General features: G+C 42.8%; 95 protein-coding genes, 2 tRNA genes and 3 pseudogenes (2 of these 100 running past the window's edge). 80 read left to right on the top strand and 20 right to left on the bottom strand.

Features of this window, described 5'->3' with window-relative positions; genetic code table 11:
- Together fusA and tuf are read left to right on the top strand one after the other, a co-directional pair.
- Positions 1-766 carry the 3' end of an elongation factor G gene (gene fusA, locus NQ541_RS10725; protein WP_023920805.1) on the top strand. It extends 1,352 nt beyond the left edge of the window, so the window shows 766 of its 2,118 coding nt (coding positions 1,353-2,118); the start codon falls outside the window, past its left edge; its stop codon occupies positions 764-766.
- Between the two features lie 123 nt (positions 767-889).
- Positions 890-2,083: an elongation factor Tu gene (gene tuf, locus NQ541_RS10720; RefSeq protein WP_005608983.1), complete on the top strand. Its 1,194-nt coding sequence runs from the start codon at positions 890-892 to the stop codon at positions 2,081-2,083.
- A 215-nt stretch (positions 2,084-2,298) separates the two neighbouring features.
- Here tuf and NQ541_RS10715 read toward each other — a convergent pair whose 3' ends face one another.
- Both NQ541_RS10715 and NQ541_RS10710 read right to left on the bottom strand, forming a co-directional pair.
- The gene (locus NQ541_RS10715) at positions 2,299-2,664 is read right to left on the bottom strand and encodes a hypothetical protein (RefSeq protein ID WP_044939974.1); all 366 of its coding nucleotides are present in this window, start codon (positions 2,662-2,664) and stop codon (positions 2,299-2,301) included.
- Between the two features lie 28 nt (positions 2,665-2,692).
- On the bottom strand, positions 2,693-3,004 hold the full coding sequence (locus NQ541_RS10710; protein ID WP_233417817.1) for a hypothetical protein: 312 nt from the start codon (positions 3,002-3,004) through the stop codon (positions 2,693-2,695).
- A 323-nt stretch (positions 3,005-3,327) separates the two neighbouring features.
- On the opposite strand from NQ541_RS10710, the gene NQ541_RS10705 reads away from it, so the two are divergent.
- The 4 genes and pseudogenes from NQ541_RS10705 (at position 3,328) to NQ541_RS10690 (ending at position 4,932) form a co-directional block, all read left to right on the top strand.
- The gene (locus NQ541_RS10705) at positions 3,328-3,519 is read left to right on the top strand and encodes a helix-turn-helix domain-containing protein (RefSeq protein WP_009243123.1); all 192 of its coding nucleotides are present in this window, start codon (positions 3,328-3,330) and stop codon (positions 3,517-3,519) included.
- A gap of 14 nt (positions 3,520-3,533) precedes the next feature.
- On the top strand, positions 3,534-3,674 hold the full coding sequence (locus tag NQ541_RS10700; RefSeq protein WP_005608976.1) for an Arm DNA-binding domain-containing protein: 141 nt from the start codon (positions 3,534-3,536) through the stop codon (positions 3,672-3,674).
- A 42-nt stretch (positions 3,675-3,716) separates the two neighbouring features.
- Positions 3,717-4,092 (top strand): annotated as a pseudogene (locus NQ541_RS10695) (TnpV protein).
- 111 nt (positions 4,093-4,203) lie between these two features.
- Positions 4,204-4,932 carry a TRM11 family SAM-dependent methyltransferase gene (locus tag NQ541_RS10690; RefSeq protein ID WP_233417818.1) on the top strand — a complete coding sequence of 243 codons (729 nt, stop codon included), beginning with the start codon at positions 4,204-4,206 and terminating at the stop codon, positions 4,930-4,932.
- 58 nt (positions 4,933-4,990) lie between these two features.
- Here the strand turns inward: NQ541_RS10690 and NQ541_RS10685 are convergent, their stop codons facing one another.
- Entirely contained in the window at positions 4,991-5,854 is an 864-nt protein-coding gene (locus NQ541_RS10685; protein WP_005608971.1) for a DNA adenine methylase, read from the bottom strand.
- Positions 5,855-5,939: 85 nt separating this feature from the next.
- On the opposite strand from NQ541_RS10685, the gene NQ541_RS10680 reads away from it, so the two are divergent.
- The 12 genes from NQ541_RS10680 to NQ541_RS10630 all read left to right on the top strand — a co-directional run bounded on the left by NQ541_RS10680 (position 5,940) and on the right by NQ541_RS10630 (position 19,151).
- A complete protein-coding gene (locus NQ541_RS10680) occupies positions 5,940-6,173 on the top strand; it encodes a helix-turn-helix domain-containing protein (RefSeq protein WP_005608970.1) in 234 nt (77 codons plus the stop codon).
- Positions 6,160-6,963, top strand: a complete 804-nt coding sequence (locus NQ541_RS10675) for a DUF7687 domain-containing protein (protein WP_005608967.1) — start codon at positions 6,160-6,162, stop codon at positions 6,961-6,963. Before NQ541_RS10680 ends, NQ541_RS10675 begins: the two co-directional genes overlap by 14 nt.
- 14 nt (positions 6,964-6,977) lie before the next feature.
- Positions 6,978-7,340 carry an NgoBV family restriction endonuclease gene (locus NQ541_RS10670; RefSeq protein ID WP_233417816.1) on the top strand — a complete coding sequence of 121 codons (363 nt, stop codon included), beginning with the start codon at positions 6,978-6,980 and terminating at the stop codon, positions 7,338-7,340.
- A gap of 146 nt (positions 7,341-7,486) precedes the next feature.
- On the top strand, positions 7,487-9,040 hold the full coding sequence (locus NQ541_RS10665; protein ID WP_005608963.1) for an ATP-binding protein: 1,554 nt from the start codon (positions 7,487-7,489) through the stop codon (positions 9,038-9,040).
- A 206-nt stretch (positions 9,041-9,246) separates the two neighbouring features.
- On the top strand, positions 9,247-9,471 hold the full coding sequence (locus NQ541_RS13350) for a PF20097 family protein (protein WP_044939966.1): 225 nt from the start codon (positions 9,247-9,249) through the stop codon (positions 9,469-9,471).
- A 391-nt stretch (positions 9,472-9,862) separates the two neighbouring features.
- Complete coding sequence (locus tag NQ541_RS10660; RefSeq protein WP_005608959.1) at positions 9,863-10,468, top strand: HDIG domain-containing metalloprotein; 606 nt, start codon at positions 9,863-9,865, stop codon at positions 10,466-10,468.
- 299 nt (positions 10,469-10,767) lie between these two features.
- Entirely contained in the window at positions 10,768-12,237 is a 1,470-nt protein-coding gene (locus NQ541_RS10655) for an ISLre2 family transposase (RefSeq protein WP_005608328.1), read from the top strand.
- A 105-nt stretch (positions 12,238-12,342) separates the two neighbouring features.
- Positions 12,343-12,591 (top strand): hypothetical protein, encoded by a 249-nt coding sequence (locus NQ541_RS10650; protein WP_259936220.1) that lies wholly within the window; start codon positions 12,343-12,345, stop codon positions 12,589-12,591.
- Positions 12,592-12,648: 57 nt separating this feature from the next.
- On the top strand, positions 12,649-13,128 hold the full coding sequence (locus NQ541_RS10645; RefSeq protein ID WP_044940439.1) for a hypothetical protein: 480 nt from the start codon (positions 12,649-12,651) through the stop codon (positions 13,126-13,128).
- 70 nt (positions 13,129-13,198) lie between these two features.
- On the top strand, positions 13,199-13,546 hold the full coding sequence (locus tag NQ541_RS10640; protein ID WP_005609354.1) for a transposase: 348 nt from the start codon (positions 13,199-13,201) through the stop codon (positions 13,544-13,546).
- The gene (locus tag NQ541_RS10635) at positions 13,536-14,354 is read left to right on the top strand and encodes an IS3 family transposase (RefSeq protein WP_005609355.1); all 819 of its coding nucleotides are present in this window, start codon (positions 13,536-13,538) and stop codon (positions 14,352-14,354) included. Before NQ541_RS10640 ends, NQ541_RS10635 begins: the two co-directional genes overlap by 11 nt.
- Positions 14,355-14,543: 189 nt before the next feature.
- Positions 14,544-19,151, top strand: coding sequence for an endo-alpha-N-acetylgalactosaminidase family protein (locus NQ541_RS10630; RefSeq protein WP_005610271.1), 4,608 nt, complete (start codon positions 14,544-14,546; stop codon positions 19,149-19,151).
- Positions 19,152-19,240: 89 nt separating this feature from the next.
- Here NQ541_RS10630 and NQ541_RS10625 read toward each other — a convergent pair whose 3' ends face one another.
- Positions 19,241-20,320 carry a DnaJ C-terminal domain-containing protein gene (locus NQ541_RS10625; RefSeq protein WP_005610273.1) on the bottom strand — a complete coding sequence of 360 codons (1,080 nt, stop codon included), beginning with the start codon at positions 20,318-20,320 and terminating at the stop codon, positions 19,241-19,243.
- A 297-nt stretch (positions 20,321-20,617) separates the two neighbouring features.
- On the opposite strand from NQ541_RS10625, the gene NQ541_RS10620 reads away from it, so the two are divergent.
- The 3 genes from NQ541_RS10620 to NQ541_RS10610 all read left to right on the top strand — a co-directional run bounded on the left by NQ541_RS10620 (position 20,618) and on the right by NQ541_RS10610 (position 30,503).
- On the top strand, positions 20,618-21,364 hold the full coding sequence (locus NQ541_RS10620; RefSeq protein ID WP_147644470.1) for a hypothetical protein: 747 nt from the start codon (positions 20,618-20,620) through the stop codon (positions 21,362-21,364).
- A gap of 16 nt (positions 21,365-21,380) precedes the next feature.
- Complete coding sequence (locus NQ541_RS10615) at positions 21,381-25,286, top strand: fibronectin type III domain-containing protein (RefSeq protein WP_005610277.1); 3,906 nt, start codon at positions 21,381-21,383, stop codon at positions 25,284-25,286.
- Between the two features lie 105 nt (positions 25,287-25,391).
- Positions 25,392-30,503: an alpha-L-fucosidase gene (locus NQ541_RS10610; RefSeq protein ID WP_005610279.1), complete on the top strand. Its 5,112-nt coding sequence runs from the start codon at positions 25,392-25,394 to the stop codon at positions 30,501-30,503.
- 86 nt (positions 30,504-30,589) lie between these two features.
- Here NQ541_RS10610 and NQ541_RS10605 read toward each other — a convergent pair whose 3' ends face one another.
- On the bottom strand, positions 30,590-31,519 hold the full coding sequence (locus NQ541_RS10605; RefSeq protein WP_005610281.1) for a helix-turn-helix transcriptional regulator: 930 nt from the start codon (positions 31,517-31,519) through the stop codon (positions 30,590-30,592).
- Positions 31,520-31,815: 296 nt separating this feature from the next.
- Here NQ541_RS10605 and NQ541_RS10600 point away from each other — a divergent pair, with 296 nt between their 5' ends.
- On the top strand, positions 31,816-33,078 hold the full coding sequence (locus tag NQ541_RS10600; protein ID WP_005608582.1) for an IS630 family transposase: 1,263 nt from the start codon (positions 31,816-31,818) through the stop codon (positions 33,076-33,078).
- Between the two features lie 157 nt (positions 33,079-33,235).
- Positions 33,236-39,118: a glycosyl hydrolase family 95 catalytic domain-containing protein gene (locus NQ541_RS10595; RefSeq protein WP_005611723.1), complete on the top strand. Its 5,883-nt coding sequence runs from the start codon at positions 33,236-33,238 to the stop codon at positions 39,116-39,118.
- Between the two features lie 109 nt (positions 39,119-39,227).
- Here the strand turns inward: NQ541_RS10595 and NQ541_RS10590 are convergent, their stop codons facing one another.
- Complete coding sequence (locus NQ541_RS10590) at positions 39,228-40,061, bottom strand: AraC family transcriptional regulator (RefSeq protein ID WP_005611722.1); 834 nt, start codon at positions 40,059-40,061, stop codon at positions 39,228-39,230.
- 332 nt (positions 40,062-40,393) lie between these two features.
- Between NQ541_RS10590 and NQ541_RS10585 the strand changes: the two genes are divergently transcribed.
- The 8 genes from NQ541_RS10585 to NQ541_RS10550 all read left to right on the top strand — a co-directional run bounded on the left by NQ541_RS10585 (position 40,394) and on the right by NQ541_RS10550 (position 48,493).
- Positions 40,394-41,728, top strand: a complete 1,335-nt coding sequence (locus NQ541_RS10585) for a carbohydrate ABC transporter substrate-binding protein (RefSeq protein WP_005611720.1) — start codon at positions 40,394-40,396, stop codon at positions 41,726-41,728.
- A gap of 187 nt (positions 41,729-41,915) precedes the next feature.
- Complete coding sequence (locus NQ541_RS10580) at positions 41,916-42,806, top strand: carbohydrate ABC transporter permease (RefSeq protein WP_044940844.1); 891 nt, start codon at positions 41,916-41,918, stop codon at positions 42,804-42,806.
- A 16-nt stretch (positions 42,807-42,822) separates the two neighbouring features.
- The gene (locus NQ541_RS10575; protein ID WP_005611718.1) at positions 42,823-43,707 is read left to right on the top strand and encodes a carbohydrate ABC transporter permease; all 885 of its coding nucleotides are present in this window, start codon (positions 42,823-42,825) and stop codon (positions 43,705-43,707) included.
- Positions 43,708-43,720: 13 nt separating this feature from the next.
- Positions 43,721-43,900 (top strand): DUF6903 family protein, encoded by a 180-nt coding sequence (locus tag NQ541_RS10570; protein WP_005611717.1) that lies wholly within the window; start codon positions 43,721-43,723, stop codon positions 43,898-43,900.
- A 118-nt stretch (positions 43,901-44,018) separates the two neighbouring features.
- On the top strand, positions 44,019-46,175 hold the full coding sequence (gene gnpA, locus NQ541_RS10565) for a 1,3-beta-galactosyl-N-acetylhexosamine phosphorylase (protein WP_005611715.1): 2,157 nt from the start codon (positions 44,019-44,021) through the stop codon (positions 46,173-46,175).
- A gap of 240 nt (positions 46,176-46,415) precedes the next feature.
- Entirely contained in the window at positions 46,416-46,862 is a 447-nt protein-coding gene (gene rpiB, locus NQ541_RS10560) for a ribose 5-phosphate isomerase B (protein WP_005611713.1), read from the top strand.
- Between the two features lie 9 nt (positions 46,863-46,871).
- Positions 46,872-47,834 carry a putative ABC transporter permease gene (locus tag NQ541_RS10555; RefSeq protein WP_023920845.1) on the top strand — a complete coding sequence of 321 codons (963 nt, stop codon included), beginning with the start codon at positions 46,872-46,874 and terminating at the stop codon, positions 47,832-47,834.
- 20 nt (positions 47,835-47,854) lie between these two features.
- Positions 47,855-48,493 carry an endonuclease III domain-containing protein gene (locus tag NQ541_RS10550; RefSeq protein ID WP_005611708.1) on the top strand — a complete coding sequence of 213 codons (639 nt, stop codon included), beginning with the start codon at positions 47,855-47,857 and terminating at the stop codon, positions 48,491-48,493.
- Positions 48,494-48,675: 182 nt separating this feature from the next.
- Here the strand turns inward: NQ541_RS10550 and NQ541_RS10545 are convergent, their stop codons facing one another.
- Positions 48,676-49,011, bottom strand: a complete 336-nt coding sequence (locus tag NQ541_RS10545) for a DUF6465 family protein (protein ID WP_044940842.1) — start codon at positions 49,009-49,011, stop codon at positions 48,676-48,678.
- 146 nt (positions 49,012-49,157) lie between these two features.
- On the bottom strand, positions 49,158-49,397 hold the full coding sequence (locus NQ541_RS10540; protein ID WP_044940836.1) for a hypothetical protein: 240 nt from the start codon (positions 49,395-49,397) through the stop codon (positions 49,158-49,160).
- Between the two features lie 163 nt (positions 49,398-49,560).
- On the opposite strand from NQ541_RS10540, the gene NQ541_RS10535 reads away from it, so the two are divergent.
- The 7 genes and pseudogenes from NQ541_RS10535 (at position 49,561) to NQ541_RS10505 (ending at position 55,624) form a co-directional block, all read left to right on the top strand.
- A tRNA-Gly gene (locus NQ541_RS10535) sits at positions 49,561-49,631 on the top strand.
- Between the two features lie 146 nt (positions 49,632-49,777).
- Positions 49,778-50,422 (top strand): YesL family protein, encoded by a 645-nt coding sequence (locus NQ541_RS10530; RefSeq protein WP_005611696.1) that lies wholly within the window; start codon positions 49,778-49,780, stop codon positions 50,420-50,422.
- Complete coding sequence (locus tag NQ541_RS10525; RefSeq protein ID WP_005611693.1) at positions 50,419-51,018, top strand: xanthine phosphoribosyltransferase; 600 nt, start codon at positions 50,419-50,421, stop codon at positions 51,016-51,018. The genes NQ541_RS10530 and NQ541_RS10525 overlap by 4 nt, the downstream gene beginning before the upstream one ends.
- A 124-nt stretch (positions 51,019-51,142) precedes the next feature.
- A complete protein-coding gene (locus tag NQ541_RS10520) occupies positions 51,143-51,841 on the top strand; it encodes a response regulator transcription factor (protein WP_023920850.1) in 699 nt (232 codons plus the stop codon).
- Entirely contained in the window at positions 51,813-53,987 is a 2,175-nt protein-coding gene (locus NQ541_RS10515; RefSeq protein WP_005611688.1) for a sensor histidine kinase, read from the top strand. Before NQ541_RS10520 ends, NQ541_RS10515 begins: the two co-directional genes overlap by 29 nt.
- 207 nt (positions 53,988-54,194) lie before the next feature.
- Positions 54,195-54,877: pseudogene (locus tag NQ541_RS10510) on the top strand (TIGR00266 family protein).
- A gap of 12 nt (positions 54,878-54,889) precedes the next feature.
- Entirely contained in the window at positions 54,890-55,624 is a 735-nt protein-coding gene (locus NQ541_RS10505; protein ID WP_005611680.1) for a YdcF family protein, read from the top strand.
- Between the two features lie 309 nt (positions 55,625-55,933).
- On the opposite strand, the gene hydG is transcribed toward NQ541_RS10505, so the two are convergent.
- Together hydG and hydE are read right to left on the bottom strand one after the other, a co-directional pair.
- Complete coding sequence (hydG, locus tag NQ541_RS10500; protein ID WP_005611678.1) at positions 55,934-57,355, bottom strand: [FeFe] hydrogenase H-cluster radical SAM maturase HydG; 1,422 nt, start codon at positions 57,353-57,355, stop codon at positions 55,934-55,936.
- Positions 57,356-57,379: 24 nt separating this feature from the next.
- Positions 57,380-58,435, bottom strand: a complete 1,056-nt coding sequence (gene hydE, locus NQ541_RS10495; protein ID WP_005611676.1) for a [FeFe] hydrogenase H-cluster radical SAM maturase HydE — start codon at positions 58,433-58,435, stop codon at positions 57,380-57,382.
- 235 nt (positions 58,436-58,670) lie between these two features.
- On the opposite strand from hydE, the gene NQ541_RS10490 reads away from it, so the two are divergent.
- Complete coding sequence (locus NQ541_RS10490; protein ID WP_005611673.1) at positions 58,671-59,054, top strand: hypothetical protein; 384 nt, start codon at positions 58,671-58,673, stop codon at positions 59,052-59,054.
- 508 nt (positions 59,055-59,562) lie between these two features.
- On the opposite strand, the gene NQ541_RS10485 is transcribed toward NQ541_RS10490, so the two are convergent.
- Positions 59,563-60,903, bottom strand: coding sequence for an ATP-binding protein (locus tag NQ541_RS10485; RefSeq protein WP_005611667.1), 1,341 nt, complete (start codon positions 60,901-60,903; stop codon positions 59,563-59,565).
- A 331-nt stretch (positions 60,904-61,234) separates the two neighbouring features.
- On the opposite strand from NQ541_RS10485, the gene NQ541_RS10480 reads away from it, so the two are divergent.
- From NQ541_RS10480 to NQ541_RS10455, 5 genes are all read left to right on the top strand, one after another.
- Positions 61,235-61,504, top strand: coding sequence for an acylphosphatase (locus NQ541_RS10480; protein ID WP_005611663.1), 270 nt, complete (start codon positions 61,235-61,237; stop codon positions 61,502-61,504).
- Positions 61,505-61,605: 101 nt separating this feature from the next.
- The gene (gene proC / locus NQ541_RS10475; protein ID WP_005611660.1) at positions 61,606-62,400 is read left to right on the top strand and encodes a pyrroline-5-carboxylate reductase; all 795 of its coding nucleotides are present in this window, start codon (positions 61,606-61,608) and stop codon (positions 62,398-62,400) included.
- 65 nt (positions 62,401-62,465) lie between these two features.
- Positions 62,466-63,371 carry a thioredoxin-disulfide reductase gene (gene trxB / locus NQ541_RS10470; protein WP_044904937.1) on the top strand — a complete coding sequence of 302 codons (906 nt, stop codon included), beginning with the start codon at positions 62,466-62,468 and terminating at the stop codon, positions 63,369-63,371.
- 393 nt (positions 63,372-63,764) lie between these two features.
- On the top strand, positions 63,765-64,184 hold the full coding sequence (locus tag NQ541_RS10460; RefSeq protein ID WP_005609819.1) for a YbjN domain-containing protein: 420 nt from the start codon (positions 63,765-63,767) through the stop codon (positions 64,182-64,184).
- A 154-nt stretch (positions 64,185-64,338) separates the two neighbouring features.
- Entirely contained in the window at positions 64,339-67,848 is a 3,510-nt protein-coding gene (locus NQ541_RS10455; RefSeq protein WP_005609821.1) for an AAA family ATPase, read from the top strand.
- Positions 67,849-68,119: 271 nt separating this feature from the next.
- On the opposite strand, the gene NQ541_RS10450 is transcribed toward NQ541_RS10455, so the two are convergent.
- The 3 genes from NQ541_RS10450 to NQ541_RS10440 form a co-directional block, all read right to left on the bottom strand.
- Positions 68,120-68,620 carry a hypothetical protein gene (locus NQ541_RS10450; RefSeq protein ID WP_005609823.1) on the bottom strand — a complete coding sequence of 167 codons (501 nt, stop codon included), beginning with the start codon at positions 68,618-68,620 and terminating at the stop codon, positions 68,120-68,122.
- 2 nt (positions 68,621-68,622) lie between these two features.
- Positions 68,623-69,528, bottom strand: a complete 906-nt coding sequence (locus tag NQ541_RS10445; RefSeq protein ID WP_005609824.1) for a PucR family transcriptional regulator — start codon at positions 69,526-69,528, stop codon at positions 68,623-68,625.
- A gap of 134 nt (positions 69,529-69,662) precedes the next feature.
- Positions 69,663-70,775 carry an ABC transporter ATP-binding protein gene (locus NQ541_RS10440; protein WP_005609825.1) on the bottom strand — a complete coding sequence of 371 codons (1,113 nt, stop codon included), beginning with the start codon at positions 70,773-70,775 and terminating at the stop codon, positions 69,663-69,665.
- A gap of 349 nt (positions 70,776-71,124) precedes the next feature.
- On the opposite strand from NQ541_RS10440, the gene thiW reads away from it, so the two are divergent.
- From thiW to htpG, 6 genes and pseudogenes are all read left to right on the top strand, one after another.
- On the top strand, positions 71,125-71,643 hold the full coding sequence (thiW, locus tag NQ541_RS10435) for an energy coupling factor transporter S component ThiW (protein ID WP_005609826.1): 519 nt from the start codon (positions 71,125-71,127) through the stop codon (positions 71,641-71,643).
- A gap of 3 nt (positions 71,644-71,646) precedes the next feature.
- Positions 71,647-73,086, top strand: a pseudogene (gene thiE / locus NQ541_RS13380) (thiamine phosphate synthase); the annotation flags it as partial.
- 78 nt (positions 73,087-73,164) lie between these two features.
- Entirely contained in the window at positions 73,165-73,956 is a 792-nt protein-coding gene (thiD, locus tag NQ541_RS13375) for a bifunctional hydroxymethylpyrimidine kinase/phosphomethylpyrimidine kinase (RefSeq protein WP_044940278.1), read from the top strand.
- A gap of 51 nt (positions 73,957-74,007) precedes the next feature.
- Entirely contained in the window at positions 74,008-75,318 is a 1,311-nt protein-coding gene (gene thiC / locus NQ541_RS10420; RefSeq protein WP_005609829.1) for a phosphomethylpyrimidine synthase ThiC, read from the top strand.
- A gap of 139 nt (positions 75,319-75,457) precedes the next feature.
- Positions 75,458-75,976, top strand: a complete 519-nt coding sequence (locus NQ541_RS10415) for a peptidylprolyl isomerase (RefSeq protein ID WP_005609831.1) — start codon at positions 75,458-75,460, stop codon at positions 75,974-75,976.
- Positions 75,977-76,246: 270 nt separating this feature from the next.
- A complete protein-coding gene (htpG, locus tag NQ541_RS10410) occupies positions 76,247-78,337 on the top strand; it encodes a molecular chaperone HtpG (RefSeq protein WP_044940267.1) in 2,091 nt (696 codons plus the stop codon).
- A gap of 895 nt (positions 78,338-79,232) precedes the next feature.
- Here the strand turns inward: htpG and NQ541_RS10405 are convergent.
- Complete coding sequence (locus NQ541_RS10405) at positions 79,233-79,745, bottom strand: DUF5721 family protein (protein WP_005609833.1); 513 nt, start codon at positions 79,743-79,745, stop codon at positions 79,233-79,235.
- 63 nt (positions 79,746-79,808) lie between these two features.
- Positions 79,809-81,215: a uracil-xanthine permease family protein gene (locus tag NQ541_RS10400; protein WP_005609834.1), complete on the bottom strand. Its 1,407-nt coding sequence runs from the start codon at positions 81,213-81,215 to the stop codon at positions 79,809-79,811.
- Between the two features lie 135 nt (positions 81,216-81,350).
- Here NQ541_RS10400 and NQ541_RS10395 point away from each other — a divergent pair, with 135 nt between their 5' ends.
- From NQ541_RS10395 to NQ541_RS10355, 9 genes are all read left to right on the top strand, one after another.
- The gene (locus NQ541_RS10395) at positions 81,351-82,106 is read left to right on the top strand and encodes a GDSL-type esterase/lipase family protein (RefSeq protein ID WP_005609837.1); all 756 of its coding nucleotides are present in this window, start codon (positions 81,351-81,353) and stop codon (positions 82,104-82,106) included.
- Entirely contained in the window at positions 82,103-82,588 is a 486-nt protein-coding gene (locus tag NQ541_RS10390; protein ID WP_005609839.1) for a DUF4358 domain-containing protein, read from the top strand. The genes NQ541_RS10395 and NQ541_RS10390 overlap by 4 nt, the downstream gene beginning before the upstream one ends.
- Before the next feature lie 13 nt (positions 82,589-82,601).
- A complete protein-coding gene (locus NQ541_RS10385; RefSeq protein WP_005609842.1) occupies positions 82,602-84,011 on the top strand; it encodes an MBOAT family O-acyltransferase in 1,410 nt (469 codons plus the stop codon).
- A 69-nt stretch (positions 84,012-84,080) separates the two neighbouring features.
- Positions 84,081-85,235 (top strand): DHHW family protein, encoded by a 1,155-nt coding sequence (locus tag NQ541_RS10380; RefSeq protein ID WP_005609844.1) that lies wholly within the window; start codon positions 84,081-84,083, stop codon positions 85,233-85,235.
- Positions 85,228-86,028 carry a 23S rRNA pseudouridine(2604) synthase RluF gene (gene rluF, locus NQ541_RS10375; RefSeq protein WP_005609846.1) on the top strand — a complete coding sequence of 267 codons (801 nt, stop codon included), beginning with the start codon at positions 85,228-85,230 and terminating at the stop codon, positions 86,026-86,028. The genes NQ541_RS10380 and rluF overlap by 8 nt, the downstream gene beginning before the upstream one ends.
- The gene (gene ligA / locus NQ541_RS10370; protein ID WP_005609848.1) at positions 86,009-87,997 is read left to right on the top strand and encodes an NAD-dependent DNA ligase LigA; all 1,989 of its coding nucleotides are present in this window, start codon (positions 86,009-86,011) and stop codon (positions 87,995-87,997) included. Before rluF ends, ligA begins: the two co-directional genes overlap by 20 nt.
- Positions 87,998-88,200: 203 nt before the next feature.
- Positions 88,201-89,673, top strand: a complete 1,473-nt coding sequence (gene clpX / locus NQ541_RS10365) for an ATP-dependent Clp protease ATP-binding subunit ClpX (RefSeq protein WP_005609852.1) — start codon at positions 88,201-88,203, stop codon at positions 89,671-89,673.
- On the top strand, positions 89,666-89,809 hold the full coding sequence (locus NQ541_RS10360; RefSeq protein ID WP_005609853.1) for a hypothetical protein: 144 nt from the start codon (positions 89,666-89,668) through the stop codon (positions 89,807-89,809). The genes clpX and NQ541_RS10360 overlap by 8 nt, the downstream gene beginning before the upstream one ends.
- Positions 89,773-91,032: a cation:proton antiporter gene (locus tag NQ541_RS10355; RefSeq protein WP_023920881.1), complete on the top strand. Its 1,260-nt coding sequence runs from the start codon at positions 89,773-89,775 to the stop codon at positions 91,030-91,032. Before NQ541_RS10360 ends, NQ541_RS10355 begins: the two co-directional genes overlap by 37 nt.
- A gap of 53 nt (positions 91,033-91,085) precedes the next feature.
- Here the strand turns inward: NQ541_RS10355 and NQ541_RS10350 are convergent, their stop codons facing one another.
- Positions 91,086-92,792: a S8 family peptidase gene (locus tag NQ541_RS10350; RefSeq protein WP_023920882.1), complete on the bottom strand. Its 1,707-nt coding sequence runs from the start codon at positions 92,790-92,792 to the stop codon at positions 91,086-91,088.
- 273 nt (positions 92,793-93,065) lie between these two features.
- Between NQ541_RS10350 and NQ541_RS10345 the strand changes: the two genes are divergently transcribed.
- Both NQ541_RS10345 and nudC read left to right on the top strand, forming a co-directional pair.
- Complete coding sequence (locus tag NQ541_RS10345; protein ID WP_023920883.1) at positions 93,066-93,569, top strand: zinc ribbon domain-containing protein; 504 nt, start codon at positions 93,066-93,068, stop codon at positions 93,567-93,569.
- Positions 93,566-94,402 carry an NAD(+) diphosphatase gene (nudC, locus tag NQ541_RS10340; protein ID WP_005609861.1) on the top strand — a complete coding sequence of 279 codons (837 nt, stop codon included), beginning with the start codon at positions 93,566-93,568 and terminating at the stop codon, positions 94,400-94,402. Before NQ541_RS10345 ends, nudC begins: the two co-directional genes overlap by 4 nt.
- A gap of 136 nt (positions 94,403-94,538) precedes the next feature.
- Here nudC and NQ541_RS10335 read toward each other — a convergent pair whose 3' ends face one another.
- Complete coding sequence (locus NQ541_RS10335; RefSeq protein WP_023920884.1) at positions 94,539-95,867, bottom strand: alpha-amylase family glycosyl hydrolase; 1,329 nt, start codon at positions 95,865-95,867, stop codon at positions 94,539-94,541.
- A gap of 322 nt (positions 95,868-96,189) precedes the next feature.
- Between NQ541_RS10335 and rplM the strand changes: the two genes are divergently transcribed.
- The 3 genes from rplM (at position 96,190) to NQ541_RS10320 (ending at position 98,173) form a co-directional block, all read left to right on the top strand.
- Positions 96,190-96,618: a 50S ribosomal protein L13 gene (gene rplM, locus NQ541_RS10330; RefSeq protein WP_005609864.1), complete on the top strand. Its 429-nt coding sequence runs from the start codon at positions 96,190-96,192 to the stop codon at positions 96,616-96,618.
- Positions 96,619-96,644: 26 nt separating this feature from the next.
- Positions 96,645-97,037 carry a 30S ribosomal protein S9 gene (gene rpsI / locus NQ541_RS10325; RefSeq protein ID WP_005609865.1) on the top strand — a complete coding sequence of 131 codons (393 nt, stop codon included), beginning with the start codon at positions 96,645-96,647 and terminating at the stop codon, positions 97,035-97,037.
- 194 nt (positions 97,038-97,231) lie between these two features.
- Entirely contained in the window at positions 97,232-98,173 is a 942-nt protein-coding gene (locus NQ541_RS10320; RefSeq protein WP_005609866.1) for a calcium/sodium antiporter, read from the top strand.
- 334 nt (positions 98,174-98,507) lie between these two features.
- Here the strand turns inward: NQ541_RS10320 and NQ541_RS10315 are convergent.
- Positions 98,508-98,592: transfer RNA gene (locus tag NQ541_RS10315), tRNA-Leu, on the bottom strand.
- A gap of 356 nt (positions 98,593-98,948) precedes the next feature.
- Here NQ541_RS10315 and NQ541_RS10310 point away from each other — a divergent pair.
- The 6 genes from NQ541_RS10310 (at position 98,949) to NQ541_RS10285 (ending at position 105,602) form a co-directional block, all read left to right on the top strand.
- Positions 98,949-99,602 carry an IS607 family transposase gene (locus NQ541_RS10310; RefSeq protein WP_167528445.1) on the top strand — a complete coding sequence of 218 codons (654 nt, stop codon included), beginning with the start codon at positions 98,949-98,951 and terminating at the stop codon, positions 99,600-99,602.
- Positions 99,535-100,695 (top strand): RNA-guided endonuclease InsQ/TnpB family protein, encoded by a 1,161-nt coding sequence (locus NQ541_RS10305; protein WP_005609868.1) that lies wholly within the window; start codon positions 99,535-99,537, stop codon positions 100,693-100,695. The genes NQ541_RS10310 and NQ541_RS10305 overlap by 68 nt, the downstream gene beginning before the upstream one ends.
- A 197-nt stretch (positions 100,696-100,892) precedes the next feature.
- The gene (mgrA, locus tag NQ541_RS10300) at positions 100,893-101,882 is read left to right on the top strand and encodes an L-glyceraldehyde 3-phosphate reductase (RefSeq protein ID WP_005609869.1); all 990 of its coding nucleotides are present in this window, start codon (positions 100,893-100,895) and stop codon (positions 101,880-101,882) included.
- A 61-nt stretch (positions 101,883-101,943) separates the two neighbouring features.
- Positions 101,944-102,411 carry an S-ribosylhomocysteine lyase gene (locus NQ541_RS10295; RefSeq protein ID WP_005609870.1) on the top strand — a complete coding sequence of 156 codons (468 nt, stop codon included), beginning with the start codon at positions 101,944-101,946 and terminating at the stop codon, positions 102,409-102,411.
- A gap of 261 nt (positions 102,412-102,672) precedes the next feature.
- Positions 102,673-102,984, top strand: a complete 312-nt coding sequence (locus tag NQ541_RS10290) for a metal-sensing transcriptional repressor (protein ID WP_005609873.1) — start codon at positions 102,673-102,675, stop codon at positions 102,982-102,984.
- An 83-nt stretch (positions 102,985-103,067) separates the two neighbouring features.
- Positions 103,068-105,602, top strand: coding sequence for a heavy metal translocating P-type ATPase (locus tag NQ541_RS10285; protein WP_044940272.1), 2,535 nt, complete (start codon positions 103,068-103,070; stop codon positions 105,600-105,602).
- Positions 105,603-105,699: 97 nt separating this feature from the next.
- Here NQ541_RS10285 and NQ541_RS10280 read toward each other — a convergent pair whose 3' ends face one another.
- On the bottom strand, positions 105,700-106,434 hold the full coding sequence (locus NQ541_RS10280; RefSeq protein ID WP_005609875.1) for a lysophospholipid acyltransferase family protein: 735 nt from the start codon (positions 106,432-106,434) through the stop codon (positions 105,700-105,702).
- A 222-nt stretch (positions 106,435-106,656) separates the two neighbouring features.
- Here NQ541_RS10280 and NQ541_RS10275 point away from each other — a divergent pair, with 222 nt between their 5' ends.
- The 10 genes from NQ541_RS10275 to NQ541_RS10230 all read left to right on the top strand — a co-directional run.
- On the top strand, positions 106,657-107,085 hold the full coding sequence (locus tag NQ541_RS10275; RefSeq protein ID WP_005609878.1) for a protease complex subunit PrcB family protein: 429 nt from the start codon (positions 106,657-106,659) through the stop codon (positions 107,083-107,085).
- A gap of 11 nt (positions 107,086-107,096) precedes the next feature.
- The gene (locus NQ541_RS10270; protein WP_005609880.1) at positions 107,097-108,656 is read left to right on the top strand and encodes a DUF3794 and LysM peptidoglycan-binding domain-containing protein; all 1,560 of its coding nucleotides are present in this window, start codon (positions 107,097-107,099) and stop codon (positions 108,654-108,656) included.
- A gap of 57 nt (positions 108,657-108,713) precedes the next feature.
- Entirely contained in the window at positions 108,714-109,589 is an 876-nt protein-coding gene (ispE, locus tag NQ541_RS10265; protein ID WP_005609881.1) for a 4-(cytidine 5'-diphospho)-2-C-methyl-D-erythritol kinase, read from the top strand.
- 1 nt (position 109,590) lies between these two features.
- Positions 109,591-110,274: a GntR family transcriptional regulator gene (locus NQ541_RS10260; protein WP_005609882.1), complete on the top strand. Its 684-nt coding sequence runs from the start codon at positions 109,591-109,593 to the stop codon at positions 110,272-110,274.
- Positions 110,275-110,459: 185 nt separating this feature from the next.
- Positions 110,460-111,137 (top strand): stage II sporulation protein R, encoded by a 678-nt coding sequence (gene spoIIR / locus NQ541_RS10255; protein WP_044940274.1) that lies wholly within the window; start codon positions 110,460-110,462, stop codon positions 111,135-111,137.
- Between the two features lie 2 nt (positions 111,138-111,139).
- A complete protein-coding gene (locus NQ541_RS10250) occupies positions 111,140-112,324 on the top strand; it encodes a cation diffusion facilitator family transporter (protein WP_005609884.1) in 1,185 nt (394 codons plus the stop codon).
- Positions 112,325-112,329: 5 nt separating this feature from the next.
- The gene (locus NQ541_RS10245; protein WP_005609885.1) at positions 112,330-113,031 is read left to right on the top strand and encodes an acyl-[acyl-carrier-protein] thioesterase; all 702 of its coding nucleotides are present in this window, start codon (positions 112,330-112,332) and stop codon (positions 113,029-113,031) included.
- Positions 113,032-113,178: 147 nt separating this feature from the next.
- On the top strand, positions 113,179-114,183 hold the full coding sequence (locus NQ541_RS10240; RefSeq protein WP_044940285.1) for an ABC transporter ATP-binding protein: 1,005 nt from the start codon (positions 113,179-113,181) through the stop codon (positions 114,181-114,183).
- Positions 114,167-115,033: an ABC transporter permease subunit gene (locus NQ541_RS10235; RefSeq protein ID WP_005609887.1), complete on the top strand. Its 867-nt coding sequence runs from the start codon at positions 114,167-114,169 to the stop codon at positions 115,031-115,033. Before NQ541_RS10240 ends, NQ541_RS10235 begins: the two co-directional genes overlap by 17 nt.
- Before the next feature lie 12 nt (positions 115,034-115,045).
- Positions 115,046-115,343, top strand: partial view of a GldG family protein gene (locus NQ541_RS10230; protein ID WP_005609888.1) — the 5' end (the start) only. 1,133 nt of this gene lie beyond the right edge of the window; 298 of the gene's 1,431 nt are visible here — the first part of the coding sequence; it begins with the start codon at positions 115,046-115,048; the stop codon falls past the right edge of the window.

Here is a 115,343-nt window from a genome sequence, read left to right as displayed (position 1 = left end):
TACAAACCAGGAAACTGGACAGACAATCATCGCTGGTATGGGTGAGCTTCACCTTGAGATCATCGTTGACAGACTTCTTCGTGAGTTCAAAGTTGAGGCTAACGTAGGTGCACCTCAGGTTGCTTACAAAGAGTCCATCACAAAACCGGTTGATGTTGACAGCAAGTATGCGAAACAGTCAGGTGGACGTGGACAGTACGGACACTGTAAAGTTAAATTCGAGCCAATGGATGTCAACGGTGAGGAGACATACAAGTTCGAGTCTACTGTAGTCGGAGGAGCTATTCCGAAGGAATACATCCCGGCAGTAGGTGAAGGTATTGAGGAAGCTATGAAATCTGGTATCCTTGGAGGATTCCCGGTAGTTGGTGTTCATGCTAACGTATACGACGGATCTTACCATGAAGTCGATTCCAGTGAGATGGCATTCCACATCGCTGGTTCTCTTGCATTCAAGGATGCAATGAAGCAGGGATCACCTGTACTTCTTGAGCCTATCATGAAGGTAGAGGTTACAATGCCTGAAGAATATATGGGAGATATCATCGGAGACCTGAACTCACGTCGTGGACGTATCGAAGGTATGGATGATCTCGGTGGTGGAAAGATCGTACGTGCGTATGTTCCGCTGTCAGAAATGTTCGGATACTCTACAGACCTTCGTTCCAGAACTCAGGGACGTGGTAACTACTCAATGTTCTTCGAGAAATACGAGCCAGTACCGAAGTCTGTACAGGAGAAGGTATTATCCAATAAAAATGCCTAAAATATTATAAAAGGCTTGAAAATCGGCTAAGTTTGAAATATAATCAAACTTAGCCAGGTTTAAAATCGAAACCAAAACTAGGTTGCCCCATATCGGGCTATATTTTTAAGGAGGATATTCAAAATGGCAAAGGCTAAATTTGAAAGAAACAAACCGCATTGTAATATCGGTACTATCGGTCACGTTGACCACGGTAAGACAACTCTTACAGCTGCTATCACAAAAGTACTTTCTCACAGAGTAGAAGGTAACGCATCTGTAGATTTCGAGAACATTGATAAAGCTCCGGAAGAGAGAGAGCGTGGTATCACAATTTCTACAGCTCACGTTGAGTATGAGACAGCTAACCGTCACTACGCACACGTTGACTGCCCAGGACATGCTGACTACGTTAAGAACATGATCACAGGAGCTGCTCAGATGGACGGAGCTATCCTTGTTGTAGCTGCTACTGACGGAGTTATGGCTCAGACTAAAGAGCATATCCTTCTGTCCCGTCAGGTTAACGTACCATACATCGTTGTATTCATGAACAAATGTGATATGGTTGATGACGAAGAGCTTCTTGAACTCGTAGAGATGGAGATCCGTGAAGTACTTAGCGAGTATGACTTCCCAGGCGATGACACACCGATCATCCAGGGATCAGCTCTTAAAGCTCTTGAAGATCCAGACGGAGAGTGGGGAGACAAGATCATGGAACTCATGGACGCTGTTGACACATGGATCCCAACACCAGAGCGTGCTACAGACAAACCGTTCCTGATGCCAGTAGAGGACGTATTCTCTATCACAGGACGTGGAACAGTTGCAACTGGTAGAGTAGAGCGTGGTACACTTCACGTATCTGACGAAGTTGAAATCATCGGTATCCACGATGACGTTAAGAAAACTGTTGTAACAGGTATCGAGATGTTCCGTAAGCTTCTTGACGAGGCTCAGGCTGGAGATAACATCGGAGCACTTCTTCGTGGTATCCAGAGAACAGAGATCGAAAGAGGACAGGTTCTTATTAAACCAGGTACAGTAAACTGCCATAAGAAATTCACATGCCAGGTTTACGTACTGACAAAAGACGAGGGTGGACGTCATACTCCATTCTTCAACAACTACCGTCCACAGTTCTACTTCAGAACAACAGACGTAACAGGTGTTTGCGATCTTCCGGAAGGCGTAGAGATGTGTATGCCTGGAGATAACGTAGAGATGACAGTTGAACTGATTCATCCAGTAGCTATGGAGGAAGGTCTTCGTTTCGCTATCCGTGAGGGTGGACGTACAGTAGGATCAGGAACTGTAGCTTCTATCATCGAGTAATTAATATCCAGATAGATTTGTTATCGCAAGATAACGCTGTGTCCAAACGTAAGATACCCGTAGAACTTTGGTTCTACGGGTTTTTCTGTTGTGTGGAAATATATAAAAGAGTGGAAAAGAGAATAACGAACAGTATAGAAAAACGGTTGCCGGGAGAGTATCCTGACAACCGTTTGTGATAACAGAATGATAACAAAATATATAATTTTCGCTTTTTAATACCAGGCAGACATTCCTTCTTTTAAAATTTCCCTAGAATTGTAGCCTTCTATGATTTTGCTGATTGCATGATCTGCAAAAAAAGTTTTTGTAAATTCAGTTGTTGCTGAAGGCCATTCTTCTTCCGTTAAAAGTGGAAGCTCTTCTTCTCTTCTCATGTCATTAACAGAATCTCTGAGTTCATTTTGTTCGGCTACAGTAACAATATGAGAAAAATCATTATGTGCCATTTTCTGGATTTCTACAGTTTCATTTAATTTGTCAATTAGTATAATTCCATGCATCTCATCTTCATCACCATTTGGAAAATACCAATAAATAAGATATTGATCAGTTTCTTCCATTAATCTAAAAGTAACCATTTCGTCACACTTTCTATAAATGCAAAAATTAAGTTAGATCATAAACCCTGACAGTATTGTCCTCAGTGCCTTTTTTGACGATAGTATGACAACCTATCGTAGTTCCCATAGCACGCAGCTTCCATTCTTCCTGGGGAGCGTTGAGCTTATCCAGTTCTTCCTGTCTTTTATCTTCCTCTTTAATAGCTAATATTTCAGCTTTTCCCTTTTCATAGACATTTTTAAATTGACACCATTTCCTGAAAAAGTCCTGCATTGTAGGATTATCGAACGTCAGTGAAATCTTCTGCTCAGGCATCTCAGCAAGTGAGAGGTTCACTGAATCATCAATAGAAAACAACAGAGAGAGTACGTCTCCGACTGTTTCAATATTAAAATCCAGAAAAACACTAACATTTAATCCCAGTGCAGTTGCTATCTTTTCTAACTGATCCGGTTTTGGATTCCGGATTCCAAGTTTATATTTTCTGATTGTACCTACATTAATGCCGGACAGCTCGGCTAACTGTATCTAACTGTATCTCTAAATTCCCGGAATGCCCGGATTTTTTACCTACCATAATGTGCTGCCTCCTTGATAATATTTGTGATTCTATTCTAGCACAAATATTATTATAAGAAAACAGCGAAAGAGTCACAAAAGTGACTGGAAAGGAGGAAACTATGAGAACTAATTATATGATGACTGTTGATGATGTCATGGAAGAATTAGGAGTGAAACGCAGTAAAGCATATTCTATTCTAAAGCAACTCAACGATGAACTGGCAAAAGAAGGATATGTGGCAGTTCGTGGAAAGATTCCACGTCCCTACTGGGAAACAAAATTTTATGGATGCTCTCAGAGAGCAGTATGAAGGAGATTTTTTAGATGTCAGCTTACAAAGACAAAACACAGGGAATCTGGTATGTGAGCTTCCGTTATATTGACTGGACAGGAAAGAAAACGCAGAAGCTGAAAAGAGGGTTCAATGGGCAAGAGAACGAAGTGAAGAACACAATGCACAGATAAATAAGAACAAAGCAAAGTACAGAGGAATGGAGTTGTAAGAATATGGAGAAAAATATTTTTGATGAAAAAAAACGGACTCAGTTACACATTGCATGGAGATTATTATCTGCCGGATTTAGAAATCAATGAGGAAGAACCTACGTATGGGAAATATGGAATAATGCGAAAACAATTTTTGATAGAGCACCGGAGTGCGAAGTATCAATATCTGGTACTGACCGGGAAACTGACGGAGCATCTGAATCAGGCTGATAAAGAGGTAAAGGAAAAAGTTGAAATGCTGATTGAGCAGATGGCTGAACAGTGGGGAGTGACAGAAGAACTGAAGATGCAAGATCAGATGGAATGGGTGAGGAGGATGAATAATATCAAAGCAAATGCTGAAGAAGTAGTATTGAAAGAAAACATATACTTGTAATGCATAAGAAATCTCTATTCAAATGTTTATTGATATTTAATATTTGAAGGGGGATTTTTTATGGACAAGTAAATACCATAGAAGTATAATGAGTAGAAAAAGAAAGGGGAGATTCTTATAAGAGAAGCACCAGAAAAATTTAAATTAGAAGATACGACAATATGGTCTTTTCCTGAAAGAGGAAATTGGGCTACGCATTCAGGAAAATACAGAGGAAACTGGTCTCCGTATATTCCTAGAAATATTATTTTACGATACTCAAAGAAAAAAGATTGGATACTAGATCAATTCTTAGGCAGTGGTACAACATTGATTGAAGCCAAGTTATTGGGAAGAAATGCAATCGGTGTTGATATAAATTCTGAAGCTGTCAAATTATCTAACACAAATCTAAATTTTACTTGTCAAGAAAAATCAAAAATATTCACCAAACAAGGAAACGCAAACAATTTATCATTTATAAAAGATGAAAGTATAGATCTTATCTGTACACATCCACCATATGCAGACATTATACGGTATAGTAAAGAAATACCAGGAGATATTTCTCATTTAAAATATGAGGATTTTTTGAAGGAACTGGAAAAGGTTGCAAAAGAATCATATAGAGTACTGAAAAAACAAGGAATATGTACATTTATGATTGGAGATATACGGAAGAAAGGCTATGTGCTGCCACTGGGAATGAACTCTATGCAAAAATTTGTTGATGCAGGATTTAAACTTAAAGAAATTATTATAAAAGAACAGCATAATTGCAAGACCACAGAATATTGGGATAATATAGAAAAAACATTTTTAATGTTGGCACATGAATACATATTCGTGTTGGAAAAATAGCAATATTGTAAAAGGAGATACGGGACCAGTGTCGAGTATCTCCTTTGTGAAAAATTATTTACCAAGTAAGAAGCAGTTTATCATGAACAACTTCGTTTTGCATGGTTTGACCAGCATTTTGCAATCGATCAATCATAGAGGTACCACAATTAACAAAAATTTCTCTTTCAAATAAACCTATAGGTGGTGTGATAGAAATATCTTTTTTGTTGGATTCACGTGTACCATTGATTGATAACATTACATAAACACCTCTAGCCTTGCATTCAGCTATTTTATTGAATAATGTTTCTATATTGAAAGTTTGAGCACCATAAATAATGCTTTGGCTATGAGTATATGGTGGATCACAATAAACTACGTCACCAGGTTGTGCTTTATCCATACATTCTTCAAATGACATAGTTGAAAAAGTCGAGTTTTTTATAAGATCATGCCATAAATCTACTCTTTTTGAAAAGGTTTCTGGCTTGATAGGGTTATGTGGACCTTTGGGAGTGGACATATACCCATCTGCTTTTCGAAAACGAATTATTCCGGAGTAGCATGTACGTGATAGAAGACAGAAATCAAGGGCATTATGATTGCTATTAAATCTATCTCTAATTTCATTGTATTTGTTACTAGGATCTTTATAATAATCTTCAATTTCCTTTGAATAATAATTTTTTATTTGCTGCGGATCATATTTGATGATATTAAAAATATCAATTAAAAATGGTAAGATATCGCTGGCATATGAATGAGTAAACATAGGGGTGCTGGTTGTACTGTTTTGGTATAGTAATTGTGCCATTACAGCACCGCTCCCCAAAAATGGTTCATAGTAGTTATTAAATTGTTCAGGCATATATGAAATAATGGTTTCGGCAAAGCGTTGCTTATTTCCGATCCACTTTAATAATGCTGGTACTTTGGACATTGCTCAAACCTCACATGTAACTTATAGTCTGTAGACTCAAAGTCTACAGTGCTATTATAATTTAACTAATTGGAGGTGTCAAGCAATGCAGGAAGAAATACGTGTCGCTTATGGAAAAGCAGTAAGAGCAATACGACAAGATAAGAAAATATCACAAGAAGAGCTAGGTGATTTATGCGGATTGCATAGGACATATATAAGTGACATAGAACTTGGTAAACGTAATGTTTCTCTGGAAAATATAGACAAAATTGCGCATGCATTGCAAATGAAGAAGTCGGAATTATTTATTGAGGTGGAGCAATATGAAGGCATTTAAGGAATTTAGAAGAGAAGATAAATCGTTTTGGTTTTTTATACGATTTATTAGCGAAAAATTGGGGTATTCTAGAAATGGAATCGTTTTAACTTATACAGTAGAGCAAATAGAAAAATTGTGTGAAAAAGAGAATATTGAAGTTTCCCCAGATAGAATTAATAAAGCTGTTTTATATTGTAATATGAGAGCGGATTTGTTAAATAATACAATTGAGAAAAATTTGATGGATGTTGATGAGGCTAAACAGATATTTGAAGAAATGAGAAATAGCGGAAAATATAAATGTAAGCTGATTATGAACAAACAACGTAAAGAGATCAAAAAAGTAAATTATTTTACCGCAATTATTACTATGATAGCAGAAGAAATGCTTGGTGGAGATGAGGAATTTAATCCAGATCCAAGAGGGCTTGTGTATCTGTTGAATAATAGAAAGATTATTGGAGCATCTTCAAGAAGATTTGATGGAGCATATCCTTCGATTTATAATCCGAAGATAGTGTGGGAAATAAAAGAGTATTATTATTCAAAGTCATTTGGGAGTAGAGTTGCAGATGCTGTATATGAAGCAGAACTTGATGGATATGAATTTAACGAAATATACGATAGAACCGGACAGCAAGTATATCATGTGATGTTTATTGACAGCCATTATACTTTCTGGGGACAAGGGAAATCCTATTTGTGCAGATTTATTGATACACTTAATATGGGGCTTATAGATGAACTTATTGTCGGAAAAGAAGTTCTGACAAGATGGAGAGAAGTTCTTGCAGAGTTTGCAAAATAGGATTGGTTACAATATTGAAGAAGACACATAATAACGCTGGAACTTGGAAATCTGCTTTTTTGAGAAGTTATAAACAGGAAACGGGGATTGATCTTAGTATTCCGAGATGGTCTGAGATAAAAGATAAATATGATTTAAAATCTGTTAGGAAGTTAGAAAAAGCAAAAAGTGATTTGGCAAAGGCAACAGATCAGTATGAGAAAATTAAAGAGAGAATACAACTGTATCATCAAAAATTGCATGCAGAGCAAGAAAAAAATAATGTGGGTAAAGTTGGTAAAATACAGGATGATATAGAAAAGCAAAAAAAGAATGCGGAAAAGGCTAAAGAAAAAATAAATAAAGCACAAGCTAAAATTGATGAATTGGAAGGGTAAGATAGAAAGAATGGACAGTCTAAGATGGATTGTCCATTTTTTAGAATTGACAAGAATATACGAACAGTTTATAATAAATTAAAATAGCACTCGCTGAATAGGAGTGCTAACAATTGGCGGAAAAATATAGAAATGGAGGAGATTAGGTGAAAATAGATTCTATAAAAATCAAGAATTTTCGAGGATACAAAGACGAAACAAAAATAGAATTAAATGATTTAACAGTCTTTGTTGGAAAGAATGATATTGGAAAATCTACGATTTTAGAAGCCTTAGATATATTTTTTAATGATGGAAAAGGTGTAATAAAATTAGATAAAACGGATGTTAATGTGAGGGGCAAAAAGGAAGAAGATTTAGATATAGAAATTTCTGTATGTTTCTCGGAGTTACCAGAAAAGATAATTATAGATTCGACAGTTGAAACTTCGTTGCAAGATGAATTTATGCTTAATGCTGATGGACAGTTGGAAGTCATAAAGAGATATAAAAATGGTGGAGCAGCCAAGGTATTTATTAAAGCTAAGCATCCAACGAATGGTAAATGTGCAGAATTATTATTAAAAAAGAATAGTGATTTAAAAAAGATAATAAAAAGTGAAAATATTGAATGTGAAAATCAAACTGTAAATGCTGAAATGAGGAAAGCAATTTGGAATAAATTTTCCGATGATTTGCAACAGGATGTCATAGAGATTGATGCATCAAAAGAAGATGCGAAGAAGATCTGGGAAAAATTATCGAATTATTTACCGACATATTCATTATTTCAATCAGATAGAAAAAATAGCGATGGAGATGACGAAATACAAGATCCATTGAAAACAGCTGTAAAACAAATTTTGAGTGATACAGAATTACAGGCAACATTGGCAGAGGTTGCAACTGAGGTTGAAAACAAATTAAAAGAAGTAGCAGATAGAACATTAACTAAACTTCGAGAAATGGATCCAGCAATTGCAGCAAGTTTGAATCCGATAATCCCATCAGCAGACAGTCTTAAGTGGCAGGATGTCTTTAAAAATGTATCAATATCAGGCGATGAAGATATTCCAATTAATAAACGAGGAAGCGGAGTAAAAAGACTTGTATTGTTAAATTTTTTCAGGGCTGAGGCGGAGAGGCACTGCCAAGAACAAGGTAATACGGGTGTAATATATGCGATAGAAGAGCCAGAAACTTCACAACATTCAGATAATCAGCGGATATTAATAGAAGCCTTTAAGACATTAGCTTCAGTCGCAAATACGCAGGTTATATTGACAACACATAGTTCTTACATTGTTAAGCAATTACAGTTTACAGATTTACGCCTTATTAAAGAAAATGAAGAAGGAAATAAAGAAATATTAGGTGTTCTTCCGGGACAACTTCAATATCCGTCATTAAATGAAGTAAATTATATAGCATTTAATGAAGTTACAGAGGAATATCATGATGAATTATATTCATTTATAGAATTTCAGGGATGGAAAAACTCGTATATTCAAGGAAAGCCAACGAGATTATACAAACGCATAGGTAGGAATAATTCTATTATAGATGAACAGAAAGTTTTGACAGAATATATACGACATCAGATACATCATCCGGAAAATAAAAATAATCCAAGGTATACAAGAGAAGAATTAAAGCAATCCATAGACTTAATGCGAACGTTTATCGAACAGCAGAGTGCAGCCGGAATTGTTGAGCCATAATCATGATAACACCATGATAACAAAATTCTCAAAAATCATACGGGCAAAACGGAAAATCCGGATTTCCCCACACAAAGCACATGGAAAATCACCATTTGCACACCGCAATACACCGGTCTGATATCGTGAAGATGGACGTACTGCAGGATCAGGAATTTTGAAAGGAATAATATACCAAAAGTAGATTTACAAAGGGAGGGAGAATAATGAGATGTCCATATTGTAACGAGGAAATGATATGTGGCGCGGTTCAGAGTCAACGCGAAATTTTCTTCACAACGAGAGCTGACAGAACTTGGCTTATACCGGCACTGGCAAAAAAAGATGAAATAGTATTAAGTTCTCATAATTGGTCGAAACCAACCTGTATTGCGTATCATTGCCCTGTCTGCAGGAAAGTTATCATTGATTATTCAGTTAAAAGCGAATAGAAACTGACTGTTCGGAAAAAAATATATACTGAATAAAAAGATATAGTTTAGATATGCCACCGCTTTTGGACGTGGATGGGGTAGCGAAGAAATGTGATAGGATAGTGCTGCAGGGAACGCAAGAAGTATTGAAAGTGAGGCATGATGAAAATGAAGTCACGTTTACCTCAAATAATCTACATACTGACGGCAATCTTCACAGCCGGCACAGCTGTAACTACAATTTTATACAGTCAACATCGAAAGAAATCGCATAGACTATGTGCCAGTCAGAAGTTACTTGCGGCAAAAAAGTAAAAATGCTTCCCGCCTTGACAAGCAGTAAAGATCAAAGTAAAATATAACCTATCTGAATAGTAGGAAAGACTGCGGATAAAAGGGAGGAAGCAACATGGAACATATTGCTAGAAAAGATGCTTTTGAGTTACTTAAAAAATATAATAAAGATCCGTTTCACATTCAGCATGCTCTGACTGTAGAGACTGTTATGAAGTGGTATGCAAATGAACTGGGATACGCAGAAGATGCAGAATACTGGGGCATCGCAGGACTGCTTCATGATATTGATTTTGAATTGTACCCGGAAGAGCATTGTTTGAAAGCACCGGAGCTTTTAAGAGAAGCTGGAATTACAGAAGATCTGATCCATGCAGTATGTTCTCATGGATACGGAATCACAGTAGGATGTGGAAAGATGATTGATGTAGAACCCGTTCATGAGATGGAAAAAGTACTATTTGCGGCAGACGAACTGACAGGTCTGATCTGGGCGGCTGCGTTGATGCGTCCGTCAAAAAGTACAAAAGATATGGAATTAAAATCTCTGAAGAAAAAATATAAAAGCAAAGGATTTGCTGCGGGATGTTCAAGAGAAGTCATTGAAAGAGGTGCAAAGCAACTGGGCTGGGAACTTGAAAAGCTTCTTACCATGACCCTGCAGGCAATGGCAGCATCTGAAGATACGATCCGGGCTGAGATGGAAGAAGAACAGGAATAGGGAAGCACATAGGAATTGAACAGAATTCCACCTGATAAAGAAAATGATTGGAGAGGTAAAGAAGGCTGCAAAAGCATTTGAAAGAAATGTTTTTGCAGCCTTCTTATATAAAAAGCAAGGGGAACAAGCAAAGTGATGGAACAAGCACGATAAAATTGTATAAAATAACAAAAATAAATAAAAAGAAACGCTAGCGTAAAATTTTTCTCGGATAATGGAAAATAGATAAAAAGAGAACACCACTTTGTGATAAAGTATTAAGCACGACCAAAATACTAAAGCAAAGAAAGGTGTTCTCTATGTACAACAGTATAAAATATTTTGAAGAAGAATGCATTAAAAGATTTGAAAAACTTGAGGATGATTTCATAAAAAATCCGAAAAAGCTTGCTGAGTACGTTCTGGGGCTCACAGAAGAATTGCATAACCTCGGACTGAAAATGATACAGGAATCCCTGGAAGAAATGAATCAGATGCTCAGAAAGAGCCCAAAACGTTTGCAACACTGGGTGGTTGAATCTCATGATACCAAGCAGCTGATTACATCACTGGGGGCAGTTACATTTGAAAAAACGTTATTCACGAATAAGGAAACAGGTGAAAGCGAGTATCTTCTTGATCGAATAATGGGGTTAGAGAAACATGAACGTATCACAGAAGACGCGCTAGCCAGAATGCTTAAGGAGTCTGTTCAGACCTCGTACAGACGTGGCGGAGAAGAAACAAGCCTGACAACAGATGTGAAAAAACAGACTGTAAAAAATAAGATCCATGCGCTTGAATTTCCTAAAAACAAGGAGAAGCCAGAAAAGAAAAAAGAGGTGGAATACCTCTATATCGAGGCGGATGAGGATCATGCGTCACTTCAGTTCAGAGAGAAAAAAGGTGATTTGATTGAAAACGAGAATCACCGGAAGAACAACTGTCTGATCACAAAGCTTGTCTATGTTCACGAAGGAATTGAAAACGAAGCACCTCAGAGCAAAAGACATAAACTCGTGAATCCGTATTACTTCTGTGGAACTAGTTATGGTGAAGAAAATGCGGAATTCTGGGATGAAGTTTATGAATATATCAACAACCATTATGACCTGGATAAAGTCAAAAAAGTATATCTGAGTTCAGATGGTGGAAGCTGGATTAAATCTGGAATGAAACGGATAGCAGGAATCACATATGTACTAGATGAATTTCATCTTGAGAAGTATCTGATCAAGTTGACCAGTCACATGAAGGACAGCAAGGAAGATGCACTAGATGAACTTCGTGCAGCGATTAGAAGTAAAACAAAACAGGACTTTGAGGAAATCGTTGATCGATTGGAAGATTGTCTGGTTGATGAAACAGGATTAAAACGAATTGCTACTGGCAGGGAATATATTCTGTCGAACTGGACAGCTGCTAAGCTACGTTTGAGACATCAGAACAGGGTAAAAGGAAGCAGCACCGAAGGGCATGTGAGTCATGTATTATCCAACAGAATGAGTTCAAGACCAATGGGCTGGAGTATTACAGGCGCAACAAAAATGGCAAAACTTAGAGCATATGAGCTCAATGGAGGAGATATGCTAGAACTGGTAAGATATCAAAAAAGAGATTTACAGAAAGCTGCAGGAGCCGAATATGATGTTCTGAGCAGCGCTCAGATGATCCAGTCAGAAAAAAACAGACATGGAGAACTTGGGAAATATACAGAGTACATTAGTCATAGCATGTCGCTACAAAATAAAAAGATCGTGAACTTTAATGCACATATATGGGGATTATAGACAGTGCACATGGAATGTAATCAAGAGGTTTGTTCCTCTTGATTACAAAGAAGACCAGATACTTTCATCTGTCAAGGACGAAGCCACAAGTGGTGCAGGGCATCCTTGACAGATGAAAGTATCTGGTCAAAAGCACAGCCAAGAGGAATAAGCCGGAGTCTGCCCAGAAGAAAAACTGGGCTTGCTTCGAATACAAAAAAGAGTTATATTAAATCCAAAAGTCATTGCCTGATATTTTATCAGAGCATCGTGGGTGGACTCTACACCATTATTTCCGAAGGTAAATTTACGCAATCAAAAGAAACGCCGATATTGAAAAAAAAGAAGAAAAAAGATATAATATATGCAAAATGAAAATGGCACAGAGATAAAAAATAGGCAAAATATCTAATGGCATGGAGGGGCGAGTTTATGAAAAACAAATTAAAGCGAGTTACCATTGCAACTTTATCTGCTTGTATGATTGCAAATGCGGTACCGATACCGGGGAATGTAGCAAAGGCAGCGGTGACGCAGGAGATGATCGATTTTACCGACGAGAACAGTCAGGGCGGCTGGGTAAAAGATGGGGCAAATGGAACGATCACTTTCCAAAATGGTGAGGGTGATGATGGATTTATGGTACTTGAGTCTGCAGGAGAGTCCTTTTTCAAATATGGAAATTCCAAAACCCGTCAGGATGGAATTCTTGAAATGGATCTTACCCTGACGAAAGGACCGAATGGGGCGAGAATGTTGATTTTGTTCCGTTACAATTCTTCCTCTGACTGGGAAGGAATTGGAGTAGACGGTACTCACTGGTTCTGGCAGAAAGGTTCTTCTAACTGGGGAGATCTTAATTCCACAAAGACGACGTTTGATGCATCAGATTATAATGGTCTCATAAATTAAGACACTTTTTCGGACAAATATTAATGAATCTGATATACTAAAATCAGTATGAAAGTGAGGATTCATCATTATGTCCAGACAAAGAAGAAACTTTAGTGCCAAATTTAAATCAGACCTGGTAATCGAGCTGCTTAAGGGCGAGAAAGATCTCAACACCCTTGCAACCGAGAATAACATCCAACCAAATCTGCTCCGCAATTGGAAGAAAGAATTCCTTAACAATGCCTCTGCAGTATTCGATGACAAGCGTCAGGAAAACCTCAAAGACAAGCTTGCTGAAGAACGCAAGGAAAAGGCGGAGTATGCGAAAAAGGTTGGTCAGTTAACCATGCAGGTTGACTGGCTCAAAAAAAAATCTGAAGAAATTTGTGGACCTGACTACGAGAGTAAGTTTAGTCCAAAACCTTTTGACTACTAAAGAAATCCCGGCATCTGTAGGAGCAAAACTGCTTGATATCAACCGTACAAGCATCTATTACAAGACTTCACCTGTATCAGACGAAGAACTGGCTTGTAAAGAGATTATCGACCATCTTCATACGGATAATCCAACCTGGGGTGCAAGGCAAATGTCTGCACAACTCAAAAACAGAGGTTATCATGTTGGGCGTCGTAAAGCACGCCGCTATATGAATGAGATGGATATTTACCCAATCTATCCTAAGATGAATCTTTCCAAGCGGATGCAACAGGCAAAGGGATGTCCTTATCTTCTTCGAAATGCCGTCATAGATGCACCAAATCAGGCGTGGTCTATTGACATTACATATATTCCAATCAGACACGGATTTCTGTATCTGACAGCTGTAATCGACTGGTACAGCCGTTGTATCGTAGGCTGGGAAGTCGATGATACCCTTGATACCAGAATGGTTATCAATGCTCTAAAAAAAGCATTTGCTGTGTCAAAACCACAGATTTTGAACTCTGATCAGGGTTGTCAGTTCACAAGTCAGAAATACATTGAATTTGTAAAAGAAAACGGTATCCGTCAGAGTATGGATGGAAAAAGCCGTTGGGCTGACAACATCATGATTGAGCGATGGTTCCGCAGCTTCAAGTATGAAGAAGCTTATCTGACGCTGTATAACAACATCAAGGATGCCAGAGTTGCTATTGGACGATATGTCCACACCTATAACTTTGAAAGATGCCATTCTGCCCTTGATTACAAAACACCGGCTGAATGTTACTACCCGGCAATGCTTTTGCCGTATGCAGCTTAATGCATATATGGATCTGGGGAGTGTTCCACTATCCTCCCCATGTTCCTTGTTACTTATCAACCATATCAGTTCATTATAAAAATCTTAGATTTTTGTCTTGACAACTGAGCCACTATAGATATAAACCAGAAGCATCATATCAAACTGGAGTATCGTGGAAAGCAGATCAAGGTTTATCAGGATGGAGAGGTGATTATTGATCAGACAGTAGATGCATTTAGTGATACGATGTCCGGACAGATTGGAATGAGAGTCTGGGGAGAACCAACAGAAACCCATGGATGTGCTTTGAAGTTTGACAATATAAAAACTTCCGATATTTTTTCAGCAGTTTCGATTGATCCGAAAAGTGTGAAACTTGAACAGGATACAGCGGCAGCACAGGATATTGAAGTGGCAATAACAGGCGAGAATACATTAAGTGCGATTAAAAATGGATCAGAGGTATTGGAAAGGGGAACGGATTATACTGTAAATGGTCAGAATGTCACAATTAAGACAACTTATCTTGAAAAGATCAAAAGTCAATCCAGTACAAAGCTGGTTTTTGAATTCGAAGATGGGCAGACACAGACATTCACGATTAATATTAACATTCCGGAACCGACGGTATCCTATACAAGAAATTTTGCGGCAGACGGAGCAGACGGCTTTACGAAAAAGAGTGGAAGCGGTTCTATGAGTCTGGAAAATGGTGCCATGAAGCTTCAGGGAGATGGCGTATTTATTGATGATAATTCGGCAAGCCTGAAAGACCAGGAAATTGAATTTACATACGATCCAATGAATGATAATTGTGGATATGGGGCAGTTCTCCGGTATGTAAGTGATAATGAGTATTTCTATGTTGGACCGTCTTCACAGAATAATCAGCATTATACCAGATGGAATATCTGGAATGCACAGGGACAGTCACTTCTTGGAAGTGAATATAATGACAGTGGTTTTATTCTTGCAAATAGAGTGGTTCCATATAAGATAAAAGTAAGGATTGTGGACAAGTATGTGACAGTATTTGTTGATAATGAGGAAATTCTTAATAGAGAACTTAGTAATGTTACGACAAATCCGGGAAAAGTGGGATTCAGAACCGGAAGTAATAATGGAATGCTCATCCAGAAGTTTACGCAGGAGAATGCAGCTGTACCGACAGTTGTGGAAAATACAGAGCCTGTAACAATTCAGTCAGATGCCATGACAGTCCGTCTGGACCGTGCATTCCCGCGGGTAATCGATTATACATTAAAGAACGGTGGGGAGACTGTAAAAGGACAGGAACTTGCATTACATCAGATTGAGTTAAATAATAAACTTTATACACCGGATGTTACAGCAGATATCAGTGAGAATAAAGCGGTTTATCATGTGTCAGAGGCGACGACAGGAATTTCATTTGATGTTATATTTACTGTAGAAGGAAATGTCCTTTCTATGAATGTAAAAAATATAGTTGATGATCAGACGAAACTGTACACTTTGAATTTCCCGCGTCACAGTTTGATTTCTATGTCAAGTAAAGATGCGGACGGAAAGCTGACTGTAAATAATTATCAGGGACAGAATGCGATTTCGCTTTCTTCAGCCAATGCATCAGAAGCATATAATGAGACGACGCTTGCAGTGTTAAGTAATCGGAATGTTGCTGCTGCATTAAGTGGAGAATCATATAAAAACCGTCATGAAGTAGCATACCAGACGTTTGCGGCAGGAGACCATAATTCTACAGGTTTATGGATGAATGAGTATACTTACCGTGGACTGGATGGAGAGATAATGTATCTGCCTGCAGTCAAGGTAGCGGTCACAGCAGATTGCAATGGAGATGGAAAAGTAGACGCTCAGGATGGTGCGATTGTACTTCGGGATAAGTGCATGACCAGAAAAAGTGGAGCGGACGAAGTGACAGACTCCTGGACAATGATCGCAATGAATGTAGGATCCGAAGCTCAATATCCATTTCTCCGTATTTTGGATAATGTGAAGAAGATGTATCTGGCTACAGATGGATTTGGGCAGAATATTATTATCAAGGGATATCAAGGTGAAGGACATGACTCATCTCATCCGGATTATGCAAATTATAATAAGCATGCTGGTGGTCTGGAAGATTTCAACACTTTGCTGAGTGAGGCAGAAAAGTATAATGCACAAATAGGTATTCATGTAAACCAGACAGATACTTACCCGGAAGCTCCGCAGTATGGAAAGCTTGCAGCAAGCCTTCCGGCCTGGGATTGGTATGATAGTTCAAAAGGCATTATTCGTGAGAACGACGATCTTGACACATCAGAAAATGGATTGGATGGACGTTTTTCGCAATTATACGATAAAGATACGCAGGGAAAGATTGATACGACATATGTAGATGTATTCTTTGGAACAAGATGGCCGATGTATAAATTAATACAGAATATAAAAGGCCGCAACATTATTCTTGGAACAGAGAATCCTGATGAAATGGTTTCCCACAGTGTATTTGTCCATGGTATTCAGACCGGGGCAGGCAACTTTAAAGGAGCAGGAAATCTGGTTCGTTTTGTAGAGAACAACCAGTCTGATATTTTCCAGGGAACAACTTTGTTCAGAGGAATACAATCGAGAAACAACGGCGGCGATACAGGCGGAGCAAGCAAAGGTGGTGCTGGTATTGACGGTTGGCAGCAGTCTTCACAGGGAAATAATGCAGCAAGTATGAATGATTCGCTGGATACATTTTATTGCGAAGTACTTCCGGCTAAGTTCCTTGCACAGTATCCGCTGATGCAGTATGAAAGCGAATCGCGGGCAGTTCTGGGAAATAGTAACGAAGTAGTAACTGAGATCGTGAATAACGTTAATGTTATTACGCTGGACGGTGAAAAAGTTGCCGAAGGAAATAAGATTTTCATTCCATGGGAAAAGGATGATGATGAGCAGGGTAAGATTTATCATTATAATAAAGATGGAGGTTCAAGTACCTGGACACTTCCGGAATCCTGGGGAAATGTAACTGAGGTAACGATTTATAAACTGTCTGCAGAAGGAAAATCTGATAAGAAAACGCTTCCTGTGACAGGACGTAAAGTAACAATTGATGCGACAGCAAAAACAGGATATGTACTTTACAAAGAGGATGCTGTAAAAGTTGATACGGCTGATACAATGGAGTGGTCTACAGGATCTCCTGTGAAAGATATGGGATTCGATTCCTATAATTTTGATGAGTGGAAACCATCATCTACATCTGATAGTGTAGATCATATAAAGATTAAGGATAATAGTCTTGGAAATGCACACCTTTATATAGAGGGAACAAAAGATGGACAGGTAAGTCAGACTTTAACAGGTCTGGTTCCGGGGCAGGCTTATTCGGCATCTGTATGGTGCATTACTGATGATGGACGAAAAGCATCAATTGAGGTAAAGAACGGGGACGAAGTAGTTTCAAATTATATGGAACAGAGTAATGTCACGTATGGAGTTCATCATAATGATAAATATTTGACTAAGGCTCAGCGTATGCAGGTACGTTTTACTGCGGCATCTGACACGGTCAAATTAACGCTTTCTGCAGCAGCAGGAAAAAGCGATACATCGGTTGTTGACTTTGATGATGTGCGGGTGGCAAAAGTTGATGCTTCTACTAACCCGGATCCGAATAAGTATACTTATTGGGAGGATTTTGAAAATGTAGATCAGGGCTTTGGAGTATTTGTGTCTACGGAGTCTGATCAGTCGCATTTATCTCAGAAAAATCCAGTGAATCCAGAGTATACGACGGATGTGATTGATGGAAACTATTCTTTGAAGATTCGTGCAAAAGATTATATGAGAACCATTCCATCAACGGTTAGATTTAAACCGAATACAGAGTATAAAGTAGGCATTGAATATAAAGCACCAAGTGCAAATGCGTTTACTTTTGCAGTAAAATCTGATAAGGCTTCAAAGACGCTTGCAAGTGCGGTGGCAAATGCCCAGAGTGGAAAGCTTGTTCTCGAGTTTACAACAGGTGATGAAGAAGACTGCTATGTAGATATTACAGGACAGAGCAGTGAATATTATGTTGATAATTTCTATGTAGAAGAGGCATACATCCCGGCAGACTTTTCAGAGTTACAGAAGGCAGTAGATGAGGCAGAAAAATTAGACAGAACGGTATATATGACAGAGTATTATGCCGGTCTGGACAAGATTCTTGCGGAGGCTGAGAAAGTACTTGACAATCCACGGACAGAGCAGAGTGAGGTTGATGAGATGACCCAAAAAGTGAGGGATGCAATAAATGCATTACAGCCACTTGCGACAAATGCTGACTTTGCAGCACTGGAAAAAGCAGTAGAGGAAGCTGAGAAAATTATAGTAAAAGATTATAAAGACACATCGGATTTTGAAAGTGCATTAGCTGCTGCAAAACTTCTTTTGGAAGGCAAGGAAACGAAAAAGGAACTTAAGCATACAGAGGTAGCAACAGCAACTGATACGCTCGTTGAGAAGCAGAAAGCACTAAAACCGGTAGATCCAAAACCGGTTGACCCAGATCCGGTAGATCCAAAACCGGTAGATCCGAATCCGGTAGATCCAGATCCGGTTGCCCCAGGCAAGCCATCTACTCCGGATAATTCGAATGGTGCAGGACAGACGACAGGAAGTGGCAAGCCATCTGCTGACCAGAAAAATCCGGCGATGGGTACAAAAAAATCTGGAAAAGCAACAAAAACCGGCGATACAACTCCGGTTGTACCGGTGGCAGGAGGGGTACTGGTCTCTGCAATGATGCTTCTTGCAAATTTTCTCAAAAAGAAAAAAGACAATTGAGATGAAAGAGTGATGTTTGAATAAAAAATATGCTCCGTTCAGGCAGACAGGAACAAGAAAACCTGTTGCCTGAAGGAGCATATTTTATCTTAAGCACTCTTTGCATTTCCACTGACCAAGGCCTCATATTCACGCAGTTTCTCTTTCGCCTGCGGAGTTAAGTGCCTTGGAACTTCAATCTGAACCGTTACATACTGGTCACCGTGAACCGAAGGGTTCTTCATGGAAACAATTCCCTTTCCTTTCAAACGGATTTTAGAACCGGACTGTGTACCCTCACGGATCTTACAAAGCACATTGCCATATAAAGTCTGAACCAGTGCTTCACCACCAAAGACAGCCGTCGTGAAAGGTACAGTAATTGTCGTATAGACATCCGTTCCCTTTCGCTCGTATCCCGGTTTGTCAGCGACCTTGACCTTCAACATCAGATCCCCGGCATCTCCGCCATTTGTACCGGGCATTCCCTTGCCACGGAGACGGATCGTCTTACCGGTGTCGATTCCTGCAGGAATATGAACCTTCAGTGACTGGGAAGGATTTCCCGGAGCATTTGGATCCTGTAATGTAATGACCTTGTCACAGCCAAAAGCAGCTTCATCAAAACCAACGGTTACTTCTGCATTCAGATCGGATCCCTTTGACTGAAAACCACCGGACTGGAACCCACCATGGAAGCCGTTCCCAAAACCGGAAGAAGTCTTGCGGGAGGTTCCTCCGTGGAACATATTTCCGAAAATATCTCCGAACATATCATCCATATTACCACCCTCAAAGTGGTATTCCTGATACCCACCGTTTCCGGTAAAACCGCCACCACTGAAACCACCACTGCCAAAACCATTGCTGCCAAATCCGGTTCCGTCAGATCCGGCTCCACCAAAGCCACTTCCATAGAATCCACCATGGAAACCACTGGTGTCGGTTCCACCGGCAGCACCGCTCTGGTCAAATGCAGCGTGACCAAATTGGTCATAAAGTTTCTTCTTTTCAGGATCACTCAGGATATTATAAGCTTCGGTGATCTCTTTAAATTTCTTTTCAGCTTCTTTATCACCGGGATTCGTATCCGGGTGATACTTTTTAGCAAGCTTTCTGTAGGCTTTTTTTATTGCTGACGGATCAGCACCTTTCGCCAGTCCGAGCAGTTCATAGTAATCTCTTTTCATAGACTCACCCTCATATCTTTCCGTTACATTTGTATCATCTGATCTGCATTACTTTTTACACTATTGTATGCAAAGAAACAGTACGATTCATACTGTTCTATATGTAATATAGCAGAGAGAATAAAAGCAGTCAAGGGAGAAATGAAAAGAATGTTCCGAATTAGACAAAATAAGCGTGGGAATCAACCGAAAAGAACGAGTTGAAAAATTCTGCTGTTGTTATAATAGTATTAAGTCAGAGTGGGTAAGTTCGTGCGTAGAAAGAACAAGATTTCAGAACAGGAGGGGATGCGGAGTATGAAGAATCGAAAAAAGCAGTTCCTGAAGATCGGAATTGCAGTATTGGTGATCGCGGTTGCGGGAATTGTTGCCGGGATCGTCCGATACAGAATTGATAATCGATTCGATTTAACTGTTGGGGGGCATACAATCAGAAAAGATGAATATGTGAACTGCATGAAATCTGTAGAGTATGATACAGAGGTGCAGATTCAGCAGGACTATGATGCCGTTTATGAAGATGGCTTCTGGGAGAAAAAGTATGATGGAAAATACGGCTACGAAATTCTGACGGAAAATACAGTGGAACAGTTGAAATACATCCATGCGGTCTATGACCTTGCAGAAGAATGTGGTGATGTATCAGACAGCAGTTATGAGGCTTTGGAAAAGCGTTGGAAAGACGAAAATGCAAAGCGGAGTGAAAAGGTTGAAAATGGGGAAGTGGTCTATGGACTGAAAGAGTATACTTTTCAGATTTATCTCCAGTATGAAATGAGTACGCTCAAAGAAAAATACTGCAATGATTACACCCGTGAGGGCATGGAACTGACAGAGGACGAGATACTGGAATACTACAACAGCCGCGAATGGATCTTCGGGGACAGCGAAGAAAATGCTGATCTGGAGACAGCAAGAATTGCGGTGGAACGTGAGTTGCGTGAAAAGAAATATGATGACATCATCACGCAGTGTGAAACTGATTCTCAGGTGGACGGGAACATGGTGGATGTAAACCGGTTTACCTTGAAGAATATAAAATGATGGAAGGAGCAATATTATGAAGAAGAAATGGATGAGCGGTGCTCTGGCTCTTCTGCTTGCAGGAACAACGGTTGCATCAATGGTGCCGGCAGTTGCTGTTAATGCTGAAGGACAGGATACTGCGACAGGAACAACATATTATGTTGATTCCCAAAGCGGAAGTGACAGCAATGACGGAACTTCCGAAAGCAAGGCGTTCAAGACGCTTGAGAAAGTGAATGATCTTGATCTTGAGCCGGGAGATACAGTTCTCCTGAAGAAAGGATCTGTATTTGAAGATCAGGCACTCAAGTTCACAAAAGAAGACAGCGGTACTGCTGAAGCACCGGTCAAGATCTCTACTTATGGAAATGGAGACAGACCACAGATCAATACAAATGGTCATGGTCAGTGGGAGCAGAACTATGGGGTTGCATTGGACAACTCAAACCACAAATGGCATGGTACAGTATCTTCCAGTATTCTGATCATGGATACAGAGTACATTGAGATCGAAGGTCTGGAACTGACAAATGACAGAAACAGTGCAACAGATACAGAAAAAGATAAGACTTATAATGATGCTTATGCAATGGACAGAACCGGAGTTGCCGGAGTTGCAAAAGATAACGGAACAGTAGATCATATCGTACTGAACGATCTTTACATCCATGATGTAACAGGTAACGTTTATAACAAGCACATGGCAAATGGCGGTATCTACTTTATCGTGGAAAAGCCAACAAATGAAGCAACAACAGGAATTGCAAGATACAACGATGTTCAGATCAAGAACTGCTATCTTGATACAGTAAACCGTTGGGGAATCGCAGTCGGATACACTTACAAGCACGGTCAGTTCAACAATGCTGCTCTGAGTGATGAAGTAATGTCCACATACGGTTCATCTAACGTAGTAATTGAGAATAATTACCTGAACCATGTAGGCGGAGATGCAATCACAACAATGTATCTTGACAGAGCTTTAGTTCAATATAATGTATCAGAAAATGCAGCGGAGCAGATCAACTATACAGATTTCTCCCAGCGGCAGCCACAGCTCGATGCAAATGGTAATGATACAGGAAATAAACTGGGCGTAGGTAATGGACGAGTTGCAGCAGGTATCTGGCCATGGAAGTGTAAAGATACAGTCTTCCAGTACAATGAGTGCTTTGCAACACTGAATGCAGCTCATGGTAACGGTGACGGACAGCCTTGGGATGCTGATTACGGTGATGGAACAAACTATCAGTACAACTACAGCCACGGCAATACGGCAAGTACGATCATGTTCTGTGGACCGCAGTCCATCAATAATACATTCCGTTACAACATCAGCCAGAATGAAGATATGGGACCTCTCGATCCTGCAGGAAATACAGGAAATTGTCAGGTTTACAATAATACTTTCTATATTAAGAAAGGACTTACAAGTATCTGGTCTACAGCACATTCTAATAATGGACCGGTAACGATTGAGAATAACATCTTCTATTTTGCAGGAGATACATCGGTTAATGCGACAAACTGGAATCCAGGAAATAACAAGACATACAGCAACAACCTGTACTACAATGTATCCAATTATCCAACTGATGCAAATGCAGTAAAGGTATCCGCAGGAACAGCAGTACTTGTTGATGCAGGTTCAGGTCCGGTTGCAGCAGCAGAGGACAAGCAGGCAAGACTGCATGAAGATCCGACAGCTACTACAGAATTTGATGGATACAAACTGGCAGCAAACTCACCGGCTATCAATGCTGGTAAAGTAATTGTTGACAGAAATGGTTATTCTATCGATCATGACTTCTTCGGACATGCAATCACAGCAGTACCGGAAATCGGAGCAGCAGAAAGTGATGCAGTTACAGCACTTGTACTTCGTTCCAATACATACACAATTTCAGGAACAAATGTAAGTGATCTTCCGAAGAATACAACAGTAGAGCAGTTCCGCAACAACATCATCGTTGATACAGGCGTTACAGTTACTGTAAAAAATGGTGATAAAGTTCTTGGCGATGCAGATATCGTGAAAGGTGGAGCAACCGTCGTTCTTTCTTATGAAGGAATGGAGGATGTAACTTATACAGTAGTTGCAAGTTCTGATAAAGAACTGAAATCTTCTTACTACATGGTAAGCGGAAAGACACTGAGTGTTCCTTATACAACAGCAAATGCTACAACAGTCAGCGAGCTGAAGAAGAACATCACAGTAGCTGATACAGCAACAGTTTCCGTACTGAACAATGGAACAGCATTAGCTGACGGAGATGCAGTAACAGCAGGAGTGACAGTACGCATCACGGCTGAAGACGGAACAACAAATGACTATACGGTAGCTCAGAAGAATACATACAACTGGACACTGGACTATGCAGGACAGCAGCAGGGAAATGTATGGTTTGCACAGCAGAAGAACGGTAATGGCGACTGGGCTGATATGACAGCTTATGATAATACTTATCCAAACTGGGTACTGAATACATACTATGGTGTTGGTGTAGATGCTCCAAATCACAGTACAGCAATGAGCGATTCCATTCATGGACTGATCTCTGCTCCACCGCAGACTTCTTATTCGACAGCAATGGTATTCAGAGCACCGAAGAGCGGTACAGTATCCTTCAATGTAAAAGATGGTGAGCCGTATCTGCGTCAGGCTGGAAACTCAGGCGGAACAGTTACATTAAGCCTTCTTGTAAATGATACAGTAAAACAGAGTGTAACACTTTCAACAAGTAATCAGAAAGCAGCAGACTGGGCAAATTTTGATGAGATTGAACTGAACAAGGGCGATGTGATCCGCGTAACAGCAAGCTGCAACAGCAATCCAAGCAGGCCGTCTGTTCATGTTACTCCGATCATCACATACGTTGACAAGGCAGTAGTTGATACAGAAGCACCGGATGCTCCGACAGCAGTAAGAACAGCAGATGTTACAGAGACAACAGCTCATGTTGCATGGGAAGCAGCTCTGGATAACGTTGCAACAACTGGATACAACGTATATGTAAACGGAGAAAAGGTAAACACAGAACTGGTAACAGCTACAGAGTATGACCTGACAGGTCTTACAGCAGCTACAGAGTACAGTGTAAAAATTACAGCAGTAGATGCAGCAGGAAATGTATCTGAGAAATCAGAGGCAGCTACATTTACAACAGCAAAGGCAGCCGATACAGAAGCTCCGAGCGTTCCTGCAGACGTAAAAGCATCTGATGTTACAAAGACAGGTGCAACTGTTACATGGACAGCTTCTACAGATAATGAAGGAGTTGCCGGATACAATGTATATGTAAACGGAACTCAGGTCAATGATACACTGGTAGCAACAACAGAATATGTACTGACAGGTCTTACAGAAGGAACAGAGTACACAGTAGAGGTAGAAGCTGTTGATACAAATAACAATGTATCCGCAAAGGCAGCAGCTACATTTACAACAAAGAAAGATGCTGTAAATCCTGATCCGACAGTAGTTGATAAGACAGAACTCAAGGCAACTACAGCAAAGGCAGATGCAGCACTTGCAGCAACAGACAAGTACACAGCAGAATCACTGAAAGCCCTGCAGGCAGTTTACGATCAGTACGCATCCGTTCTGAATGACGAAAATGCAACGCAGGCTCAGGTTGACGAAGCAAATAAAGCCATCGCAAAAGCCCTCAATGCTCTTGTAGAAAAGAAGACAGATGACGGAAAGAAAGACGACGGCAACAAGGGTGACAATAAGAAGGATGATACAAAGGTTGACGACAACAAGAACAACAATTCTTCTAATACATCCAAGTCTGACAATAAGACTACAACAAAGGTAGACAATACTAAGAAAGCAGCTAAGACAGGCGATACAACAAACGTGGCAGTTTGGGCATTCGCACTGGCAGCATCCGCAGCGGCAGCAGGCGTTGTAGTAAAGCGTAAAAAAGAGAACTAAAAGTTTCTCGGTTTTGCAAATCTGAAACTCAGAAAAAAAGCGGGGGAGGGGAGTTATGAAAAATGCTGATCTCCTCCGCTTTGATAACATAATGGGAGGAAAGAAATGAAGAAAAAGACCCTTTCAATGGTTATGGGACTTATTCTCGGAGTGACAACTGTATTTGGTTCCATCGGGACTACAGCAGTAACGGTATCTGCAGCTTCCGGTGAAGTGACAGACGCTGACTGTGCAGACAATAATACAGATGCACCGGCTGCTGATAAAGTTGTACCGGATGCCAACCAGTACAAGTATCAGAAAGATGAACTTGCAGCATTCTGTCACTTCGGACCAAATACCTTCAATGAGGTAGAGTGGGGCGAACATTACGGAGACAGATCACCGGCAGATATCTTTACCCTGTCAAATGATTTTAATGCAGATACACTGGTAAGTACTCTGAAAAATGCAGGGTTCAAGAAAATTATTGTAACTGCAAAGCATCATGATGGTTTCTGTATCTGGAACAGTGCCTATACAGATTACTGTGTAAAGAATACAAATTATAAGAATGGTGAAGGAGATGTCCTTGCTGAAATCTCCGCAGCCTGCACAAAGTATGGTCTGGACATGGGACTCTATCTGTCACCATGGGATATCCATGAACCATCTTACGGATATTATGATGCAAATAGAAATCCAACAACAAAAGAGAATGATGTGCTTGACTACAATGATTACTACAATAATCAGTTAACAGAAATTCTCAGCAATGACAAGTACGGTAACAACGGACATTTCGTAGAAGTATGGATGGACGGAGCAAAGGGAAGTGGTGCGAATGCACAGGAATACGACTTCACAAGATGGTTCAATACCATTCAGAAATACGAAGGAAAAGCAGCTAAATATGATGCAGACTGTATGCTGTTCGGAGCTGGTGCCTATACAACAGTTCGCTGGATCGGAAATGAAGATGGTGTAGCTCATGAAAATACCTGGTCAAAATCAAACGTAAATGTTAATGCAAATACGATTGACAGCAACGGAAGCACACCGTATACAAAGGGATACGAGAATGGTAACAAATGGACTGTACCGGAGTGTGACGGACGTATCACATCCGGATGGTTCTGGGGAACAAATAAGTGTACTCCGAAGACGATTTCTCAGCTTGCAACAATGTATTTTGATTCAGTAGGACATAATGCAACCATGCTTCTGAATGTGCCTCCGAACAATCAGGGTACAGTAGACCAGGCAATTCTGGACAGAGTAACTGAATTTGGAAATAATATAGAAGAAACATTCCGCACAAACCTTGCGAAAGCAACAGGAACAACGATCACAGCATCCAATGTCCGTGGAAATGATATTGATTTCAAACCGGGTAATGTAGTAGACGGTGATGATGCAACATACTGGACAACAGATGACGGCACAAAGAGCGGAAGTCTGACGATCAAATGGAATACTGCAAAGAAATTTGATGTAGTTTCTATTGAAGAGGCAATCCAGAAAGGACAGCACATTAACAGCTACAAAGTTGAGTACAAGACATCCGACAGTGCGAACTGGCAGACACTGAAGAGTGGTGTTACGATCGGTGCAAAGAGACTGGTCAGAACATCTCCTGTATCAGCAACTCAGGTAAAAATTACTGTAGGAACATCAGACGGTAAAGTTCCGATGTTAAGTGAAGTTGGTGTATACAAGGCAAGTGAAGGATTCCAGTTAGCAGGTACTGCACCGGAGGGAATGGAGACAACAAGTGTCAACGATACAAGCAAGTTTACATTCAGCTCCACAGGATGGAATCCGCAGACAGGAAGCTCCTATATCAATGGTCAGAATACATGGTCCAATAAGGCAAATGCAGAATTTACTTATACATTTGACGGAACAAAAGTATATCTGATGGGAACAAAAGACCCGGGACATGGTTCTGCTGATGTCTATATTGATGAACAGCTGGTAGAGACGATCAATACGCATGCGACAAGCAGATCCACCGGAACAAAGATTTTTGAATCTGCAGATCTGACAGACGGTCATCATACACTGAGAGTTGTTGCAAAGACAAGTGCAGCGATCGGTGTAGAAGCAGCTTACGTGATCAATAATGGTGGCGTAGGAATGATCGAACTTGAAAATTCTGCTTACACAATGAACGAAGAATCCACACTGGATGTCAAAGTAAAACGTGTCGGTGGAACAAAGGGAACGATCACAGCAAAGATTCAGCCAAATCCAGGAAGTGCAATCCAGGATGACTTCAATACAGAGCTTGCACCAACAGTAACACTGAATGATGGAGAATCAGAAGTAACTGTTCAGAAAGCAGCAGAAACAAGACGTAACACAAATACGACTGGTGACCGTGTATTCTCAATCGAACTGACAGAGAAAACACCGGAAAACGCAATTATCGGTTTCAACAGTTCTGCAAGGATCACGATCAAAGATGCAGATGCAATCAACAGTGAGAAACTTCAGACGCTGGTTAATCAGTCAGTAGAACTGAAAGAAAATCTGTATTCAGGCGGCTGGGATACATTTGTAGCAGCACTGAAAGCAGCACAGGAAACACTGGCAAATGAGAGTGCAACAGATGCAACGATCAGAAATGCATATACAGCACTTGAAACTGCAAAGAATGCTCTTGTAGCACGTACAAAATATACAACAGATGACAGATTCCAGTTCCCATGGAAGACGGGAACAAGTGCAACTCTGGAAGCAGAGTTTGCGACAGAATTAACCAATAGCAATGATTCAGATTCTGATCCAAGTTATCCGATGAAGATTGCAGCAAATACAGATGCAAGTAATGGAAGCTTTGTAACAGATATGGCATACAAAGATGTACTGAAATATGCATATCATGCAGATAAGACAGGTACATACCACGTAGTTATGAGATATCGCAGTGGTTCTGATGTGAACGCAAAAAATGGAATCAGGATCACAGAGGCAGATGGAAAGATTACAGAAAAGACATTAGAAGTTGATCCTACAAAGGAAAACAATAGTGTTGTATTTGGAACAGTAGAATTTGATATTGAAGTAACAGAAGCAGGAGACGGAATGATCTCTGTCACAGCCCCGAATACAAATAAGGGACCTGGAATTGATTACTTCATTATCACACCAAAGAATGTTGCAGTTGAGTCTTATGATATCACAGCAACAGCAGGTGAAGGCGGTACGATCACAGCAGAAGGTCTTGCAGATGGCAAGGTATCTGTTACAGAAGGTGAAAGTGCAACATTCACGATTGCAGCAAATGATGGATATGAAGTCAGCGATGTTAAAGTTGACGGAACATCTGTAGGAAAGAGAACTTCCTATACATTTGAAAATGTAACTGCAGCTCATACAATTGAGGCAACATTTGCATTTATAAATTATACTGCAGCAAATCCATTTGAATTCCCGACAACAAAGGGAACGACAAAGACTCTGGAAGCAGAGCATGCAACAGAACTGATCAACAGTAATGATTCAGATTCCGATCCAAGCTGGCCGCTTAGTCTTGGAACAGGCGACTGGGCAAGTAATGGGAAATTCCTGAACTGTATGGCATACAAAGATTATGCAAAATATGCATATGTAGCAACAGTTCCGGGAACATACACTGTAACGGGTACTTATCGTGCCGGAGCAGCAAATAAGCTTGCATTCTCAGAAGAAAATGGAAAGATCACAGCTACTCAGGTTGACTGCCCGTCAACAAGTGAAAATGGTTCTCTGACAGTGAAGACATTCACTCTTACACTTGAAGTAACAGAGGCAGGAGCAGGAACTCTGATCCTTACAGCACCGGATACAAATAAAGCTCCACAGCTTGATAAGTTTGATATTGTACTTACAAAGACAGCAGACGAAGCTGACCTTACAGAACTTCAGACAGCGATCACAAATGCAGAGGCAATCCTCAATGCAGCAGATAAAGATAAATATTCTGCAGCGGCACTTGTAGAGCTTCAGGAACTTGTAAATGCAGGAAAGCAGTTGACAACAGCAAGCTCTCAGGCAGATGTAGATGCGAAGAAAGCTGAGATCACAGCAAAGATTGCTGACATCCAGACTCAGTTCACAATTACAGCAACAGCAGGTAATGGTGGAAAGATCGCACCGACAGGAGCAACAAATGTTTACAAAGGAACATCCAAAGCATTCACGATCACACCGAATGACGGATATCATGTAGACAGCCTTACAGTAGATGGAACTGCAGTTGACGTTGTAACAGAATATACATTCTCAGACGTAACAGCAAACCATACGATTGCAGTAACATTTGCAAAAGATGCAGTGACAGTTGCAAAGGAAAATCTGCTTGCAGCAATCAATACAGCAAATGAGAAGCTCGCACAGACAGACGCTTATACACCGGCTTCTCTGGAAGCACTTCAGAATGCTGTAGATGAAGCTCAGACAGTTTACAACAAAGCAGATGCAACTCAGACAGAAGTTGACAATGCAAAAGCAAATGTAGAAGCTAAGATTGCAGCACTGAAAGAGAAGGCAGACAAATCTGCACTGAGACTTGCAGTGAAAGCAGCAGAGGGTGAAGCAGCCCTGACAGATAAGTATACAGAAGAATCCATCGCAGCTCTTCAGACAGCAATTGATGCAGCCAATAGAGTTCTGGCTGATGACAACGCAACCCAGGCAGAGGTAGATGCACAGGTTGAAGCTGTAAATGCAGCAAAGGCAGCACTCGAAGAGAAGAAAGCACCGGTTGTAAAAGAGGAGCTTGAAAAGGCGGTTGCAGATGCAACAGAAGTTGTCGGAGCAACAGACAAGTATACAGAAGCATCACTTGCAGCTCTTCAGTCAGCAATCGATGCGGCAAATGCAGTTCTTCAGAATTCAGATGCAACTCAGGATGAGATTGATGCAGCAGTACAGGCTGTAAAAGAAGCAAGAGCAGCCCTGAAAGCAAAAGATGATGATAAGAAGGACGACAGCAATAAGGATGATGACAAGAAAGACGATAATAACGGATCCGATAATAATGGCGGAAATAACAACGGCAATGCGAATAACGGATCAAATAATAATGGTTCTTTCAACAATGGATCATCCAATAACGGTACTGCAAATGGTACATCAAATGTAGCGAAAGCAGCCAAGACTGGTGATACATCAAATGTAGCAGGAATGGCAATGCTTTGCCTGGCAGCAGGACTCGTTGCAGTAATGGCAAGGAGAAGAAGAACAAACTAATCTGAAGTGAGTTCCGAATTTTCAATGCAATAAAAGAATAAAAAATTCCTTCCGGGGGTTTCCTGGAAGGAATTTTTTTGTGGTTTTTATTTCAAAATCGCTTTTCTGTAATGGGATGGTGTTGCATTGATTACATTCATAAAGACCTTAGAATAATGCTGGGAATCTTTGAATCCGACCTGCAGAGCGATTTCTGTCAGCGTTAGACTTGTATTCTGCATTAACTCGATGGAACGGTTGATCCGGTAAATGTTAATGTAATTAGAAAGGGTTACCCCCATATAATTTTTGAAGATCTTACTCAGATAGCGGACAGAGATATGCAGCTGCAAGGCGATATCCTCCTGACGGATCTTCTGGGTAAAATTTTCCCGAATGTAATTCAGTGTATAAGCAACATAGCTGTTCTGAAGCTGTGGTTCGGAAAATCCATGCTCTGTCTCTGTATGGTCAAGGATATACAACATCAGGTTCATCAGTGCAACGTTAATATTTGCAGCAGAGAACAGACTGTTGGATGAAGCATAGAGAGTAATGAGCTTCTGAAGATGTTCGTCGATGACTGGATCAGATTCCATCCGGTAATAGAACTGGGCAGAAAAGAGGATCGCATGCATCAGGGTGATAGGAAAAACTCCCTCATCTTCAAGAACAATCGTGGAAAACATCTCAGGGTTAAAGTGAATATGCTGAAATTCACAGTCAGATGTGTCATTCAGATAAAAAGAATGAACTACATCGGGGAGTAACATGATAAATTCGCCCGCTGTACAGTGGATCGTTTCCGACTGAATATCCATATAACATTCACCGGAAAGAATCCGATAAATCTCAATATTTGTATGTAAGTGCCGGGCAAAACTATAACCGGCTTTACGATATTCAACAACAGCACCGGACAGGATGGAATCGGACAATGTCATCAATCCAGGTACTTCGTGTTCCTGAATCTTAGTCTCCTCAGCAGGAGGAGTAGAATGTTTATTTACTGACTGAACAGTAGTTTTTTTCTTCATGTGTAAAAAAAGCCTCCATAGATAAGCACAATTAATAAGCGTTAATCTGTATTATAACAGAAATAAAGAAAAAATGTACCGAAAAATACAAAAAATGTGAATATTTTTTTAAAAAATATAAATAAAATGTAAATTCAGAGGTTCTGAATTTGACAAAATAAGCGATTATAAAGAGTAAATTAAACAAGCACATTCAAAAGAAAAGTTTTATAATGTAGTATAATCCACTTTAAATAACAAACTATTTTAATTCACATTCCTATTATGGTATAATTGAACCATCGGAGGTGCCAATTATGCCTAATACAATTAAAACTATTTCTTTAACAGACGATGATAAATCTTACTTAAATAAACTGCTGACTCAGAGCACTTTGGAAATTCGCGTTTATCAACGTGCTAGGATCCTTCTGCTCAAATCTGAGGGTGCATCTAACGAAGCAATTGCTGACAAACTGGATATTGGAATCAGTGTGGTAAAACGTTGTCTTAACAAATTTAAAGAGAACGGTGTTGAAGCTTCTTTACGTGATAACAAAGGCCGTGGAAGAAAAACGGAAATCACCGATGACGATATCACCTGGGTAATCAGTAAAGCCTGCCAAAAACCGAAGGATTACGGCTATTCTGCTGAATTCTGGTATCCCATGAGTTTCAGGAAATTCATCAACTCTATAGCAGAAACGGAAGGGCATCCTCGTATGGCAACAGTAGCTGAAACAACGCTTCGGAAAATTCTGAGCAATGCAAGGATCAAACCGTTTCAGGTGTCCTATTACTGCGAAAGACGGGATCCTGAGTTTGATGCAAAAATGCATGATGTCCTTGTTATCTACAAGCAGATTGAAATGCAGTTTGACAAGGATGGAAAACTGATTCCCTTTGAGAAAGATGCCGTACATACCCTGTCTTATGATGAAAAGCCAGGAATTCAGGCAATTGCTACCACAGGTGAAGACCGTCCACCGATTCCGAATACAGATAAAAGGAATGGCTATCAGCGAGATTATGAGTATGTCAGGCTGGGAACCCTCTCCCTGCTTGCAGCGATTGATTTGCTCTCAGGAGAAGCAATTCCATTAGTAAGTGAAACTCATAAAAGTTCTGACTTTGTGACTTTTCTAAAGAAACTTGATGAAAAATATCCAAAGGGCGATATGATTCGGATTATTCTGGATAATCACTCTGCACATACCTCCAAAGAAACCCAGGAATATCTGAATACGGTTTCTGGACGTTTTGAGTTTGTATTTACACCCAAACATGGTTCCTGGTTAAACATGATTGAAGGTTTTTTCAGTAAAATGACAAAGCAGATGCTGGGTGGAATCCGTGTGGAAAGCAAGAAAGAACTCGAAGATAGAATCTACAGATACTTTGATGAAATCAACAAAGAACCTGTGCCATACAAATGGACATATAAAATGGATACCATCGATCTTTCTCAAGAAGATATTGATTCCATAGTGTATGAGGTTGTAAATGCAAAAGCTGCTTCAGCAGAAAACAAAAACAAAAAAGCACCAAAACCAATTTCACGAAAGAGAAAGTCTATCTAGAATTAGCATAAAATGCTAATTTGAAACAGGCTTCTAATTTGCGTGGATTATAGTAGATAATTGGACATTGGGAGGAGTCTGCCCATAGGAATCGAAGGCAGAGGAATTTCATGACAATAAATTAAGATACATCAGAAACGTATCAGAAAGGGGTATTATGAGAAGAAAAATGAAATGGCGGGTACTTGCAAGTGCCTGTGCAGCAGCAATGGCTGTGACGTCTCTGCCGTATATGGCAACGCAGGTCAATGCGGAACCGGCCGCTGTAACGCAGCAGACCGGTGACAATGATCTGAAGCTGTGGTATACGAGTCCGGCAGATATTACCAAGTATTACGAAGGTTGGCAGGAAAAGTCACTTCCGATCGGTAATGGTGCAATCGGTGGAACGGTATTCGGCGGAATCACCAGAGAGCGTATCCAGCTGAATGACAAATCGCTTTGGTCAGGAGGACCAAGCACCAGCAGACCGAATTACAATGGAGGTAACCTGGAGAACAAGGGAAATAACGGAGCGACTATGACATCAATCCACAACTATTTCGCAAATGGCCAGGACAGCTCCGCAATCAGTCTTGCAAACAGCAACCTGGTCGGTGTAAGCGATGATGCAGGAACCAATGGATATGGATATTACCTGAGCTGGGGAAATATGTATATTGATTTCAAAAATGTATCATCTAACAACGATGTGACGAATTATACCCGTGACCTGGATCTGAAAACAGCCATCGCAGGTGTAAACTATGACAAGGGAAGTACTCATTATTCAAGAGAGAACTTCACAAGTTATCCGGACAATGTTATTGTTACACATATCACAGCAGACGGTTCTGAAAAGATCAGTCTGGATGTAAGTGTAGAACCGGATAATAGCAGAGGAAGTGCTATTAATGGGATTGGCGATAGCAGCTATCAGAGAACATGGGATACAACCGTGTCAGATGGACGGATCTCCATTAACGGACAGCTCACAGACAACCAGATGAAATTTTCATCCCAGACTCAGGTTATTACCGACAATGCCGGTACGGTGACAGATGGGGATGGAAAAGTAAGTGTTTCCGGTGCAAGTGAGGTTACGATCATCACTTCCATGGGAACAGATTATAAGGATGAATATCCGAGCTACAGAACAGGTGAGACTGCAAGCGAACTGACAAACCGTGTAAAATGGTATGTAGATCAGGCAGCAGTTAAGACATACGAAGAACTGAAAGCGAATCATGTAAGTGATTATCAGGAGATCTTCAACCGTGTTGATCTGAATCTTGGACAGACTGTCTCAACAAAGACAACAGATGCACTTCTTTCCGCATACAAAGCAGGAACTGCATCAGAAGCTGAAAGACGTCAGCTGGAAGTTATGCTGTTCCAGTACGGAAGATTTATGACCATTGAGTCTTCCAGAGAGACAAAGACAGATGGAAATGGTTATGTCAGAGAGACACTTCCTTCCAACCTTCAGGGACTGTGGGTAGGAGCGAACAACTCTCCATGGCATTCAGATTACCATATGAATGTAAACTTACAGATGAACTACTGGCCGACATATTCTACCAACATGGCAGAGTGTGCACAGCCATTGGTTGATTATATCGATGCTTTGAGAGAACCGGGGCGTGTGACTGCGGCAATTTATGCAGGAGTTTCCAGTGCCGATGGCGAGGAAAATGGATTCATGGCACATACGCAGAACAACCCGTTCGGATGGACCTGCCCCGGATGGAGTTTCAGTTGGGGATGGTCACCGGCAGCAGTACCGTGGATCTTGCAGAACTGCTGGGCTTATTATGAGTATACCGGAGATACATCTTATTTAAGAGACAATATCTATCCGATGATGAAAGAAGAGGCAAAACTGTATGATCGGATGCTTGTCCGCGACAGCGATGGAAAGCTGGTATCTTCACCGGCATATTCACCGGAGCATGGACCGGTCACAAGTGGTAACACGTATGAGCAGACACTGATCTGGCAGTTATATGAGGATACAATCAAAGCAGCAGAAGTCCTTGGAACAGATGCAGATCTGGTAGCTACATGGAAAGCAAACCAGGCTGACCTGAAAGGACCGATCGAGGTCGGCGACAGCGGACAGATCAAAGAATGGTATACAGAGACAACCTTTAACCATACTGCAAGTGGAGCTACACTCGGAGAAGGATATAACCACCGTCATATGTCCCACCTTCTCGGACTTTTCCCGGGAGACCTCATTACAGAGGATCATGCAGAGTGGTTTGCAGCAGCAAAGGTATCCATGCAGAACCGTACAGATGAAAGTACCGGATGGGGAATGGCACAGAGAATCAACAGCTGGGCAAGACTGGGTGATGGAAATAAAACTTATCAGATCATCAAGAACCTGTTCAACGGCGGAATCTATGCGAATCTGTTCGATTATCATCAGCCGAAATATTTCCAGATCGATGGTAACTTCGGTTATACATCCGGTGTGGCTGAGATGCTTCTGCAGAGCAATGCAGGATACATCAATCTTCTTCCGGCAGTTCCGGATGACTGGGCAAACGGAAGTGTAAATGGACTGGTTGCACAGGGCAACTTTAAAGTATCCATGGACTGGAAAGACGGAAATGTAACAACTGCTACCATTCTTTCCGAGAACGGCGGAGAAGCAGTAGTACAGACAAAGAATGCATCTCTTGCAACAGTAGTGGACAGCGACGGAAATGTAGTCGATGTGACACCTGTAAAAGAAAACCGTATCTCTTTCGCGACAGAAGCCGGAAAGAGCTATACATTAAAAGATATCCCGGCATCCGCTGAGGTAGCAGCTCCGACAGGACTGACAGCTCTTCGTGCAGACGGTGAGAATGTAAAACTTTCCTGGGATGCTGTAACAGCAGAAGAGGGAAGCAATGTAACATACAATGTATACCGTCAGGTAGAAAATGGTGATGTAATCTGCATCGAGACAGGCCTGACAACAACAACTTATACAGATACAACAGCAGACAAGACGCTTGGAACAATGAAGTATCAGATATCTGCGGTTGTAGAAGGAAATGAATCTGAAAAGAGTGCAGCAGTGACTGCGGTTGAACCGGTTGGAGCCGGCAAGATTGATAATGCGGATGAAAGAATCGCATATGTAGGTGACTGGGGCAATTGGACACAGGACAAGAATGTAAACTATATGGATACGATCGAGTATCTGCAGAATCCGAATGGCGGCGAGACTGCGACTCTTACATTTAAGGGAACAGGAATCAAGGTGATCGGTTGTACGAATAAGGATAGAGGCAAGATCGAAGTATTGATTGACGGTGAGTCACAGGGCATTGTTGATACATACAGTGCAAGCACAGTACGTCAGAAAGAATACTTCAGCAAAGAAGACCTTACAGCAGGAATCCATACGATCCAGTTGAAAGTCCTCAATGAGAAGCAGACAGCAAGTTCCAATACAAAGATCGAGCTGGATGCATTTGAAATCCTGGATTCAACACTGGTAGCACCGACAGGTGTGGAAGTAAGTTCCAAATCCGGAATGACTACAGTATCCAAAGCAAACAGTACGTTACAGTTAAAAGCGACTGTAGCACCGGATGATGCAACAGACAAGACAGTTACATGGAGTACCTCCGATGACAGTATCGCAACAGTAGATGCGAACGGACTGGTAACATTCTTAAGTAAGAACGGAACCGTTACGATCACAGCAACTTCCAGTGCAGATGCTACAAAGAGCGGAACGATTGAACTGAAAGTTGCAATAAAAGAGGATGTGGCAGATGTCGAGACAATCGTAGAAGACGGTACCGTACCGGCATCCGGAACAGCGGGAACAAAGAACCGTGCGATCACCTGGAAGGGAGCATGGTCTAACTGGGCAGGAGAACAGACAAAGCATCATGGCGGAACAAAGACAGAAACCAGAAATGATTCAAGTGCGGCGGGAAGCTATTTTGAATACACGTTCAATGGAACAGGTGTAGAGGTTTATTCTCAGAAGCATGCCAACTTTGCAAGCTTTGATATCTACGTTGATACCGTAAAGATCGGTAATTATTCACTGAATGGTTCAAGCAGCGGAGATAATCAGCAACTGATCTTCTCCAAGACGGATCTTACAAATGGTGAGCATACGATCAAGTGTGTAGCAGTTGCACGTGATGGGAAATATCAGGTCAACCTGGATTACCTGAAGATCCTTTCACCGGGTGAAGGTGTAACGGCTGATAAGTCAGCACTCCAGACATCGATTGAGACAGGTGCGGCACTTACTAAGTCAGCATATGATGAGACAAAATGGAATGCATTTAAAACGGCTTATGATGCAGCAGTTGAGGCAATGAATGATGCGGATGCAACACAGGATGATGTGAATGCAAAGAAAGCAGCACTGGATGCGGCAATCACAGCACTTGGCACACCGGCAGTTCCTGTAGTAGAAGACCAGACAGGTTCTGCAGTTCTTGTTGAAAGCACAAAGGTTGTGCTGAGATGGGACAAGGTTTCAAGAGCAGCACAGTATCGAGTAGCTGATACAGAGAACGGAATCGACATGACAGTAAGCGGCACAACCGCAACACTGGAAAACCTGACACCGGGAACAACCTACAACTTCAAGGTATATGCCCTGAGCAATGCAGGTGAGGCATCAGCGAAGGCCATCGAGATCGGCAATGTAACAACGATTGCTGACGGAACAGCAGCAGGTGAGATCGAGTCCATTACAAAAACAGCAGTCAGTGATGATTCTGTAAAACTCACATGGGCATTAAAAGAAGGTTCTTCCTTCGCAAGCTATGACGTTTATGTAAACGGCGAGCTGAAAGGCAATACAACCAAGACAGAGTTCACGCTCAGCGATCTGGATGACGGTATCTATGTTGTTAAGATCGTTGCAAAGACAGCAGCAGGAAAGTCAGTACTTCCGAAACAGTTCTCATTTACGATTGAGAATAACGGTGGTGGTGAGACAACAAAGAATGTACTCAGCGTAACAAATCCGGCAGGAATTTCTGTAGAAGAAGGAACTGCATTTAAGGATCTTGAATTACCGGAGAAAGTAACTGTCACAGTGACAGGAAATCTGAATGAAAAAGTAGCCGTAACATGGGCGAAAGGTGATTATCAGACAACACCGGGAACTTACACACTGGAAGGAACCCTGACAATGGGTGAGAACATGGAGAACCCGGATGGCGTGAAAGCTTCTATCCAGGTAACAGTTACGAAGAAGCAGTATGAGATCAAGTCTGTTGCAAAACTGGATAAGAAAAAAGTTGCATACGGAACGGCTGTATCAGAACTGAATCTTCCAACAGAGGTAGAAGTAACCTATACAGACGGAACAACCGGAACAGCAAGTGTTACGTGGAATACAGACAGCTATGATGGAAATACGGCAGGTGATTATACACTGGAAGGAACCCTTTCCTTTGCAGATAATATTACAAATCCGAAGAACCTGACAGCTTCTGTAAAAGTGACAGTTGCGAAGAAGGCAGAAGAGCCGAAGCCGGAAACGAAGAAAGAAATTAAATCCATTGTAAATGCAAAACTGGATGATATTTCTGTAAAAGAAGGAACTCTTGCAACCAATCTCGGACTTCCGGGACAGGTTGAAGTAGAACTTAAGGATGGAACAACCGCAACGGTTGATGTTGACTGGGATCTGAGTGCTTACAAGTCAGATGTTCCGGGAACTTATACATTGACAGGAGAACTTGTTCTTGGTGATGAGTTTGAAAATCCGGATGGTCTTGAAGTCAGCGTGGATGTGATCGTTACAAAGATCAAAGGTGACGACAGCAATAAGGGCGATGACAACAAGGGCGACGATAATAAGGGTGACGACAACAAGGGTGACAACAACGGTACAAATACTGGCAACAATACAGGAAATAATACCGCAGGTTCTACATCAGGAACCAATGCCGGAACAACTTCATCCGACAAAGCAGCAAAGACCGGAGATGCTACTCCGCTGATTCTGTGGGGAGCTATGGCAATGCTGGCAGCAGGTGCTGTTGTTACAGTTGTGACACGCAGACGTAAAAGAAGATAAAGATTCTTTCCGAAAGGTAAGATGAAAAAGGAAAATTTAAGAATTTTCTGTAAAAGAAAAGGAGTATCGCGATGTGCGGTACTCCTTTTTCGTCTGAGAAATTTTCGGATCACTGGTTTCGCAGAAACTGCTTGCGGTAGGCAGTCGGTGTCATACCACAGGATTTACGGAAACACTGCGTAAAGTAACTGGAGGAAGAAAATCCACATTGCTGTGCAATCTGTGCAAGACTCATATCGGTGGAAGTCAGCAGTTCCTGACTGGTAAAGATCCGCTTCTGGGTCAGATAATTCATCGGAGAGATCCCATAGGTTTCTGTGAAAGTATGAGAAAAATAATACTTGTTGATCTGTGCAATCTCTGCAAGTTTATCCAATGTAATATTTTCCCGGAAAGAAGAATCAATATAACGCTTTGCCCGGCTGCATTCGCGGGATTCCATCTTATGGAACGGAAAAATCTCTACAGAAGAGGAAGCGTAGCGGGAAAGATGGACGACCAGGATGTTCAGCAGATTCTGGCAGACCTTTTCGTAATCTTTCTGCGAGTTCTCTGTCTCTTCCAGGATCGTACGGAAATAGAAATCAAGCCGGTCTTTCATTTCATCGGAATGGAACAGAAGATATTCATTTGCATCGTCAATGACAAAATTCAGACCATCCACACCCAGTACAATATATTCCAGCGGGTCTTCGAGGCTGGATTTTTCGGTGTGGGTGATATTCGGGTTGATCACGATCAGATCGTGCTTTGCGATCGGAAAGGTTTCGTCTTCAACGAGAAAACTGCCACTTCCTGACAGCACAAAAAAAAGTTCTGTAAAATAATGTGTGTGCGGATAACTGCTCCAGTCCTCTTCATATTTTGAATAGGTAGAATACAGAAGATGACAGGTGTGGTCATGCCTTAAGGGGGAAGTAAAAGTGTGTCGTATATTACCCATAAGTGTCCTCCACAAAATTTAGAAATATTGTCTTGAAAACGATTTCAACTGGTTATACAAATATTATAAAGAAATTTAGAGGTTGATTCAACAGGATTCGGGAGAGTTTAGCAAAAAAAAGGAACATTTTTTATGTCAGTGTGTGAAAAAATAACAAAAGAATATGAAAAAACATTTTTGGGGGTCATAAGATATGGTGATATTGGGAAATAGTCCAAAAAGCAAGATTTATAAAAAAAAAGGCAAAAAGAAAGGTTGAAAAAGAGGGAGAAATAGTATATGATAGACATACCAAGTAAAACTGGAAAAAGTTATAAGGAGGAACTATTTAAATGAAAAAGAAAAAACTTATCAGCCTTGTGCTTGCAGGTACTATGGTTTTCGGACTTGCAGCATGTGGATCCAATGGTGGAGACAAGAAATCTGAAGGAAATTCAGACAGTGATAAGGTAGTAAAGGTTGCAGTAGTTGAGACAGCATACGGTGCAGATATGTGGAACGATGTTGCGGCTGCATTCGAGAAAGAGACAGGTGTTAAGGTTGAGCTTACAATCGACAAGAACATCGAGGATATCATTCAGCCACAGATGAAATCTGGAAAGTATCCGGACGTAATCATGAGAGCTGTTGGTTCTGAGTCAGCTATCACAGAGACATTCATCAAGGACAACAACGTAGAGGAACTTACAGACGTTCTTGATATGACTGTACCGGGTGAGGACGCTAAGGTTGGAGACAAGATCCTTCCAGGATTCACAGAGAACTCCATCGTTAATCCTTACGGAGACGGAAAGACATACCTGATGCCAATGTTCTACTCACCATGTGGACTGTTCTACGATGCAAACCTGTTCAAGACAAAAGGATGGGATGTACCGGAGACATGGGATGACATGTGGGCACTTGCTGACAAGGCAAAAGCTGAAGGAATCTCACTCTTCACATATCCTACAACAGGATACTTTGATGCATTCTTCTATGCATTACTGCATGAGACAATGGGATCAGAAGACTTCACAAAGGCTCTGAACTATAGTGAAGGAATCTGGGATACAGACGGAGCTAAGAAGGCATTCGATATCGTTACACAGCTTGCTTCTCACGTTGAGCCTACAACAACAGCAAATGCTAACGACAATGACTTCCGTAACAACCAGCAGCTTGTTCTTGATGACAAAGCTCTGTTCATGCCAAATGGTAACTGGGTAATCGGTGAGATGGCAGACGCTCCGAGAGCAGACGGATTCGATTGGGGATTCACAGCTCTTCCGGCAGTAGAGAAAGACGGAGAGAGAGCTTCCTATACATTCTTCGAGCAGATCTGGATGCCATCAGGTGCTGAGAACAAAGATCTTGGAAAAGAATTTATCGCTTATATGTACTCTGATGCAGCAGCAGAGATCTTCGCTAAATCTGGAGCAATCCAGCCAATCGAAGGAATGTCTGACAAGCTTGACGGAGACAACAAACTGTACTACTCAATCTATGATACAGGTGCTGTAGCTGTTATGGATGCATTCGCTACAACAGATCCAGTAGAAGGTGTAACAGTTCGTACAACATTCTTTGATCCGGTTAACTCTCTTGTAACTGGTGACAAGACAGAAGACGACTGGGTAAATCAGATTAAGACAGATAGCGACAAACTTCGTGCTGCTTTAAAATAATCTGAATAAGTTACCGGGAATTTCCTTACAACTATAAAATGATTTGGAAGGAATCTCACAGGTGAGGCAGGCGGTGAAATCTCTTCACCGCCTGTTTTAATGCCGATATCTGCTATGACGGTATGAATAGCCGTTGGATGGCGGCGGTTATTCAATGAAACGGATTTATAGAATTGGAGATGAACCAATGAAAGAAAGAAAAGGCAAGGGGCTGTTTGTATTCTGTTGCCTGGCCCCGGCAGCAATATTATTTATCTTATTTATGATTGTTCCTACGATCGAAATCTTCCGTATTTCCTTATATAAATGGGGCGGATATACAGATAACAAGACATTTGTAGGACTGAGCAACTTTAAATCGTTGTTACAGAATCAGAAGTTCTATCAGGCGTTCCAGAACCAGATTCTTCTGATTGTATTAGTTACGATCATTACATTTGCATTTGCGTTAGTGTTTGCATACATACTTTCAAGAGAAAAAATCAAAGGACAGGGATTCTTCAGAGTAATCTTCTATATCCCGAATATCCTTTCAATCGTAGTTATCAGTGCTATCTTCTCTGCTATCTACAAACCAAATACAGGACTTCTGAATTCCATCATCGGAATCTTCAAGCACAGTGATGATCAGATCCTCTGGCTTGGTGATCAGAAGGTAGTTATTTACAGTATTGTGATCGCCATGGTATGGCAGGCCATTGGATATTACATGGTAATGTATATGGCAAGTATGGCGAACGTATCAGAGAGTCTGTACGAATCTGCCAGCCTTGAAGGAGCAGGTAAGATTTATCAGTTCTTTACAATTACGATTCCGTTGATCTGGACAAACATCAGAACAACACTTACATTCTTCGTAATCAGTACGATCAACATGAGTTTCCTTCTCGTTACAGCAATGACGAGTGGTGGACCGGACGGAGCTTCCAGCGTATTCCTGAGCTATATGTACCAGGAGGCTTATACAAACTCTTCATATGGATATGGTATGGCAATCGGTGTATCAGTATTCCTGTTCTCCTTTGCACTTGCCGGACTGCTGAACGTTGCAACAAAACGTCAGGAAGTAGAAATTTAAGGAAAGGGGAATCGGAATGGAAAAGAATACATCAAAAAAACCGTTTGGCTTTAGTAAACTGATTGTGTATATTTGCCTGATTCTTCTTGCAATTACAATCATCGTGCCGGTAGCATGGGTCTTCCTTGCATCGGTAAAGCAGAATAAGGAATTCTACGGAAATCCGTGGACACTTCCTGAGAAACTTTATTTTCAGAACTTTGTAGATGCCTGGACGAAAGCAGACATGGGATCTTACATCCTGAACTCTGTGATTGTTACAGCACTTGCGATTGCAATGCTGATCGCAGTTGCACTTCCGGCAGCTTATGTACTGTCAAGATTTAAGTTCCGTACATGTAAGTTCTGGAATCTGCTCTTCATGGCAGGACTTTTCATCAACGTAAGTTACATCGTAGTACCGATCTTCCTTATGTTGAACAACTGGGACAAGTCACTCAGACAGATGATCGGAAGAGGCTTCTTCCTAAATAACTTGTTCATATTGGCGGTTGTATATATGGCAACGGCACTTCCCTTCACAATCTACCTGCTGTCAGGATACTTCAGTGGTCTTGCAAAAGACTTCGAGGAAGCAGCTTATGTGGATGGTGCAGGATACTTTACGACAATGGTTAAGATCATCTTCCCGATGGCAAAACCAAGTATCGTAACGATCATTCTTTTCAACTTCCTGTCATTCTGGAATGAGTATGTAATTTCCATGACATTGCTGACAGATGCCAAGTTGAAGACTCTGCCGGTAGGTCTTATGAACCTGATGGCTGCTCAGAAATCAGCAGTTCAGTATGGTCAGATGTACGCAGGACTGGTTATCGTTATGCTTCCTGTTCTGATTCTGTATATGTGTGTACAGAAGACACTTACTCAGGGAATGACTCTGGGTGGATTGAAAGGTTAAGGAGGTATTTACAATGAATGAAAGAACTAAAAAGATTATCACTGCGATTGTTGTTATCGTGATTTTCGTTGTTTGTATCGGCCTTATCATTGTCGGACAGAGAAATATCGGACCAAAGGGTCTTCTTACTGAGATCGTAGGTCTTGCAGGTTTGGTCGGACTGCTGGCATTTTACAACAGCAAATATAAATAATTGTCTACATTGCAGGAAGGATACCTGTGATAAGAAAGCATAAGGAAATCTGCCGATGGCAGATTTCCTTATATAAACTAAAAATCAGAGTATTTAAAGAATAGAAGAGGATAATTCAATGGAGAAATCAAAAGGACTCGTTACAATTCCTACTGACCTGGACGTAGTGCCACAGACACTGGAATTAATGAAGCTTTGGGGTGCTGATGCAATCCGTGATTGCGATGGAACAGATTTCCCTACAGAGCTGAAAGATGCAGATGCAGAAATTTATTCAACATATTATACAACTCGTAAAGATAATGCATGGGCTGAAGCCAATCCGGAAGAAATTCAGCAGATGTATGTTATGACACCTTTCTATACAGCAGAGTCTGAAACTCTTGAAGTGGAAGTAATGAAGGGACTTTACCCGGATATGCTGAAACCGAATACAAGAGATGATATCAAACGTTGGTGGGAAGTAATCGACAGAACAACAGGAGAAGTTGTTCCGACAGATAAATGGGACTACAGTGAAGAGACAGGAAAGGTTACACTTGCTGCTGTTCCGTTCCATGAGTATACAGTAAGTTTCCTTGCTTATATTATGTGGGATCCGGTGCATATGTACAATGCAGTTACAAATGACTGGAAAGATGTTGAGCATCAGATCACATTTGATGTACGTCAGCCAAAGACGCATGAATATACAATGAAGCGTCTTAGAAAGTTTATTGAGGATCATCCGTATGTAAACGTACTTCGTTTTACCACATTCTTCCATCAGTTCACACTGATCTTTGATGAGCTTGCAAGAGAGAAATATGTAGACTGGTATGGATATTCAGCTTCTGTAAGCCCATATATCTTAGAGCAGTTTGAGAAAGAAGTCGGATACAAGTTCCGTGCTGAGTATATTATTGATCAGGGATACTACAACAACCAGTACCGTATTCCGAGCAAAGAGTATCAGGATTTCCAGGCATTCCAGAGAAGAGAAGTTGCCAAGATCGTAAAAGAGATGGTAGACATTACTCATGAGTGTGGAAAGAAAGCCATGATGTTCCTGGGAGATCACTGGATCGGAACAGAGCCGTTCATGGAAGAGTTCAAGACACTTGGACTTGACGCAGTTGTAGGTAGTGTGGGAAATGGTTCTACATTAAGACTGATCAGCGATATTGACGGAGTAAAATATACAGAAGGACGTCTTCTTCCGTATTTCTTCCCGGATGTATTCCATGAGGGTGGAGATCCTGTAAAAGAGGCACGTTATAACTGGGTAACAGCAAGAAGAGCTATCTTAAGAAAGCCAATCGACAGAATCGGATACGGCGGATACTTAAAGCTTGCACTTGACTTCCCGGATTTTATTGATTATGTATCACAGGTATGTGATGAGTTCCGTACACTGTATGATAATGTAAAAGGCACAACACCTTTCTGTGCTAAGAAGGTAGCAGTTCTTAACTGCTGGGGTAAGATGAGAGCATGGGGATGCCACATGGTACATCATGCACTGTATCAGAAGCAGAACTATTCTTATGCAGGAATCATCGAGTCTCTGTCAGGAGCACCGTTTGATGTGAAGTTCATCAGTTTCCAGGATATTCTGGATGACAGCTCCATCTTAGATGACATTGATGTTCTTATCAATGTGGGGGATGCTGATACAGCACATACAGGTGGAGACTGGTGGGTAAATCCACACATCGTTGAGGCTGTCAGAAAGTTTGTTTACAACGGCGGTGGTATCATTGGTGTAGGTGAGCCGACAGGACATCAGTTCCAGGGACGTTTCTTCCAGCTTGCAGATGTATTTGGAGTTGAAGAAGAGCATGGATTTACTCTTGGTTATGATAAATATAACTGGGATGAGCATGAGCATTTCATTCTGGAAGAGACAGAGAGTGTTGATTTCGGTGAGGGCAAGAAGAATATCTATGCACTTGCAGGATCTACAATCCTTGTTCAGAAGGACAAAGAAGTTCAGATGGCTGTTAATGAATATGGGAAAGGACGTGCTGTATATATCAGCGGACTTCCGTATAGCTTTGAGAACAACCGTGTTCTTCATCGTGCGATCATGTGGAGTACTCACAGCGAGGATGAGCTGAAGAAATGGTTCAGCACAAACTACAATGTGGATGTACACGCATATCCGAAGAATAACAAATACTGCGTAGTAAATAATACAGATGATCCGCAGAGTACAACAATCTATCGTGGAGATGGAAGCAGTTTCGATCTTGAGATGGAGCCGAACGGAATCATCTGGTACGAGATCCAGTAATTGAGGATTTGAATTTAATGTGAATTTCGAGAGCTGAAATATCCAAAAGATATAAAAGCGGATCGGAAAGTATAAATCGGAGATAATCCGGGTAATAGAAATGCCGCATACCTGCTGAGTAAATCAGAGGTGTGCGGCATTTACTTTTGGGAGTAAATTTGCTATGATAAGAGCGTTAAGCATGATAGCTGGACGAATCTTTTGCCCGGCATAATTTTTTAAAAAGAAAGGAATAGAGGAATGAAAATCGGAATTGGAAATGACCATTCAGCACTGGAACTGAAAGCAGAGATTATTGAACTTCTGAAAGAGAGGGGACATGAAGTAGTAGATTATGGGACAAATTCACCGGAGAGCTGTGATTATCCCGTTTATGGAGAGAAAGTGGGACGTGCAGTTGCATCAGGAGAAGTTGAAAGAGGAATCCTGATCTGTGGAACGGGTCTTGGTATTTCACTGGCTGCGAACAAAGTAAAAGGGGTTCGTGCGGCCGTATGCAGTGAGCCGTTTACAGCCAAGATGTCCAGAGCTCATAATAACTGCAATATTCTTGCCTTTGGTGCGAGGGTTGTCGGTGCAGAACTGGCTAAGATGATTGTGGAGACATGGCTTGATACAGAGTTTGAGGGTGGCCGTCATCAGAGAAGAGTGGATATGCTGATGGATATTGAAAACCGGAATGAGTAAGGTGTGGGTATGAATGTATACACACTCTCTCAATGGCTTTTATTTTTCTTTTTATACAGTTTTTTTGGATGGATCTGGGAGAGCTGTTATGTATCGCTAAGGGAACACCGATGGGTAAACCGTGGATTTATGCACGGTCCAATGCTCCCACTGTATGGTTCGGGAGCTGTCAGTGTACTGATTATTACGTTGCCGGTGAGAGATAATCTGCCGCTGGTATTCATCATGGGGATGATAGGAGCGACATTGCTGGAATTTTTTACGGGGATGGTCATGGAATCCCTGTTCCATGTCAGATACTGGGATTACAGCCATCTGAAATTCAATGTAAAGGGATATATCTGTCCGGTTGCTTCTCTGTGCTGGGGCGTTTTCTCTATTATGATGGTGAAAGTTGTGCATATTCCGATTGAAGAAGTGATTCTGAAAATTCCGATGGCGATCGCAGACGGACTTGCATTTGTTCTTACGGTTGTGGCTGCGGTGGATTTCACCCAGTCTTTCAACGAGGCAATGGATATGAAGAAGATGCTTGCCCAGTTGGATGAGACGAAAGTTCAGATCCGGAAGCTGCAGGAGCGGATCAGAGAGGCGTCAGAAGACATGTCCGAAAAACTTCGTACAGCAGCAGGAGAGGTGCCTGAAAAGCTTCGCAGTGCAGCAGCAACAGCAGGCGAGATGCCGGGAAGATTGCGTACAGCAGCAGGGGACCGCTCCGAAAAGCTTCGTACAGCAGCAGGGAACCGCTCCGAAAAGTTCCGTACAGCAGCAGGAGATGTACCGGAAAAGCTTCGCCTGGAGCTGGCAGAATTAAAAGAAAATGCGGCAAAAGAACTGCAAAAGATCTTATCCAGATCGGACGAAACTCATGCAGGAGCAATGAAGCAGTTGCGTAGAAACCCGACAGCAGCATCTTCAAGATTTAAAGATGTACTGGAGGAATTAAAGAAATATACGGAAAAAGATAAGTAGACAGACGGGAGGGTGAAGTCATGACGAAGAAGCAGCGGGCATTAGAAGTGATCGAGAGATTGAAAAAGGAATATCCGGATGCGGATTGTACCCTGGATTATGATGAGGCATGGAAATTGCTGGTCAGCGTCAGGCTTGCCGCACAATGTACCGATGCAAGGGTGAATGTAGTTGTAGAAGGACTTTTTGAAAAGTATCCGAATGTAGCCGCTCTTGCAGATGCAGCGGTGGAGGATATAAAGGAAATTGTCCGCCCCTGTGGACTGGGGGAGAGCAAGGCACGTGATATCAGTGCCTGTATGAAGATGCTGCGGGATGAGTATGGCGGTAAAGTGCCGGAGGATTTTGATGCATTGTTAAAGCTTCCGGGGGTGGGCAGAAAGAGTGCAAATCTCATCATGGGAGATGTATTTGGAAAGCCGGCAATCGTCACAGATACCCATTGTATCCGTCTTGTGAACCGGATCGGTCTTGTAGATGGGATAAAAGAACCTAAAAAGGTGGAGATGGCATTATGGAAGATCATTCCAGCGGAAGAGGGAAGTGATTTCTGTCACAGACTGGTGTGGCATGGAAGGGAAGTCTGCACAGCGAGAACAAAGCCACATTGTGAGCGTTGCTGCCTGGCTGATATCTGTAAAAAGAACGGTGTATCATAGAATCAATGGAATCATAGATAAAGATATATGAAATGCTATAAAAAGCAATATGAAAAGATATCTGAAATGATATACAGTAAAAAATCCGCAGGGACGAACCTGGAAGGTTCGCTCTGCGGATTTTCTGCTGAAGGGATTCATTACGGTGAATAAATCCCCTCTCTGATACGTTGCAGAATGGATTACAGCTCGATGTAGCTGTTACCTCCTGCACATGCATAATATGCTTTTTTATCCTCTGGTTTTACATAGATCTTAAGATCAGCACTGTCCATGCCTTCTGCCTTGCATTTCTCAAGAATCTGTGAGGCAAGCTCTTCAGCATTGTAGTCAGCTCCCTGATACTGGATGTAAAGATCATATGCTGCAGACGGCTGGGAAACCGGTGCTGTAGTCTCTGCAGCAGGAGCTGCGTCATCTGCCTTAACCGTGGAAACAGTTGCAACTGTGACTGAAGCCTGGGAAACTGCGGATTCATTCATTCTTTTTAATTTCTTTTTATCAGTTCTTCTGCTCATGATTTTATCCCCTTTTCTTTTTTCGTTCGGCACTTACTATTATATAACGTGTCTGCTGAGAAGTCAAAAAACTTTCGGAATATTTTCTGTAACAGGTGAAAAGACCGAGAAAAGATCACATAGCAGAGAACAGACAACCAGGCGATCTACTGCTTTGTCATACTCTGGATCACACGGATAAACTCAAGATCCTCCGGTTTTAATTTGAGGTTCGTCTCAAAATGCTTTCCCTCGGGAGTGGTGACGGACATTTCGAGAAGCGTGCCTTCTTCGAGAGCCTCGCGGGTTACAGCCCCAAGGAAAAGAGGAAACTTAGGATGATTGGAACGAAAAAGATCAAGATGCTTTTTTAACTCCTGAAACTTTCCTAATTGTGAAAAATTCATAATATACTCCATTCTGTCATATTGAAATAACGCTTTTTTGGGTCGGATCTACCGATAAGTAACATGATATACATTCTGATTCAAAATAGCAATAAAAAAAGTATAAAAAATACTTGCAAAAATAAAAATAATATGATATCATATCAATCGTGTCAGAGATGACGCGGGTGTAGTTCAATGGTAGAACACCAGCCTTCCAAGCTGGATACGTGGGTTCGATTCCCATCACCCGCTTCTTTTTTTATTTTTCTAAAAATTCTCTTAAATCTGCGTTTCTTCTTATATTCCTATTATTCCCTTATTGTATTCTTAAATGTAGATATGATATACTTAAAAGAGTTTACTTTTGGATAAAGAATGAAATAAAGGAGCAATGAACGATGAGACTTGATGTGACGGATAACCCGGTAATAAGTGGTATGTCAAGAATATTCGATATGATGTGTCTGAATGTGCTTTGGCTGGTCTGCTCTCTTCCGATTTTTACGATCGGTGCATCTACGACAGCGATGTATACGGTGATGCTGAAGGTTGTAAAGAATGAGGAAGGATATATTGTAAAAGGCTTTTTTAAGGCATTTAAAGAGAATTTTAAAAAGAGTACGATCATCTGGCTGATCCTGCTGGTGATCGGGGGGTTCCTGGGGGCGGATTTATATCTGACGAGTTCGGCCAAAGGTTCTGTGGGAATGGCGTTAAGAGCGATCTTTGCAGCACTGGAACTGCTGGTACTTGCAGTCGGGATTTATGCATTTGCACTGACCGCGAGATATGAGAACAGTATCAGGGGAACCATCCGTAATGCATTGACGCTGACACTGGCAAGATTTCCGTCTTCCATACTGATGGTAGCCATCATGATAGCGTTGATCGGTATATCAATATGGAATCTCCAGTTGATCACATTTGCTCTTCCATTTTGGGCATTATTTGGAGTTTCGATCATTTTCTGGATCAACTCAAAGTTATTAAGAAGAATTTTTGCGGGAATTGAAGATCATACAGAGGAGGAAGTAGAAGAATGAACTTTTTAGAAGAGAGAATTATGAAAGACGGTGTTGTAAAAGAAGGAAATGTCCTGAAAGTAGACAGTTTCCTGAACCATCAGATGGATATTCACCTGTTGAATGAGATGGGAGCAGAGTTTAAAAGAAGATTTGCAGATAAGCAGATCAACAAGATTCTGACGATCGAGGCATCCGGGATCGGAATTGCCTGTATCGCAGCTCAGCATTTTGATGTGCCGGTCGTATTTGCGAAGAAATCCCAGAGCATCAATTTAGATGGTGATATGTATGTGGCAGAGGTAGAGTCGTTTACTCATAAGTGTAAGAACCATGTGATCGTGGCACAGAAGTTCCTTTCTCCGGAAGATCATGTACTGCTTATTGATGATTTCCTTGCAAATGGCTGTGCATTACAGGGACTGATCCAGATCGTGCAGTCTGCAGGTGCTACTGTAGAGGGAATCGGGATCGCAGTGGAAAAAGGTTTCCAGTCGGGTGGAAGGATGATCCGCAATCTCGGATTCCAGTTAGAGTCACTGGCGATCGTTGACGGAATGGACGCGGCGACAGGTGAGATCACATTCAGAGAGCAGCCACAGTGGGATGCGAAGTAAATAGATAAAAATGAACCGGTCTTTGAATGAAAAGGCCGGTTTTTCTTTAGAAAATCTTTGGAAACTTGTATCTGAGACCTTTAGATTTAGCAGCTAATATAAGGATATGCAGGAGGGAAAAGCAATGGAAATGAATCATGTACTGGTAGTAGAGGACGATAAAGAGATCAGGGAAGGCGTAAAGATCTATCTGAAAAGTCAGGGATATGAAGTGTACGAGGCTGCGGATGGTATAGAGGGGTTGAAAGTACTGGAAAAAGAGGAGATCCATCTGGCGATCGTGGATATTATGATGCCGAGACTGGACGGAATACGGATGACGATGAAATTAAGGGAAAAGTATGATTTCCCGGTTATTATGTTATCGGCAAAGTCAGAGGAAGTAGATAAGGTGATGGGACTGAATATTGGGGCAGATGATTATGTGACGAAACCTTTTACACCGATGGAGCTGATGGCGAGGGTCAATTCCCAGCTCAGAAGATACCGGAAATTTATGGAGCGGCTTGCACCGAGGGAAAATATCCATGTGATCGGAGGTCTGGAGATCAACGAGGATACGGTGGAAGTATCTGTGGACGGAGAGCCGGTCAGACTGACACCGATCGAGTACAAAATTCTGCTGTTGCTTGCAAAAAATCCGGGAAGAGTTTTTTCTTCAGAGGAAATTTATGAGCGTGTATGGCAGGAAAAAGCGATCAATACGGATACGATTATGGTACACGTAAGAAATATCAGAGAGAAGATTGAACTTGATCCAAAAAATCCGAAATATTTAAAGGTGGTGTGGGGCGTTGGTTACAAAATTGAAAAGCAGGGATAATCTGAAGTATCTGATCCTGGTGATCCTGATCTGTATCTGTTCAACCGTATTGCTCAGTCGGTATGGATCGTTTTACGAGGCAGGAGAAAAGGCTCAGAAAGAGAAGGCAGATTCTATGGAAAATGTCATTTCTGATATGGGTGACGGACTTGCGATCGGAAACTGTATTCTGGACAATGAAATATCCGGAGGGCGAGAGCAGTCGGAGCTGTTGGAAGAATATGGAATGTCTCAGTTTAATCTGCTGAAAAAATATATGGAGTACGGGGCATTTGACCGAAATGGAGAGAGTCTTTTAAAGAGTACGTCGGATTCTGTGGCAACAAGGCTTCTGTCGGATTCGGATTCCATTTATGGTATTCGGGTGGCATATACTTATGATGCGGATGGGGAACTGTCAGATATTGAAGTGTCAGGCAGCAGGCTGACACCGGAAGAAGAATATGAGGCAGAGCAGAGCTTTTTAGCTGATGTACGGTTTATGGAAGATGCTTATGGGATTGAATTATCCGGTGGACAGAGTATGACGCTTATTTATGGAATGTCGGCTGCGAATGTAGAGAGTTATGCTGAAAATTTTTATGAAGATCAGAGAAGCGGGGATATGGTCATATGGTATAGTGGACTGAGCCGTTCTGTCAACTGCATGATGCTTTTGCTGGCAGTGGCTGCGGCACTTCTTCCGACACTTTTAAGGACGGAAGAATATAAAGGAAAGATTTTCCGCGTACCATTTGAAGGAGTCATATTGATTCTGATTGTTATTTTTGGATGGAGTGCCGACTGGCTGTACTATCCGGCAAATATTCTCTGCAGGACAGTCGATGGGACATTGGTGCATATGATAAGACCATTCCGGCAAATGGCAGAGATAGGAATTAATTTGGCGATGTGGAGCGGTATTTTTCTGATTCTCTGCTGGGCAGGGGCGTGTCTTTGTGGTATATTCACAAGAAAGAGAGCATACTGGAAGGAGCAGACGCTGACCAGCATGCTGATCCGGTGGAAAAATCAGCATGAATTGCATATGGGAAAAGATTTTGTGAGCCTGGTAAAAGGGATCATGAAAAGGCTGAAAAAGCTGGTACGAAAGCAGTATGATGCTCTGACCCATATAGACTTCCGTGATAAGACGCATAAAGCAATCTTAAGAATTGTTATAGTGAATTTTGTTATACTTGTAGTGGTTGAATTGGTCAGCCTGATGTGCGGATTTGAATTTTATGCACTGGTGATCTACTCGATTGTACTGTTCCTGATCCTGAGAAAGTTTTTCCGGGATGTACAGAGAAAGTATCAGATGCTGCTTCATGCGACAAATGAACTGGCAGAAGGAAATCTTGATGTGGTGATCGAGGGGGATGCAGGAGTTTTCATGCCGATACAGAAGGAGCTGTGCAGGATCCAGCAGGGATTCAAAAAGGCAGTGGATGAAGAGGTAAAAAATGAGCGGATGAAGACGGAACTGGTGACGAATGTTTCACATGATCTGCGGACACCGCTGACTGCCATTATCACTTATACAGATCTTCTGAAAAATGAGACAGATCCGGAAAAGCAGAAAGAGTATATTGAGGTACTGGAGCGGAAATCTTTCCGGCTCAAAGTGCTGATCGAGGATTTATTTGAGATCAGTAAAGCAGCAAGCAAGAGTGTGAAGATGAATTATATGCAGGTTGATCTGGTGGGGCTGATCCGGCAGGTGGAGCTGGAAAATGATTCTAAGATCCAGGATGCAAAGCTGGAGTTCCGCTGGAAATTGCCGGATCATAAGGTGATTATGTGGCTGGACAGTGAAAAGACCTACCGCATTTTTGAAAATCTGATCGTGAATATCACAAAGTATGCCATGGCACAGACGAGAGTTTATATAGAAATGAAAGAGTTTTCGGATAAAGTCAGCATTTCTATGAAAAATGTATCAGCAACAGAACTGGATTTTGATGTGAATGAGATCACGGATCGGTTTGTCCGTGGCGATTCTTCAAGAAATACAGAAGGATCAGGACTGGGACTTGCGATTGCAAAAAGCTTTATTGAATTGCAGCATGGTACGTTGCAGATTACGACAGAGGCAGATCTTTTCAAGGCTGAGATCGTGCTGCCCAGGCTGAGCGAGGGACAGACCGGGCAGACAGAAGTTTAAAATAACTGCTGAAGAAAGCATGGAAGGACAAAATACTGAAAATTAAATAGCTGTAGCAGTGGCGGATTATCCGTATATTGCTTCACGGGCGAATATGGATCAGAAAGGGCTTTCGGTGCAGGAAATATGTAAATAGAATCTGATATGCAAGACTTGACTTTTCAACAGATGTCACTCAAAATGAAAAGAAAAGAGGAGGTCTTGGGTATGAAATACGAAATAAAAGGTGATACACTTCCTGTTGTTGTCTGCTATCTGGAGGGCGGAGAGCAGATGATCACGGAACGCGGCTCTATGAGCTGGATGTCTCCGAATATGAAGATGGAGACTACAACGAATGGCGGGATTGGAAAAGCGTTTGGGCGTATGTTTTCAGGCGAGGCGATGTTTCAGAATCGTTATACAGCAATGGGGGGGGGAATGGGATGATTGCGTTTGCATCCAGTTTTCCGGGACAGATTCTTGCCCGTCAGATCGTTCCAGGACAGGAACTGATTGTTCAGAAGACAGGATTCCTTGCATCGGAGGCAGGGGTCAGTCTTTCGGTTTATTTTCAGAAAAAGTTAGGAGCAGGGATTTTCGGTGGAGAAGGATTTATTATGCAGAGACTGTCAGGAAGTGGAATGGCTTTTCTGGAATTTGACGGTCATGTTGTGCAGTATGATCTTCAGCCGGGACAGCAGATCGTTGTGGATACGGGGTATCTTGCGGCAATGGAAGGGTCCTGCAGTATGGAGGTTCAGACCGTGCCGGGACTGAAAAATATGGTCTTTGGTGGAGAGGGCGTTTTCAATACAGTAGTGACAGGACCGGGGCGGGTCTGGCTGCAGACGATGCCGATCTCTAATGTAGCAGGTGAGATCCTGAAATTTATGCCGTCAGGTAAATAGAGGATTGAAAGGATGAAAATAGTTACGATATTTTGGATTCTGCTGGCGGTTCTTTGCGGTGGATATGGAATCCTGATCCGGGCGATTGGTTCGGGAACCGGTTTCTTTCTTGTGTGGATTGCACTGGCAGTCATTTTCGTGGGATGTTCGGCAGCAGCACAGGCCGGCTTGTGGGGAATCATGCCACAGTTTCTGCGGAGAGTGACATTGGTATTGTTATGTCTGATTTTGGTACTTTTTACAGGAATTGGTGGCTGCATCGGAAGTAAAATGAACACAGAAGGGAAACCGGGACTGGACTATATCATTGTTCTTGGGGCACAGGTCTATGAGCGTGGTCCAAGTGCAGTTTTAAGGTTTCGGCTGGATAAGGCAGTGGAATATTTAAATGAAAATCCACAGACCAAATGTATTGTATCAGGTGGAAAAGGCAGCAATGAACCTTGTTCCGAGGCAGAAGGAATGGAAAAATATCTGATCCGGCAGGGAATCCCGGAAGAACGGATTTTGAAAGAGGAGAAGTCGAAGACGACAGCTGAAAATATCCAATATAGCAAAAAGTTCATAAAAAGCAAGGAATCAGTTGGCATCGTCACGAATAACTTTCATATGTTCCGTGCGTTGCAGATTGCTAAAAGGCAGGGACTGGAAGACCCGTCAGGAATTGCTGCAGAATCGACAGCATTGTATCTGCCGAATAATGTGCTAAGAGAGATACTGGCAGAGATCAAGTATTTGATTTTTTAGAAAAGAACATATAAGATGTCAGGGTCAAAAGGTCTGAAACCACGTGTACTTGCACACTGGTGGTAGAATGACCTTGAGACCCGCCCCGATATGAGCATAAAAGTGGGGCGTAAGCACCATGATATGCGAATAGCGGGTAGTGCGTAGCACGAAACAATCCGTTGGCATCATTGTTGGGGGCTTTTGCCTCCAACATCCATATAAGGATAAGATAAAATGAGACAGACAGGGAATACCCGAAAGGAGAAGGCAGTTCTCTGTCTGTCTTATTTTTATGAGAATCAATCGTATTACAGGTTATCTTCAGTCTCAGAACCGGAAGTCTCTCCGATTATCCTGCTCAATCAGTCTGAGGTTTTCAAGCACGATCTTTCTTGCTTTTTCATTCGGAACATTCAGGACTTCCTTTTCAATCAGCCGGTTTCCGATGGCTGCCGTTTCAGGAGAGGCATAGTCTGTCAGATATTCTTTCAGTGTCATCAGGGCATTTGGGTGGCAGCAGTTCTGGATCTGTCCACTTTTACACAGCGACATGAAGCGGTCACCGGTACGGCCTTCCCGGTAACAGGCAGTACAGAAGCTGGGGATATAATCCATTTCCATAAGCCAGCGGACGACTTCATCCAGTGTCCGGGTGTCGCTGACATCAAATTGTTCCGATTTTTCATCTTCAGGTTCAGGTTCGCAGTAACCACCGACGCTGGTACGTGATCCGCCGCTGATCTGAGAAATACCAAGATGAAGAACACGTTCTCTTGACTGCTGATTCTCCCGGGTGGAAATGATCATTCCAGTATAGGGAACTGCAATACGGATGCAGGCAACGATCTTGGCAAAGGTATCATCATCAATTCCATTGTCAAACTGGTCAGGATCAATATCATCGGCACGTCTGAGCCGTGGAACGCTGATGGTATGCGGGCCGACTCCGAATGCGGCTTCAAGATGTTCTGCATGCATGAGCAGTCCGGCAAATTCATAGCGATATTTGTCAAGCCCGAACAAAACTCCGAGGCCGACATCATCAATTCCACCCTGCATTGCCCGATCCATGGCTTCGGTGTGATAATTGTAGTCATGCTTTGGTCCGGTCGGATGAAGTGACAGGTAACTTTCCTTATGGTAGGTTTCCTGAAAGAGAATATAAGTTCCGATCCCTGCCTCTTTGAGCAGTCGGTAATGATCGACAGTTGTTGCTGCAATATTGATATTGACCCGGCGGATCGCTCCATTTCTGTGGTGGATACTGTAGATGGTCCGGATACATTCTAAATAGTAGTCCATGGTATTACGGACTGGGTCTTCGCCTGCTTCCAGGGCAAGACGTTTATGTCCCATATCCTGGAGGGCAATGACCTCTTTCCGTATTTCTTCCTGCGATAACTGTTTCCTTGCGATATGCTTATTTTTGGCATGATAAGGGCAGTAAGTACATCCATTGATACAGTAATTTGACAGGTAAAGTGGTGCAAACATCACAATTCGGTTTCCATAGAAATCTTTTTTGATCTGTTCTGCAAGCCGGAAGATCTCTTCATTTTTTTCCGGGATCGGACAGGCAAGAAGCACGGAGGCTTCCCGGTGTGACAATCCTTTTCTTTTTTTGGCTTTTTGAATAATAGAATCGATCAGGGTACTATTTTCTTTATTTTGATCTGCATAGGCAAGTGTATCAAGAATCTCTTCATGATTAATGAAATCATCTGCACAGGATGAAGTGATATCGTACATAAAAGCCTCCTTAAGTATACTGAGTTAAATTGATCGGTTTCGTGAGTCTCCTCTGGACACAACAACCTGGTATCCAATGGATGCCATTCTCTGTTCAAGGCAGTCCCTGCACTGAGCAGATTCTTCACCGGTACAGATCTTGTTGTCGTACAGGAGATAATTCTTTCTTACTTCTGTTGGGGAAAGATTCGGCATTACGACATTTGCTCCTGCCCGGATTCCCAGTTCCCGTCCCTGGGGCGAAATCGTTCCAAGAGCCGTAGTTGCGGGCAGCAGTACTTTCGGAATCATCAGCCGGATCAGGCCCAAAAGAAAGAGCGTCAGCTTCAGAGTTCCGGGTGGCTCATGGGAAAATCGGGTATCGTGATGAGGAATGAAAGGTCCGATCCCGACCATCTGTGGATTGAGTTCCTTCAGAAAGAGAAGATCATCAGCCAGATTTTCTGCGGTCTGAAATGGAGAGCCAACCATAAAGCCTGTCCCGATATGATAACCGATTTCCTTCAGATCCCAAAGGCATTTCCGTCTGTGAACGGCAGAAAGCGAATCAGGATGAAGCCTGCGGTAATGGACAGGGTCATATGTTTCATGACGGAGCAGATAACGGTCAGCACCCGCATCGAACAAAGCCTGATAGCTTTCCCGTGAACGTTCACCGATGGACAGTGTAATAGCACAATCAGGAAAATGCGAGTGAATCTCTGCAACAATCTCTGCCATCCGTTTTGTTGTAAACCAGTTATCTTCACCACCCTGAAGTACAAAGGTGCGGAACCCCAGTTCATAACCGATGTGGCAGCAGGAAAGAATCTCAGACGGAGACAGGCGGTAACGCAGAATGTTGGGATTGCTTTTCCTGATACCGCAGTAATAGCAATCGTTGTGACAGTAGTTGGTAAATTCAATCAGTCCGCGGATATAAATATCATGGCCATATTCGCGGATACGGACTGCTTCAGACTTTTCAAAAAGATATCGTTCCAGTGCATCAGAACGGTGTTCGATCAGAAAGATCCATTCATCGCGTGAAAGAAACTGATCCATTTCTAATTGATCGATCAAGTGAAATTCTTCCTTCATAGTTCCCTCCTCACAGAAGAAATATTGAGAAAATTATATCATTTTGTTGAAAATTTGTAAATGAAAGTGTCGAACTTGAGTTTCCGCAGTTTTATCCACAGACCTCTGATTTTTCTCCATTCATTATCAACAACTTTATGAAAATGCCCAAAATATAAGGAATCTGACTTCTTTTTGATGTAAAATTAAGCTACTAAACAAAAACCTTACTAAACAAAAAAGAAGGAGATTCCCTATGGCTAATTTTACATCAAATACTTACACTTTGAAACGAAAAATTTTAACTTTTTCAAATAAAATTTCAAAACAGCTTTCCAAGCCTGATCGTAAATTTACAGCAGATATCACTTATGGTATGTTAGCTTCCCAAAGTTGCCTTTTAACAGATGTCGTTGACCAGCTTCACGAGGACTCTAAAAAAATAAATATTGTTGACCGTCTTTCCAGACACCTTGATAAAGGTACCCCTGGAAAAGCTGCGGTTATTGATGAAATAGACGATACGCACATAAGCAAAATTCCAATTCCGCTCCTCAGAAATCATGATGTCCAGGAAAAAATCAATACTCTTGCTCTTGAAGCCAATAAGAAACGATACGAGGCATATAAGCTGGAGTAAGAAGCATTGGAGATTATGGATAAAGAAGTTATCTACGCAAAGTGAGGTGAACCGGAATGCCAGGATATAAAGATTGGATAGATGCAATCGACATAAAAGTTGACTATTTTTCCGCATTTATGAAAGCTTGGATTGCCTTTAATGCGTGGTATAATTTTAGCGGTGAAGTCACGGGAAAAATGACAAGGAATGTTATAGGGAACTGACACCGTATCGTATCACGAGTGTTCTTGCATCAGGACAAAATACAAAACAAATTGGTGCATATAATTTTGTAAATGATGCTAGAAAAATAAGCGAAGCTATCGTAATCATACTATATATGCTTCGTTGCTGTCTTGCTCATGGTGATATCTCGCCGGATGAGTCAGCAAATGAAGTATATAAATATGCCTATGAAGTATTGTGTGCACCATTAAGAAAACTCAAATAAACAAAAGCCCCCGTTGGTAAACTATCAAAATACCAATGGAGGCTTTTGTTATGTCAGTTGTAATAATTTTTGCGTTTATTTCTGGAGTTGCTCTAATGCCAACCCAATCAATCGATCCGCCTGATCTGCCATGAACAGCGGGATATTCAGCACATCATCGTCCAGTTTCAGATTGTCCAATGAGAAACGGATGCGAAGCCTGACCTTATCAGGGAACAGTTCCTTGAACTTCTTCATACTCTTGCTGGTTGTGTTGGCTTCAGATTTGACCTCTACGGGGAAGATGTCGTTCTCCCGCTGAATGAGGAAATCCACCTCGTAAGGTGGGTTGTTCTGGCTCCAATAACGGGGCATAACTTCAAACTGAGTAATTAAAGTCTGCAACACAAAGTTTTCGGTTAATGCACCTTTGAATTCAGTAAATAGGCGGTTGCCTTCGCCAAAGGCCGTGGGGGCCAGCTGGGCCAGACGGCGGAGGAGACCCACGTCCACCAGATAAATCTTGAAGGCGGACAGGTCATCATAAGCGGCTATCGGCAGGCCGGGAGCGGAGCTGCGGTAGACCTTATGCACCAAACGGGCATCCACCAGCCATTGCAAAGCATCCTCGTACTCACGGGCTCGTGCACCTTCCTTGACCACTTTATAGATGAACTTCTTGTTCTCCCTTGCCAGTTGAGAAGGAACAGACTTCCAGATCATTGAGATTTTTGGAAACTCGCTGAGATTAGGATGTTTGGCAAAGTCACGCTCATAGGCTCCAATGATTCCGGACAATGCTTCTTGCATGGCAGAAACATCTCGTGCCTCCGTCCACATCAATACCGACTCCGGCATACCACCGGTGACATAGTACATCTTCAGCTTCTCATACAGCGGATTAAAGAAAGCGTCAGGGATAGGCTCAAGGGTATCCACCTGTTCTAGATACTGTGCCAGATTTTCATCACCGTTGGCAAGTAGAAACTCAGCGAATGTCATTGGGTCAATCTGCATGAAGTTGACCTTGCCTACTGGAAAAGAGGAAGGCTTCGCCAAGGCGATACCTAACAGAGAACCGGCGCAGGCAACATGGTACTGCGGTGCGTTCTCGCAGAAATATTTCATGGAGTTAATGACTTTCGGGCAGTCCTGTACCTCGTCAAAGATGATGAGGGTCTTTTCTGGCAATATCTTTTGACCGCTTGCCAGCATAAGGTTTTGTAGAATCCGATCCACATCCTTGGTTGTTTCAAAAAATTGTTTATATTCTTCGTTTTCGTCGAAGTTAAAGTAGGCTGTATTTTCATAACAGCGTCTGCCGAACTCTTTCAGAATCCAAGTCTTACCCACCTGACGTACGCCCTTCAAGATTAAAGGCTTGCGATAGGGAGAATTCTTCCAATCCAGCAATTTTTTTAAGATAAATCGTTCCATAGAATCACTCCTCACATTTTTATTGGAGTTTTATGCTTTATAATCACACTTTTATTATATGCGAAATCTATGAAAATTACAACCAGAATCACAAAATTATTAAAATTTAATGCTTATCAATCACACTTTTATATGAGATTATCGTTCGGTAGGTTGGTCTTTGGCTTTTCTTCGAAAGGTATTGTTAAATGGAGCAGCAACTTGCCCTGATGAAATTCACACAGCGATGTGTGATTGAAAATATCATTGAAAATGCTATAGGAAGTTGTCAGAAAAAGAAAACTTGTGATAGAATAGCAATGAACAGCGTACAAAAAAGAGGAGAGATCTTATGGCTGATATCAGAAAAAGAATTGTATTCCACGGACGGGTTCAGGGAGTGGGATTCCGCTATACGGCGAAATATCTTGCCCAGTCACTGGGGCTGACCGGATGGGTGCGAAATGAATGGGACGGAACAGTGACACTTGAAATCCAGGGGCGGGAAATGTTGATCAATAAACTGCTTGTAGGGTTGAATCATAATCAGTTTATTACCATAGACTGGATGGATACAAAAGAAATTCCTGTGGAGCAGGAGAACAGTTTCTGGGTGAAATAAGAGAAGAAGCAGGAGAAAAAGCAGAGGATGCTGCAAAGGATTCTTCAAGGGCATCCTGTGGAAAGATTCTGCAGAAATTATTGATACAGGAGGAATGTGACATGAAATTAGGTTTTATCGGAACAGGAAATATGGCAGGAGCAATCATGGGAGGCATCATTAAAAAAGGAATCATTCCTGCAGAAGAGATCATTGGATCAGATATTATGGAAACGGGAAGAAATCATGTGAAAGAACTGTATGGAATCCAGGTGACAGCGGATAATAAAGAAGTGGCAGAGAAGGCAGACATATTGGTGCTTTCTGTAAAACCGCAGTTTTATGCAGAGACGATTCAGGAAATCCGGGAATCCGTAAGAGAAGACCAGATGGTCATTACGATCGCACCGGGAAAGACACTGGCATGGTTGGAAGAGCAGTTTGGCAAACCGGTCAGGATCGTGCGTACCATGCCGAATACTCCGGCGTTGGTAGGCGAGGGGATGACGGCAGCCTGCCCGAATCAGTATGTGACAGAGAAGGACAAAGCATATGCACTTAAATTACTGGGAGCTTTTGGAAAAGTAGAGGTCGTACCGGAGCATATGATCGATGCGGTTGTGGCTGTAAGCGGAAGTTCTCCGGCATATGTCTTTATGCTGATCGAGGCGATGGCAGACGGAGCAGTTGCGGAGGGAATGCCACGGGCACAGGCATATGAGTTTGCTGCACAGGCAGTTTATGGAAGTGCAAAAATGGTTTTGGAAACCAAAAAGCATCCCGGAGAACTGAAAGATATGGTCTGCTCTCCGGCGGGAACGACGATCGAAGCGGTCCGTGTCCTGGAACAAAGCGGTTTCCGGAGTGCAGTGATCGAAGCAGAAAAGGCATGTGCAGAGGTTTCAAGAAGTTTGTAGAAAGCGATCTGCGGGAAGATTGGTAAGAAGAAATTTGCAGAAAAGGTAAGGGAAGACAGAACATGATGTATGATATTGGAATTATCGGTGGGGGGACTGCAGGACTTACGGCAGCGATTTATGGACAGCGTGCAGGAAAAAGAACATTGGTAATCGAGGGAGGAGCTTTTGGCGGTCAGATCACAACGTCACCAAAGGTGGAAAATTATCCGGGTATCGCCAGTGTCAGCGGCAGTGAGTTTTCCATGAATCTGCTGGATCAGGCGATGAAGCTTGGGACAGAGCCGGTGAGAGAACGTGTGACGGGGATTTTAGAAGAAGACGGGATCAAGATCATTGTAACGACTGAGAGAGAATATCCTTGTAAGAGTATTATTCTGGCAACAGGAGTGACGCACCGGCATTTGGGCGTTCCCGGAGAAGAACGTCTGACAGGTGCGGGAGTTTCTTATTGTGCGACCTGTGACGGAATGTTCTTCCGGGGAAAGGAAGTTGCGGTTGTCGGAGGCGGAAGTACCGCTCTTCAGGATGCCGAATTTTTATCAGAATATTGCAGTAAGGTTTATCTGATACACCGGAGAGATTCATTCCGGGGTGAGGAACGAATCGTTGAGGGACTTAAGAAAAAGGAAAATGTTACTTTTATTTTAGATTCAGTTGTGAAAGAAATCTGTGGAGAAATTCAGGTAGAAGGATTGGAACTTCAGAATCTGAAGACGGGAGAAAAGAAGAAATTGCCTGTATCGGGAGTATTTGTTGCTGTGGGACAGATCCCGAAGAATGATCCGTTTGAAAATGTCGTGAAACTGGATGCAGACGGATTTATTCTTGCAGCAGAAGACTGTATGACATCAGGAGCGGGAATCTTTGCAGCCGGAGACTGCCGGACAAAGGAAGTCCGCCAGCTTACGACGGCAGCGGCAGATGGAGCAGTGGCTGCACTTGCGGCATGCAAATATCTTGCGGAATGACTGAACAGAGCCATCTTGTAGAAGGACAGAGCTGACCTGTGTATATGGCAGGGATTTCAGTATAATTTACAGACTGACAGTGAACGGAGATGTAAATTTGGTGACAAAATTTGGTGACAATGGAGAAAAAAGTAGAATTGGATTTGAAAAAATGATACAATAAACTAAAGATGTCAGGGTCAAAAGGTCTGAAACCACGTGTGCTTGCACACTGGTGGTAGAATGACCTTGAGACCCGCCCCGATATGAGCATAAAAGTGGGATGATAATCCCACGATATGCGAATATTGGGTAGGATTGTGGGAGTGCGTAGCACGGAGCAATCCGTTGGCATCATTGTTGGGGCTTTTGACCCCGACATCATCTAAAAAGAAATACGCAGGAGGAACGGACATGGCAAATATGACAGCAAAGATGGTGTCAGCATATCTGACAGCAGATGATTTTCAGCATACACTTTTAGGAGAGGATGAAGATGTTATCGAGACTGGAATGGGAGGTCTTGATAATATAGATCATCTCGAACTTTATCTTTTTTTTGATGAGGATGGCAACTATGTGCATATCAGAACAAAGGAATATGTGAAAATCCCGGAAAATCTGAAAGAAAAAATTTATCCGGTTATCAATGAGTTGAATCTGAATTTCAGATGGTGTACTTTCGTTATAAATACTGATAATGAACTTATAGTAAAGATGGATGCAATCCTGGATATGGATACCTGTGGTGAGGAATGTAAAGAGCTGATTTACAGAACTGTAGGAATTTGTGATGAGGCATATCCGACGATCATGAAGGCATTGTGGGCATAGTTGAATTTAATTGAAAAGAAAGATCCCCGGGGGAGAGACTTTGTAGGAAAGTTATCTTTCCTGGGGCTTTTATTATTGCAATAAAAAATTGCAAAATGCAGTGTATTACTGTAGCTTTATCAGACGAAGTTTTATAGGTTACGAGGAGAAAAAGATGAGTCATAATGTATATAAGGTTGCAATACAAATGGCACGAACAGTCCCTTCCCTGAAAGAAGAAACGGGAGTGACGGGCTATCATATTTTATACGGATATTCACTTCTTTTTCAGATGGATGAGAAGACTCTGAATCTTTTATTTTCAGAAGAAGAAAGGGCTGATATTGAAAAAGCACGGAAGGTCCTGGAAGAAAATGAGATTTTGTATAGCTATGCAAAAGCAAGAATACCAACTTTATTTCCATTGCTGGGGGAGGATTCGTGGGTAAACGTAGATCAACTTTTTAAAGGGTGGAGAATGTCGGGGATGCCGTTTTCTTCAGGAGAGTTGATGAGAGAGCTGCTGAAAAGTGGAAAAATAGAATTAAACTGGTTTAAAAAAGAAATGGATCAGGAAAAATATTTTAAATGTCTGCATGAATTAAAGCAGGAAAAAGAAAATAGGATGAAAGCTCAGAAAGACAAGGCATCAGAATCAGATAAGACATCAGAATCAGATAAGACATCAGGATCAGAGAAGTCAGTAGAATTAAAAGAGACGTCAGGATCAGAAAAGATAGAGAATGCGGAAAAAGACAATCATCCCGGAGTGAAAAAATCACCAGAGACGGAAAAGATAGATTTCCGACAATTATCAGTGAAATATCAGCAGTTGACAAGCCGTCTGCTGGATACTGTGAAGGGCCAGGACGAAGCAGTAATGGAATTTGTTCAGGGCTGCTTTCGAGGGGAGGTATTTCATATCCTGGAAAAAAGAAAAAGACCTGCGGCAGTGTTCTTATTTGCAGGGCCTCCGGGAGTTGGAAAGACTCTTCTTGCAGAGACAGGAGCAGAGTATCTCGGAAAAAAGACGATTGTATTTAATATGAGCGAATATTCAAATCCATCTTCCATTACCGAACTGATGGGAAGTTCTAAAAAATTTTCGGGAGCGGAAGAGGGGCGGCTTGTAAGGTTCGTGAGGAAAAATCCGGATGGAATCTTGATCTTTGATGAGATAGAAAAAGCGGACAGAAAAGTGATTCACTTATTTTTGCAGATTCTTGACCGGGGACTTTTACATAATGATTTTCTGGATCAGGACGAGGATTTTTCAGAAAGTATTATCATTTTTACATCGAATGCAGGAAAAGCTTTGTATGAAGATGGGACGAGCGGTGACTATACAAGGATGCCTAAGAGCGTTCTGCTTGATGCCATCAGGAAAGATAAAAATCCATATACCGGGGAGCAGCTTTTCCCTGAGGCAATCTGCTCCAGGATTGCCTCAGGAAATATCATTATGTTCAACCATCTCAAAACCAGACATCTTGTGAAAATGATAGAGACGCAGTTCGCAGAAGTAAGCAGGGCAGTTGAGCAGAGGCTGGGGTATCAGATTACTTATGATAAGGATCTGTCGTTATTGTTTCTATATCATTATGGCGGACTGACAGATGCAAGAATTGCATCTGCACAGGGAAAGAATTTTCTTGAGAGGGAGATCTTTGAATTATCGAGACAGTTAGGAAATCAAAAAGCATTGATGGATCAGGTAGAAAATGTACATTTTAAAATTAATAAAAAAGAAATGCCGGCGGAGATTTTAAAACTGTTTGTAAATGAAAAAAGAGCGAAAGTCCTTGTGATGTGTACGGATGAGGAATTTTCGTATTTTAATGAAGTGAACAAAATCGCAGAAATGATCAGAGTCAGCGAAAGGAAAGAGGCAGAAAAATTACTGCACACAGATGTGGCAATGGTGCTGATTGATCCATACTACGGAGAAAATAAAGAACATGAGAGTGGCGTAAGTATTGATGATATGTATTCTGAGGGAATGTCGTTTTTTACAGAACTGATAGAATCAGAAATAAATCTTCCAATCTATTTTATTGAATTTGAAAAAATTTTTTCGGTGGTTGATAAAAATTCGCTCTATCAACGAGGTATGGCAGGAATTGTTCCTGTTAATCCATTGGCTCCGGAAACTGTGGAGCGACAGATTGATCAGATACTGGAAGAGATTTTTATGGAGGAAAAGAGCAGAGAGTTTGCCAAAAGAGGTTATGTGCTTGATTTCAATACAGCACAGATTCTTTCATCAGATGAAAAGAGATTATTTATTCAGTATCATGATCTGAAAAAGAGGATGGCTGTGGATATGGACAGCCAGAGTGCGATCATGAAGGATGCCCAGCGTCCGACAACAAAATTCTCAGAAGTGATCGGGGCAGAGAATGCGAAGACAGAGCTTGCCTGGTTTACAGAATTTTTAAAGAACCCGAAAAAGTATTCCATGGAAGGACGCAGACTTCCCAAAGGGGTGCTTCTGTATGGACCACCGGGTACCGGAAAGACGATGCTTGCCAGGGCTATGGCAGGGGAGTCAGATGTTGCATTTCTTGAGACCAGTGCTACGCAGTTTATGAATTCATATGTCGGAAAGAGTGAGGAAAATATCCGGCGGTTGTTCAGGACTGCAAGAAAATATGCTCCGGCGATCATATTTATTGATGAGATTGATGCAATCGCAAAGGAACGAACAGGAGATACGACCAGCCAGCACACGGAGTCCATGCTGAATACGTTGTTGACGGAAATGGATGGATTTCGCGAAAATGTGAAAGAACCGGTTTTTGTTCTTGCAGCAACAAATTATGATCTGGATGGAAGTGTATCTGGTAAGAAACGAAGGATAGATCCGGCTTTGCTCCGAAGATTTGATAATCGGATTTATGTGGATCTTCCAAATGAGGAAGAACGTAAGCAGTATTTGGAATTGAAGTTGAATCAAAAAGGAAAGAATAAAATTTCAGAAGATATTATTTCTAATCTGGCGGCAAGAACAACGGGGCAGAGTATTGCAATTCTTCAAAATGTCATAGAACTTGCGATGCGGAATGCTGCAAAGGCAGGAACAGAGTTGTCAGGAGAGAGGCTTCTGGATGCATTAGAAGAATATAATTATGGAGAGAAAAAGACCTGGGAGCAAGGCTATTATGAGTCCGTGGCAATCCATGAGTCAGGTCATGCTTATGCTGCGTGGTGTGCCGGGGAGAAGCCGTCTTATGTGACGATCGTATCACGTGGAAATTTTGGCGGATATATGCAGCATGAAAATTCCGAAAATAAGCCGAATTATTCCAGGGAGGATCTGCTGGGAAAGATCAGAACGTCACTGGCGGGAAGAGCCGCAGAAAAGGTATTTTTTGGAAGAGAGGCATCACTGAATACAGGTGCTTCAAGTGATTTACGTTCAGCAACAGATATGGCTATGCGGGTGATCGCAACCTATGGTATGGATGAAGAGAATCTTGTCTGCCTGTCTCCGGAGCAAATTCTTAATACAACACTGGCAAAAGAATTTATTGAGCGGACAAACCGGCTCTTGAAAGAGCAGATGAAAGAGACGGAAAATCTGATCTGTTCCGGGCGTGAGAAAGTGGAAGCACTTGCGAAGAAACTTCTTGAACAAAATCATCTGACGCAGAATGAGATTCAAAATATATTTGATGAAACCTGAGAACTGAATACAATAAATAAGATGTCGGGGTCAAAAGCCCCCGACTTTGATGCCTACGGATTGCTCCGTGCTACGCACTCCCACAATCCTACCCGATATGAGCATAAAAATAATGTAACTGTTCAGAGCCAACCTCCAAAATGCTACGCATTTCGTCGGTGTGGCGTATCCGCCAAATAAAATTTCAAAAACAGTCTTAAAAATGCAAGCATTTTACACCTGTTTTATGAAATTTTGCTTGGCTCTGAACAGTTACAAAATAATTATAAATTTAGTCAGTGAACATTTTAGATCCCATCCACTGTACCATATGATCTACCATTCTGGTATCAGGATCGATCAGGACACAGGCGTTCTGCTGCTTATAGGAGATCATGATCGCATAAGTCTTTTCTGAGGAGCGACCGGAGGAAAAATCATAAGTCTTTTCCGGCCGGTAAGAATCCATACGGTGTGAATCTTTTGGAGCAATGATCTCGGCAGTCTGGATATCTAAAGTCATCTTTGGCTTTCTTCTTGATTTATTGTAGATTGCATCAATCTGAAGGTCATGATTTAAAATGGTATATTCATATTCTACACTTAACTGCGGAGAAATGAAATAGTAAGCGATCAATGCGATCAATGCACCTGCAATGAAAGAGAAAACTCCAAAGAACATTGTCCCCAAAACTGCAATCAGAACTGCAAGGAGAAAAGCACCACCAAGCAGGATATAATAAAGCGGTTTCGTTCTGCGGGATACAAGCTGTTCGTATAAAGCGTCATTCATATTTATGATTTCCTTTCTGAATGGAGATAATTCATTACCATAGTTGCAATTTTGAACGTCATGGCATCTTCAAAGCACCTCAGATCAAGACCGGTCCGCTTCTGAATCTGCTCCAGACGATAGATCAGGGTATTCCGGTGCATATGAAGCTGACGGGCAGTTTCTGCAATATTCAGATTGTTCTGAAGAAAGCGGTTTACCGCAAGCGTAGTCTCTTCGTCAAAGCCATCGGGAACTTCCTCACCAAAAATCTCCGAGAGAAAGCTTTCGCATAAAGATACCGGAAGTTGATAGATCAGGCGTCCGATTCCAAGCTCATTATACGGAAATACGGTCTGTTCAGAGTAAAAAAGCTCACCGACCTTCAACGCTAAAGTACTTTCACGGAAAGCACCTGGCAGTTCGGCAAGATTTTCAATCACGCCACTGTAGGCAATCTGAACGTGGGCGAGAGCCTCGGTATTGAGCGTATCTACGATGATATGGGCGGTTTTTCGGATCTCATCTTCGGAAGAGGCTGACCTGACCGGGTGAAGGATAGAAAGTATATCCTTGCTGACCGGAACAAGATAGGTTTTTGCTCTGCGGGGAAAAAGATTTCTCAGGATCTCAATGATCGTATCAGTGAGTTCTTTTGTCTTCAGCAGATAGATCACCCGCTTTTCTTCAACCGGGATATGAAGACGTCCGGCACGCTCGTAAATATCATAAGCCGGAATACCGTTCTTCATCAGGCTCAGAAGAAAATCATTTTTATTATATTTTTCACGATAAGCGGTACAAAGACAGCGGATCTGCTCCAGGGCAGCAGCAGTCTCTTCAGGGGTATCAGCGGTGATCTGCATTGTCAGTCCGGTGAGACGCTTTAATTCGCTGAGTGCTTTTGTAAGTTCCGGGGTCTGTTCCATGAATTTTCTCCAAAATAAATTAAATGATGTCGGGGGTAAAAAGCCCAGTGTAAAAAATCTGTGCTGTGCAGATCTTTTTACAGAATAATAAAAAGGGTTGCACTTAATAAGTACAACCCCCTCATTTTATACTATTAGTTTGTAATAGTCAACTCAGTCTCTTTGTCGAATACGTGGATCTTCTCCATATCAAGAGCGAATACAGCTTTATCACCTGTTCTGAGTGTTGTACGTGGGTTAACACGTGCTGTCATCTGAGTTCCCTCGATATCGAAGTACAGGAATACTTCAGCTCCGAGAAGCTCGTATACTTTGATCGTAGATTCGATCACGCTGTCAGCAGAGTTGTTGATGAATGCCTGAGAATCATGAACATCTTCAGGACGGATTCCAAGAACAACTGTCTTTCCATCATAACCGCCATCGATCAGTGCTTTCTTTTTGGAAGCAGGAACTTTCAGTACATGCTTTCCAACTGTAAGAGTAACATCCTCTCCATTTACTGCACACTTGGCATCCATGAAGTTCATCTGCGGAGATCCGATGAATCCGGCAACGAACAGGTTGCAAGGTGTATTGTAAAGTGCCTGAGGTGTATCTACCTGCTGAACAACTCCGTCTTTCATAACAACGATTCTTGTTCCGAGTGTCATAGCCTCTGTCTGGTCATGAGTAACGTAGATGATCGTTGCACCAAGATTCTCATGAAGCTTGGAAATCTCGATACGCATCTGAACTCTCAGCTTTGCATCCAGGTTGGAAAGAGGCTCGTCCATAAGGAATACCTTAGGATTACGAACGATAGCACGACCCATGGCAACACGCTGTCTCTGTCCACCGGAAAGAGCCTTCGGCTTACGGTCAAGAAGTTTCTCAAGGTCAAGGATTCTTGCTGCTTCTCTGACCTTTTTGTCGATCTCAGCCTTCGGAACTTTACGAAGTTTCAGTCCGAATGCCATATTATCATATACCGTCATGTGAGGATACAGAGCGTAGTTCTGGAATACCATTGCGATATCACGGTCTTTTGCCTCAACATTATTCATTACTTTTCCGTCGATCTTGAATGTTCCGTCTGAAATATCTTCCAGTCCGGCGATCATACGAAGAGTTGTAGATTTACCACATCCTGAAGGTCCTACAAAGATGATAAACTCTTTGTCTGCGATCTCAAGGTTGAAATCTTTTACTGCGTGGAATCCGTTAGGATAAATTTTCTGGATACCCTTAAGGGATAAACTTGCCATTTTGAGTGCCTCCTTAAATCAATAAAATACTAAATAACTCATAGAGTCAGTATAAACCTGATTTATTTTCAGGGCAATGTAACGAGTGACTAAAAAAGGAAAGTAAAATTGTACAATTCAACCATACAAGAGTTGAAAAAAAGAAAGAACCGTTATATAATCATACCGATGAAGAAGGGGAGCTGGCTGAAGCCGGCTGAGAGGAGACTGACTGGTTTCGACCCGCAACCTGATTTGGATAATGCCAACGTAGGGAAATAGCGAAAAAGCAGCAGAGATTCCCCTATGGGAGTCTCTTTTTTCTATCTTCTGATTCATGACATCATTTCATACGAGTAGGAGGGATAAAATGCAGAAGAACAGGACAACGCATAGTACAACAGCAAAACTGGCGGTTGCAGGTCTGCTGACAGCGGCAGCCGTTGCGGGCAGTCTGCTCAGCGTGCCGGTAGCAGGAAGTAAGTGTGCACCGGTACAGCATATGGTAAATGTATTTGCCGCAGTAATACTTGGACCATGGTGGGGAGTGGGGATCGCATTTTGTGCGAGCTTTCTGAGAAATCTCATGGGAATTGGAAGCCTGCTTGCTTTTCCGGGCAGTATGGTAGGGGCATTGTGCTGTGGAATCGTTTATCATTTTACAAAACGGCTGGATGTAACATGTATCGCAGAAGCACTTGGGACAGGAGTACTGGGAGGACTTGCAGCTTATCCGGTGGCAAAGCTTCTAATGGGGCTTGAGCCGGGAGGCTTTACGGTTTATATGATTCCATTTTTTATTTCCACGCTTGCAGGAAGTATTTTAGCGTATATCGTCCTTCGGGTTCTTGAAAAAAGCCATGTCCTGGAGCAGATGAGGGAGAATTAATAAATGGAAAAGAATGTAAAAGTACACTGCCTTACCAATCCGGTTACGATGCAAAGTGTGGCGAATGTACTTCTGGCTGCAGGCGGAAGTGCAGTCATGGCACAGGATGAACAGGAAGTGGAAGAGATCACGGCGATCTGTCAGGCCACTTTACTGAATACCGGTGTGCCGGACGAAAGAAAGATCAGATCCTGTATTCTTGCCGGAAAATGTGCGAACAGACTGGGGCATCCGGTAGTGCTGGATCCGGTCGGTGCAGGGGCCAGCAAATTCCGGAGAAAGAAGATCGGACAGCTTCTGCAATCGGTCGTTCCTTCTATTATAAGATGCAATCAGGAAGAAGCGTCTGCATTATTGCGTGCAGAGGATGAAAAGGAATTTCTGGTTTTAGGAACTGAAAGGCAGAAAATAGAAGGAACGGCAGAAAGCTGTCAGCAGGATGGTGATGCAGTATTTTCAGGAATCCAGAGTGGTGGAGTAGAAAGCTCACTGGAACTGGAGCTGGAAAAAGCCCGGAGGCTGGCAGTCAGACTGGCAAAAAAATATCGTTGTACGGTTTGTATGACCGGGGAGCAGGATGTGATCTCTGATGGAGAACGAGTGAAAGTTATCTCAGGAGGGGATGGACGAATCTGCAGAATTACCGGAAGCGGCTGTATGCTTTCCGCATTATGTGCATTAAAATGCGGAGACGGAACAGACTCTTTTGAGGCCGCGGCTGAAGCGGCTGAAACATGGCGACACTGTGCGGAAAGAGCCGGGGAGACTGTGGATGAAAAAGAGGAAGGAATAGGAAGTTTTCAGATAAGGCTGCTGGATGCTTTGTCATTGAAGATGGAAATGGAGCGAGGCAGGAGAATGGAGGTGCAGAGCAGGATGAAACAGAACAAAAAAAGATATATTTCACCGGAGCAGCTCAGGCTTTATGCGGTGACAGACAGAAAATGGCTCGCGGAAGGCGAGACACTGGAGACAGTAGTGGAGACACTGGTGCGTTCAGGCGTGACGTGTGTACAGCTCCGGGAGAAACACGCTTCGGATGAAGAAATTATTTCAGAAGGAAAGAAATTAAATGAGATCTGTAGAAAGCACCATGTGCCATTGATTGTAAATGACCGGCCGGATCTTGCCAAAAAGATCGGTGCAGCCGGAGTTCATGTGGGGCTGTCTGATATGGGAATTGAAAAGGCGAGAGAACTGCTGGGAGAAGATTTTATTATCGGGGGCAGTGCCCATAATGTAAAAGAAGCTCTGCAGGCACAAAAGGCAGGTGCAGACTACATTGGATGCGGTGCAGTCTTTGGAAGTCAGACCAAGTCAGATGTGACGACTCTTGCGAAAGAGGAACTGTGTGCAATCTGCGAGGCAGTGGAGATCCCGGTTGTAGCCATCGGCGGAATCACCGCAGAAAATATAAAAGAACTGACTGGAACAGGCATTGACGGAGTAGCTGTAGTGAGCGGATTATTTGCAGCAAAAGACAAGCCGGAGATGGTGCGACGTTTTTTGAAAGCATTTGAAATGAAAAAGGTGCTTACCATCGCAGGAAGTGACTGCAGTGGAGGAGCAGGAATCCAGGCAGATCTTAAGACAATGGCAGCCAATGGTGTGTATGGAATGAGTGCTGTCATGGCATTGACGGCACAGAATACCACCGGAGTACAGGGAATCATGGAAGTGACACCGGAGTTTGCCGGGCAGCAGATAGACAGTATTTTTACAGATATTCGCCCGGATGCTGTGAAGATCGGAATGCTTTCTTCCGGGGAAATCATTCATGTTGTGGCAGAAAAGCTGAAAGAATATCAGGCAGAGCATATCGTTCTTGATCCGGTGATGGTATCAACCAGTGGTCATCGGCTGATACAGAAAGATGCGGAGCAATCTCTGAAGAAAGAGCTTTTTCCGCTGGCGGAGCTGATCACACCGAATATCCCGGAGGCAGAGGTGCTTAGCGGAAGGAAGATTAAAAATGCACAGGATATGGAGTCAGCAGCGGAAAAGATTGTAGAGGAGTATGGCTGTGCAGTTTTATTGAAAGGTGGTCATCGGATCAACGATGCAAATGATTTCCTCTGTACGGGGGAGAAAAAAGTCTGGATCTGTGGTGAGCGGGTGGAAAATCCCAATACCCACGGAACCGGTTGTACTCTTTCCAGTGCGATCGCCTCGAATCTTGCAAAAGGTGTAGGAATGGAAGAGGCGGTGCAGAAGGCAAAAGAATATCTGACGGAGGCATTAAAAGAACAACTGGATTTAGGAGCAGGTTCGGGACCGATGGATCATACACTGGGAAAAATAATTTTTGAATAAGTAGTTCTAAAGAAAAAATCAGAGACAAATAAGCAGAAAAGGAGAGGAAAAATGGCAGAATATACGACGCAGATGGATGCGGCAAGGAAGGGAATCATCACAGAGCAGATGAAGATCGTGGCAGAAAAGGAATTTATGCCGGTAGAAAAATTAAGAGAACTGGTGGCTGAGGGAAAAGTAGCAATCTGTGCGAACAAATTACATAAGTCATTGGATCCGGAAGGGGTAGGAAGTATGCTCCGTACCAAGATCAATGTCAATCTTGGAGTATCAAGAGACTGTAAAGATTATGATATAGAGATGCAGAAGGTCATGAGTGCGGTCAATCTCGGGGCTGAGGCGATCATGGATCTTTCCAGCCACGGGAATACGCAGCCGTTCCGTCAGAAGCTGACAAGCGAGTGTCCGGCAATGATTGGAACCGTTCCGGTTTATGACAGTGTGATTCATTATCAGAGAGATCTGTCAGAGCTGACGGCAAAAGATTTTGTGGATGTTGTACGTCTGCACGCACAGGACGGAGTAGATTTTGTGACGCTGCACTGCGGAATTACAAGAAAGACGATCGATCAGATCAAGAAGCATAAAAGAAAGATGAATATCGTCAGTCGTGGCGGAAGTCTTGTCTTTGCGTGGATGAGCATGACAGGAGAAGAAAATCCATTTTATGAATATTATGATGAAATCCTTGATATTTGTGAAGAATATGATGTGACAATCTCACTGGGAGATGCGTGCAGACCGGGATGCCTGGCAGATGCGACCGATGTATGTCAGATTGAGGAGCTTGTCCGCCTGGGTGAGCTGACAAAGCGTGCCTGGGATCATAATGTGCAGGTTATGGTAGAAGGACCGGGACATGTGCCGTTGGATCAGGTAGCAGCCAATATGAAAGTTCAGCAGACGATCTGTATGGGAGCACCGTTCTACGTACTTGGACCATTGGTTACGGATATTGCACCGGGGTACGATCACATTACGGCAGCAATCGGTGGTGCTGTGGCAGCAATGAACGGAGCAGCATTCCTTTGTTACGTTACACCGGCAGAGCATCTTGCCCTTCCAAATGTTGAGGATGTAAAGCAGGGAATTATTGCATCAAAGATTGCAGCTCATGCAGCAGATATAGCCAAGGGAATCCCACATGCAAGAGATATTGATGATAAGATGGCCGATGCACGCCGGGTACTGGATTGGGATGCACAGTTTGAATGTGCATTAGATCCGGAAACTGCAAAAGCAATCCGGGATGACCGTCTGCCGGAAGATGACCACAGCGATACATGCAGTATGTGCGGTAAATTCTGTGCAGTCCGCAGTATGAATAAGGCACTGGCAGGAGAACATATTGACATTCTGTAAGAACAAACATAGTGGTATTTTGTAAAAACAATCATATTGATATTCTGTAAGAATGGGCGGGTTGACCTTTATGGGGCAATCCGCTACAATATTTTAGAAGACAGGATTTATAAATATCAGAAGAAAAGAGGAAATTATTATGGCAAATCCAGTAGTTACATTTGAAATGGAAAATGGCGATATTATGAAAGCAGAACTGTATCCGGAGATCGCACCGAATACAGTGAATAATTTTGTATCTCTCGTAAAAAAAGGTTTTTATGACGGACTGATCTTTCATCGTGTGATCAGCGGATTTATGATTCAGGGGGGATGCCCGGACGGAACCGGAATGGGCGGTCCGGGATATTCGATCAAAGGTGAGTTTGCACAGAATGGTGTGACGAATGATCTCGCACATGATGCCGGAGTCCTTTCCATGGCACGTGCAATGCATCCGGATTCAGCAGGAAGCCAGTTCTTTATCATGCATAAGAAAGCACCGCATCTGGATGGAGCTTATGCCGCATTTGGTAAGATTACAGAGGGAATGGATGTTGTGAACAAGATTGCTGAGACAGCAACCGATTACAGTGACCGTCCGCTGGAGAAGCAGGTTATGAAAAAAGTGACTGTGGAGACATTTGGAGAAGAGTATCCTGAGCCGGAGACAGTATAATCCCACGATATGCGAATATTGGGCAGGATTGTGGGAGTGCGTAGTGCGAAACAATCCGTTGGCATCATTGTTGGGGGCTTTTGCTCCCAACATCTTATTATTTTTATAAAATTATTAGCACTCTATTTAAAAGAGTGCTAATTTTCTATTGACTTTTAAATTTTGCTGTACTAGAATGTCCATTAGGTAATAAATATGCTATGTAAAAGCATGCAGAAAGAATACAAAAGGATCACAGATTGTGAACAAATAAAAAAGGAGTGCAGTAAAATGGCAGTTAAGAAAGGTACTTTATCAATCGACAGCGAAAATATTTTCCCGATTATTAAGAAATGGGTTTATTCGGATCATGATATTTTTGTCCGTGAGCTGGTGTCCAACGGATGTGATGCGATCACCAAGCTGAAAAAGCTGGATATGATGGGCGAGTATGAACTCCCGGAGGGTTATAAGCCAAAGATTGAAGTCATTGTCAATCCGGAAGAGAAGACGATGAAATTTATTGATAACGGACTTGGAATGACAGCGGAAGAAGTAGAAGAGTATATTACGCAGATTGCATTTTCAGGTGCAACGCAGTTCCTTGAGAAGTATAAAGACAAGACGACAGAGGATGATATGATCGGTCATTTCGGACTTGGATTCTACTCCGCATTTATGGTAGCAGATGAAGTTCAGATTGATACACTTTCCTATAAAGAAGGTGCAAAACCGGTTCACTGGGCAAGTGAAGGTGGTACAGAGTATGAGATGCAGGAAGGCAGCAGAACGACCGTTGGAAGTGAGATCACTCTGTATCTGAATGAAGACAGCCTGGAATTTGCAAATGAATACCGTGCAAGAGAAGTGCTTGAGAGATACTGCTCTTTTATGCCGGTAGAGATCTTCCTTTCCAGAGCAAATGCAGAACCGGAGTATGATACCATTGATGAAGCTGATGTACTCGATACAGATACCGTTGTTGAGCATATCACAGAAGAGCCAAAGGAAGGCGAAGAGGGTGAGCCAAAGCAGAAGGCAAAGATTGTAAGACGCCCGGTTTCCATCAGCGATATCCATCCGCTGTGGACAAAAAATCCGAGTGAGTGTACGAAGGAAGAATATATTGAGTTCTACCGCAAGGTATTTATGGACTACAAAGAACCATTATTCTGGATCCACTTAAATATGGATTATCCATTTAATTTAAAGGGAATCCTTTATTTCCCGAAGATCAATACAGAGTATGAATCTATTGAAGGAAAGATCAAACTGTATAACAACCAGGTATTTATTGCCGATAATATTAAAGAAGTGATTCCGGAGTTCCTGATGGTACTGAAAGGAGTCATTGATTGCCCGGATCTGCCGCTGAATGTATCAAGAAGTGCATTGCAGAATGATGGATTCGTAAATAAAGTTGCGGATTATATTTCTAAGAAAGTAGCAGATAAACTCAATGGCATGTTTAAGACAGACCGTGAGAATTATGAAAAATACTGGGACGATATCAGTCCGTTCATCAAGTTTGGATGCCTGAAAGATGAAAAATTCGGTGAGAAGATGAAAGATTCCATGCTTTATAAGAATCTTGAGCATAAGTATCTGACACTGGAAGATATCATCAAAGAAGCCAAAGGCGAGGCTGAGGTGGAAGAAGCTGCAAAAGAAGAGGCTGCAAAGAATGAAGAGTCAAAAGCAGGAAATACTGAGGCAGAAGCAAAGTCAGAAGAGGCAGAATCCACGGATGCAGATGCTGAAAAAGAGCCGGAGAAGACAAGGATTTTCTATGTAACCGATGAGGTACAGCAGAGCCAGTATATCAATATGTTCAAGGCACAGGGACAGGATGCGATCATCCTGACGCACAATATTGATTCTGCATTTATCACTTATCTGGAGCAGAAGCATCAGGAAGTTCAGTTCTTAAGAATTGATGCAGATGTGCATGATTCTCTGAAAGATGAAGTGGCAGAAGATGAGAAAGAAGCATTCCAGAAGACAGCAGAAAGTCTGGTGGAGATCTTCAGAAAAGAGCTTGGTAATGATAAGCTGGAAGTAAAAGTTGAAAAGCTGAAAGATGATAAGGTTGCATCAATGGCAGTTCTGTCAGAAGAGAACAGAAGAATGCAGGAGATGATGAAGATGTATGGCATGAGCGGAATGGATCCGTCTATGTTTGGCAGTCAGGCAACGCTGGTACTGAATGCAAATCATCCACTGGTACAGTTCCTTGTAGAGCATAAGCGGAGCAAGAATGTACCGGTCATCTGCAAGCAGTTGTATGATCTTGCAATGCTGGCACATAAGCCGTTAAGTCCGGAAGAAATGACAGCATTTGTTCAGAGAAGTAATGAGATTATGATGTTACTGACAAAGTAATACCTGTTTAAATTTGTAGTTGTTTGGGAGATACGCTTGTAAAGAAAAAGACTTCTTTGTGACGAATCGGACGCGGAAAGCAGGGATATTCCTTCGCAGTGCAGGCCCGCTTTACCTCAGCCCGTTGACCGTTTGTAACTCGAAAGTGGAAATCTTCGTGCAATGGCACTCGATTTACTTTCTCTAACAAACGCTGCAAAGTGTCTTCGGAACGCTCCCTGCTAATGCACCTGCTCAGGAACACCTTGCTTTCCGCTGACCATCTCGATAAGAAGTTTTTAGCTCCACAGCGTATTCACTCAACAATGCAAATTTAAAAAAAATAGAAAAAAGCCGGATGGCTATTGACTAAGATATTCGATCGTAAATATTAGATAGTAGATATTGTATTGACTAGATGCCAGGGTCAAAAGGTCTAAGCCCACATGAGCTTGCTCATAGGTGGGTGAAAGACCTTAGAACCCGCCCCGATATGAGCATCAAAGTCGGGGGCTTTTGACCCCGACATCTTTACTATTGGACAGATCATTTATCTTAGTTGATAGCCATCCGGCTTTCTACTTCTTATTTGAAATTTCGTGTTTGTTGAGAGAAAATGTTCCGGTGCGAGAAAAGCATTCTGATTTGAAAAATCCAATATCCGCCCTTGCTGTTGCGTGAGCAGTGCATTGACAGGGAGCGTTCCGAAGACACTTTGCCCAACTTGTTAAGGAACGTAAACAGGAGTGCCTCTGCACGAGTGTTTCCACGTTCCTGTTACAAGTTGTCAACGGGCTGAGGTAAAGCGGGTCCTGCACTGCGATGCAACAACAAGGGCGGATATGGACGCTCTTCTGTCAGAAACACTTCCTGCTGTTGCGATATTTTCACCCCAACAAATACAAATTTACCTTCCTTACGCAATCTCAAATTCAATTTCTTTTTTTAGAAAGAATTTCTTTACCATTTCATCCCAGGCATGTTCTAAAGATTTATCCATTGTAAAAGTACGGAAAGAAGTTCCGGTAATACAGGTCAGATGCATACCGTCGAATTTCAGATTCAGGTAAAGTCCCTGCACATCTTCCGGGGACATTTCAGGAACAGTCTGCTCCATAAGCCGGACGATATTATCCGGTGACAGACTCAGGATCAAGCGGAAACTCAAAGGTGTCCGCTTTCCTTTGATGAGGGAAAAGCAAAATTCCCGGATATCTCCCCAGCGGGAATATTCTTCCAAAGGAGTGGGAGAAGATTCAGATTCGTATCCGTCCGGTGCATCAAAAAAATCTTTTTGGAGATATCCATCCAGTTTGAACGTGTTAAAAGTTACGATCTCGCCTTCAATAAAAGAAAAGCGGTCGAAAGTCTCTGTCATCAGAAGCTGGGACATAAATTTTTTAACATTCGTCAATGTCAGTGAAATCATAGTTAAAATCCTTTCGGGAAAATAAAGTCTCGTTGCTCCATGCAGATCAGAAAACTTAATAAATTAAGCTTCTTCTTTGTGCTTTGGCAGGATCAGACTTAAGAGCAGGGAGACAACAAAAACTCCTGCAACTGCATTTCCGTTGAAAATATCACCGACTTCAGATGGGAAGGCGGAGAAAAAGTTTCCGGAAGTCTGGGTCAGTCCGACACCGATTGCAAAAGAAAGGGAAACGATGATCATTGTCCGGTCATCGAATTTACATTCTTTCAGCATCTTGATTCCCTCATACATGATCGATCCGAACATCATAACAGTACAGCCTCCAAGAACAGCCTGTGGGAGAGAGTTGAAGAATGCTCCCAGCGGCGGGAAAAGAGAGGCAAGAATCAGGATTAATGCTCCCATCAGGATCGTAAATCGGTTGATTACACCGGTCATGGTCACCAGTCCTACATTCTGACTGAAAGAAGTCAGCGGAAGGCATCCGAAGCAGCCGGAAATGGCACTGGAAAAGCCGTCTACAGCAAGAGAACCCTGCAGTTCTTCCATTTTCAGATCACGGTGGAGAGCACCGGTTGCAACAGCCGTTGTAGCACCGGTTGTCTCTGCGGCAGATACAAGGAATACGATCGCAATCGTGAGAAAAGCCCCAAGATCAAAGACCGGTTTGTGATCCGTGAAGAAGACCAGTTTCGGAAGACTGAAATATCCAACCTGGTGGATGGTTGTTCCGATGCTGGAGAAGTTGATCATTTTTGCGACCCCTGTAACTGTAAAAAGTGCAGAAATGATATATCCGACGATCAGTCCGACCAGAATGTTCAGGTTCTTATAGACACCTTTCAGGAGATAACGGGAAACCAGACATACAACCAGTGTGATCAGTCCGATCAGTAAATGATACCAGGAACCGAAGTCTTCTGCACCATTACCACCGCCCCAGGAATCCATTCCGACGGATAGCAGGGAGTAACCGATGGCGATGACCACGCAGGCTGATACCACAGGAGTAAGAAAACGTTTCCAGTATTTGGCACTTAAACCAACCAGGCCTTCAAAAATACCGCCAAGGATGACTGCCCCGATCATTCCTTCATATCCGAGTTCGGGATTAGTACAGATCATCAGAAGACTTCCGAGAAATGTAAAACTGACACCCATTACAATAGGAAGTCTTGATCCAATCTTCCAGATCGGATACAACTGCATACATGTACCGATTCCGGCAGCAAACATAGCACACTGGAGAAGCTGGGTGATCTCAGCACCTGTCAGTGGCTCACCGGATCCACGTACCAGTGCGGCGCTGCATACAATCAGAACCGGTGCAAGATTGGAGACGAACATTGCCAGTACGTGCTGAAGACCAAAAGGAATTGCTTTCCCCAGTGGAACACGTCCGTTCAGACGATAAATATTTTCCGTGCTGACAGCAGCAACGGGAGTTTCTTTTTTTTCATTTGTCATGATTTTGTCCTCTGTCTTTCCTTTATGATATCGTTAATTATAGGGTCGGAGAGGTTCAGATGTCAAATTTGACTTTTATCTGAAAAAAACGTATTATAAATAGTTAGAAATCTCAGTCTTGAAAGAGAGAAAAGAATGGAAAAAAGAAAGAAAAAAATTTCACGAATCTATATTGGAGCAGGCTGTATTACTGTGCTGATTCTTCTGGGAGTCGTGATCCACGGAGTGAAGCAGTTTACAGCAGAAAATGCAGATACAAAAAAGGGAATTGAATATATTCAGTCAAAGGAAAATGAAGAGGTCAAGGTGATCGAGCAGAAGATTGCCAGCCTGGAGGCAAAAGACCCGGCATCAGGGGATACAGAGAGAAGTCTGAAAGATCGTTTTTCAGGTGCAGTGGTGATGGGAGATTCAATCAGCAGTGGATTCAGTGAATATGACGTACTGAATGCCTCAAGTGTTGTTGCAAAGAGGGGGATACAACTGGAGGGACTGGACGAGCAGATCAGTCAGGCAAAAAAGCTGAACCCACAGGTCGTGTTCCTGTCGTATGGGATGAATGATGTGATCGCAACAGACGGAGATACAGAAGCGTTTATTAAGAAATATGCAGCGGTGATCGAGTCGATCACGAAAGAGATGCCGTCCGTCCGTATTTATATCAATTCGATCTTTCCGGTCAGTGCATCTGCGGCTGAAAAAGAACCGGCACTGGCGAAAATTGCAGATTATAATACTGCATTGCAGGAAATGTGCGATGGAAAGCATTTGGGATTTATTGATAATACCGGACTTGTGCAGGAAAATTATTATGAAGAAGACGGGATTCATTTCAAGGCAGAATTTTATCCGGTCTGGGCAACGAATATGGCGGAGGTAGCAACATTATGACAAGACAGAGACAGGGAATATGGAAAGCTGCATCGTATGCGGTGTTGCTTCTGATTCTCGGTTATATTGCCCTGCTTATGATTTATGTAAGCGGAAGTAACCGCTCTTTTTCAGAGATGGAGAGTTCCATGGAGAAAGTCATTGATACGACCGGAATGAAGAAACTGGACGGTCAGATGCTCAAGCGGAACTTCGGGCTGAACAGTACAGATTATGAGGGTGTGATGTATTATTCTTCTGAATCAAGTATCGATGCCGAGGAAGTCCTGATGATCTGTGTCAAAAAGAGCAGTCAGACGGAGCAGGTGACAGATGCGGTAGAACAGCGGCTGCAGGAGCGGAAAAAAGATTTTGAGGGATATCTGCCGGAGCAGGAGAAACTTTTGGAAGAGGCACAGACCAGTGTCCGTGGGAATTATATTTTTTATGTAGTATCTTCAAAGGCATCTGAGTACAGAGCTGCTTTTGACCAGAGCTTGTAGAAGGGAAAGAAGGATGTTATTTAGCAGTCTTACGTTTATATTTTTATTTTTGCCGGTCGTTCTGGCAGTATATTATCTCGCACCGCTTAAGATACGCAACTTACTGCTTCTGCTGGCAAGCCTGATCTTTTATGCATGGGGTGAACCGGTGTATGTGGTTCTGATGATCTTAAGTATTCTTCTGAATTATTGCTGTGGAAGAGAGATTGCGGCAAATGCAGAGGATGAGAGAAAGGCTCACCGGGGAATGATCTTTGCGGTGGCTGTGAATCTGGCTCTTTTGTTTTTCTTTAAGTATTACGGATTTTTCCTGGAGCTGGTCAATTCCGTGACTTCAGTGGAACTTACTTACCGCGAACTGGCTCTGCCGGTGGGGATTTCTTTCTATACTTTTCAGGGCATTTCCTATGTGGTGGATGTCTATCGGGGAAAAGCAAAGGCACAGAGGAGTCTTTTGAATTTTGCACTTTATATCGCCCTGTTCCCGCAACTGATCGCGGGGCCGATTGTGCGGTATGAAGATATAGAACCACAGCTTGCACAGAGGAAAGTCTCCGCAAGAAAGCTGGGACAGGGGGCAATGCTGTTCCTGATCGGTCTTGCAAAAAAGGCAGTACTTGCGGATACATTTAAGACAGTATTTGAGGAGATTTCAGCCATTTCAGCAAGTAACCTTTCTGTTCCGATGGCATGGATCGGCTGTATCACATATGCGTTTGAGATCTATTATGATTTTAGCGGATATTCTGATATGGCGATCGGACTTTCGAGGATGTTCGGTTTTGAACTGAAGAAGAATTTTGATCATCCTTATGTGTCGAGAAGTGTGACGGAATTTTGGAGAAGATGGCATATTTCATTGAGTACCTGGTTTCGTGAATACGTCTATATCCCTTTGGGCGGAAACCATTGCAGTGGAGGAAGGCATATCCTGAATCTGCTGATCGTCTGGACGCTGACGGGAATGTGGCATGGAGCTGCCTGGAATTTTATTGTGTGGGGATTTTATTACGGAGTCCTGATGGTGATGGAAAAATATGTATGGGGGTCAGAAGTGGACCGGTTGCCGTCACCGCTCAGAAGAATCTATACGGCAGTCTGCGTGCTGGTCGGCTGGGTCTTCTTCTTTAGTCCGAGCCTGGGAGCAGCCTTCCGTTATCTTGGAGCAATGGTCGGAACAGGGGGCGGGCTGCTGGATGCGGGGGCAGGGTATGTCTTCTTTTCCCACTGGCTGTATTATCTGCTGGCGGTGGTCGGAATGTCGGCATTTGGAGGCAGATTGCTGAGAAGGATCATCAGTTTGCCGGAGAGTGAGACGGCACGAACAGTTGTAGCTGGGATTTTATTTTTCGGAATGATGGCAATTTCGGTGGCATTTCTGGTAACAGAGACATATCAGCCATTTTTATATTTCAGATTTTAAAAGAAGAAAGACCGGAGCCAGAAGGTGAATGAAAATGCGTAGCCAAAGGGCTGATTCAGGTGAAAGAGTATGAAGAAAAAGAAGCAGAGAGGCTCATTAGAGCGGGTGACAGGGACAATTTTTATTTTGGTATTGTTTGTATTTCTTTTGATCAATATCATTGTACCGGATAAAGAAAAGTCAGTGCAGGAGAACAGAATGCTTGCATCTGCTCCGAAATGGAACTGGGGAAATGTGATTTCGGGCGATTATATGGAAAAGTTTGAGCGGTATATGTCAGATCAGTTTGTCGGCAGAGATTTCTGGAGAACGATCAAGGTCGGTGTGGACAGACTGGCAGGTGTCAGCAAGGAACATGGAGTATACATAGGAAAAGACGGACAACTGCTGGAGGAGATCGAGCTGCCGAACCAGGAATATCTGGCAGACAATCTGAAATCCATTCAGAATTTTGCCGAGACGAATACGGATCTTCCGGTGAGGATGATGCTTGTACCGGATGCGGCAGGGGTTCTTGGAGCAAAGCTTCCGGCTATGGCAGAAGTGGAGAATCAGACACAGCTCATAAGCATGGTAAAGAAGGAACTGGGAAGTTCCGTTGAATGGATCGATGCAGCCTCAGCCCTGAATAAGCACCGGAATGAAAAGATTTATTATAAGACGGATCATCACTGGACTTCCCTGGGGGCTTTTTATGCATTTCAGGAGGCAGCTCCTTCGCTGGGAATCGAGGGAGACATTTCAGGGAAATATGTATCTTATGCGGTTTCCAATGATTTTAACGGAATGCTGGCATCCAAAAGCGGTGTTTATCTGAGCGAGAAAGAGCAGGTTGATATTTATGTTCCGAGTGACAGTGATACAGATGTGATCGTAGATTATGTAGATGAAGGAAAAAGGACGACTTCTCTTTTTGATTCTTCAAAGCTGGATACAAAGGATCAGTATGATGTCTTTTTGGGAGGAGATTTTTCTGTTGTAGATATTAAGACGGTGTCGACAGAAAGCAAAAGACTGCTTCTGATCAAGGACTCTTTTGCAGACTGCTTTGTGCAGTTTTTAACACCGTATTACCGGGAGATCGTTGTGGTCGATCCGAGATATTATAGTGGCACGATCGAGGAACTGCTCAGTTCCTACAGGATCTCAGAGGTGCTGTTCCTTTACAGTGGAAATACATTTTTTACAGATAATAATATAAGTGGAGTGTTGACGGGTGAGTAATCGGATCAGAGAAGAATTTATACAGAAAAAAGAACCGGTAAGACTGAATAAGTATTTAAGTGAGGCGGGAGTGTGTTCCAGAAGGGAGGCAGACCGCCTCATTGAGACCGGAAAGGTGAGTGTGGACGGAAAGCGTGCCGGAATGGGAATGAAGATTTATCCGGGACAGACGGTCAAAGTGGGAAATAAGACCGTATCAAGGCAGGATGAGATGATCGTGCTTGCGGTAAATAAGCCAAAAGGCATCGTCTGCACAGAAGAAAGGCGGGAACGCGACAGCATTGTGCGTTTCCTGAATTATCCGGTGAGGGTGACTTATATCGGAAGGCTGGACAAGGATTCCAGAGGTCTGCTGTTGATGACGAATAATGGAGATATCATCAATAAGATCATGAGGGCGGCAAATTATCATGAGAAAGAATACAAAGTAACGGTGGATCATGAGATCACAGAGGATTTCCTTAAGAAAATGTCCCGGGGAGTGGCAATCCTGGATACGGTGACAAGACCGTGTAAAGTAGAGAAATTGGGGAAATATACATTTAAGATCATATTGACGCAGGGATTGAACCGTCAGATCCGCAGAATGTGTGAAGCACTGGGGTATGAGGTAAAAGATCTTTTGAGGGTCCGGGTGATGAATATTACGCTGGACGGACTGAAAGAGGGAAAATACCGCAAGCTGACAGACCGGGAATTAAATGAGCTGGATCAGTTACTGGAGCAGTCTTCCAGTCTTCCGGGCGGACGGGAAAGCAGGCAGGAGAGAAAAGATGGAGCAGGAAAAAAATAAAATGGAGCAGGGAAAAAGTAAGCAGCAGCGGATGCGGGAACTGGTAGAACTTCTGAACCGGGCGAGAAAGGCATACGAGCAGGACAATACAGAGATCATGAGTAACTATGAATATGACAGGCTCTATGATGAACTGGAAGAACTGGAAAAAGAACTGGGAACAAAGATGGCGAACAGTCCGACGGTCAATGTCGGTTATGAGGTGGTCAGTGGACTGCCGAAAGAACGCCATGAGCGGCCGATGCTGTCACTGGATAAGACAAAGGAAGTAGAGCGGCTGAAAGAATTTCTTGGCACGAAGAAAGCGATGATTTCCTGGAAACTGGACGGACTGACCATTGTTCTCACGTATCAGGGCGGAGAACTGGTCAAAGCGGTCACAAGAGGAAATGGAATCGAGGGAGAGGTCATCACGAACAATGCAAAGGTTTTTCAGAATGTGCCGCTGCATATTCCGTACCAGGGTGAGCTGGTTCTGCGTGGAGAGGCAGTGATTTCCTATAAAGATTTTGAGGCGATCAATGAAAAGATCGAAGATGTCGATGCAAAATATAAAAATCCGCGAAATCTGTGCAGTGGCTCTGTGAGGCAGTTGAATAATGAGATCACCGCAAAAAGAAATGTGAAGTTTTTCGCATTTACGCTGGTGCGTGCGGAAGAGGTAGATTTTCATAATTCAAGAATGTATCAGATGCAGTGGCTGAAGGAGCAGGGATTTGATGTGGTGGAACATCATCCTGTGACGGCAGAAACAATCGAAGAGGAAGTAGCATGGTTTGCAAAGGCAATCGGGAAAAATGAAATCCCGTCTGACGGACTGGTACTGGTCTATGATGATATTGCCTATGGACAGTCACTGGGAACGACCGCAAAGTTTCCGAGAGATTCTTTTGCATTTAAATGGGCAGATGAGATTCGGGAGACAACGCTTCTTGAGATTGAGTGGAGTCCGTCAAGAACGGGACTGATCAATCCGGTTGCGGTTTTTGAACCAGTAGAACTGGAAGGAACGACGGTCAGCCGTGCCAGTGTGCATAATATCAGTATTATGGAAGAGCTGGAACTGGGAGTCGGTGATACGATCCAGGTGTATAAGGCCAACATGATCATTCCGCAGATCGCAGAGAATCTGACACGGAGCGGTGTAAAAGATATTCCGACAGTCTGTCCGGTCTGTGGTGGTACGACAAAGATTTCCATGGAAAATGAGACAAAGACGTTATTCTGCACGAACCCGGAATGTCAGGCGAAGCACGTAAAAGCGTTCAGCCTGTTCGTAAGCAGGGATGCGATGAATATCGAAGGACTTTCAGAGGCGACACTGGAAAAATTCATTCTGCATGGGTATGTGAAAGATTTTACGGATCTGTTCCATCTGGACCGGTATGAGGAAGAAATTAAGAGCATGGATGGATTTGGAGAGAAATCTTATCAGAAGCTGCTCAGAAATATTGAAAACGCAAGGAAGACAACGCTGGCACGACTGATCTACAGTCTTGGAATCCCGAATATCGGAAGTGCCAATGCGAAGGTCATCTGTAAAGCATTCGGAGATGATCCAAAGCGTGCGGAAGAGGCAACCGAAGAAGAACTGGTAGAGATTCAGGGCATTGGCGGGATCATGGCAAAGACCTATGTAGAATATTTTGCTGATCCGAAGCATCGGGAGATCTACCGCAGACTGCTGGACGAGGTAGAGCTGCAGAAGGAGGTTGTGACAGAGGACAGTCAGAAATTCTCGGGGATCAATTTCGTGATCACAGGAAGTGTGGAACATTTTGCCAATCGGGCAGAGGTAAAAGCGGAAATAGAGAAGCGTGGAGGAAAGGTAACCGGCAGTGTGACATCAAAGACCGGTTATCTGATTAATAATGATGTAAATTCAACTTCTTCAAAGAACAAAAAGGCGAGAGAACTTGGAGTGCCGATCATTTCGGAAGAGACGTTGATCGGGATGCTGGAACAGTAGTGTGGTGTTAAAATTGTGTAAGAGTTCACAGTTTATTTATTTGAATATTTGAAGTGATTGTACTATAATGAACTGCGGATCGTCAGGATTCTGCAAAATGAAACAGAGGTTGGAGACCTCTGGCTGTGATATTTATGAATTTTTCAGGCAGGATACGACGGGACGCAGGAAGCAAATGAAACAGGAGAAGAAAGGGAAAGCGTATGTCAGATCAGGATTTCGTTATTGTGGACGAAGAAAAAGATTCTGAGATTCCACAGGAAAAAGAGAACCGGACAGAGGATTCCCGTAAGGAAGTGGTCAAAGACGCTGAAAAGGAGCGTGAGGATGATGACGGTTACGAGAAGATCTGCTTTATCTGTCACAGACCGGAGAGTGTGACCGGGAAGATGATCGATCTTCCGAATCATATTACGGTGTGTCCGGACTGTATGCAGAGAAGCTTTGATGCGATGAGCAGCAGTCCTCTGGATCTGGGAAAAATGATGAATATGCCGGGCGTGCAGTTTCTGAATCTTTCTGATTTGGAAGGAATGCAGCCAGAAGCAAAAAAGATCAAGAAGAAAAAAGAGAAACCAAAGGAATTTCCGGAGCTGGATATTAAAAATATTCCTGCACCGCATAAGATCAAGGCCAGACTGGATGAGTATGTGGTAGGTCAGGAACGTGCAAAGAAGACCATGGCAGTGGCGGTCTATAATCATTATAAGCGGGTGGCAACCAATACGATGGATGATATTGAGATTGAAAAATCTAATATGCTGATGATCGGACCGACCGGAAGTGGAAAGACATATCTGGTGAAGACACTGGCAAGATTGCTGGATGTGCCGCTGGCGATCACGGATGCGACTTCCCTGACAGAGGCCGGTTATATCGGAGATGATATCGAGAGCGTTGTATCAAAGCTGCTTGCGGCAGCAGATAATGATGTAGAACGTGCAGAACAGGGAATTATTTTTATTGATGAGATTGACAAGATCGCCAAGAAAAAGACTTCCAGCCAGCGGGATGTGAGCGGAGAATCCGTACAGCAGGGAATGCTGAAGCTCTTAGAAGGCAGTGAGGTAGAAGTACCTGTGGGAGCGAACAGCAAGAATGCAATGGTTCCGCTGACCACAGTGAACACAAAGAATATTCTGTTCATCTGCGGAGGAGCATTCCCGGATATTGAAGAGATCATCAAAGAACGTCTTCAGAAGAAGACGTCCATGGGATTTAATTCAGAGCTGAAGGATACATATGAACATGACGAGAATCTTCTGTCAAAGGTTACGGTAGAAGATCTGCGTAAGTTCGGCATGATCCCGGAGTTTCTCGGAAGGCTTCCGATCATCTTTACCCTGAAAGGACTGGATAAAGAGATGCTGGTGAAGATCTTAAGAGAGCCGAAGAATGCGATCCTGAAGCAGTACCAGAAGCTTCTGGCACTGGATGAAGTGAAACTGGATTTTGATGACAGTGCATTGGAAGCGATTGCGGAAAAAGCGATGGAGAAAGATACCGGAGCAAGAGCACTTCGTGCAATTATAGAGGAATTTATGCTGGATATCATGTATGAGATTCCGAAAGATGATAATATCGGAGAGGTGACGATCACCAGAGCTTATATTGAAGGAACAGGCGGACCGGTCATCCGTCTGCGGGGGCAGGAAGTACCGGCATTAAATGGTTGATAAAGACCGGTACACTGCAAGAAAAGAGGATTCCATGAGTATGGCAGAACCATGGGATCAGATGACAGCGAATAGAGAAAACGGAAGAGAGTGGAAAAAATGGATGCTTATAGATACTTACTGGATTTGGCAATAATTTTATTATCAACAAAGGTACTGGGTCTTCTGACAAAGAGAGTCCAGATGCCGCAGGTTGTAGGAGCATTGCTTGCAGGACTTATTTTAGGACCTGCAGGATTTGGATTATTAACAGAAACTTCATTTATCCATGAAGTAGCCGAGATTGGTGTAATCGTACTGATGTTCTCGGCAGGTATGGAGACAGATATCAAAGAGCTTAAGGCAAGTGGAAAAGCTTCTTTTATCATTGCATTATTTGGAGTACTTGTACCGCTGGCAGGAGGTTATGCGGTTGCGTGGTTCTTCAATAAACCGGGTGCGATCGAGTCCGATGTGACTTCCCCGGTCTTTTTACAGAATATCTTTATCGGAGTCATTCTGACGGCGACATCGGTAAGTATTACAGTAGAGACACTGAAAGAACTTGGAAAGCTGAAGACCCGTTCAGGAAATGCAATCCTCGGTGCAGCGATCATTGATGATGTCCTTGGAATCATTGCACTGACGATCGTTACGAGTATGGCAGATGATTCTGTAAGTCTTGGAATCGTTCTGCTGAAGATCGTTGGATTCTTCGCATTTTCAGGTATCATCGGTCTGATCTTCTACAAGATGTATAAGAAATGGGTTGATGAAGCGGAAAAAGAACTTCACCGCCATACGATCATTGCATTTGTATTCTGTCTGATCATGGCATTTGTGGCAGAAGAAGTATTCGGAGTTGCAGATATTACGGGAGCGTATATCGCAGGACTTATTATTTCCAATGTACAGCGTTCTACTTATCTGGAGTCTAAATTTGATACAATGTCTTACCTGCTTCTTTCACCGGTGTTCTTTGCAAGCATCGGACTGAAGGTAAAACTGCCGAAAATGTCTATGACGATCATTGCCTTTGCAGTAGTTCTGACAATCGTTGCAGTAATTACAAAGATTATTGGATGCGGACTTGGAGCAAAAGTGTGTGGTTATAAAAATTATCAGGTAAAGAGGATCGGAGTTGGTATGATCTCAAGAGGTGAGGTTGCACTGATCGTTGCCAGCAAGGGTGCGGCACTGGGTCTGATGAGTTCTGCCCTGCTTGGACCAATCATCGTTGTGGTTGTAATTACAACGATTATTACACCGATTATGCTGAAAGTTGTATTTGCACCGGGAACAGCTCCGGCAGCAGAGCAGATCGTACCGGAATCAGAACGGGTTAAGAGTTATTATGAGAACCGTGAGGATAATCGGTAATCCGGGATATGGGATGAGTGATAGTCCATAAAAAGAGAAGCCATGGGACAGCGTCAGAGCTGTCTCATGGCTTCAAATGTATTATAGAGGTTTAACTGGCCATATCCCCATTCACGATTTGGGTATTCGAGAAAATCCGGGCGGATTGCTCCGAGGATCAGCAGACTTTTGATCTGAAAGACATCAATACCGGTAATATTTTTCTGTTCCAGTTCCCATTCCAGCATAAGTGCAACAGCTCCGGCAGTGATGGCTGTGGAAATGCAGGAACCGGAACGAACGGTAAAGCGTCCGCCCGGTAATGCCCCTTTTACATTGATACCGGGAGCTGTGATGGAAGGATTCTGAAACTGAGTGCGGGTGTATCCACGGCCGGATGCCTGGGCGAGTCCGCCATTTTTCCCGTCATAATAGGAAACGATGATGGGACTTGGTGCGTTGGCCGGATTGGTCAGGGTGTAATAGGGATCTGATTCGAGAAAATAGACTTCTCCATCAAGAAATTCTGTGACGGGGAGCCACATATGAAACTGTCCGTCAATGAGGCGGACCGGCTCGACGACGATCTTCCATATTCCGGCAGCAGGGGTGTTAAACCGGAAAAAGACAAGTTCAGAATTGGTCTTTTCCACCATCAGCCGGTAATCGACATAAACTTTTGTTTTTTCAAAAAGAAAATCCAGTTCAACATTTGAGCCACCGCGGAAGGAAATCCGGGAAGTATTTTCACCGGAGGGAGAAATGATGGAAATGGATAAAATGTTGGGAATCATGACCCAGAGTTCCAGCATAAAGCCAGAGACATTTTCCCCGACCCGGATCTCAACGGTCTTGGTGTCGCTGAGATTCTGGATGGTATTGTAATAATGATGGCGTTTGTCGGCTTCATTTCCTGTTCCGATGACGGCGATCCGGTTGGCTACAAGACTGTAAGCCCCGAGCTGGCTGGGAAGGGGGAGAGTCCCTACGTGTCCGCCCATATTTGTCCCGACGGTAATGCACATGACAAGCGGAAGATCAAGGGCGGATGCAAGGTCATTCAGATATTTCACTCCCAGCAGAAGGTCCGTTTCCTGATAGCAGACAGCATCAGAGGCGATACAATAGTATTCCTTCAGATATTGCTTGGCAGTTTTTAATTTTACCATTGCAATGGTACATTCAGGGGCGGCTCCGAGAAACTGTTCGGAGATATCTGCACCGCCTGCGGCGAGGCTGGCAACAAAAGTCCCGTGTCCGGTGTCATCAACGGAAGGAACAAGAGATGCAGGATCTTCAGAAGAAAGGGCGGCATTGATAGTTTCCCGGGCATATTCCGTTCCGTAAGCAAATCCCTGCGGGGGCGTTCCGCTCTGGATCGTCTGATCCCAGATGGCGGCAATTCTTGTCGAGCCGTCAAGATTGCGGAAAAGGCGGCTTGTATAATCAATACCGCTGTCCAAAAATCCGATCAATACCCCCTGCCCTTTTAGCTGGAGCGTAGGATAATTCTGAACCGGAAGGATTCCTGCCTGGTTCAGAGTTTCCATACTCAGGGGCGAAAAGCACTGGGGGATAGAATTATAGGAAAAACGGGAAAGCGTGATTGGTTCTACGGATTCTTTTGGAAAATAATAGCAGGTGTATCCACTACCGGCATCCTGTTCACAGGGATTTTGAAGGAGAAGTTCATTAAAAAGAGGTGTGCGAGTCCGGTTCTCGATAAAATCACGGTAATCTTCGGAAAGGATGTTCCGGCGGCAGGTTTCTAAATCTGGCATGGCACATTTCCTGACTCTTTTTCTGTCAATATATGAACTTAAGAATTTCTTTATAACCCTAAAAGATCTATAAATTTTTGCCCGTCAGTCTTCACAAAGGAAAAGAATGAGGTATAATGAATTTAATTTATGACCGCAGGAAAGCAGGAGTCGGAGACAATGATCCATGGCTGTGATGAGAAAGATGGTCAGAGGAAATGCCCATGGGTGTGATGAAAATAGCAGTCAGAGGAGAAGATTGGCGGAATGGTTACGGAAAGGAGAAGAAAAAAGATGAAAGATTTTTTTGAAGAATTAGGAAAATATATCGGGGAGACCGCGACGATAGTAGGAAATAAAGCCGGAGAGGTAATCGAGACGCAGAAACTGAAATCGCAGGTGAGAAGCCTTACACATGAGAATACGGTCGATCTGCTGGAACTTGGACGGGGAGTCTATGAGCAGTATAAGAGTGGAGCAGTTCTGGATGAGAAGGCAGAAGGATTGTGCGAGGCGATCAGCTCAAGAGAAGAGAGCATTGCAGAATTTGAGGAGAAGATCTCAGCTATCAAAGGAGCAGGAAAATGCCCGAATTGTGGAAAGATGGTAGCAAAAGAGATGGTCTTCTGCCCGTATTGTGGAGAAAAGATGCCGGCGGTAACAGTGGATGAGGAAGAGACGCCTGGAGATGATACGGAGGATGTAACGCTCCGGGAAGAAGAAGCATCTTTATTTGAAGAGGAGGCAGTGAAAGGAGATGCAGCCCGTTCACAGGAGGCAGCAGAAGAAGAGGCATGATCCAGGATATAGGAGAGCATACATTTGATAACCAGTATCATCCGTGTCCGCCTGACCGGGAGTCTTATGCACTGTATTATGAAGACCATGCGGCTCTTGTGAGAAAATACCCGGATCGGATCGAGTTCCCTAAGTTTCGGGACATCGAGCGACTGAATGAAGATATCTATGAAGATGCAGTGTATCTGTTCAGTATTGACGGAGAACGGTATTATCTTGTAGAGGAGATCAACCGGGAGCGGCAGTCGCATTTTACAATGGAAAATACAGAGATTTTCCGGTATGCAGAGCCACAGTACCTTGCATTTGCCGGGATTACGGGATATCAGCTTCATAACTGGTATCAGAGCCGGAGGTTCTGTGGAAAATGTGGCAGGAGAATGAAAAAAGACAGTAAGGAAAGAATGCTGTATTGTGAATCCTGCCATAATATGGAGTTCCCGAAGATCTGTCCGGCAGTGATCATCGGAGTGACGGATGGTGATAAGATCCTGATGTCAAAGTATGCCGGAAGAACGTATAAAAAGTATGCATTGCTGGCGGGATTTACGGAGATTGGTGAGACTCTGGAAGAGACAGTGCAGAGAGAAGTCATGGAAGAAGTAGGGCTTAAGGTAAAGAATATCCGTTATTATAAGAGTCAGCCCTGGTCTTTTACTGATACGCTTCTGATGGGATTTTACTGTGATTTAGATGGAGGAGCTGCCATTACGCTGGATCGGGAAGAGCTTGCCATGGCAGAATGGTTTCAAAGAGATGAGATCCCGGTTGAGCCAGAGCGGGACAGCATCACCAATGAGATGATCATCCGATTTAAAAATGGTGAAGTATAGCTGCTGAATTGCAGGAAAGAAAGAGCAGCTCAAAAAGAATAAGAAAAGAGTTATAAAAGATAAAAAAGAGACATCCGGGACAGAGCCTTAAAAAGGTCCGACACCGGATGTCTTTTGCGACTGAGCGATAAGCCGATCACAGCATTTTCAGATACTGGACACTGTAAGCCGGCATGGAAAGCTGTCCGTTCAGGGTCTGTGGAGCGGTTTCTGATGAATCGCCGGTCTTCAGCAGGTCAATATAAGATCCCTGAAGTTCTCCATTTCCTGCGGTGAAGTCAGAATCAGAAGCGTTGATGGCAACAAGGATGCGTTCTGTTTCTGTGCGGCGTTCAAAGATAAGCTGATGATTCGTAATGACAACATTTCGGTAAGAACCGTTGCAGAGAGCATCACTGGCACATCTTACTTCGATCAGCCGGGAGATAAAGTCGGTCAGTTCATTTGGCTTTGGGGCATCAAAGCACGGGCGGAGAGCATAGTCATTATCGGGAGCTTTCACTCCTTCTTCACCCCATTCACTTCCATAATAAATACAGGGGATTCCCGGCATTCCAAAGAGGATTCCGTAACATAACGGTAAGTGGTTCTTGTTCGTCAGAATGCTTGCGATTCTTGTGACATCATGATTATCCACAAATGTCATAAGATGCTTTCCGCGGTAAATACACCACTGTTCCGGTCCGAACTGACGGTTCAGGGAATGTGCGATCTCGAACAGATTCATGCTGTTGAAACTGGAATAAATTCCCTTATAGCATTCATAATTCGTGCAACTGTGAAGCATCTCATCATTGACGATCAGATTGTAGTCACCAAAGAGGACTTCTCCGATCAGTGCAAACCCTGGTTTGATCGATTCACAGAAGCTGCGGAGGCGTTTCATAAAATTATGATCCAGACAATAGGCAACATCCAGACGGAGTCCGTCGATGCCGAAGTCTTCGATCCAAAGCTTTACACAGTCCAGCAGATAATCTACAACAGCCGGATTCTGAAGATTCAGCTTGACCAGTTCAAAATGACCTTCCCAGCCTTCATACCAGAAACCATCATTATAACAACTGTTTCCGTCGAAACTGATATGAAACCAGTCTTTATAAGGAGAGTCCCATTTCTTTTCCTGGACATCCCGGAATGCCCAGAAGCCGCGTCCGACATGGTTGAAGACACCGTCAAGGATTACTTTGACATTCTGTGAATGAAGTTTCTTACATACTTCACTGAAATCTTCATTTGTGCCGAGGCGGCAGTCAATTTTGCGGAAATCTCTTGTATCATATCCATGATTGTCGGATTCAAAGATCGGATTGAGAATGATCGATCCGATGCCGAGATTTCCGAGATATTCCGCCCAGTCCCCGATCTTTAAAATGCGGTGTGCGGGAACTCCGTCATTGTGAACGGGAGCCCCACAAAACCCGATCGGATAAATCTGATAAAAAGTTTCATTATAAGCCCACATAGATGTACCTTCTTTCTGCTTTAGTTCACTGCGTTGGAAATATGCAGTGAGGCTACTGTCTTTTATTATAGCATTTGGAGGAAATTTGAACAACGTAGAATAAAAATGAAAATAAAAAGAAAATAAAAATGAGATATGACGGAGAAAAAAATCAGCAGAAAAATGAGAAGAAGAACGAAGAAAAATGTTGACATTCAGAGAGGAAAGGTCTATAATAGTACAGCATGACATAAGGAGAAACGATATACACCAAAGCCCCGGAGTATATTGATTTCAAATAAATAAGCAAGAACATTGATAATTATTTACAGGAGGAACACCCATGAAAACTTATATGGCTAACCCGGATAAGATTGAAAGAAAATGGTATGTGGTTGACGCTGAAGGTGCTACATTAGGACGCCTTGCATCTGAGATTGCTAAGGTGCTCAGAGGAAAGAACAAACCGGAATATACACCGCACATCGATACAGGTGATTATGTAATCGTTGTGAATGCTGAGAAAGTAAAAGTAACAGGAAAGAAATTACAGCAGAAGATTTATTATAATCACTCCGATTATGTTGGAGGAATGAGAGAGACTACACTCGCTGAGCTTCTTGCAAAGAAGCCGGAGAAGGTAATCGAGCTTGCTGTTAAGGGAATGCTTCCGAAAGGACCTATGGGAAGAGACATGATCAAGAAGCTTCATGTTTACGCTGGCCCAGAGCATGCAAATCAGGCTCAGAAGCCGGAAGTTCTTACATTTTAGGTAGAGGTTGAAAGGAGGAAATAACAGTGGCTAACGCAAAATATTACGGAACAGGAAGAAGAAAAAAATCGATCGCAAGAGTATATCTTGTACCTGGAACAGGAAAAATTACTATTAATAAGAGAGACATCGATGAGTATCTCGGACTCGAGACTCTGAAAGTTGTTGTTCGCCAGCCGCTCGTGGCTACAGAGACTGTTGACAAGTTTGATGTCATCGTCAATGTATGTGGTGGCGGATATACAGGACAGGCAGGAGCTATCCGTCATGGAATCGCCAGAGCACTCCTTGAGGCTGATGCTGATTATAGACCGGTTCTTAAATCCGCAGGTTACCTGACTCGTGACCCACGTATGAAAGAACGTAAGAAACCAGGTCTCAAAGCAGCTCGTCGCGCTCCGCAGTTCAGCAAGCGTTAATCTGCTTTACTATTCAGAACGAGATTTATTTACTCCTCAGAACGAGATTGTTCTGAGGAGTTTTTATATACGCAGGCAACGAACCGGAGTCTGTGCTGGCACAAGCCGTTGGAAAGATCCTGGCAAGATTGTGGAAAGACCATGGCGGCTGTCAAGATAATCTGAGAGGCTCGGAATAAAGAAGGAAAGTTAAGATGAAAGAAATAGTAATGGCTATTGCCCTGCTGGTGATCGGTTTTGTACTTTTGATCAAAGGAGCAGATTATTTTGTAGATGGAAGTTCTGCAGTTGCAAAGAAGCTGAAAGTTCCGTCGCTGATCATTGGATTTACGATCGTGGCGATGGGGACGAGCCTGCCAGAGTGTGCGGTAAGCGTTGCTGCATCTGTTACGAACAATAATGCACTGGCGGTCAGCAATGCAGTGGGATCTAATATATTTAATTTGATGGTGGTATGCGGAATCTGTGCGTTGATCGTACCGCTGACAGTACAGGTTGGGACTCTGAAAAAAGAGTTCCCATTTTCGGTTTTCTGTGCATTGTTTCTGCTTGCACTTGGTTATTTAGGGATGAATCTTGGACACACAGAAGGGATTATCCTGATCCTGATTTTTGTATGCTATCTTTTGTGGATGATCTTTTCGGCATTGAAGGCGAGACGAGAAGCTGTGGAAGAGGAGATTGATACATTTCCGGCATGGAAATGTATCGTGTATATCATTGGAGGAGCTGCAGCAATCAAGTTTGGCGGAGATTTTGTCGTGGATGGTGCAACAATGGTGGCAAGAAGTTTCGGGCTGACTCAGACTTTGATCGGTCTTACAGTCGTTGCACTGGGAACAAGCCTTCCTGAACTGGTCACATCCATTGTAGCGGCAAAAAAGAACGAGCTGGATATGGCGGTGGGAAATGTAGTGGGGTCTAATATTTTCAATATACTGCTGGTACTTGGAGCTGCGTCATCTATCAGTCCGATTGCATTTTTAATGGAAAATATTGTTGATATTGTGATTCTTGTTGGCTTTAGTATCGTTGTATGGCTGATGGTGTGGACAAAGAAAAGACTGAGCAGGAAAGAAGGCATTATCATGCTGCTGCTCTATATAGGTTATATGGTGTATATCTGTATAAGATAGCTATGGTATCTAAAGAAGATTTTTTAGTACAAAATCAGCCCGGGGCTTTGGCTCCGGGCTGTAATCTATGTAAACTGTTCGTAATTTTTAGGCGAAGACCGGCAATCATAAAAAGCAATTAATACAATCGCCGTCTTCTTTATTTGATGATTTTATTATAGAGGGAAATTGTGTCCGGGGTGTGTCGGGAAAGAAAAAGAATTATAAAAATTATTAAGAGATTATGAGGAAATTACATTTGTTGGTATAAATATAATGATGTCGGGTAAGTATTCCCGGTCAAATTTCAAACAAAAAAAGAAATCCTCAAATCAAGGATTTCTTTTCTTATCAATGCGGAAGAGGAGACTTGAACTCCCACAGGATAAAACTCCCACTAGAACCTGAATCTAGCGCGTCTGCCATTCCGCCACTTCCGCTCGACAAATAAAATAATATCATAAGGTTACGAGTTTGTAAACCCTAAAATTAAAATTCTTTATATTTTATGTATTTTTTAAAAAATTCAGAAAATTCATCTTATAAAATATTGGGACCTGGAAGAAGGTATGTGATATAAAGCTGGTGTGAAGAATGGGGGGAATAAAAATTTGATTAAAAATGCAGAAAGCGATGACATAACAGATTTGAAGTGATAGAATAACGAATAGAAATCCGTAGATTGCAACAAAACGGAATACATAGGAGGAAACTTTAAGTAATCAAAATCATTGCCGATAGTGATTAAATGTGTTAAAATATACTCATGGAGGATATTGTTATGAACACATCTAATATCACTAATTACAAACCAAAAGATTTTGCTGAATTATTGGGCGTCTCAGTCAAAACGTTACAACGTTGGGATAGAGAGGGGATTCTGAAAGCAAATCGGACTCCGACTGATAGGCGTTATTATACTTATGACCAATATCTTCAGTTTAAGGGCATAAATACTGAAAACGATAATCGTCAGATTGTTATTTATGCCAGAGTATCTACAAGAAACCAAAAAGATGATTTGCAAAACCAAGTAACTTTTTTACGTCAGTTTTGCAATGCTAAAGGTATCATTGTAGATCAATGTATTGAAGATTATGGAAGTGGGCTTAACTACAATCGTAAAAAGTGGAATCAATTATTAGATGAAGTAATGGAACAAAAAATCAAAACTATCATAGTTACACATAAAGATAGATTTGTCAGATTTGGCTATGATTGGTTTGAAAAATTCTGTATGAAGTTTAATACAACCATAGTGGTAGTGAATAATGAAGAACTATCACCGCAAGAAGAGCTTGTACAGGATATTGTATCTATACTTCACGTTTTTTCTTGTAGATTGTACGGTCTTCGTAAGTATAAAAAACAAATAGAAGGGGATGAGGAAATTGCTAAAGAGCTTCAAAACGGAAATAAATCCGACAGTCGAGCAAAAAATCAAGATTAACAAGACTATCGGCACTTGTAGATATGTTTACAACTTCTATCTTGATCACAACAAAGCTTTATACGATAAAGGTGAAAAGTTTATGACGGGCAAGAGTTTTAGCGTATGGCTCAATAATGAGTACATTCCTGATAATCCTGAAAAAGTATGGATTAAAGAAGCGTATTCAAAAGCTGTAAAAAAGTCTATTGAAGATGGATGTACTGCATTTACAAGATTTTTTAAACATCAAAGTGCTTTTCCTAATTTCAAAAAGAAAGGTAAATCTGATGTAAAAATGTATTTCGTAAAGAATAATCCTAAAGATTGCAGATGCGAGAGACATAGGTTGAACATACCCACTTTAGGCTGGGTACGCATTAAAGAAAAAGGCTATATACCAACAACTAAAGACGGATGGAATATCAAAAGCGGTACAGTATCCATCAAAGCAGGCAGATATTATGTGTCAGTTCTTGTGGAAATTCCCGACGCTAAGATTGCTAATAATAGCAATGACGGTATAGGAATTGATCTGGGGTTGAAAGACTTGGCGATTGTTTCTAATGGTAAAACTTATAAAAATATCAATAAGTCAGCAAGAGTTAAAAAATTGGAAAAGAAATTGCGCAGAGAACAAAGATGTCTCTCACGCAAGTATGAGAATTTAAAGAAAGGAGAGTCCACTCAAAAAAATATACAAAAGCAAAAGCTCAAAGTGCAAAGACTTCATCATAAAATAGATAATATCCGTACTGATTATATCAATAAATCAATAGCCAAGATAGTGAAAACCAAGCCATCTTATATAACTATTGAAGATTTGAATATATCAGGAATGATGAAGAACAGACATCTATCAAAAGCCGTTGCATCACAAAAGTTCTATGAATTCAGAACTAAGCTTAAAGCTAAGTGTGATGAAAATGGTATTGAATTAAGAGTCGTAGACAGATGGTATCCATCATCCAAAATATGTCACTGTTGTGGTGCTATCAAGAAAGATTTGAAGCTTTCAGATAGAATATACTGTTGTGATTGTGGCTATGTTGAGGATAGGGATTTTAATGCTGCTCTTAATCTAAGAGATGCTTTAACTTACGAAGTTGCATAATGAAAGCAAACGTAAGTATGTACTGCGGGCTATCGCAGGAATTTACGACTGTGAAGTGTACAAGAACTTGTGAGTAGCGTATTGTTTATAATCGCCAAAGCATACACATTGAAGCAGTAAGAAGTATCCGCAAGGACTTCAATTTCTCGATGTGTTTGAGTATATTTCAACACATTTTGAGTGGCAGGTATAAGAGTATGTATCAGGCTGCAGAAGAAAGATATCAGAAAATGGATTATGTGTATTGTGGAAAAAGCGGATTAAAATTACCGGAAGTGTCACTGGGATTCTGGCATAATTTTGGAGATACCGGTGTCTATGAAAATATGAAGCAGATCTGCTTTACGGCATTTGACAATGGGATCACGCATTTTGATCTTGCGAATAACTACGGACCGGAACCGGGCAGTGCCGAGAAGAATTTTGGCAGAATCTTAAAAGAAGAGATGGGACAGCACAGAGATGAGATGGTGATCAGTACAAAAGCGGGATATCTGATGTGGGATGGCCCTTACGGGGACTGGGGAAGCAGAAAGTATCTGCTGGCAAGCCTGGATCAGAGCCTGCAGAGAATGGGACTGGATTATGTAGACATCTTTTATCATCACAGGATGGATCCGAATACACCATTAGAGGAGACCATGGGTGCATTGGCTACAGCAGTACAGTCGGGAAAAGCACTTTATGTAGGACTGTCCAATTATGATGGACCGACCATGGAAAAAGCGGCTGCGATCCTGAAGGATCTTCATTGTCCGTTTATTATTAATCAGAATCGTTATTCTATTTTTGACCGGACGATTGAGAAGAATGGTCTGAAAGAAAAGGCAGCAGAACTGAAGAAAGGAATCATTGCATATAGTCCGCTGGCACAGGGACTTCTGACGAACCGTTATCTGAATGGAATCCCGGAGGACAGCCGGATCATGACGGATGGAAGATTTTTGAAAAAGGATGCACTTACAGAAGAAAAGCTCATGAAAATCCGTGCTTTGAACGAGGTCGCAGCCGGACGTGGACAGACTCTGGCAGAGATGGCTCTGAGCTGGATTTTACGAGATGGAATCGTAACCAGTGTACTGGTGGGAGCATCGAGACCGCAGCAGTTGCTTGACAATATCAAAGCGATTGAAAATACGGAGTTCTCTGAAGAAGAACTGAAGAAGATCGATGAACTTTCTCTCTGATTTTCGAAGTTTTACATAAAAGAAGGCAGAAAAGAAAAATAAAAGAAACTGAGGAATTAAAATGGAAAGAATTGCAAGTTTTACAATCAATCATCTGAATCTCATGCCGGGATTGTATGTATCAAGAAGAGATGCGAAAGGAGACTGTGTTACGACGACATTTGATCTGAGGATCACAGCACCGAACAGAGAGCCGGTCATAGATACACCGGCACTGCATACGATCGAGCATCTGGCGGCAACCTATCTCAGAAACAGTGAGAGTAAAGAAGATGTGATTTATTTTGGACCGATGGGCTGCAGGACAGGATGTTATCTTGTTATGTTCGGTAATTTAGATTCAGAAGATATTTACGACCTTGTTATGGATCTGTGTGATTTTATTATAGGATTTGAAGGCGAGATTCCGGGGGCAGCACCGGAACAGTGTGGAAATTATCAGGAACAGAATCTTGATATGGCGAAATATTATATCAGAAAATACCGGGACAGCCTGAAGAAGGACCGAAACCTGGTATATCCTGAATAGAATCTTACAGAAAAGAAAAATGGAAGAACCGGAACCGGAAAAGGATTTTTATCAAAGCCAAAAGCAGACAGAAATTCATTTCCGGTTCCGGTTTATTTTTTGAAATATCTCCAAAATACAATCAATCCTGAAAATAATAGAAAAAGCACTTGAAATATACCCCTTATGGGTATATAATTCGGAATGTGAAGAATACCTATAGGGGGTATTAAAATCCACAAAGTGTGTCTCTCATAATTTCGATCAAAAAGGAGCATAATCATGGAAGAAGAAAAAGTCTGTCCGGGTTGCTGTCATAAGACAAAGGAGCGTTCGGAAAAAGAATATAAAGATTTACTGAACAGATTGAGCAGGATCGAAGGGCAGGTCAGGGGGATCAGGAGAATGGTAGAAAATGATGCCTATTGCCCGGACATTTTAGTACAGGTCTCAGCTGTGAATGCGGCATTGAACAGTTTTAATAAAGTACTTCTTGCAAACCATATTCGTACCTGCGTGGCGGATGATATAAGAGAGGGAAAAGATGCAACAGTGGATGAACTGGTTGCAACATTGCAGAAACTGATGAAATAATGATTGCCGTATAGCTTCTGGAAAGTAAAACAGAAACCGGAAGGAAGAACAGGAACCGGAAAATAGAACAGGAAGGTGAAAAGATGGAACAATATCGTGTGACAGGGATGAGCTGTGCAGCGTGCAGCAGCCGTGTAGAAAAAGCGGTATCCAATGTCCCAGGGGTAACCTCATGCTCGGTAAGTCTGCTGACTAACTCCATGGGAGTGGAGGGAACTGCGTCGGCATCCGAGATCATTGCCGCTGTGGAGGCATCCGGATACGGAGCATCGCTGAAAAATGCAGAGAACGGAAACGGAGGAACAGCATCTGCTGCTGCAGCGGATGAGATGCTGAAAGATACAGAGACTCCGAAGATGAAAAGGAGACTGATCGCTTCACTGGTATTTCTTATCCCGTTGATGTATGTATCAATGGGACATATGATGTGGGGATGGCCGTTGCCTTCTTTTATGGCAGAAAATCATATTGCGATGGGTCTGACGCAGTTACTTCTGACAACGACAGTGATGGTGATCAATCAGAAATTCTTTGTCAATGGGTTTAAAGGCATGATCCATCTCACCCCCAATATGGATACACTGGTGGCACTGGGAGCAGGAGCATCTTATGGCTACAGTGTCTATGCATTGTATGCGATGACTGCGGCTCAGGTCAGCGGGGATATGGATGGTGTCATGTCATTCATGCATGAATTCTATTTTGAGTCAGCAGCGATGATCCTTACGCTGATCACTGTAGGAAAGATGCTGGAAGCAAGATCGAAAGGAAAGACGACGGATGCACTGAAGAGTCTTATGAAGCTTGCTCCGAAGACAGCAACGGTAATAAGGAATGGAGAAGAACTGAATGTATCTATTGAGCAGGTAAAAAAAGGAGATGTATTTGTGGTCAGACCGGGGGAAAATATCCCGGTAGATGGAATGGTGATCGAGGGTACAAGTGCCGTGAATGAAGCGGCACTGACCGGTGAGAGTATTCCGGTGGATAAGAAGAGTGGAGATACGGTATCTGCAGCGACTTTGAACCAGTCAGGTTTTATCCGCTGTGAGGCAACGAGAGTTGGAGAAGATACAACCCTGTCACAGATCATTCAGATGGTCAGTGATGCAGCAGCCACGAAAGCACCAATCGCCAAAGTTGCAGACCGGGTATCAGGAGTATTTGTACCGACAGTCATTACGATTGCAGTGATCACGATGGTTGTGTGGCTGTTGGCAGGACAGAGTATCGGATTTGCACTTGCAAGAGGAATTTCAGTGCTTGTCATCAGTTGTCCGTGTGCGTTGGGACTTGCAACTCCGGTAGCGATTATGGTAGGAAATGGCATGGGTGCAAAAAATGGCATCATGTTTAAGACAGCAGTATCGCTGGAAGAGACAGGAAAGACGCAGATTGTGGCACTGGATAAGACCGGAACGATCACAAGCGGAGAGCCGAGAGTGACGGATCTTTTCCCGGCAGAGAAAATTTCGGAGGAAGAACTGGTCAGAACAGCTTATGTACTGGAAAAGAAAAGCGAGCATCCACTGGCAAGGGCAGTACTGGAATATGCGAAAGAAAAGGGAGTAGAAAGTAAAGAAGAGGCAGAAGATTTTCAGGCGATTGCAGGAAACGGACTTTCGGGAAGGCTGGGAGAAGCCTGGCTTTATGGTGGAAACTTAAAATATATCCGATCAAAAAGTGAAATACCGGATGCGGCAGAGCAGCAGGCACAGAAGTTTGCACAGGAGGGAAAGACTCCGCTGTTCTTTGTAAAAAATGAGAAACTGATCGGAATCATTGCGGTTGCAGATGTCATCAAAGAAGACAGTCCACAGGCAGTAAAAGAACTGCAGAATATGGGAATCCGGGTGGTTATGCTGACCGGAGATAATGAGCGTACCGCAAAAGCAATCGGAGAGCAGGCAGGAGTGGATGAAGTCATTGCAGGTGTGCTGCCGGAAGGAAAAGAGGCAGTGATCCGTTCACTGAAGAAAAAAGGAAAGGTGGCAATGGTCGGAGATGGGATCAATGATGCTCCGGCTCTGACGAGAGCAGATATAGGAATCGCGATTGGAGCGGGAACAGATATTGCCATTGATGCGGCAGATGTTGTGCTGATGAAGAGCAGACTGAGCGATGTTCCGGCAGCAATCCGGATGAGCCGGGCGACACTCCGCAATATCCATGAAAATCTATTCTGGGCATTCTTTTATAATGTAATCGGAATCCCGCTGGCAGCAGGAGTATGGATTCCGTTATTCGAATGGCAGTTGAACCCAATGTTTGGGGCAGCGGCGATGAGCCTGTCCAGTTTCTGCGTGGTAACAAATGCATTGAGACTGAACTGGTTTAAAATGTATGATGGAAGTCATGACAAAAAAGTCAGAGCGAATAGAAGCAAGAAAAAGCAGGAGGAAGAAATGATGACAAAGACGATCAAAATTGAAGGTATGATGTGTGGACATTGTGAGGCAGCAGTGAAGAAAGCACTGGAAGCACTGGACCAGGTAGAGACAGCGGAAGTAAGCCATGAGGCCGGAACAGCCGTAGTGACACTGAACAGCAAAATCAGTGATGATGTGCTGAAAAAAGCTGTGGAAGAGAAAGATTACACAGTAACAGGAATTGAATAAAAGCTAAGAAACAGTTTGGAAGAATAAAAAAGACGACCGTGAAAGATGAGTATTCATGATTCACAGTCGTCTTCTTCAGTTCTCTGAAAATGCTAAACTATATAAGTTCAGCATTTTTATGGATCGTCTCATCAATGATATTTCTTACATATTCACTGATATGCTTTTTCGTATCCTTATCCAGCTCATCCGGGTAGATCGGCTTTCCATATTCAAGGACAACGTGGGTCTTTCTGATCTTTGGAAAATGAGCTTCAAAAATCTCACAGGTATTATTCATGGAGATCGGTACAATAGCACAACCGGTTTTGGTTGCGACTTTAAATGCTCCCTCTTTAAAAGGAAGAAGAGAAAGTTCTTCTCCTTTATTTCTTGTACCCTCAGGGAAGATACAGATCGAAATCCCCTTTTTGATATATTCGATGGCTTTCAGGATCGTCTTAAGTCCCTCTTTTGGATTCTCTCGGTCAAGGAAAAGACAATAGACAAAACGCATCCAGATCGAAAGCAGGGGAACTTTTTCCATCTCTTTCTTTGCAATATATCCGGTCAGTCTTTTGCAGCGGCTGTAGGTAAGCAGGATATCAAAGAAGCTGCGATGGTTTCCCACGTAAAGAACCGGTTCATCAGGAATATTTTCTTCACCGATCACAGTGACCTTTACTCCGGTCATTTTCAGGATCACTTTAAATCCCCACTGGACGATCCTTAAGGAACTGATATCCCGTGCCTGTGGATTGAACTTACCGATCAGCCATTCCACGAGAAAAACCGGAATCGACAGGATCAGGTATAAAATCAGAAATACAACAATACATATTAATCGAATCATAGAAATTCCTCTCTTTTATTTTATGCTATCGGAGCGTGGTAAAAGACTTTGAACTCACTCGTGAGCAGGCTCCTGCAGTGCGGAAACCAGACGCCCTGATATCTTTCCATTATACAGGAGCATCCCGTAAAATACAAGGCTGGGGAGGACAGGCCGGAAAGGAATATCTGTATTGGGAATGTCATAGGATAATAGGGAAAATATGCCGCAACAGGTGGAAAAGTGGAGAGAAAAAAGCAGAGTATGTGGAAAACTTTTGCACTGGCTTTCTGTCTTCTGCTGTCTTTGGAGGCCGGAGGCTGCGTGCGGCAGGAAAAAAAGAATTCTGAACAGCACGAACTGGAGATAAAAGTAGTTACGGAGGAGGCGATTCCGGAAGAATTAATGAGCCTGATCGAGAAAAATAAGAAAACCCCGTTCCGGCTGACTTTTGCGGATCAGGGGAAATTGTATCTTGCCGAGGGATATGGAGAGCAGAAGACAACAGGATACAGTGTGGAAGTGGACCGGCTCTGTGAAACACAGGAAACGGTCTATATCCATACCGGTCTTCTCGGACCGGAAAAAGGAGAAGAAAAAAAGGAGATTGCAACTTATCCTTATGTAGTAGTGGAACTAGAAGAGACAGAAAAAAATATCCGGTTTGAATAAGGAGGAGAAAAATGGAACTGATAAAAAAGAGGATTCATTACGTCAGAGAAGGAAAGAAGATCTTTGACCAGTTTTATGTGGATGAAGAGTATAATGTACCGGAGGCAAAAGAGGATGTCAGAAGAATTGTTGATACAGGAACAGAGCTGAAGATCGAAGAGATCCGTCCGGTAGAAAATTATGTCCGGATTACAGGAAAGCTGTATTTCAGGATTCTTTATCTGAATGTTTCTTCAGATCCGAAACCTGGGGTGCTGGAAGGAAAACTTCCGTTTGAGGAGATGGTTTATGCAGAAAATCAGGAGGGGGAAGAATTTTATATTCAGAATGTGCGGATCGAGTTTACTCCGTCCCTGATCCATTCAAGAAAACTGAGTCTGCGTGCGATGGTGGAACTGGAAGTCGGCAGGGAAAAGCTGGTAGATGAAGAGACCGTGACGGATGCAGAAGGGGATGTTCCGCTGTATAAAAAAATGAAAAAAGTGCAGCTCCTGCAACTGGAAGTGACCAAAAAAGATACATACAGAATCAAAGAAGAAATTACGATTCCGGGAACGAAAGAAAGTATAGGGCAGATCTTATTTACCGATATCAGTGAGCGGAAACTGGAACTGCGTCCAGGACAGGATGAATTGATCGTGCGGGGAGAACTGTTCCTGTTCTGTATGTATCTGTCCGGGGATGAAAAGCCGGACTGGATCTCACAGACGATCCCTTATGAGGGAAGGATTCCGTGTGAGGGAATCAGTGAAGAGATGTATTTTTCTATTCGCCATACGATGGAGGATACACTGACCGATCTCAGAATGGATGAAGACGGGGAAATGCGGATTCTTGGAATTGAAGGAACGCTGGCACTCCATATGAATTTTTACCGGGAGGAAAGCGTGGAACTGCTGGAAGATCTGTATTCACTTCAGAAACAGTGTCTTTTTGATACGACTGAGGTGGTATGTGAAGAATTATTAATGCAGAATCAGTCAAAATGTAAGGTGACGGAACGACTGTCACTGCCGGAGCTGAAGACAGATGTTCTGCAGATCCTGCATGCCAGAGGAGCAATCCAGGTGGAGCATGCAGATAGGACCGGAGAGGGAATCCGGGTGGAAGGAATTTTACACCTCTCGTTCCTTTATTTGCGTGGAGATGATGCAGAACCATATGGAAGCTGGCAGGGAATGATCCCATTTGAACATCAGATCGAGTGTAAAGAAATGCCGGAGGAAACAGTCTACAATATGGAACAGCATATCGAGCAGTTGCAGATTACACTGGTCGGAAGTGAATCAGTGGAGATCAAAGGAATCCTCACATTTGATACATTTTTAAGAAGACCGGTGAAAGTGTGGACGATGGAGAATGTCAGGGAAGAACCGCTGGACCTGGCACAGCTTGAAAAAAGACCGTCGATCGTGGGGCATATCGTGCAGAGCGGAGAAGATCTGTGGCAGCTTGCAAAGCGGTATATGACAACAAAAGAGGGCATTATGGAAGTGAACGGAATGCAGAATGAAAATGTGAAAGAGGGGGATAAATTATTGATTTTTAAAGAAAATATGAGTATACTGTAAGTACAATGTATACAAGATACAGCATGCGTTTTGCGATTGAGAGGATGGAAGATACGGATGAATCAGATCGAGCTGAAAGCACTTGCAAAAATAAACCTGGGACTGGATGTACTGGGAAGAAGAGAGAACGGATATCATGATGTGCGTATGGTCATGCAGACCATTTATTTGTATGATGAAGTAAAGCTGACAAAGAAGAAAGAACCTGGGATTGAACTTACGACCAACCTGGGATTTCTCCCGACAGGAGATACCAATATTGCTTATAAAGCAGCAAAGCTCCTGATCGAGGAATTTGGGATCAGCGAGGGTGTGAAGATCGTGTTGAATAAGCATATTCCGGTGGCAGCGGGACTGGCAGGCGGCAGTTCAGATGCAGCGGCTGTCTTATTCGGGATGAACCGCATGTTCGGACTCCACCTGCAGCAAAAAGATCTGATGGAACGTGGGGTAAAGCTGGGAGCAGATGTGCCTTACTGTATTATGAGAGGAACAGTGCTGGCAGAAGGGATCGGAGAAAAATTAAGTGTCCTCCCTGCCATGCCGAAATGTACGGTCCTGATCGCAAAGCCACCGGTCAGTGTATCAACCAAAGTAGTTTATGAGGCACTGGACTCAGAGGAGATCATAGAACATCCTGATATAGATGCTCTGATCGAGGGTCTGAGGCAGAAGGATCTTCACAGGATTTCAGAAAATATGGGGAACGTGCTGGAGGATGTTACGATCCCGATGCATCCGGTGATCGAAGAATTGAAGCAGGTCATGAGAGAGAATGGTGCGATTGGTGCGATGATGAGTGGCAGTGGTCCTACTGTTTTCGGACTTTTTGAAAACCGTGCTGCGGCAAGGGAGGCACAGAGGAAGATTCGTGAGAGCGGACTGACGAAGCAGGTCTATGTGACGAATGTGCATAACGTAAGGAGAAAATAATATGGGAACAGATTTTGAAGTAACGATGGATGAGTACCTGCCTCTGAGAGATGTGGTATTTAATACGCTGCGGCAGGCGATCTTAAGAGGGGAACTGAAGCCGGGAGAAAGACTGATGGAGATCCAGCTTGCGAACAAACTCGGAGTGAGCCGGACACCGATCCGTGAGGCGATCCGTAAGCTTGAGCTGGAAGGTCTTGTCCTGATGATCCCAAGGAAAGGTGCAGAAGTTGCAGAAATCACGGAAAAGAATTTAAGAGATGTACTGGAAGTGCGGTGTGCGTTGGAGGAACTGGCAGTCCAGCTTGCCTGCGACCGTATGGATGAAGAAGGGATCAAAGCGATGAAGGAGGCTTCCGCAGAATTTTGTAATACGCTGGACAGCGATGATATTACCCGGATCGCACAGGCGGATGTGGCATTTCATGATATCATTTATGCAGCTACGGATAACCGCCGTCTGATCCAGCTTCTGAACAATTTGCGGGAGCAGATGTATCGCTACAGGATTGAATATCTGAAAAAGAAAGAGTGTTATCCGCAGTTGCTGGAAGAACATCAGACGATCATTGATTCGATCGAAAGCCGGGATAAAGATCGTGCGACCCAGATCACAGGACAGCATATCAAGAACCAGGCAGAGGCAGTAGTAGACACGATCCGCGAAAAAGAAGAAAGCGTATAGAAAAAAGCGTATGTAAGAAAAATGTATCAGGAAGAAAAGTGCATCAGCAGGAAAATGTATCCGAAAAATGAATAGAGGGCAGCTTTCAGGTAATACTCCATATATCAGCCGATCGGATGACCGGAAAAAGATGAGAAAGATCAGGAAAAACCTGACCGGACAATAGATATATGGAGGGATTACATATGAAAGAAGTAGTCAGAGAAGCAGTCAGAAAAGCAGTCAGAAAAGAGCAGATCGTACCGGGGAAGATTCGTGTGATCAGCATTTTCCTTGCACTGATCGTGGCAACCGTAGTGACAACAGCAGTAGTGCTGGGAGATGTGCAGAGAAAAGACCGGGCAGTACAGGAGCATCTGGCAGAGGAAGTGTTGCGGTTCCATGTTCTTGCGAACAGCGACAGCAGGAAAGACCAGGCAGTGAAGTTGGAGGTGCGGGATGCAGTGTTATCCTATTTAAAAGAAGTACTTCCTGAAGGGATGGATGTAAAGGAGACGACCCGGTGGATGCGGGGGCATACGGAGGAAATCCGGCGGGTGGCTGAGCAGAAAATGACAGACCTGCAGATGCAGCAGACAGTCAGTGTGGCGGTGACGACATGCTATTTCCCGGATCGGACCTATGGAGATGTCACATTTCCTGCCGGAAATTACAAGACCCTGAGGATCGAACTGGGAGAAGCGGCAGGACATAACTGGTGGTGCGTACTGTATCCGAATCTGTGTTTTCTGGATACAACAAATGCAGTACTTCCTGAAAAGGGAAAACAACAGTTAAAGAAGGTATTGACGGAGGAAGAATATTCGGAAGTGACGGCGGGTTCAAAGTTTCAGATCCGCTGGTTCTTCTGGAAGGAAAAATAAATATGACAGAATTTCTTATCAGGCATTTTGTAAAAGATTATGAGGAGGTGGAAAAGGTGTCCGTGCGGACGGCATATGGTATGCTGTCCGGCATTGTGGGCATCTTTTGTAATGTAATATTATTTCTGACAAAATTGATTGTCGGACTGGTACTGAACAGTGTATCTGTTACGGCAGATGCTTTTAATAACCTGTCCGATGCAGGCTCATCGGTGATCAGTTTTGTGGGAGTCCGTATGGCAGGAAAGCCGGCGGACAAAGATCATCCGTTCGGGCATGGGCGGATCGAGTACATAGCAGCACTGATTGTTTCTTTTCTGGTGCTGGAGGTTGGATTTACCTTTCTGAAGGATTCGGTGGGAAAGATCCTTCATCCGGAGCGGTTGAAATTTCTTCCGGTCTCGGTGTTGATTTTATGCCTTTCGATCGCAGTGAAACTGTGGCTGGGACTGTTCAACAAAAAGCTGGGAGAGAGGATTGATTCTCAGGTGATGAAGGCGGTCTTTGCTGATTCTATGGGAGACGTGATCACGACTTCAGCGACAATTTTTTCGATTCTCTTTTTTGCGGCAACAGGGATCAATATGGATGGTTTTGTCGGTCTTGGCGTGGCACTGGTTGTGATGTGGGCCGGTTTCGGGATTGCAAAAGATACATTGAATACTCTGATTGGTGAACCGGTCAGTCCGGAGGTTTATGAGAAGATTAAAAAATTTGTAGAGAGCTACGATGGGATCGAGGGAGTTCATGATCTGATCGTGCATAATTACGGACCGGGCAGAAGCATGGCATCCATCCACGCAGAAGTTCCCAACGACCAGGAGTTTGAAAAGTCGCATGAGATCATAGACCGTGTCGAACGGGATGCGGCAAAAGAACTTGGGATGATGCTGGTGATCCATATGGATCCGGTGGAAATGAAAGATGAAAAGGTGATCCGTATCAGGAAGAAGACAGAGCATCTTCTGAAAGAGCTGGATCCGGCATGCAGCATCCACGATTTTCGTGTCGTGTGGGGAGCGGAGAGGATCAATCTGATTTTCGATATGGTGATCCCGATCGAATATGATGAAAAAAGACGCAACGACCTTCCGTTACAGTTGATGGAGCGGTTAAAGGGAGTGGATTCCAGATACGAGAGTGTGATTACGGTAGATTATGATTATGTAGCAAAAAACGGAGGATAAATAAAATGTATGAATTTAACAGCAGAGTACGTTACAGTGAGATCGATCATCATGGAACACTGACCCTTCCTGCACTGATCAATTATTTTCAGGATTGCAGCACGTTCCAGTCAGAAGATGTGGGACTTGGAACGGAGGTACTGAAGGCAGAAAAGCGTGCCTGGATCCTGTCCTACTGGCAGGTGATCGCAGAACGGTATCCTGCGTTGGGAGAAAGGATCACGATCGGAACATTTCCGACAGAATTTAAGGGATTATTCGGAAATCGTAATTTTTACATAAAAGATGAAAGCGGGAACATGATCGCAAAGGCTTATTCTGTATGGGTATTTCTTGATACAGAGACCGGGCGGCCGGTAAGACCGGAGGAAAAAGACATAAAGCCATACGGCATGGGTGAGGCACTGGATATGCCTTATAAGGGAAGAAAAATCTCCCTGCCGGAAGAGACCGAGGCACTGGAGGCATTCCCGGTACGTCGTTATCATATTGATACGAATGAACATGTAAATAACTGCCAGTATGTGCAGATGGCACTGGAATTTCTTCCGGCTGACCGCCAGTTCAGACAGATCCGTGTGGAGTATAAGAAATCGGCAGTCCTGGGAGATGTCATTTATCCGAAAAGGAGCAGGGAGGAAGACCGGACGGTTATTGAACTGTGTGCGGAGGATGGAAGCCCCTACGCAGTTGTAGAATTGAAATAGAGCAGACTTTCGTTACGTTTGATACAAAAATGAACAGAGCAAACTTCCGTCACATTTGATACACAAAAGATTCACAAACTTCTGATAACGTTGACAGGTAAAAAAGAAACTCTGTATTATGCGGAGAGAAATAGGAGGATGGAGACTTTGATAGAAGTAAAGAATCTGGTGAAAAAGTACGGAAATCATTTAGCTGTAGATCACCTGAATTTTACCATTGAAGAAGGGCATATCTACGGCTTTTTAGGTCCTAACGGAGCCGGAAAGTCTACGACCATGAATATCATGACGGGATATCTCGGAGCTACAGAAGGGGAGGTGCTGATCAACGGGCATGATATTTTAAAAGAGCCAGAGGAGGCGAAAAAGCAGATCGGATATCTGCCGGAGCTTCCACCGCTGTATATGGATATGACGGTCAGGGAATATATGGAATTTGCCGCAGAACTGAAGAAAATTCCGAAGGAGAAGAGAGCTGAGTCTATTGAGGATGTGGAAAAGCTTGTAAAGATCAAAGATGTGGAAAAGCGTCTGATCAAGAATCTGTCCAAAGGATACCGGCAGAGGGTCGGACTGGCACAGGCTGTGCTGGGATTCCCGGAGATCATTATTCTGGATGAGCCAAGTGTAGGTCTTGACCCGAAGCAGATCATTGAGATCCGTGAACTGATCCGTAAACTGGCGAAGAAGCATACAGTTATCTTAAGTTCTCATATTCTGGCAGAAGTAAGAGAAGTGTGTGACTATATCATGATCATTTCCAAAGGAAAGCTGGTTGCCAGTGATACACCGGAGAATCTGGAACGTTACCTGGGTGAGTCCGGGCTGATCGAGATTGAGACCAGGACAGAAGCTTCCAAAGTAAAAGAAGTGCTGAAAAATGTACCTGGAATCGAAAAAGTTTCGTTGAAGATAGATGCCAGTGGCATAACAAGCGGACAGATCCGGGAGAAGAGAGGACAGGATATCCGGGAAGAACTCTTTACGACATTTGCAGAAAAGAAGATGCCGCTGCTGAAGCTGAATCCGGTTCAGGTCAGCCTGGAGGATGTATTTATGGAGCTGACCCAGAGCGACAAGGCTGCAGAAGAATTTGCCAGAAAGGCAAAAGAGGCAGAAAAGGGGGAAGTAAGCAATGCTGGCGATTTATAAAAGAGAATTGAAGTCCTATTTCCAGTCTATGGTGGGATGTGTATTTGTGGCATTCCTTCTGGTATTTACGGGCATTTATTTTGTTGCATATAATCTGTCTGCGGGATATCCGTATTTTTCCTATTCGCTGGCAGGATCTCTGATCGTATTTATTGTCGGGATTCCGCTGATCACGATGCGAAGCTTTTCAGAAGAAAGGAAAAATAAGACGGATCAGCTTCTGCTGACCGCACCGGTGAGTCTGTGGAAAGTAGTTCTTGGAAAGTATCTTGCAATGATCACAGTGATCGGAATCCCGAGTGTGATCTTCTGCATTTATCCGCTGATCATCAAATCCCAGGGAACAGCATACCTTGGAGTGGACTATATTTCTATTCTGGTATTTTTCCTGCTTGGATGCGTATTTGCAGCGATCGGAATGTTCCTGTCTTCGCTGACAGAAAGTCAGATTATTGCATTTATCAGTACATTTGGTATCCTTTTGATCCTGTATTTATGGAACGGAATCCTGACACTGCTTCCGAGTTCGGCTGTCAGTGGGCTGGTGGGAGTTCTGATCGTGCTTACGATCGTTGCTTTCTATATTTTCCATATGACATCGAACCTGATGCTTGCAGGAGGGCTGGAAGTGATCGGAGTTGCTGCGGCAGTCATTGCTTATTTTGTAAAATCTTCTTTATTTGAGAATCTTCTCTCCAAAATGTTTGGAAGACTGGCACTGTCGGATGTATTTACAGATATCACATCCAACAGTATTGTAGACGTGACGGGAATCGCACTTTATCTGTCACTGATCGCAGTCTTTGTATTTCTTACAGTGCAGTCGATTCAGAAAAGACGTTGGAGTTAGGAGGTTTGGATCATGGAGAAATTAAAAAGTAAAAAAGGAAACTTAAAAAGAATGTTCCATACTTCCGGAACAAAGCATGGTTCCTACAGTGTAGGAATGACGGTGCTGGTTGTAGCAGTCATTATCGTATTGAATCTGGTCGTCGGTCAGATTCCGGAAGCATACAGAAATATTGATGTCAGCAGTACAAAGATTTATGACATTTCCGATACATCGAAAGATCTGCTGAAAGGTCTGGATGATAAGATTGATATGAAAGTACTGGCAGTCAAAGATGAGACAGATGACAGGATCACAACATTTATCAGTA

The organism is [Ruminococcus] lactaris ATCC 29176 (assembly GCF_025152405.1).
Lineage (GTDB): Bacteria > Bacillota > Clostridia > Lachnospirales > Lachnospiraceae > Mediterraneibacter > Mediterraneibacter lactaris.
This window is presented reverse-complemented; position numbering and strand designations above follow the sequence as displayed.

Coding starts and splice junctions, on each gene's coding strand:
- tuf (WP_005608983.1), top strand. CDS start 890: ATGGCAAAGGCTAAATTTGAAAGAAACAAACCGCATTGTAATATCGGT.
- NQ541_RS10715 (WP_044939974.1), bottom strand. CDS start 2,664: ATGGTTACTTTTAGATTAATGGAAGAAACTGATCAATATCTTATTTAT.
- NQ541_RS10705 (WP_009243123.1), top strand. CDS start 3,328: ATGAGAACTAATTATATGATGACTGTTGATGATGTCATGGAAGAATTA.
- NQ541_RS10700 (WP_005608976.1), top strand. CDS start 3,534: ATGTCAGCTTACAAAGACAAAACACAGGGAATCTGGTATGTGAGCTTC.
- NQ541_RS10685 (WP_005608971.1), bottom strand. CDS start 5,854: ATGTCCAAAGTACCAGCATTATTAAAGTGGATCGGAAATAAGCAACGC.
- NQ541_RS10680 (WP_005608970.1), top strand. CDS start 5,940: ATGCAGGAAGAAATACGTGTCGCTTATGGAAAAGCAGTAAGAGCAATA.
- NQ541_RS10675 (WP_005608967.1), top strand. CDS start 6,160: ATGAAGGCATTTAAGGAATTTAGAAGAGAAGATAAATCGTTTTGGTTT.
- NQ541_RS13350 (WP_044939966.1), top strand. CDS start 9,247: ATGAGATGTCCATATTGTAACGAGGAAATGATATGTGGCGCGGTTCAG.
- NQ541_RS10660 (WP_005608959.1), top strand. CDS start 9,863: ATGGAACATATTGCTAGAAAAGATGCTTTTGAGTTACTTAAAAAATAT.
- NQ541_RS10655 (WP_005608328.1), top strand. CDS start 10,768: ATGTACAACAGTATAAAATATTTTGAAGAAGAATGCATTAAAAGATTT.
- NQ541_RS10645 (WP_044940439.1), top strand. CDS start 12,649: ATGAAAAACAAATTAAAGCGAGTTACCATTGCAACTTTATCTGCTTGT.
- NQ541_RS10640 (WP_005609354.1), top strand. CDS start 13,199: ATGTCCAGACAAAGAAGAAACTTTAGTGCCAAATTTAAATCAGACCTG.
- NQ541_RS10625 (WP_005610273.1), bottom strand. CDS start 20,320: ATGAAAAGAGATTACTATGAACTGCTCGGACTGGCGAAAGGTGCTGAT.
- NQ541_RS10620 (WP_147644470.1), top strand. CDS start 20,618: ATGAAGAATCGAAAAAAGCAGTTCCTGAAGATCGGAATTGCAGTATTG.
- NQ541_RS10615 (WP_005610277.1), top strand. CDS start 21,381: ATGAAGAAGAAATGGATGAGCGGTGCTCTGGCTCTTCTGCTTGCAGGA.
- NQ541_RS10610 (WP_005610279.1), top strand. CDS start 25,392: ATGAAGAAAAAGACCCTTTCAATGGTTATGGGACTTATTCTCGGAGTG.
- NQ541_RS10605 (WP_005610281.1), bottom strand. CDS start 31,519: ATGAAGAAAAAAACTACTGTTCAGTCAGTAAATAAACATTCTACTCCT.
- NQ541_RS10600 (WP_005608582.1), top strand. CDS start 31,816: ATGCCTAATACAATTAAAACTATTTCTTTAACAGACGATGATAAATCT.
- NQ541_RS10595 (WP_005611723.1), top strand. CDS start 33,236: ATGAGAAGAAAAATGAAATGGCGGGTACTTGCAAGTGCCTGTGCAGCA.
- NQ541_RS10590 (WP_005611722.1), bottom strand. CDS start 40,061: ATGGGTAATATACGACACACTTTTACTTCCCCCTTAAGGCATGACCAC.
- NQ541_RS10585 (WP_005611720.1), top strand. CDS start 40,394: ATGAAAAAGAAAAAACTTATCAGCCTTGTGCTTGCAGGTACTATGGTT.
- NQ541_RS10580 (WP_044940844.1), top strand. CDS start 41,916: ATGAAAGAAAGAAAAGGCAAGGGGCTGTTTGTATTCTGTTGCCTGGCC.
- NQ541_RS10575 (WP_005611718.1), top strand. CDS start 42,823: ATGGAAAAGAATACATCAAAAAAACCGTTTGGCTTTAGTAAACTGATT.
- NQ541_RS10570 (WP_005611717.1), top strand. CDS start 43,721: ATGAATGAAAGAACTAAAAAGATTATCACTGCGATTGTTGTTATCGTG.
- gnpA (WP_005611715.1), top strand. CDS start 44,019: ATGGAGAAATCAAAAGGACTCGTTACAATTCCTACTGACCTGGACGTA.
- rpiB (WP_005611713.1), top strand. CDS start 46,416: ATGAAAATCGGAATTGGAAATGACCATTCAGCACTGGAACTGAAAGCA.
- NQ541_RS10555 (WP_023920845.1), top strand. CDS start 46,872: ATGAATGTATACACACTCTCTCAATGGCTTTTATTTTTCTTTTTATAC.
- NQ541_RS10550 (WP_005611708.1), top strand. CDS start 47,855: ATGACGAAGAAGCAGCGGGCATTAGAAGTGATCGAGAGATTGAAAAAG.
- NQ541_RS10545 (WP_044940842.1), bottom strand. CDS start 49,011: ATGAGCAGAAGAACTGATAAAAAGAAATTAAAAAGAATGAATGAATCC.
- NQ541_RS10540 (WP_044940836.1), bottom strand. CDS start 49,397: ATGAATTTTTCACAATTAGGAAAGTTTCAGGAGTTAAAAAAGCATCTT.
- NQ541_RS10530 (WP_005611696.1), top strand. CDS start 49,778: ATGAGACTTGATGTGACGGATAACCCGGTAATAAGTGGTATGTCAAGA.
- NQ541_RS10525 (WP_005611693.1), top strand. CDS start 50,419: ATGAACTTTTTAGAAGAGAGAATTATGAAAGACGGTGTTGTAAAAGAA.
- NQ541_RS10520 (WP_023920850.1), top strand. CDS start 51,143: ATGGAAATGAATCATGTACTGGTAGTAGAGGACGATAAAGAGATCAGG.
- NQ541_RS10505 (WP_005611680.1), top strand. CDS start 54,890: ATGAAAATAGTTACGATATTTTGGATTCTGCTGGCGGTTCTTTGCGGT.
- hydG (WP_005611678.1), bottom strand. CDS start 57,355: ATGTACGATATCACTTCATCCTGTGCAGATGATTTCATTAATCATGAA.
- hydE (WP_005611676.1), bottom strand. CDS start 58,435: ATGAAGGAAGAATTTCACTTGATCGATCAATTAGAAATGGATCAGTTT.
- NQ541_RS10490 (WP_005611673.1), top strand. CDS start 58,671: ATGGCTAATTTTACATCAAATACTTACACTTTGAAACGAAAAATTTTA.
- NQ541_RS10485 (WP_005611667.1), bottom strand. CDS start 60,903: ATGGAACGATTTATCTTAAAAAAATTGCTGGATTGGAAGAATTCTCCC.
- NQ541_RS10480 (WP_005611663.1), top strand. CDS start 61,235: ATGGCTGATATCAGAAAAAGAATTGTATTCCACGGACGGGTTCAGGGA.
- proC (WP_005611660.1), top strand. CDS start 61,606: ATGAAATTAGGTTTTATCGGAACAGGAAATATGGCAGGAGCAATCATG.
- trxB (WP_044904937.1), top strand. CDS start 62,466: ATGTATGATATTGGAATTATCGGTGGGGGGACTGCAGGACTTACGGCA.
- NQ541_RS10460 (WP_005609819.1), top strand. CDS start 63,765: ATGGCAAATATGACAGCAAAGATGGTGTCAGCATATCTGACAGCAGAT.
- NQ541_RS10455 (WP_005609821.1), top strand. CDS start 64,339: ATGAGTCATAATGTATATAAGGTTGCAATACAAATGGCACGAACAGTC.
- NQ541_RS10450 (WP_005609823.1), bottom strand. CDS start 68,620: ATGAATGACGCTTTATACGAACAGCTTGTATCCCGCAGAACGAAACCG.
- NQ541_RS10445 (WP_005609824.1), bottom strand. CDS start 69,528: ATGGAACAGACCCCGGAACTTACAAAAGCACTCAGCGAATTAAAGCGT.
- NQ541_RS10440 (WP_005609825.1), bottom strand. CDS start 70,775: ATGGCAAGTTTATCCCTTAAGGGTATCCAGAAAATTTATCCTAACGGA.
- thiW (WP_005609826.1), top strand. CDS start 71,125: ATGCAGAAGAACAGGACAACGCATAGTACAACAGCAAAACTGGCGGTT.
- thiD (WP_044940278.1), top strand. CDS start 73,165: ATGAAAAAGGTGCTTACCATCGCAGGAAGTGACTGCAGTGGAGGAGCA.
- thiC (WP_005609829.1), top strand. CDS start 74,008: ATGGCAGAATATACGACGCAGATGGATGCGGCAAGGAAGGGAATCATC.
- NQ541_RS10415 (WP_005609831.1), top strand. CDS start 75,458: ATGGCAAATCCAGTAGTTACATTTGAAATGGAAAATGGCGATATTATG.
- htpG (WP_044940267.1), top strand. CDS start 76,247: ATGGCAGTTAAGAAAGGTACTTTATCAATCGACAGCGAAAATATTTTC.
- NQ541_RS10405 (WP_005609833.1), bottom strand. CDS start 79,745: ATGATTTCACTGACATTGACGAATGTTAAAAAATTTATGTCCCAGCTT.
- NQ541_RS10400 (WP_005609834.1), bottom strand. CDS start 81,215: ATGACAAATGAAAAAAAAGAAACTCCCGTTGCTGCTGTCAGCACGGAA.
- NQ541_RS10395 (WP_005609837.1), top strand. CDS start 81,351: ATGGAAAAAAGAAAGAAAAAAATTTCACGAATCTATATTGGAGCAGGC.
- NQ541_RS10390 (WP_005609839.1), top strand. CDS start 82,103: ATGACAAGACAGAGACAGGGAATATGGAAAGCTGCATCGTATGCGGTG.
- NQ541_RS10385 (WP_005609842.1), top strand. CDS start 82,602: ATGTTATTTAGCAGTCTTACGTTTATATTTTTATTTTTGCCGGTCGTT.
- NQ541_RS10380 (WP_005609844.1), top strand. CDS start 84,081: ATGAAGAAAAAGAAGCAGAGAGGCTCATTAGAGCGGGTGACAGGGACA.
- ligA (WP_005609848.1), top strand. CDS start 86,009: ATGGAGCAGGAAAAAAATAAAATGGAGCAGGGAAAAAGTAAGCAGCAG.
- clpX (WP_005609852.1), top strand. CDS start 88,201: ATGTCAGATCAGGATTTCGTTATTGTGGACGAAGAAAAAGATTCTGAG.
- NQ541_RS10360 (WP_005609853.1), top strand. CDS start 89,666: ATGGTTGATAAAGACCGGTACACTGCAAGAAAAGAGGATTCCATGAGT.
- NQ541_RS10355 (WP_023920881.1), top strand. CDS start 89,773: ATGGATGCTTATAGATACTTACTGGATTTGGCAATAATTTTATTATCA.
- NQ541_RS10350 (WP_023920882.1), bottom strand. CDS start 92,792: ATGCCAGATTTAGAAACCTGCCGCCGGAACATCCTTTCCGAAGATTAC.
- NQ541_RS10345 (WP_023920883.1), top strand. CDS start 93,066: ATGAAAGATTTTTTTGAAGAATTAGGAAAATATATCGGGGAGACCGCG.
- nudC (WP_005609861.1), top strand. CDS start 93,566: ATGATCCAGGATATAGGAGAGCATACATTTGATAACCAGTATCATCCG.
- NQ541_RS10335 (WP_023920884.1), bottom strand. CDS start 95,867: ATGTGGGCTTATAATGAAACTTTTTATCAGATTTATCCGATCGGGTTT.
- rplM (WP_005609864.1), top strand. CDS start 96,190: ATGAAAACTTATATGGCTAACCCGGATAAGATTGAAAGAAAATGGTAT.
- NQ541_RS10320 (WP_005609866.1), top strand. CDS start 97,232: ATGAAAGAAATAGTAATGGCTATTGCCCTGCTGGTGATCGGTTTTGTA.
- NQ541_RS10305 (WP_005609868.1), top strand. CDS start 99,535: ATGAGGAAATTGCTAAAGAGCTTCAAAACGGAAATAAATCCGACAGTC.
- mgrA (WP_005609869.1), top strand. CDS start 100,893: ATGTATCAGGCTGCAGAAGAAAGATATCAGAAAATGGATTATGTGTAT.
- NQ541_RS10295 (WP_005609870.1), top strand. CDS start 101,944: ATGGAAAGAATTGCAAGTTTTACAATCAATCATCTGAATCTCATGCCG.
- NQ541_RS10290 (WP_005609873.1), top strand. CDS start 102,673: ATGGAAGAAGAAAAAGTCTGTCCGGGTTGCTGTCATAAGACAAAGGAG.
- NQ541_RS10285 (WP_044940272.1), top strand. CDS start 103,068: ATGGAACAATATCGTGTGACAGGGATGAGCTGTGCAGCGTGCAGCAGC.
- NQ541_RS10280 (WP_005609875.1), bottom strand. CDS start 106,434: ATGATTCGATTAATATGTATTGTTGTATTTCTGATTTTATACCTGATC.
- NQ541_RS10270 (WP_005609880.1), top strand. CDS start 107,097: ATGGAACTGATAAAAAAGAGGATTCATTACGTCAGAGAAGGAAAGAAG.
- ispE (WP_005609881.1), top strand. CDS start 108,714: ATGAATCAGATCGAGCTGAAAGCACTTGCAAAAATAAACCTGGGACTG.
- NQ541_RS10260 (WP_005609882.1), top strand. CDS start 109,591: ATGGGAACAGATTTTGAAGTAACGATGGATGAGTACCTGCCTCTGAGA.
- spoIIR (WP_044940274.1), top strand. CDS start 110,460: ATGAAAGAAGTAGTCAGAGAAGCAGTCAGAAAAGCAGTCAGAAAAGAG.
- NQ541_RS10250 (WP_005609884.1), top strand. CDS start 111,140: ATGACAGAATTTCTTATCAGGCATTTTGTAAAAGATTATGAGGAGGTG.
- NQ541_RS10245 (WP_005609885.1), top strand. CDS start 112,330: ATGTATGAATTTAACAGCAGAGTACGTTACAGTGAGATCGATCATCAT.
- NQ541_RS10235 (WP_005609887.1), top strand. CDS start 114,167: ATGCTGGCGATTTATAAAAGAGAATTGAAGTCCTATTTCCAGTCTATG.